Source organism: Mesorhizobium sp. Arg314 (assembly GCF_053714275.1).
Genome location: NZ_JBSKBP010000001.1, coordinates 1 through 102,276, shown reverse-complemented (window position 1 = coordinate 102,276; position 102,276 = coordinate 1). Strand labels below are relative to the sequence as shown.

Annotated in this window: 85 protein-coding genes, 1 tRNA gene and 7 pseudogenes; 46 read left to right on the top strand and 47 right to left on the bottom strand. The window is 61.8% G+C overall.

The features are described 5' to 3' along the window. Nucleotides 1-3,065, bottom strand: a 3,065-nt coding sequence (locus ACWGS9_RS00465; RefSeq protein WP_454503383.1) for a DUF5801 repeats-in-toxin domain-containing protein, incomplete at its 3' end; no start/stop codon positions are given. 323 nt (nucleotides 3,066-3,388) lie between these two features. Here ACWGS9_RS00465 and ACWGS9_RS00460 point away from each other — a divergent pair. Then, nucleotides 3,389-4,357 carry a transglutaminase-like cysteine peptidase gene (locus ACWGS9_RS00460; RefSeq protein WP_454503382.1) on the top strand — a complete coding sequence of 323 codons (969 nt, stop codon included), beginning with the start codon at nucleotides 3,389-3,391 and terminating at the stop codon, nucleotides 4,355-4,357. A gap of 318 nt (nucleotides 4,358-4,675) precedes the next feature. Here ACWGS9_RS00460 and ACWGS9_RS00455 read toward each other — a convergent pair whose 3' ends face one another. Genes ACWGS9_RS00455 through ACWGS9_RS00440 form a run of 4 tightly spaced genes read right to left on the bottom strand, consistent with a single transcriptional unit; the run spans nucleotide 4,676 to nucleotide 10,230 of the window. After that, complete coding sequence (locus tag ACWGS9_RS00455; protein ID WP_320213427.1) at nucleotides 4,676-5,314, bottom strand: ribbon-helix-helix domain-containing protein; 639 nt, start codon at nucleotides 5,312-5,314, stop codon at nucleotides 4,676-4,678. After that, complete coding sequence (locus ACWGS9_RS00450; protein WP_454503381.1) at nucleotides 5,304-6,593, bottom strand: HlyD family type I secretion periplasmic adaptor subunit; 1,290 nt, start codon at nucleotides 6,591-6,593, stop codon at nucleotides 5,304-5,306. The genes ACWGS9_RS00455 and ACWGS9_RS00450 overlap by 11 nt, the downstream gene beginning before the upstream one ends. Before the next feature lie 15 nt (nucleotides 6,594-6,608). Then, nucleotides 6,609-8,741, bottom strand: coding sequence for a type I secretion system permease/ATPase (locus ACWGS9_RS00445; protein ID WP_454503380.1), 2,133 nt, complete (start codon nucleotides 8,739-8,741; stop codon nucleotides 6,609-6,611). Nucleotides 8,742-8,781: 40 nt separating this feature from the next. Further along, entirely contained in the window at nucleotides 8,782-10,230 is a 1,449-nt protein-coding gene (locus ACWGS9_RS00440; protein ID WP_454503379.1) for a TolC family protein, read from the bottom strand. Nucleotides 10,231-10,642: 412 nt separating this feature from the next. Here ACWGS9_RS00440 and ACWGS9_RS00435 point away from each other — a divergent pair, with 412 nt between their 5' ends. The 3 genes from ACWGS9_RS00435 to ACWGS9_RS00425 all read left to right on the top strand — a co-directional run bounded on the left by ACWGS9_RS00435 (nucleotide 10,643) and on the right by ACWGS9_RS00425 (nucleotide 12,786). Continuing rightward, nucleotides 10,643-11,956: an NAD(P)H-dependent oxidoreductase gene (locus ACWGS9_RS00435; protein ID WP_454503378.1), complete on the top strand. Its 1,314-nt coding sequence runs from the start codon at nucleotides 10,643-10,645 to the stop codon at nucleotides 11,954-11,956. 91 nt (nucleotides 11,957-12,047) lie between these two features. After that, complete coding sequence (locus ACWGS9_RS00430) at nucleotides 12,048-12,290, top strand: type II toxin-antitoxin system VapB family antitoxin (protein WP_454503377.1); 243 nt, start codon at nucleotides 12,048-12,050, stop codon at nucleotides 12,288-12,290. A gap of 175 nt (nucleotides 12,291-12,465) precedes the next feature. Continuing rightward, nucleotides 12,466-12,786 (top strand): type II toxin-antitoxin system VapC family toxin, encoded by a 321-nt coding sequence (locus ACWGS9_RS00425; RefSeq protein ID WP_454503639.1) that lies wholly within the window; start codon nucleotides 12,466-12,468, stop codon nucleotides 12,784-12,786. Nucleotides 12,787-12,799: 13 nt separating this feature from the next. On the opposite strand, the gene proC is transcribed toward ACWGS9_RS00425, so the two are convergent. The 3 genes from proC to ACWGS9_RS00410 form a co-directional block, all read right to left on the bottom strand. Next, the gene (gene proC / locus ACWGS9_RS00420) at nucleotides 12,800-13,615 is read right to left on the bottom strand and encodes a pyrroline-5-carboxylate reductase (protein ID WP_454503376.1); all 816 of its coding nucleotides are present in this window, start codon (nucleotides 13,613-13,615) and stop codon (nucleotides 12,800-12,802) included. Nucleotides 13,616-13,799: 184 nt separating this feature from the next. Continuing rightward, complete coding sequence (locus ACWGS9_RS00415; protein WP_454503375.1) at nucleotides 13,800-15,119, bottom strand: O-antigen ligase family protein; 1,320 nt, start codon at nucleotides 15,117-15,119, stop codon at nucleotides 13,800-13,802. After that, entirely contained in the window at nucleotides 15,088-16,086 is a 999-nt protein-coding gene (locus ACWGS9_RS00410; protein WP_454503374.1) for a glycosyltransferase family 2 protein, read from the bottom strand. Before ACWGS9_RS00410 ends, ACWGS9_RS00415 begins: the two co-directional genes overlap by 32 nt. 169 nt (nucleotides 16,087-16,255) lie before the next feature. Between ACWGS9_RS00410 and ACWGS9_RS00405 the strand changes: the two genes are divergently transcribed. The 3 genes from ACWGS9_RS00405 to ACWGS9_RS00395 are packed head-to-tail and all read left to right on the top strand — an operon-like array spanning nucleotide 16,256 to nucleotide 19,139. After that, on the top strand, nucleotides 16,256-17,428 hold the full coding sequence (locus tag ACWGS9_RS00405; protein WP_454503373.1) for a glycosyltransferase: 1,173 nt from the start codon (nucleotides 16,256-16,258) through the stop codon (nucleotides 17,426-17,428). After that, nucleotides 17,425-18,219: a WecB/TagA/CpsF family glycosyltransferase gene (locus ACWGS9_RS00400; protein WP_454503372.1), complete on the top strand. Its 795-nt coding sequence runs from the start codon at nucleotides 17,425-17,427 to the stop codon at nucleotides 18,217-18,219. The genes ACWGS9_RS00405 and ACWGS9_RS00400 overlap by 4 nt, the downstream gene beginning before the upstream one ends. Next, nucleotides 18,216-19,139, top strand: a complete 924-nt coding sequence (locus tag ACWGS9_RS00395; protein ID WP_454503371.1) for a DUF6492 family protein — start codon at nucleotides 18,216-18,218, stop codon at nucleotides 19,137-19,139. Before ACWGS9_RS00400 ends, ACWGS9_RS00395 begins: the two co-directional genes overlap by 4 nt. A gap of 37 nt (nucleotides 19,140-19,176) precedes the next feature. Here the strand turns inward: ACWGS9_RS00395 and ACWGS9_RS00390 are convergent, their stop codons facing one another. After that, the gene (locus ACWGS9_RS00390; protein WP_454503370.1) at nucleotides 19,177-20,472 is read right to left on the bottom strand and encodes a lipopolysaccharide biosynthesis protein; all 1,296 of its coding nucleotides are present in this window, start codon (nucleotides 20,470-20,472) and stop codon (nucleotides 19,177-19,179) included. A gap of 201 nt (nucleotides 20,473-20,673) precedes the next feature. Here ACWGS9_RS00390 and ACWGS9_RS00385 point away from each other — a divergent pair, with 201 nt between their 5' ends. From ACWGS9_RS00385 to ACWGS9_RS00375, 3 genes are all read left to right on the top strand, one after another. Continuing rightward, the gene (locus ACWGS9_RS00385; protein WP_454503369.1) at nucleotides 20,674-23,118 is read left to right on the top strand and encodes a GumC family protein; all 2,445 of its coding nucleotides are present in this window, start codon (nucleotides 20,674-20,676) and stop codon (nucleotides 23,116-23,118) included. Nucleotides 23,119-23,322: 204 nt separating this feature from the next. Further along, nucleotides 23,323-24,222: a bifunctional methylenetetrahydrofolate dehydrogenase/methenyltetrahydrofolate cyclohydrolase FolD gene (folD, locus tag ACWGS9_RS00380; protein ID WP_454503368.1), complete on the top strand. Its 900-nt coding sequence runs from the start codon at nucleotides 23,323-23,325 to the stop codon at nucleotides 24,220-24,222. 16 nt (nucleotides 24,223-24,238) lie between these two features. Next, the gene (locus ACWGS9_RS00375) at nucleotides 24,239-25,237 is read left to right on the top strand and encodes a GlxA family transcriptional regulator (RefSeq protein WP_320213411.1); all 999 of its coding nucleotides are present in this window, start codon (nucleotides 24,239-24,241) and stop codon (nucleotides 25,235-25,237) included. A 3-nt stretch (nucleotides 25,238-25,240) separates the two neighbouring features. On the opposite strand, the gene ACWGS9_RS00370 is transcribed toward ACWGS9_RS00375, so the two are convergent. After that, nucleotides 25,241-27,796 carry an autotransporter outer membrane beta-barrel domain-containing protein gene (locus tag ACWGS9_RS00370; RefSeq protein WP_454503367.1) on the bottom strand — a complete coding sequence of 852 codons (2,556 nt, stop codon included), beginning with the start codon at nucleotides 27,794-27,796 and terminating at the stop codon, nucleotides 25,241-25,243. 315 nt (nucleotides 27,797-28,111) lie between these two features. On the opposite strand from ACWGS9_RS00370, the gene ACWGS9_RS00365 reads away from it, so the two are divergent. Continuing rightward, the gene (locus ACWGS9_RS00365) at nucleotides 28,112-29,752 is read left to right on the top strand and encodes a vWA domain-containing protein (protein ID WP_454503366.1); all 1,641 of its coding nucleotides are present in this window, start codon (nucleotides 28,112-28,114) and stop codon (nucleotides 29,750-29,752) included. A gap of 67 nt (nucleotides 29,753-29,819) precedes the next feature. Here the strand turns inward: ACWGS9_RS00365 and edd are convergent, their stop codons facing one another. The 3 genes from edd to zwf all read right to left on the bottom strand — a co-directional run bounded on the left by edd (nucleotide 29,820) and on the right by zwf (nucleotide 33,872). Next, nucleotides 29,820-31,643 carry a phosphogluconate dehydratase gene (gene edd, locus ACWGS9_RS00360; protein ID WP_454503365.1) on the bottom strand — a complete coding sequence of 608 codons (1,824 nt, stop codon included), beginning with the start codon at nucleotides 31,641-31,643 and terminating at the stop codon, nucleotides 29,820-29,822. A 61-nt stretch (nucleotides 31,644-31,704) separates the two neighbouring features. Then, complete coding sequence (gene pgl / locus ACWGS9_RS00355) at nucleotides 31,705-32,421, bottom strand: 6-phosphogluconolactonase (protein ID WP_454503364.1); 717 nt, start codon at nucleotides 32,419-32,421, stop codon at nucleotides 31,705-31,707. After that, complete coding sequence (gene zwf, locus ACWGS9_RS00350) at nucleotides 32,403-33,872, bottom strand: glucose-6-phosphate dehydrogenase (RefSeq protein WP_454503363.1); 1,470 nt, start codon at nucleotides 33,870-33,872, stop codon at nucleotides 32,403-32,405. Before zwf ends, pgl begins: the two co-directional genes overlap by 19 nt. A 279-nt stretch (nucleotides 33,873-34,151) precedes the next feature. Here zwf and ACWGS9_RS00345 point away from each other — a divergent pair, with 279 nt between their 5' ends. Beyond that, complete coding sequence (locus ACWGS9_RS00345; RefSeq protein WP_454503638.1) at nucleotides 34,152-34,898, top strand: SDR family oxidoreductase; 747 nt, start codon at nucleotides 34,152-34,154, stop codon at nucleotides 34,896-34,898. A gap of 306 nt (nucleotides 34,899-35,204) precedes the next feature. On the opposite strand, the gene ACWGS9_RS00340 is transcribed toward ACWGS9_RS00345, so the two are convergent. The 4 genes from ACWGS9_RS00340 to ACWGS9_RS00325 form a co-directional block, all read right to left on the bottom strand. Further along, nucleotides 35,205-36,110, bottom strand: a complete 906-nt coding sequence (locus ACWGS9_RS00340; protein WP_454503362.1) for an SH3 domain-containing protein — start codon at nucleotides 36,108-36,110, stop codon at nucleotides 35,205-35,207. Nucleotides 36,111-36,333: 223 nt separating this feature from the next. Further along, nucleotides 36,334-37,626 carry an NAD(P)/FAD-dependent oxidoreductase gene (locus tag ACWGS9_RS00335; protein WP_454503361.1) on the bottom strand — a complete coding sequence of 431 codons (1,293 nt, stop codon included), beginning with the start codon at nucleotides 37,624-37,626 and terminating at the stop codon, nucleotides 36,334-36,336. 36 nt (nucleotides 37,627-37,662) lie between these two features. Next, nucleotides 37,663-38,037, bottom strand: coding sequence for a four helix bundle protein (locus ACWGS9_RS00330; protein ID WP_454503360.1), 375 nt, complete (start codon nucleotides 38,035-38,037; stop codon nucleotides 37,663-37,665). Between the two features lie 55 nt (nucleotides 38,038-38,092). Beyond that, entirely contained in the window at nucleotides 38,093-39,529 is a 1,437-nt protein-coding gene (locus tag ACWGS9_RS00325) for a glutamine synthetase family protein (RefSeq protein ID WP_454503359.1), read from the bottom strand. A gap of 156 nt (nucleotides 39,530-39,685) precedes the next feature. Between ACWGS9_RS00325 and ACWGS9_RS00320 the strand changes: the two are divergent. Next, nucleotides 39,686-39,883 (top strand): annotated as a pseudogene (locus tag ACWGS9_RS00320) (HAD family hydrolase); the annotation flags it as partial. Nucleotides 39,884-39,905: 22 nt separating this feature from the next. On the opposite strand, the gene ACWGS9_RS00315 reads toward ACWGS9_RS00320, so the two are convergent. The 3 genes from ACWGS9_RS00315 to aceA all read right to left on the bottom strand — a co-directional run bounded on the left by ACWGS9_RS00315 (nucleotide 39,906) and on the right by aceA (nucleotide 42,163). After that, nucleotides 39,906-40,289 (bottom strand): response regulator, encoded by a 384-nt coding sequence (locus tag ACWGS9_RS00315; protein WP_454503358.1) that lies wholly within the window; start codon nucleotides 40,287-40,289, stop codon nucleotides 39,906-39,908. A 287-nt stretch (nucleotides 40,290-40,576) separates the two neighbouring features. Beyond that, nucleotides 40,577-40,819: an SMc00767 family acetate metabolism repressor gene (locus tag ACWGS9_RS00310; RefSeq protein ID WP_320308093.1), complete on the bottom strand. Its 243-nt coding sequence runs from the start codon at nucleotides 40,817-40,819 to the stop codon at nucleotides 40,577-40,579. A gap of 54 nt (nucleotides 40,820-40,873) precedes the next feature. Beyond that, nucleotides 40,874-42,163 carry an isocitrate lyase gene (gene aceA, locus ACWGS9_RS00305; RefSeq protein WP_454503357.1) on the bottom strand — a complete coding sequence of 430 codons (1,290 nt, stop codon included), beginning with the start codon at nucleotides 42,161-42,163 and terminating at the stop codon, nucleotides 40,874-40,876. Nucleotides 42,164-42,414: 251 nt separating this feature from the next. Here aceA and ACWGS9_RS00300 point away from each other — a divergent pair, with 251 nt between their 5' ends. The 6 genes from ACWGS9_RS00300 to ACWGS9_RS00275 all read left to right on the top strand — a co-directional run bounded on the left by ACWGS9_RS00300 (nucleotide 42,415) and on the right by ACWGS9_RS00275 (nucleotide 49,455). Then, complete coding sequence (locus tag ACWGS9_RS00300; protein ID WP_454503356.1) at nucleotides 42,415-43,857, top strand: helix-turn-helix domain-containing protein; 1,443 nt, start codon at nucleotides 42,415-42,417, stop codon at nucleotides 43,855-43,857. 210 nt (nucleotides 43,858-44,067) lie between these two features. Further along, nucleotides 44,068-45,018: a DMT family transporter gene (locus ACWGS9_RS00295; protein WP_454503355.1), complete on the top strand. Its 951-nt coding sequence runs from the start codon at nucleotides 44,068-44,070 to the stop codon at nucleotides 45,016-45,018. Nucleotides 45,019-45,355: 337 nt separating this feature from the next. After that, nucleotides 45,356-46,453, top strand: coding sequence for a polyamine ABC transporter substrate-binding protein (locus tag ACWGS9_RS00290; protein WP_454503354.1), 1,098 nt, complete (start codon nucleotides 45,356-45,358; stop codon nucleotides 46,451-46,453). A 72-nt stretch (nucleotides 46,454-46,525) separates the two neighbouring features. Continuing rightward, nucleotides 46,526-47,665, top strand: coding sequence for an ABC transporter ATP-binding protein (locus ACWGS9_RS00285; protein WP_454503353.1), 1,140 nt, complete (start codon nucleotides 46,526-46,528; stop codon nucleotides 47,663-47,665). Between the two features lie 9 nt (nucleotides 47,666-47,674). Beyond that, a complete protein-coding gene (locus ACWGS9_RS00280; protein ID WP_454503352.1) occupies nucleotides 47,675-48,640 on the top strand; it encodes an ABC transporter permease subunit in 966 nt (321 codons plus the stop codon). Next, complete coding sequence (locus ACWGS9_RS00275; RefSeq protein WP_454503351.1) at nucleotides 48,637-49,455, top strand: ABC transporter permease; 819 nt, start codon at nucleotides 48,637-48,639, stop codon at nucleotides 49,453-49,455. The genes ACWGS9_RS00280 and ACWGS9_RS00275 overlap by 4 nt, the downstream gene beginning before the upstream one ends. 31 nt (nucleotides 49,456-49,486) lie before the next feature. Here ACWGS9_RS00275 and ACWGS9_RS00270 read toward each other — a convergent pair whose 3' ends face one another. Continuing rightward, a complete protein-coding gene (locus ACWGS9_RS00270; RefSeq protein ID WP_454503350.1) occupies nucleotides 49,487-51,367 on the bottom strand; it encodes an AsmA family protein in 1,881 nt (626 codons plus the stop codon). A gap of 265 nt (nucleotides 51,368-51,632) precedes the next feature. Here ACWGS9_RS00270 and ACWGS9_RS00265 point away from each other — a divergent pair, with 265 nt between their 5' ends. Next, entirely contained in the window at nucleotides 51,633-53,591 is a 1,959-nt protein-coding gene (locus tag ACWGS9_RS00265) for an acetoacetate--CoA ligase (RefSeq protein WP_454503349.1), read from the top strand. Between the two features lie 541 nt (nucleotides 53,592-54,132). Here ACWGS9_RS00265 and ACWGS9_RS00260 read toward each other — a convergent pair. Next, nucleotides 54,133-58,164 (bottom strand): PAS domain S-box protein, encoded by a 4,032-nt coding sequence (locus tag ACWGS9_RS00260; protein WP_454503348.1) that lies wholly within the window; start codon nucleotides 58,162-58,164, stop codon nucleotides 54,133-54,135. 258 nt (nucleotides 58,165-58,422) lie between these two features. On the opposite strand from ACWGS9_RS00260, the gene ACWGS9_RS00255 reads away from it, so the two are divergent. Then, on the top strand, nucleotides 58,423-58,884 hold the full coding sequence (locus ACWGS9_RS00255) for a phasin (RefSeq protein WP_454503347.1): 462 nt from the start codon (nucleotides 58,423-58,425) through the stop codon (nucleotides 58,882-58,884). A 228-nt stretch (nucleotides 58,885-59,112) separates the two neighbouring features. Here the strand turns inward: ACWGS9_RS00255 and ACWGS9_RS00250 are convergent, their stop codons facing one another. Both ACWGS9_RS00250 and ACWGS9_RS00245 read right to left on the bottom strand, forming a co-directional pair. Continuing rightward, entirely contained in the window at nucleotides 59,113-59,442 is a 330-nt protein-coding gene (locus ACWGS9_RS00250) for a hypothetical protein (protein WP_454503346.1), read from the bottom strand. Nucleotides 59,443-59,481: 39 nt separating this feature from the next. Next, nucleotides 59,482-60,366 carry an IS1 family transposase gene (locus tag ACWGS9_RS00245; RefSeq protein WP_454503345.1) on the bottom strand — a complete coding sequence of 295 codons (885 nt, stop codon included), beginning with the start codon at nucleotides 60,364-60,366 and terminating at the stop codon, nucleotides 59,482-59,484. 106 nt (nucleotides 60,367-60,472) lie between these two features. On the opposite strand from ACWGS9_RS00245, the gene ACWGS9_RS00240 reads away from it, so the two are divergent. The 4 genes from ACWGS9_RS00240 to ACWGS9_RS00225 all read left to right on the top strand — a co-directional run bounded on the left by ACWGS9_RS00240 (nucleotide 60,473) and on the right by ACWGS9_RS00225 (nucleotide 64,097). Further along, complete coding sequence (locus ACWGS9_RS00240; RefSeq protein ID WP_454503344.1) at nucleotides 60,473-61,603, top strand: hypothetical protein; 1,131 nt, start codon at nucleotides 60,473-60,475, stop codon at nucleotides 61,601-61,603. A 19-nt stretch (nucleotides 61,604-61,622) separates the two neighbouring features. Further along, the gene (locus ACWGS9_RS00235) at nucleotides 61,623-62,099 is read left to right on the top strand and encodes a hypothetical protein (RefSeq protein ID WP_454503343.1); all 477 of its coding nucleotides are present in this window, start codon (nucleotides 61,623-61,625) and stop codon (nucleotides 62,097-62,099) included. Between the two features lie 430 nt (nucleotides 62,100-62,529). Then, nucleotides 62,530-62,606 (top strand) — tRNA-His (locus tag ACWGS9_RS00230). Between the two features lie 129 nt (nucleotides 62,607-62,735). Beyond that, nucleotides 62,736-64,097: an integrase gene (locus ACWGS9_RS00225; RefSeq protein WP_454503342.1), complete on the top strand. Its 1,362-nt coding sequence runs from the start codon at nucleotides 62,736-62,738 to the stop codon at nucleotides 64,095-64,097. Here ACWGS9_RS00225 and ACWGS9_RS00220 read toward each other — a convergent pair. Then, nucleotides 64,057-64,308 carry a hypothetical protein gene (locus tag ACWGS9_RS00220; RefSeq protein ID WP_454503341.1) on the bottom strand — a complete coding sequence of 84 codons (252 nt, stop codon included), beginning with the start codon at nucleotides 64,306-64,308 and terminating at the stop codon, nucleotides 64,057-64,059. The two genes, ACWGS9_RS00225 and ACWGS9_RS00220, sit on opposite strands and share 41 nt — an antisense overlap. Nucleotides 64,309-64,650: 342 nt before the next feature. Between ACWGS9_RS00220 and ACWGS9_RS00215 the strand changes: the two genes are divergently transcribed. From ACWGS9_RS00215 to ACWGS9_RS00200, 4 genes are all read left to right on the top strand, one after another. Next, complete coding sequence (locus ACWGS9_RS00215) at nucleotides 64,651-64,983, top strand: hypothetical protein (protein WP_454503340.1); 333 nt, start codon at nucleotides 64,651-64,653, stop codon at nucleotides 64,981-64,983. Continuing rightward, nucleotides 64,980-65,324 (top strand): hypothetical protein, encoded by a 345-nt coding sequence (locus tag ACWGS9_RS00210; protein ID WP_454503339.1) that lies wholly within the window; start codon nucleotides 64,980-64,982, stop codon nucleotides 65,322-65,324. Before ACWGS9_RS00215 ends, ACWGS9_RS00210 begins: the two co-directional genes overlap by 4 nt. Beyond that, a complete protein-coding gene (locus tag ACWGS9_RS00205; RefSeq protein ID WP_454503338.1) occupies nucleotides 65,321-65,692 on the top strand; it encodes a hypothetical protein in 372 nt (123 codons plus the stop codon). The genes ACWGS9_RS00210 and ACWGS9_RS00205 overlap by 4 nt, the downstream gene beginning before the upstream one ends. Nucleotides 65,693-66,201: 509 nt before the next feature. Further along, a complete protein-coding gene (locus ACWGS9_RS00200; RefSeq protein ID WP_454503337.1) occupies nucleotides 66,202-67,074 on the top strand; it encodes a DUF4238 domain-containing protein in 873 nt (290 codons plus the stop codon). A gap of 15 nt (nucleotides 67,075-67,089) precedes the next feature. Here the strand turns inward: ACWGS9_RS00200 and ACWGS9_RS00195 are convergent, their stop codons facing one another. The 5 genes from ACWGS9_RS00195 to ACWGS9_RS00175 form a co-directional block, all read right to left on the bottom strand. Next, the gene (locus ACWGS9_RS00195) at nucleotides 67,090-68,034 is read right to left on the bottom strand and encodes a hypothetical protein (RefSeq protein ID WP_454503336.1); all 945 of its coding nucleotides are present in this window, start codon (nucleotides 68,032-68,034) and stop codon (nucleotides 67,090-67,092) included. A gap of 135 nt (nucleotides 68,035-68,169) precedes the next feature. Further along, nucleotides 68,170-69,621 carry a hypothetical protein gene (locus ACWGS9_RS00190; protein WP_454503335.1) on the bottom strand — a complete coding sequence of 484 codons (1,452 nt, stop codon included), beginning with the start codon at nucleotides 69,619-69,621 and terminating at the stop codon, nucleotides 68,170-68,172. After that, on the bottom strand, nucleotides 69,618-69,911 hold the full coding sequence (locus ACWGS9_RS00185) for a hypothetical protein (protein WP_454503334.1): 294 nt from the start codon (nucleotides 69,909-69,911) through the stop codon (nucleotides 69,618-69,620). The genes ACWGS9_RS00190 and ACWGS9_RS00185 overlap by 4 nt, the downstream gene beginning before the upstream one ends. Nucleotides 69,912-70,062: 151 nt before the next feature. Continuing rightward, entirely contained in the window at nucleotides 70,063-70,545 is a 483-nt protein-coding gene (locus ACWGS9_RS00180; RefSeq protein ID WP_454503333.1) for a hypothetical protein, read from the bottom strand. Continuing rightward, nucleotides 70,542-70,994 carry a hypothetical protein gene (locus tag ACWGS9_RS00175; protein ID WP_454503332.1) on the bottom strand — a complete coding sequence of 151 codons (453 nt, stop codon included), beginning with the start codon at nucleotides 70,992-70,994 and terminating at the stop codon, nucleotides 70,542-70,544. Before ACWGS9_RS00175 ends, ACWGS9_RS00180 begins: the two co-directional genes overlap by 4 nt. A 452-nt stretch (nucleotides 70,995-71,446) precedes the next feature. Here ACWGS9_RS00175 and ACWGS9_RS00170 point away from each other — a divergent pair. Further along, a pseudogene (locus ACWGS9_RS00170) lies at nucleotides 71,447-71,830 on the top strand (IS110 family transposase); the annotation flags it as partial. Nucleotides 71,831-71,928: 98 nt separating this feature from the next. Here ACWGS9_RS00170 and ACWGS9_RS00165 read toward each other — a convergent pair. Together ACWGS9_RS00165 and ACWGS9_RS00160 are read right to left on the bottom strand one after the other, a co-directional pair. Further along, nucleotides 71,929-72,516, bottom strand: coding sequence for a mobile mystery protein B (locus tag ACWGS9_RS00165; protein ID WP_454503331.1), 588 nt, complete (start codon nucleotides 72,514-72,516; stop codon nucleotides 71,929-71,931). Next, nucleotides 72,513-72,971 carry a mobile mystery protein A gene (locus ACWGS9_RS00160; RefSeq protein ID WP_454503330.1) on the bottom strand — a complete coding sequence of 153 codons (459 nt, stop codon included), beginning with the start codon at nucleotides 72,969-72,971 and terminating at the stop codon, nucleotides 72,513-72,515. Before ACWGS9_RS00160 ends, ACWGS9_RS00165 begins: the two co-directional genes overlap by 4 nt. Before the next feature lie 131 nt (nucleotides 72,972-73,102). On the opposite strand from ACWGS9_RS00160, the gene ACWGS9_RS00155 reads away from it, so the two are divergent. Beyond that, nucleotides 73,103-73,267, top strand: coding sequence for a hypothetical protein (locus ACWGS9_RS00155; RefSeq protein ID WP_454503329.1), 165 nt, complete (start codon nucleotides 73,103-73,105; stop codon nucleotides 73,265-73,267). Between the two features lie 312 nt (nucleotides 73,268-73,579). Here the strand turns inward: ACWGS9_RS00155 and ACWGS9_RS00150 are convergent, their stop codons facing one another. The 4 genes from ACWGS9_RS00150 to ACWGS9_RS00135 all read right to left on the bottom strand — a co-directional run bounded on the left by ACWGS9_RS00150 (nucleotide 73,580) and on the right by ACWGS9_RS00135 (nucleotide 74,831). After that, on the bottom strand, nucleotides 73,580-73,882 hold the full coding sequence (locus tag ACWGS9_RS00150) for a hypothetical protein (protein ID WP_454503328.1): 303 nt from the start codon (nucleotides 73,880-73,882) through the stop codon (nucleotides 73,580-73,582). Further along, complete coding sequence (locus ACWGS9_RS00145; RefSeq protein WP_454503327.1) at nucleotides 73,879-74,211, bottom strand: hypothetical protein; 333 nt, start codon at nucleotides 74,209-74,211, stop codon at nucleotides 73,879-73,881. The genes ACWGS9_RS00150 and ACWGS9_RS00145 overlap by 4 nt, the downstream gene beginning before the upstream one ends. Nucleotides 74,212-74,394: 183 nt before the next feature. Further along, nucleotides 74,395-74,631 (bottom strand): hypothetical protein, encoded by a 237-nt coding sequence (locus ACWGS9_RS00140; protein WP_454503326.1) that lies wholly within the window; start codon nucleotides 74,629-74,631, stop codon nucleotides 74,395-74,397. Next, nucleotides 74,628-74,831: a hypothetical protein gene (locus ACWGS9_RS00135; protein WP_454503325.1), complete on the bottom strand. Its 204-nt coding sequence runs from the start codon at nucleotides 74,829-74,831 to the stop codon at nucleotides 74,628-74,630. Before ACWGS9_RS00135 ends, ACWGS9_RS00140 begins: the two co-directional genes overlap by 4 nt. A 99-nt stretch (nucleotides 74,832-74,930) precedes the next feature. Here ACWGS9_RS00135 and ACWGS9_RS00130 point away from each other — a divergent pair, with 99 nt between their 5' ends. From ACWGS9_RS00130 to ACWGS9_RS00120, 3 genes are all read left to right on the top strand, one after another. After that, nucleotides 74,931-75,791 carry an ATP-dependent DNA ligase gene (locus ACWGS9_RS00130; RefSeq protein ID WP_454503324.1) on the top strand — a complete coding sequence of 287 codons (861 nt, stop codon included), beginning with the start codon at nucleotides 74,931-74,933 and terminating at the stop codon, nucleotides 75,789-75,791. Between the two features lie 193 nt (nucleotides 75,792-75,984). Next, complete coding sequence (locus ACWGS9_RS00125) at nucleotides 75,985-76,515, top strand: hypothetical protein (protein WP_454503323.1); 531 nt, start codon at nucleotides 75,985-75,987, stop codon at nucleotides 76,513-76,515. Nucleotides 76,516-76,653: 138 nt separating this feature from the next. After that, entirely contained in the window at nucleotides 76,654-77,187 is a 534-nt protein-coding gene (locus ACWGS9_RS00120; protein ID WP_454503322.1) for a hypothetical protein, read from the top strand. 355 nt (nucleotides 77,188-77,542) lie between these two features. Here ACWGS9_RS00120 and ACWGS9_RS00115 read toward each other — a convergent pair whose 3' ends face one another. Continuing rightward, on the bottom strand, nucleotides 77,543-77,746 hold the full coding sequence (locus ACWGS9_RS00115; RefSeq protein WP_454503321.1) for a hypothetical protein: 204 nt from the start codon (nucleotides 77,744-77,746) through the stop codon (nucleotides 77,543-77,545). 353 nt (nucleotides 77,747-78,099) lie between these two features. Between ACWGS9_RS00115 and ACWGS9_RS00110 the strand changes: the two genes are divergently transcribed. The 3 genes and pseudogenes from ACWGS9_RS00110 to ACWGS9_RS00100 all read left to right on the top strand — a co-directional run. Beyond that, entirely contained in the window at nucleotides 78,100-79,047 is a 948-nt protein-coding gene (locus tag ACWGS9_RS00110) for a hypothetical protein (RefSeq protein WP_454503320.1), read from the top strand. A 2-nt stretch (nucleotides 79,048-79,049) separates the two neighbouring features. Next, nucleotides 79,050-79,664 carry a hypothetical protein gene (locus tag ACWGS9_RS00105; RefSeq protein ID WP_454503319.1) on the top strand — a complete coding sequence of 205 codons (615 nt, stop codon included), beginning with the start codon at nucleotides 79,050-79,052 and terminating at the stop codon, nucleotides 79,662-79,664. A gap of 343 nt (nucleotides 79,665-80,007) precedes the next feature. After that, a pseudogene (locus ACWGS9_RS00100) lies at nucleotides 80,008-80,187 on the top strand (SMC-Scp complex subunit ScpB); the annotation flags it as partial. Nucleotides 80,188-80,302: 115 nt separating this feature from the next. Here ACWGS9_RS00100 and ACWGS9_RS00095 read toward each other — a convergent pair. Together ACWGS9_RS00095 and ACWGS9_RS00090 are read right to left on the bottom strand one after the other, a co-directional pair. Continuing rightward, on the bottom strand, nucleotides 80,303-83,191 hold the full coding sequence (locus ACWGS9_RS00095) for a peptidoglycan-binding domain-containing protein (RefSeq protein ID WP_454503318.1): 2,889 nt from the start codon (nucleotides 83,189-83,191) through the stop codon (nucleotides 80,303-80,305). A 191-nt stretch (nucleotides 83,192-83,382) separates the two neighbouring features. Beyond that, the gene (locus tag ACWGS9_RS00090) at nucleotides 83,383-83,556 is read right to left on the bottom strand and encodes a hypothetical protein (protein WP_454503317.1); all 174 of its coding nucleotides are present in this window, start codon (nucleotides 83,554-83,556) and stop codon (nucleotides 83,383-83,385) included. Between the two features lie 331 nt (nucleotides 83,557-83,887). Here ACWGS9_RS00090 and ACWGS9_RS00085 point away from each other — a divergent pair, with 331 nt between their 5' ends. The 7 genes from ACWGS9_RS00085 to ACWGS9_RS00055 all read left to right on the top strand — a co-directional run bounded on the left by ACWGS9_RS00085 (nucleotide 83,888) and on the right by ACWGS9_RS00055 (nucleotide 94,025). Continuing rightward, complete coding sequence (locus ACWGS9_RS00085; protein ID WP_454503316.1) at nucleotides 83,888-84,214, top strand: hypothetical protein; 327 nt, start codon at nucleotides 83,888-83,890, stop codon at nucleotides 84,212-84,214. Continuing rightward, complete coding sequence (gene hxsB, locus ACWGS9_RS00080) at nucleotides 84,211-85,620, top strand: His-Xaa-Ser system radical SAM maturase HxsB (RefSeq protein WP_454503315.1); 1,410 nt, start codon at nucleotides 84,211-84,213, stop codon at nucleotides 85,618-85,620. The genes ACWGS9_RS00085 and hxsB overlap by 4 nt, the downstream gene beginning before the upstream one ends. After that, nucleotides 85,617-86,714: a His-Xaa-Ser system radical SAM maturase HxsC gene (gene hxsC, locus ACWGS9_RS00075; protein WP_454503314.1), complete on the top strand. Its 1,098-nt coding sequence runs from the start codon at nucleotides 85,617-85,619 to the stop codon at nucleotides 86,712-86,714. The genes hxsB and hxsC overlap by 4 nt, the downstream gene beginning before the upstream one ends. After that, nucleotides 86,711-87,256, top strand: a complete 546-nt coding sequence (gene hxsA, locus ACWGS9_RS00070; protein ID WP_454503313.1) for a His-Xaa-Ser repeat protein HxsA — start codon at nucleotides 86,711-86,713, stop codon at nucleotides 87,254-87,256. The genes hxsC and hxsA overlap by 4 nt, the downstream gene beginning before the upstream one ends. Nucleotides 87,257-87,760: 504 nt before the next feature. Next, complete coding sequence (locus ACWGS9_RS00065) at nucleotides 87,761-90,274, top strand: ABC-three component system protein (protein WP_454503312.1); 2,514 nt, start codon at nucleotides 87,761-87,763, stop codon at nucleotides 90,272-90,274. After that, nucleotides 90,271-90,918 carry an ABC-three component system middle component 1 gene (locus tag ACWGS9_RS00060; protein ID WP_454503311.1) on the top strand — a complete coding sequence of 216 codons (648 nt, stop codon included), beginning with the start codon at nucleotides 90,271-90,273 and terminating at the stop codon, nucleotides 90,916-90,918. Before ACWGS9_RS00065 ends, ACWGS9_RS00060 begins: the two co-directional genes overlap by 4 nt. Beyond that, nucleotides 90,915-94,025, top strand: coding sequence for an AAA family ATPase (locus ACWGS9_RS00055; protein WP_454503310.1), 3,111 nt, complete (start codon nucleotides 90,915-90,917; stop codon nucleotides 94,023-94,025). The genes ACWGS9_RS00060 and ACWGS9_RS00055 overlap by 4 nt, the downstream gene beginning before the upstream one ends. Nucleotides 94,026-94,428: 403 nt before the next feature. On the opposite strand, the pseudogene ACWGS9_RS00050 reads toward ACWGS9_RS00055, so the two are convergent. Beyond that, nucleotides 94,429-94,731: pseudogene (locus tag ACWGS9_RS00050) on the bottom strand (ISNCY family transposase); the annotation flags it as partial. Between the two features lie 617 nt (nucleotides 94,732-95,348). On the opposite strand from ACWGS9_RS00050, the gene ACWGS9_RS00045 reads away from it, so the two are divergent. Then, nucleotides 95,349-95,801: a Ros/MucR family transcriptional regulator gene (locus tag ACWGS9_RS00045; protein ID WP_454503309.1), complete on the top strand. Its 453-nt coding sequence runs from the start codon at nucleotides 95,349-95,351 to the stop codon at nucleotides 95,799-95,801. 554 nt (nucleotides 95,802-96,355) lie between these two features. Here ACWGS9_RS00045 and ACWGS9_RS00040 read toward each other — a convergent pair. The 7 genes and pseudogenes from ACWGS9_RS00040 to ACWGS9_RS00010 all read right to left on the bottom strand — a co-directional run bounded on the left by ACWGS9_RS00040 (nucleotide 96,356) and on the right by ACWGS9_RS00010 (nucleotide 101,776). Next, nucleotides 96,356-97,057, bottom strand: coding sequence for a response regulator (locus tag ACWGS9_RS00040; RefSeq protein WP_454503308.1), 702 nt, complete (start codon nucleotides 97,055-97,057; stop codon nucleotides 96,356-96,358). Between the two features lie 525 nt (nucleotides 97,058-97,582). Continuing rightward, nucleotides 97,583-97,813: an exopolysaccharide production repressor protein gene (locus ACWGS9_RS00035; protein WP_454503637.1), complete on the bottom strand. Its 231-nt coding sequence runs from the start codon at nucleotides 97,811-97,813 to the stop codon at nucleotides 97,583-97,585. Between the two features lie 131 nt (nucleotides 97,814-97,944). Further along, nucleotides 97,945-98,023 (bottom strand): annotated as a pseudogene (locus tag ACWGS9_RS00030) (ferredoxin III, nif-specific); the annotation flags it as partial. Between the two features lie 374 nt (nucleotides 98,024-98,397). After that, nucleotides 98,398-98,626: pseudogene (locus tag ACWGS9_RS00025) on the bottom strand (IS630 family transposase); the annotation flags it as partial. A 93-nt stretch (nucleotides 98,627-98,719) separates the two neighbouring features. Further along, nucleotides 98,720-98,900: pseudogene (locus tag ACWGS9_RS00020) on the bottom strand (IS110 family transposase); the annotation flags it as partial. Nucleotides 98,901-99,767: 867 nt separating this feature from the next. Further along, on the bottom strand, nucleotides 99,768-101,300 hold the full coding sequence (locus tag ACWGS9_RS00015) for a Fic family protein (RefSeq protein WP_454503307.1): 1,533 nt from the start codon (nucleotides 101,298-101,300) through the stop codon (nucleotides 99,768-99,770). A gap of 62 nt (nucleotides 101,301-101,362) precedes the next feature. After that, nucleotides 101,363-101,776 (bottom strand): hypothetical protein, encoded by a 414-nt coding sequence (locus ACWGS9_RS00010; protein WP_454503306.1) that lies wholly within the window; start codon nucleotides 101,774-101,776, stop codon nucleotides 101,363-101,365. A 50-nt stretch (nucleotides 101,777-101,826) separates the two neighbouring features. Here ACWGS9_RS00010 and ACWGS9_RS00005 point away from each other — a divergent pair, with 50 nt between their 5' ends. Beyond that, nucleotides 101,827-102,045 (top strand): hypothetical protein, encoded by a 219-nt coding sequence (locus ACWGS9_RS00005; protein WP_454503305.1) that lies wholly within the window; start codon nucleotides 101,827-101,829, stop codon nucleotides 102,043-102,045. Nucleotides 102,046-102,276 lie beyond the last annotated feature (231 nt).

Genomic DNA, 102,276 nt, shown 5'->3' with positions numbered 1-102,276 from the left:
AGGTTGTCTTCATGCACCGCCCGGTCGAGATCGAGCGACACCTTGCCGGTGGCGTCCACGCCCAGCGTGAACACCAGCGGGCCGCCGGCGCCGGCATGGCCTTCGACCACGCCGCTGGCATTGACCGACAGCAGCACGTGCTGGCCGGTTGCCGTGTCGATCAGGCCGGAGTCCACATTGGGCGCGCTCACCGACAGCGCATAGCTGGTCGTGCCGCCATCGGCGCCCGTCGTCACCGTGAAGGCGCCGCTGAACGAGCCCTCCGCATGCGTCGAGCCGCCGCCAACGCCGGAGCCGTTGACGCCATTGGTCGCCGCCGTCAGGAAGCTCTCGTCCACCGTCAGCGTCGGCGCCGTGCCGCTCAGCGTAATCGTAGGAACATCGTCCGTGATATCGATCGAGATGGTCGAGGTCGACGTGTTGCCAAGGGTGTCGGTTACCGTGAAGGTGAACACGTCCTTGCCGGGCTCGACCTCGGGGCCGTTATCGGTGGCCGGGTTTGTCGTATATGGCGACGTCAACGTATAGGTGTAGGTGCCATCCGCGTTGACATGCAGGATGCCGTACGTGCCATTGATGTTCGTGCCGACATTGCCGCTCACGTCGCTGCCGACATCGCCTTTCGCAACGCCGGTCACGCTCGCCCCGTCAGGATCCGAGAAGGTCAACTGGCCCGTCGTCGTCTCCGTGCCGTCGCCCGCATGCGAACCGTCCACAGTCCCGGGGCCCAGGTCGCCGGCCGGCGGCGTCGTGTCGAGGCCCGCCTCGTTGACCGTCGCAACCTCCGCCACCACACGCGGCTGGCTGCCGGTCACGTCGATCGTCAGCGTCGCCGGCGAGGTGTCGCCGTCGCCATCGGTGATCGTGTATTTGAACACGTCAGTGCCGGTCGGCGTGTTCGGATTGGCCTGATAGCTGTAATCGCCATTGGCGAAGACCGTCAGCACGCCATGCGCGCCGGTCACCGTCGTCACGCCGTTGCTCGTTACGGAACCCGTCCAGGCGATCGATGCGATCCCATCCGCTCCCGCCGTGTCCGCCGCGCCGGTGCCATGCGTGCTCGCGCCGGTCTCGACATTGCCCGTCACCTTCTCGCCGGACTGCGCTCCGTCCGTGTCGTTACGCGCCGTCGGCACGTCGTCGATGACATTGATCACCAGGTTGCCGGAGGCGGGCTGGTTGTCCAGGTCGGTCACGACGACCTCGAAGCTGGGTGCCGCTTCCGTGTTGGCGCCGTCGCCGCCCGTGGCGCTGTGGAAATCCGATGTCAGCGTGTAGCTGTAATGGATCGTGCCCGGGCCGGTCGCGCCGTTGTACTCATACCACGCGCTTACCGTGCCGCCCGTGGTGGGATCCGTGAACGTCGTCGGATTGCCAGAATCGCTCGACAGCGCGTGGCTGCCCAGCGACACCGAGCTCACCCCATCCTGCGAGGTGAAGCCGATCGTGCCACTCACCGCGTTCGAGCCGTCATGCAGCGTACCGCTCGCCAGTCCCGCCTCGTATACGATCGCACCATCAGCACCCGCGGCCGGGATATCACCCAACGTCGGCGGCTCGTTGCCGATATTGATCGTCAGCGTGGTGCTCGACTGGTCGCCGTCACCGTCCGTCAGCGTGTAGTGGAACACATCACTCTTGCCGCCGGGCGTGTTTGCCGCGCGGTCATAGGTGTAGTGGCCGTCCGAATAGATCGTCAGCGTGCCGTACTGGCCCGCGATCGTGGTGCCGGTGACGGCGGACGTCACGTCCTGCGCCGCGCCCGTGCCATAGGCCGAGGTCACGCTGGCGCCGTCGGCGCCCTTCACATCCGCGCTCGTGGACGGATCGGTCTCGCCGGCGCCCGTCATCACGTTGCCCGAGATCTGCGCATGGCTGCCCGCCGCGACGCTGTTGGCGTCCGGGTTCGCCGTCGGCACGTCGTCGATGATCTGGACCGAGAGCGTGCCCGGAAGGGAGACGTCGCCGTCCGTGTCGGTGACCGTCACCGTCATGTTGTCGAAGATGGAATCGGTTCCCGCGCCGGGGTGAGGCTCGCTGTGCAGCAGCGTGTAAGTGTAGCTTACCTGGCCGGTCGCTGCATCGTAGCCATTGATGGTCACCGTGTTGCCGAGCGGCGTCGTGATTTCGATCGGCGTCGATGCGCTGTTGGCAAGCGCGGCGCCCGAAATCACCTGGCCGTTGACGGTCAGCGAGCCGATGCCGTCGGGCGAGTTGATGGTGAAGGTCCCGGTGTTGTGCTCGGAGGGGTCGTTGTCGACCGCGGCGCTGGTGCCGGCTTCGCCGGACCCCGTCGCGCCGGCGGTCTCCAGTCCCTTCTCGTTCACGATCGTATCGCCGCCCTCGACGGAAGGCGTCAGATCGAGGATCGTTGGCGTGGAATTCTCGCGCACCAACCCCGGAAACAGGTCGCGGTGCTCCGGCTGGCCGAAGGCCAGGTCCGTCGGCGGCAAAAGGGCGGTGAGGCCGAAGCCGTCGCCGATGCCGCCGGGGGGCTGTTCGAAATTGCCGCCCGCGCTGCCCGGCGAGCCGTTGCCGCCGGCCGAGATCGAGCCGTCGGCGCCGAAGGCGACATCGACATGGCTTGCCTCGAGCGCGGCGATCAGGGCTACGCGCGGCACCTCGACGTCGCCGAGGATGAAGGTCGGCACATTCAGCGCGGCGTCCTTGATGACGATCTCGGATCCGTCGGGCTGCGTGAGGACGAGGTCGTGTCCGTCGACCTTGATGTTGTCGATCGAGACGCTGGCCGGAAGCTTTACGACGTTGCCGGCCTCGACGTGATATTCATGCGGCGCATTCGCTGCCGCCGCATTTGCCGCCGGTGCGTTTGCGGGAGCGTTGGAAGCAGGAGCCTTGGCGTCCGCCGCCGGCTGGTTTGCCCCTTGAGCATTGGCCGCGCCCTGCGCCGGCGCCCCGCTGCCGACATCGACCGGCACCGGCTCGCTCGCCGCCTGGCCGCTGGCCTGGGCGACCTGGACACCAGCCGAGATCGGATTTTCCGCAGCGTTCGAGTGCTCGTCCCAGGAATTTGAAACGGCGTCGAATTCGATATTGTTCGTCATAGCTCAAGCCCCTCCGGCGTTTCCCGGAAAGAGACATGTCAGCCTCGGGCTTTGCAACAGACCTTAAATCTATTTCATATACTCCAATATGTAGAGAATCGCATTTTTTATACTTGGTAAATCGTGATGATATATGCAGATATGCATACTCCCAAGGAATGCGGGATTGGCTGCGACGCGCGGCGTTGACTTGGTAAATGAGAGTATAAATTTGAATAAAATTTGACAGAAAATAGAATAGAGTGATTCGCGGAAATTTACCCACCTTCCTTTCCGATAATTTGAGACAAGATTGGTAGCGTCCACAGTCAAAGGTGGGCGTTATGAAAATACAAAAAGCAGCCCCGGGGATCACGGGGATCAAGGTACTCTTGCTGACGATCGGCCTTGCCGTCCAGGCAAATCCATCATCCGCCAGCGCGGATTCCGGTGCGGATCCGGCCCTGCAAAAGGTGCTTGCGCCGGCGAGCCTCGGCGGCGTTTCGCTCGCCCGGCCGCTGCCCTGGCAGCCGCCCGCGGCATACCGGATCGCCGACGTTTCGGCGGGCTTTGCGCCGACGGTACCTAATCAGGTTGAAGCGCACTCGACCGCCACGGCCGATCCCGGCATCGACCCGATCCGGACCGCCGCGATCATCCCCGGCGTCTTCGGCTCCGTAGCCTTGTCGATGCGCAACTTTCCGGTCGCGGCGCGCTGGGCTCCCGTCTACAGGGCCATCGTCGATTGCACCGCGGGCAGCCCCTGCGACCGCGAAAGCCCGGCTTTCGCCGAGATCATCAAGATTGCCGGCAACAAGGGCTTTCGCGACAAGCTGGCCTTCGTCAACAGCAGCATCAACCGCCTGATCGCCTATCGCAAGGACAGCGTCGTTTACGGCAAGCTCGACTACTGGGCCAAGCCTTCGGAAGTCCTCGAGCATCGCGCCGGCGATTGCGAGGATTTCGCCATACTCAAGATGGCGGCGTTGCTGCGGGCCGGCATCCCGGCGCAAAGCATGTCGCTCGTGGTGCTCCAGGATCGCCGCCGCAAGTTCTTCCATGCCGTTCTGTCGGTGAGCACCGGAAGCGGCGCCTTCATTCTCGACAGCCTTGGCAACGCCGTTGTGCGCGACAGCGATCTGCCCGACTATGTTCCGCTCTATTCCTTCAGCACGGATCGCGCCTGGATCCACGGGTCGAAGTCCGGCGCGCAGGTCGCCGACATCGCCGGCGGCTTCGCGACGGTAGCGCCCGGTGAAGGCACTTCGCCTGATGTGGATGTGGCGTCCGCGACATCTGGTGTTGCGAAATAGGCTGCTTGTCGGGCGGAGGTATCGAAGGAAAGCGCGCCGCAACGTTCGCAATTGGACGAGGCCTGCCCAACGTCGTCCTCGGGCGTAGCGACGCGAAGCGGAGCGAAGACCCAAGGATCCATACCGTTACTTCAATCGTAGGGTGCAGCGGAGCAGAATTCTGTACCGTGGACAAAGCTTCAATGTAACGGCATGGATCCTATGGTCTGCGCTGCGTCGCTCAGGTCCTTGCTTCGTCATAGGATGACGAAGACGAAGGCTTCGGCGGGTCTTCAACGCATTCGACGTGCCAGCGCAAACGCTGTCGGCCCGTCGAAACTACCCGTTGAAGACGAAGGCCATCAGGAGTTCCGGCTCTGTGACAGGCGCGCGCACGGCGCTGAGCTGGCCGCGATAGCGGCGCTCGCCGGCGCCGATGACGAAGCCCGTGCTGACTGGCGTCTCGCCATTGGCGTCGAGCCGGGCGAAGATGTCGGGAACGTTGAGGTCGAGCGCCAGCTTCAGGTCCTGCCGCCCATCCTCGCCGGGCGCGCTCGGCAATTGACGCCTGACCAGTTGCTGGAACGGCGTGTTGAAGGCCAGGATCTTCTTCGACGAAGACAGCGCGAAGGCGGGCGAGGGGCAGGCGATCAGGATCGCATTGATCGTGCGGATCGAGGCAAGCTTGCGCAGTTCCATGCTTTCCTCGGCGAGGCCGCGCATGCAGGCGACCCGGATCGCCGAGGTGAGATTGCCCTCGGGATGATGTTCGGCGATCTCCTCGACCAGCATGCCGATCGTGCATTTGCGGCTTTCCGCCATCTGTTTCAGCGACACCCAGAAGGCGCGCTCCAGGCGGATGCCGCGCCGCACGCCGCCGCGCGCCACGACGCGGAACTCCGGGCCGAAATCCTCAGCCGCGAGCGCCGGCAGCAGCCGTTCGCGCGGAGTGTCGGGGCGGATGGCGCTATCGTTCACTCATCGCCTCCTGACGCGCCTTGTTGATGGGCTTCAAAAGATAGTTGAGGATCGTCTTGCGTCCGGTCTTGATGTCGACCGAGCAGATCATACCGGGGATGATCGAATAGGTCTTGCCGTTCCTTGCCAGCGTCGACTTCTCGGTCGCAACCCGCACCTGATAGTAAGGTTCGCCGGTCTTCTGGTCGACGAGACTGTCGGCGGTGATGTTGGAGACCTTGCCCTCGATGCCGCCGAAGATCGAGAAATCATAGGCCGTGACCTTGATCAGCGCCTCCTGGTTCGGCTGGATGAAGGCGACGTCGCGCGGCGAAACCCGCGCCTCGACCAGCAGCGTCTCGGAGGTCGGCACGATGCCGGCCACCACCGCGCCCGGCTGCACGAAGGCGCCTAGCGTGTTGACGTCGAGCGTGTTGACGATGCCGTCGACCGGCGAGCGGATATCGGTGCGCGCCACCTTGTCGGTGGCGCCGCGGATGGTTTCGTCGACCACGGAAAGATCGGCAAGTGCTTGCGTCAGGTCGCTCAACGCTTCCTGCTGCAGTTGCAGGCCCAATTCGTTCACCTGAAGCTGCGCCTCGGTGATCGCAGCCTGGCCCTTCTTGATCGTCTCTCCGGCAAGGGTCAGCTGTCCATGCAGGTCGGTCTGTTCCCGCTCGACGCGGAGCTGCTCGGTCCTGGCCATCAGGCCTTTCTTGACCATGGGTTCGACCAGCGCCGCTTCCTGGTCGGTGACGGCAAGGCTCTTGGACAGGCGATCGGCGTTGGCGGTGGCCTCGTCCAGTTCCTTCTCGCGCTGATCGAGGCGCGATTTGAGAACGGACAGCTTCACCTCGAAATTGTCGCGCCGCGCGACGAGCAGCTTTTGCTCGTTGTCGCAGATTTCGGGCGCGACCTTCTGGATTTCCGCAGGGCAGGGAAACGACCCTTCGACATTGCCGCTCTGCTCGAACTGCAGCCGCGCGATGCGCGCCTGCAGCGCTCGCGCCTTGGCCTTCTCTTCGCCGAGGCTCGAAGTATTGCCCGAGTTGTCGAGGCGGATGATGAGGTCGTTCTTCTTGACGGTCTGGCCGATCAGCACGGCGATCTCCTGCACGACGCCGGGTTCGCTGGCCTGAATGATCTGCGTCTTCGAAGCGGGTATCACCTTGCCTTCGCCGCGCGCGATCTCGTCCACCTCGGCAAACGATGCCCAGGCCGTGAAGCACACGAACAGCGCCCCGACGATGTATACGGACGCCGAGGCGAACAGTGGTGGCCGATCTTCCCTTGCAAGCATGTCTACACGTTCCGCTCAGGCATTGCCCTTCTGCAGCGCCTGGATGACTTGTTCCTTTGGCCCGTCCGCGACGATGCGGCCTTGCTCGATGACGATGAGGCGGTCGGCAAGTTCCAGCATGCTGTAGCGATGGGTCGATACGATCAGCGTCGTGTTGCGGTCGAACGCCACCTTGAGCTGCTTGATCAACTGCCGTTCGGAGGCGAGATCCATCGAACCCGATGGCTCGTCCAGGAAGACGATCTTCGGCTTGGTCAAGAGCAGCCGGGCGATTGCCACCGCCTGCCTTTGCCCGCCCGACAGATTGGTGCCCCGCTCGCCGACATTCATGTCGTAGCCGCGCGGATGCCGCGAGACGAAGTCATCGACCCCCGCGGCTTTCGCCGCATCGATGATCTCCTCGTCGGTCGCTTCCGGCGCCGCCATCAAAAGGTTTTCCTTGATGGTTCCCGAAAACAGGTCGCCGGCCTGCGCCACAATGCCGACCGCGGCGCGAACCTCCGACGGGTGGTATTGGCGGATGTCGATGCCGTCGAGCAGCAACTCCCCCGACGTCGGCAGGAAAAGCCGGCCGATCAGCCGGCCCATCGTCGTCTTGCCGGAGCCGATGCGGCCGATGATGCCGACCCGCTCGCCGGGCCTGACCGCGATGTTGAGCCCGCTCAAAACCTCGTTTTCCGTGCCCGGATAGGCGAAGCCGACATTCCTGAAGACGAGGGCGCCGCTGCGGATCGGCCGGTTGACGAAACCGACAGTATCGGGGCGGTCCTCCGGCTGCGACATGATCGTATTGACGATCTTGAGCGACAGCATGGCCTGCCGGAACCGCGCAAGCGTGATGGCGATCTGGCCGAGTGGGGCCACGGCGCGGCCGGCGAGCATCACAGTGCCGATGATGGCGCCTGTCGAGACCTGGCCTTCCGAGAACGCATATGCGCCGGCCACAACCAGGGCGACCGTCACGAATTGCTGGATGGCACCGGTGATGTTGCCAGCCGCCGCCGAGAGTTCCTTGATTTTCTCCGACGTGTTGGCCGCGTTCTTCGAGTGCTCGCCCCATTTGCGCAGCAGGTAGGCTTCGGCGCGCAGCGACTTGATCGTCTCCAGCGTCGAAATGGATTCGACCAGCAGGGCCTGGCGCTGCGACGCCTCGTTCATCGAGGCGGCGACCCGCTTGCCGATCCGCCGCTGCGTGATCAGCCCGACGATGACCGAGATGACGAAGGCCAGCGCCGGTATGATCACCAGCCAGCCGCCGATGGCGTAGATCACAGCCAAGAAGACGAAGACGAACATCGTATCGATGAAGACGCTGATGGTGTTCGAGGTGAAGAACTCGCGCACGAACTCGTATTGCGTGACCCGGTTTGCATATTCGCCCGTCGATCCAGGCCGCGCCGAAAGCGAGGAATTCAGCACTTTTTCGAACAGCAGATAGGAGATCCGCAGATCCGCCTTGCGTCCGGCATAGTCGATCAGCGACGCCCTGGCCGTCTTGAGGAGCAGGTCGAACAGAATGGCCGCGCCGATCCCGAGCGCCAGCACCCACAGCGTGGAGATCGCCTTGTTCGGCAGGATGCGGTCGTAGACGTTCATGGTGAAGATCGGCGAGGCGATCGCAAGCAGATTGATGAAGACCGCCGAAAGCACCACTTTCGAATAGGTGCGCCAGAACGCTCCCATGGTGCCGGTCAGCCAGTGACGCCTTTCGATCCGCGCGGCGGTGCCGACCGTCATCTCTTCGGCCGCGTTGGTATAGGTGATCGAAAAGGACGTGCCGCCGCTTATATGGCTTTCTGCGAGTTCCGATCTGCCAATCGTGGTGCGGCCGTTTTCCTGCGGCGCCGTCAGATATTGCCCGCCCTCGACTTCCGCGAGGAGGGCGATCGGCAATTGGCTGACGCGGAAGACGATCGCCGGAAGATCGAAGCGGCCGCGCAGGAAATCGCGGTGGCTGAAATCCTGGACCTCGAGGCCGATGCGTTCGGCCAGATGGCGGATTTCATCCGGCTCGATGCGCGTCTCCGAAATCGGCACACCGGCAAACAGCACGGTTTCCGCGCTCGGCCTGCCCAGATAGGCCGCAACAGCGCAGAAGCAGGCCTTGAAGGCCTCTTTGGGCGATAGGATATGAGGTTGCTGGTTCACGATCCGCCCCGAAGGACTTGAAGATCGATGCTTACATTGGCTACTTTTTCCTGACCGGCGCGAGGATGTCGAACGGCAGATCGTTCTTCTGTTCCGACGGCGTCCGCGCATAAGTCTCGGTATCGGCCGTTTTTGGCACTCCGAACTCCGTGCGCGCATAGGCCGTGGCCTGCTTGGCCGGCTGGATGTTGAGCGTCTTCAGCAATTCCCCGGTTGCGGCCAGCAGCCGGTATTCCGCAAACAGCGACGCGTAAGACGAAGTGTCGGCCAGTGTTGCGGTGTTGAAGCGCGTGTTCTGGGCGTCGAGCACATCGAGCAGCGAGCGCTGTCCGACCTTGAACTGCTCGCGATAGGAAGCGACGAGCTTTTCGTTGGTGGCTGCCTGCTGCCGCAGCGTCTTTGCGAGGTCTGCCTGACGGAAGCGGCGGTCCCACGAGGTGCGGACGGCTTCCTCGATCTCGCGCAGCACCTGGTGCAGAGCAAGACGCTGCTCGCTGGTGCGGCGGATCTGTTCCTGTTCATTGGCCTTGTCGATGCCGCCGCGATACAGATTCCAGCGCAGCACCACCCGCGCCTGCAGGTCGCTCGCGTCGCCATTGCCGCCGTCGATGTCATACCCGCCCCGGGCAACGCCCTCGGCGGTAATCGTCGGGCCAAATTTCGCCCGCGCCGCATCGACCAGCGAAGCGGCGGCGTCGATATCGCTGTTGGCCATATGGACACGCGGATTGTTCTGCCTGGCGAGCCCGATCGCATCGTCCAGCGACCGCGGCAGGGCGGCTGCGACATCGGCCGGCCGCGATGCGTTGGTCAGCGGCTTGCCGACATTCTTGAAGAAGCGGATCTTGGCCGCCTCGAGTTCTTCGGTTGCCTCCTGCATCCGCGCCTTGGCGGCATAAAGGCGTTCCTCGGCCTGCTGCCGGTCGGCGTCATTGAGCGCGCCGCCCGCGATACCTTGCTTGATGTCGCTGAGAATGGACTGATGGAAGCCAAGGTTCTTCTTGGCCTCGGCCACGATCGAACCCTGCAGCATGTATTCCAGATAGTCCTGAACGACCGCAAGCCCGATGAATTCGGACCGTTCCAGAACCCGGAAGGAAGCCCCATCGACTCGCGAGGCCTGGCGGCTCAGTTCGGCCCGCCTTGCGCCGCTGTCATAAAGCGTCTGCGAAACCGTGAGGTCGGCCTCGTTCGGATAAAGGGCGTCATGATCCTGGTCGAGCGCGCGCCTTGTATTATTGTCCAGGCGGCGAACGCCTGTCGACGCTTCCAGATCGACGCTGGGAAGATAAAGGCCCTTTGCCTGGCGCAGCTCGAATTCAATCGCTTCGCGGTTTTCGATCGCCTGTCCAATCTCCGGATTGGACTCCACTGCGACGGCGACGGCTTCTTTGAGTGTGAGTGCGCTGGCGCTCTCGCAAGCCAGCATCGACACCGTGATGGCGAGCGCAAAGCGCCAGCCGACGGTTACTTTACCCGTCCTGGTCATTTCTACCCCGTGACTATCCCCGCGCCACTATGTTTTTTATGGGCGCTTATTTGCCCAAGCCTGCCACCAGAGCTTGTGGCCAGTATCTATCAGATTTTTCGAGGATGTGAGTGCATAATGGATTAGGCACCCCCCAAAAGTGCGATTCCGGGCATTAGTGCCAAAACCTGTAGCAAAAATGGCACAGAAACCCGGCGCGGCGGGCCGGGGCTTTTCGGTTAAAGCAGGTCGCAATGGTTAATGGTCTGAAACAAGTGGCGAATCGTGCGGTCGCCACGCACAAGCTCCTGGGAAATCTGCTGCGACTTTGCAAAGCATGCGCAAGAAATCGCCATGTCGGTCTGGTTTGATTGGCAAACGGGGATCGTTCCCTGTATTGCGAGCCGGAGCAAAAAGCCGTGGATCTTCTTGCATGACCAATGTCGCCCTGACCGGGCTTGCCCGTGATCTTGCCCAACGTGCCGCCGAGGGCAAGCCGGTGCGCATCGGCGTCGTCGGCTCCGGCGAGATGGGCACCGACCTGGTGACGCAGGGCATGCTGATGCCGGGCATTTCGATCGCGGCCATTTCGACGCGGCGCCCGCACACCGCCCGCGAGGCGATCCGCGTCGCCTATGGCGACGAGGCGATGGCGGTCGAGGCCGAAACCGCATCAAGGGTCACCCAGGCGATCGAGAGCGGCAGGATCGCCATCACCTCGAACGAGATGCTGGTCACCAATCCGCTGATCGACGTCGTCATCGACGCTACCGGAAAACCTGGCGTTGCCGCCGATTTCGACCTGATGGCCATGGAACACGGCAAGCATCTGGTGATGATGAATGTCGAGGCCGACGTGACCATCGGCTGCTACCTGAAGCAGCAGGCCGACCGGCTGGGCGTCGTCTACTCGGTCGGCGCCGGCGACGAGCCGTCAAGCTGCATGGAACTGATCGAATTCGCCTCGGCGCTTGGGCTAACCATCGTCTCGGCCGGCAAGGGCAAGAACAATCCGCTCAACCATGACGCCGTTCCGGACGACTACCGGGAAGAGGCGGCCCGCCGCAACATGAACCCGCGCATGCTGGTCGAGTTCGTCGACGGCTCCAAAACCATGGTCGAGATGTGCGCCATCGCCAATGCCACCGGCCTGGTGCCGGATGTTCCCGGCATGCACGGACCCAGGGCCGATCGCGATCAACTGGCCAAGGTGCTGATTCCGAAAGAGGATGGCGGCCTGCTGTCGAGGAAAGGCGTCGTCGACTACACGGTCGGCAAGGGCGTGGCGCCCGGCGTCTTCGTCATCGTCGAGGCGATGCACCCGCGCGTCGTCGAGCGCATGGACGATCTGCATGTCGGCCAGGGCCCCTATTACGGCTTGTTCCGACCTTATCACCTGACCTCGCTGGAGGTGCCGCTCACCGCCGCCCGCATCATGCTCCATGGCAAACCCGACATGGTGCCGCTACCGAGACCGGCGGCGGAAGTCTGCGCGGTCGCCAAGCGCGACCTTGCCGCGGGGGAGAGCTTCGATGCGATCGGCGAGACTTGCTATCGCTCCTGGACCATGACCGTTGCCGATGCCCGGGCGAGCGGTGCCCTGCCGGTCGGATTGCTCGAAGGCGGCAAGGTGCTGAAGCCGGTCAGGAAGGGCGAACTTCTCACGACCGACAACGCGGCTCCGGATCAGTCAACCAGGCTGTACGCCCTGCGCAAGCTGCAGGACCGGATGCTCTACGGCGCCTGACGCTTCGACACCCAATCGGTCAATACCGGCCGCGCTAACTTTGTCATGACAAAACACTATATTGCAGTGACAAGGAACGGAAGGCCTTTAGATGAATCTCCAGATCAGGGATCCGCGGGCAAGGGAACTCGCCCGGCAACTTGCCGAAAAACGCAAAATCTCAATGACCGAAGCGGTCATCGAGGCGCTCGAATCGGAGCTGCAGCGCGAACGTGAACAAATCCCGCTGGCTGAGCGCCTGGCGGTCATTGCAAAAGAACTCAAATCCAAGGCAGCTGGCGGTGGCCGGGCGTTGAGCAAGGATGAGATCGACGAGATGTGGGGTCATTCCTGATGTTCGTCGACACCTCGGTGGTTGTCGCCATCCTGGCGGACGAGGAAGACGCCGCCGACTAAAGCGCGTCGCGCTGAAACGGATTCAAGTGACGCGCTTTAAGTTTTTGTTTTTATGCATGTCGTTATCCCAGAACCGCTGCACACTTCTGGGCGACATGCATTAGAGTGAAAGGATAGGGCAGGCGACTAGGAGGATAACGTCCCCACCGGTCATTCTTGAGGCAGCTATGCGGCTTTCATCACTGCTTGTCGTGGACCCGCTCATTGCGGAGGCGGCGATAGAAGCCTTCCTTCGCCAGGCAGAAATCGAAGTCGTCCCGATTGAAAGCGGCGATGCGAAACTCGCGATCCAGGCGTTTTCGAGCTATGGCAAGGGTCGCGGCCATCCCGCCCAACTCAACCTTGCCGACTGCCTTTCATATGCATTGGCGAAGGGTCGCAGCGTGCCTTTGCTCTACAAGGGCAATGATTTTTCGCACACCGATCTCGCGTGACCGGAACAGAACCTTATTTCCCCAGCTCTATCGACCTCAGCCGCGCCGCTTCCACGGCTTCGGTAACGAGCTTCGTCAACCGGTCCCCGCCCATGAGCACGGCCAGCGCCGCGGCGGTCGTGCCGTTGGGGCTGGTCACGTGCTGGCGCAGCACGCCCGGCTCCTCGTCGCTTTCGGCGGCGAGCGAGGCGGCGCCGAAAACGGTCTGCATGGCAAGCAGCTTGGCGGTCTCGGCGGGAAGGCCGGCCTTCTCGGCCGCAACCGTCAGCGCCTCGATGAAGTGGAAGACATAGGCAGGGCCGGAGCCCGAGACGGCCGTCACGGCGTCCATCAGGCCCTCGTCGTCGATCGTCGTCACGACACCGCTTGCCGAAAGCAGTTCGGCGACGAAGCGGCGGACATCGTCGGAAACCAGCGGGTTGGAAAACACCACCATCATGCCCTTGCCGATCGCGGCCGGCGTGTTCGGCATGCAGCGGATGACGGGCGCGAGCTCGCCCAGAACGTCCTCGAAAGTCGCGACCGGCGTGCCGGCGGCAATGCTGAGAAAGCTGGTCCTGCCGTCGCCGAAGCGCTTGTAGTGCGCCGTCACTTCGCGGATCACCTGCGGCTTTACCGCGATGACGACGAGATCGGGCACGGCATCGGCCGGAATGCCTGCAGCGTCGGCGGCGGCACGGCAGCCGAGATGTTCGGCGCGCTGGCGCAGTTCCGCATTGGGCTCGACCACGAACACCGCCGACGGCTCGAGCTTCGCGGATTTCAGCCAGCCCGAGAGCATGGCGTAACCCATATTGCCGCAACCGGCGAGAACGAGCCTGATCGTCATGAAAGCCTCCGCGAGATGGCTTTCCTTAACGCAATTCCAGGAAAAGTGTGAAGCGGTTTTGCGTCCGGAATTGCGTTGAAACAAAGAGATGGAGCTGTTCAACGTTTCGGCGAAACGCTGAACGGCTCTATGCGTTTGCGCGGCGGCGGGAAAGTCTAGCGGACGGGAGATCGATCGGCCAGGATCAGTGAGAGAGGCGAACCGGGATCGGCCGCAGCGAGATTTGTCTGAGACCAAGCACGCCGAGCACGAAGAACAGCCAGACGGGATCGCCGCGGTGGAAGAAGAAGCTTTCCAGGAAACCGTTCAGCGCCGTGAACAGCACCACCATCATGAAGAAATCGCCGAGGAAGATGTTTTCCTTGCGCGCCGGGATGCGCATGTAGTCGCGCAAAGGGGCGATCAGGAAGGTGTAGAGGGCGACGCAGAGCGCCGGGATGCCCATCAGAACGGCGATGTCGAGATAGCCGTCATGGCCATGCACGATGGTGCGGATATCCCAGGGCCGGTCGAAGGGCTGGTCCTGGTTGAGCAGCAGCGGCGTCCCCCAGAAGCTCTCGTAGCCGTAGCCGGTCCATGGCTTCTTCGCCAGCATCTCGCCGGCGAACTCCCAGAGCGTCGTGCGTCCGGTATAGGTCAGGTTCGGGAAATAGATCGCCGCCAGATGTTTCACCGGCGGGATGAAGACGATGCCGAGCGTGCCGACCGCGGTCGCGATGATGGCCAGCGCGAATAGGATCGGCGTGCCGAGCCGCATGCCGATGAGGCTGGGCAGCACGACGATCATGATGGAGAACGGGATCAGTCCGGCCGTCGTCTTGGAGCCGGTGTGCAGCATGAACACCATCGCCGCGCAGAAGATGCCGGCGCCCCACCAGCGCTGGCCGCGCCGGAACAGATAGAGCCCGGCGAAGCTGAAACAGGCCATCACCGGCCCGGCGATGTTCTTGTGCGTGAAGACGCCGCGCCACAGGCCGGCATGCTCGGGCTCCTGCGAATCGGCGGTATGCAGCGCCTCATGCGGAAAGACGATCAGGCCGACATAGGAAAGGCCGATCACCACGACGGCGGTGAAGATGACCACGCGGGCAAAGGAATCGGCGTCGCGCGGCAGCACCAGGATCGTCGCCATGGTGATGATGCCGATCATGGTGAAGGAGGCGGCGCGCATCGCGGCGGGCGGATCGGTCGCCAGCACCACCGACAGGAAGAAGAAGCCCAGCATCAGCGCCCAGGACGGGCTCACCAGCGAGCGCATCACGCGCGGATCGGCGAAGGCGAGCAGCGAGAAGATCGAGACGGCGCCGAGCGAGCCGAAGCCGAGCTGGTTGACGATGTCGCCGCCGTCGCCGGTCAGTTCCGCGCCGGCCGGCTGGAAGGGCCGGAACGAGACGATGATGACGGTGAACAAAAGCGCGGCGATCGCCGTCGCGACGCCGTCTCGCGTGAAGGCGGCGCTGAGCGGGGCGCGCTCAATTCTTCTCAGGCTGTCGGTACTGCTCATTGGCATATCCGAATTCGGCGAGCACCCGGCCGAGCGCGACATAGACGGGATAGAGCCCCGTCGTCAGCGAGCCGGTGCGCGCCAGCCGGATGGCGCCGCGCAGCGGCGAGGCCGCCAGCAGCGCCAGGCTCTTCAGGAAAACTTTAAGGCCGGCGAGCGGCGTGCCGGCGCGTTTCTTCTTTTCGACCAGCGTCGAGATCACGCCATTGCGCAGGCTGCGGGCGCGGATCCAGTCCGCCTCGATGCGCCGGGCCGGCACTGTTTCATTGACTTTTGCTTCGGCGCACCAGCCGAGCACGAAGCCTTTCTGCGCGCAACGACTGAGGAAATCGGAATCGCCGCCGCCCATGAAATTGAACCTGAGGTCGAGGAAGGGCGGCCCCATGGCCGCCAGCACGTTGCGCCCCACCAGCAGGTTGCCGGACGAATAAAGCGCCGGTACGCGGCCCGTTTCACGATAAGGCGGCGCAAAGACCGGGTGTTCGGCCCATCTGGCATGGCTGGGATCGGCAAAGACCGGCGCTTGCGGGCCGCCGATGATGTCGGCTTGAAGCGTCTCGGCTGCCTTGCACATGCGCTCCAGCCAGTCGGGCTCGGCGATCTCGTCGTCGTCGATGACCAGCAGGTGCTTGAAGTCGGGAAACTGCAGCATCGCCGTCTGCCAGCCGGCATTGTAGGCGCTGCAATTGCCGCGCTCATGGGCGATGATCACCATGCCGGGCATCTCGCCGCTTTCGAACAGCGGCAGCACCGCGCTCGCACCCTCGCGCGCCTCGGCCTCGTTTTCCATGACGATGACGGCAAAGCGCCTGTCGGTCCGCTGCGCCTTGAGCGAAGCCAGGGTTTCCAGCACCTGCTTCGGCCGCTTGAAGGTCGGCAGCGTCACAACCGCCTCGACGGTCTCGGCGGCAAGCCCCGGCGACCGCCCCGCGATCGATACAGAAGCGTCGGAGGGCAAAGGGATCATCCGTTTCCAGCAGCGTGGGTTTGAGCCTCGATAGCATCGCGGTGATAACGTTTCGTTAATCACCTTCTCGCCCGGCTGTCGGCAAAGCCGGGTCTTTGGCCTTCGACAGGTGCCGTTTAATCAAGACTTCATCGCGTTTTGCTACCCGCTGCACCAATGGATAGGTGAAATGCATCTTCTGTTCGCCACATCGATCGTGCCCGATGGCGCTCTCGCCTCGGGCTACGAGATTGCCAACGCCGCGATCATTGACGCGCTTCGGCGTGCCGGCGTGCGCGTGACGGTGATCGGCTTCATCTGGCCGGGCAAGGCTCCGTCCGATCCACAAAGCACCATCGTGCTTGGCGACGTCGAAGTCCGCACCGAAAGCGCTTCGCCGCTGCGGAAGCTTGCCTGGCTGGGCAAGGCGGTCCACTCCGGCCTCACCTTCTCGTCGGTCAAGCTGCGCGTCGTTCCTGACACGCAAGTCCGCGCCGCCATCGAACGCGCCGGTCCCTTCGATGGCTATGTCCTGAATTCGGTCCAGTTCGCTGGTGCTTTTGAAAATGTGCTCGCCGATCGGCCCTCGATCTTCGTCGCGCATAATGTCGAGCACCGTTCGGCCGAGGAAAATGCCGCCGCGGCCGGCAGCGCGCTTCAGCGCTGGATGTTCCGCCGCGAGGCGAGGCTCCTCAAGGTCATGGAAGACCGCCTCTGCGGCGCCGCACGCTTTGTCTTCACGCTGGCCGAGGAAGACCGCTCAGCGCTTGGCGTCGCCTCCGACGGACGCTCGGCGGTGCTGCCGCTGGTGACCCGCGCGCAGGCGCCGACAGGCAAGGCACAGCGCCACATCGATTGCGATGCGGCGCTGATCGGCACCTGGACCTGGCAGCCGAACCGCATCGGGCTCGACTGGTTCCTGACCAAGGTGGTTCCGCATCTGAAGGCGGATTTCCGCATCAGGATCGCCGGCAACATGCCTTCCAGCATCAGCTCGCCGCATCCCGGCGTCTCCTTTGTCGGCAGGGTTCCGGATGCGCAGGCCTTCGTGCGCGGCGCCGCCGTCATTCCCTTGATCAGCACCGCCGGCAGCGGCGTCCAGCTGAAGACCATCGAGACCTTCGAGCTCGGCTTGCCGTCCGTCGCCACCAGCCGCTCGCTGCGCGGCATCGGCTATCGTCCCGACAATTGCGTGGTGACCGACGATCCGATTGCTTTCGCGGCGGCCCTCCAGGCGGCCGCGGGCAACATCCGCGAGGTCGATGGCAGCGTCTTCCATCGCCGCCAGTTGAAGGCGTTAGACATTGCGATCGGGCTTGGTCTGGAGAAGCTCGGCGTCGCCAGGCAGGAGGTCGCCGCATGAATGTGCACACCGCGCGCGCCGCCTTCGGATTCGACACGCTCAAGACCATTCTGGGCATTCCGGTGCTTGCCATACGCTGGGATGAGGCCATCACCTTGCTCACAAGGCTGATCGACGAGCGTCGCTTCACCAAGGTGAGTTTCCTCAACGCCCACAATGCCAACCTGGCTTGTACAGATCCGGTCTTTGCCGAGGCGCTGGAAGACTTCCTCATCCTGCCGGACGGCGTTGGCGTCGACATGGCGGCAAAGCTGCTTTACGGCGCGCCTTTCCCCAGCAATCTCAACGGCACCGATTTCATTCCGGCCTTCCTGCAGGCGTCGTCCCAGCCGTTGACGGTGGCGCTGCTCGGCACGACGCGTGCCAATGCCGAGGCCGCATGCGCGAAGCTTTCGACGCTCGCCATGCAGCACAAATTCGTCGTCATCCATGACGGCTTCTTCTCGGCCGCCGAGGAGCCGGCGATTCTGGAACGCATCGCCAGGCTGCGGCCGGATATATTGCTTGTCGCCATGGGCGTACCGCGCCAGGAACTGTGGATCGAGCGCCACATCGACAGCCGTCATTGCACGCTGCCGGTCGCCGTTGGCGCGCTGCTCGATTTCATGAGCGGCTCGGTGCCGCGCGCGCCGCTGTGGCTGCGCCGGCTGCGGCTCGAATGGCTGTTCCGCCTGTGGATCGAACCCGGCCGCCTGTGGCGACGCTATATCGTCGGCAATCCGCTGTTCCTGTGGCGCGTCGTCAAGCAGAAGCTGTCGCCAAGGCCGCCGCCAGCGGAGGCGCGCCGGTGAACAGCCGTTTTGTTCCCGATATCTCCACCGCAATCGAACCGCTGCCGCGCGCGCCTTCAGCCGCGATCGTCACCGCGAGCTACGCGCCCGATTTCCAGCGCTGCCGGCTTTTGTGCGAAACCATCGACCGCCACGTCACCGGCATGGCGCATCACTATATCCTGGCCGAGCATCGCGACGTTGCGCTGTTTCGTCAGTTGGAAGGCAGCCGCCGCAGCGTCGTCGACGAGCGGGATCTGCTGCCGCGCTGGCTGCATGTGTTCGACGATCCGCTGAGCGGCTTCCGCCGCCGCATCTGGCTGAGCCTGAAAACGCAGCCGCTGCGCGGCTGGCATGTGCAGCAACTGCGCCGCATCGCAATTGCCGGCCAGGCAAAAGAAGACGTGCTTGTCTTCTGCGATTCCGACGTCGCCTTCCTGAAACCGTTCGACACCGGCGTCTTCTGGCGCGACGGCAAGGTGCGGCTGTTCCGGCGCGACGGCTTGCTATCGAACGATGGTCATGACGAGCATCGCATCTGGTCGCGCAATGCCGGCGCTGCACTCGGCATCGATCCCGCCAATCGATCGAGCCACGACTACATCTCGACGCTGATTGCCTGGCGGCGCGAGACGGTCAACGCGATGTGCGAGCGCATCGAGAAGGTGCATGGCCGCGACTGGGTCAGCGTCGTCGGCTCGGCGCGCCAATTTTCCGAATGCATGATCTTTGGCCGCTACGTCGATGACGTGCTTGCGGGTGCCGGCCATTTCCACGGCTCGGAGGAGTTCTGCCGCGTCCACTGGAACGGCGAGGCGCTCTCGGACGAGGAATTCCGCCGCTTCGTCGATGCCATGGCGCCGGAACAGGTGGCGATCGGCATGCAGTCCTTCATCGGCACCGATATCGGCCGTATCCGCCGCCTGATCGTATTTGATTAGCCGGCGCAAGAATCCGGTCAGGGCGGCATCGGCGAACTTAGATCGCCTTGGCTGGCCTGCGCATCGCCGAGTAGGTCAAGAGCATCGAGGCGAGATAAAGCAGCAGGAAGACGATGTTGAGCGACAGCACCAGATTGGCGGTGTCGGGGATGGTCTTCAGCACATAGGTGAGCAGAACCGCCTTCAGGCCGGCAAGCAGGCCGAGATTGATCGCCCGCACCGCCGTCTGGCCGCGCGCGAAGAGCAGTTCCGCCTGGTATTCGACGAGGTTGCGCAGTCCCGGCACGCAGACCGCCAGCGCGACCAGAGGTGCTGCCTCGGCGACATTCTTGCCGAGCGCGTCGGGGAAGAAGTGCAGCACGATGCCGAGCGACATGAGCGCGAGCGTCGAGACCAGGAAGACGCCGCCTTCGATGCCGCTCTTGACCGCCAGCCGTGACAAAAGCTCCGGCGCCCGCATCATGCGCTGCACCAGCATCATCGAGAAGGTGCGGATCGGGATTGCGGTGAGATCGACCAGCCGCATGATGATGGCGTAGATGCCGGCCAGATGCGGTCCGCCGATCGACAGCACCAGGAGCTTGTCGAATTCCATCTGCAGGTAGAACAGCACCTCGGATCCTGCGACATAGAGGGAATCGGCGAGCCGCCTGAAATAGAGCTCGGCGCGCAGCCTCAGCCGCTGGCGCGGATAGAAGAAGGCAAAGGCGATGATGAGCGAGGCGGCGTTGGCGCCGATATAATACAGCGACCAAACGTCGATGGTGTGCTGCGCGGCAAGCATGAACAGGATCGCGCCGACTGCCCGGAGCGCCGTCGCCAGGATGGCGAGCACGGCCGCCCGCCCGAATTTGCCGAGCCCGTTGTTGACGATCAGCACCACTTCGACCGGCCGCCACAAAAGCGCCTCGGCAAAGACGACCGCGGCGAAGGCCGACAGCGGCACGGTGCCGGAAAAGAAAATCAGGTAGACGATGTAGGACGCGGCGGCGAGGAACGGCAGCGACAACGCGCCGAGAAACAGGAAACCGGCGGTGAAGGTGCCGATCAGATTGGGGCGGATCGTGGCGGTGCGGTAGAGCGCCGAGATGAAGCCGAAGGCGAGAATGCGCGACAGCATGATGCCGGCGGCCGAGGCGGTCGCGAACATGCCGAACTCGGCGATTGAAAGCGTGTTGGCCAAAGCGATGAAATAGGCCAGCGAGAACACCAGCCGGCCGCCGGCGCCGCTGATCGCCGAGAAATAGTCGAATACCAGTTTCTGGCGCGTGGCCACGAAGTGGCCGATCCGCGCGAAAGTCCGCCTTTGCGGCATGTCGCTGGCCTGGGTCATATCCGCGGCGATACATAGGCGGGAAAGTTTAACACGGCGTTCTGGCGGCCGTCCGGGCGGCGCTGAAATGCCGCGAACAAGGCAGGAAACTCTGCTCGCCCAAGCGCAAAATTAACCTTTTGTTTCCTATGCCTGTTTAGCGTGGCTTAACGATTGGCCGATCCGCCGCTCCCAAGCCGCCAAAGAGTAAGTTCCAGGACAATGGTCGACAGGGATAACCGTGATGACTGGAGGCGCGAGCGTTCTCTGCTCGCGCTCGGCCAGGCAATGCGCGGCGAGGACAACACGGTTTCGATCGGCGACCGGGCCGACTCTTCGTGGCGCGAGGACGCCGCCGCGCGCCATCGCGCCGCGCGTTCCGAACGCGAGGGGAAGTCGAGTCCGCAGCCCGCCGATACCGGCGGGTTTGGCCAAATTCGGCCAGATCCGGCCTCAATCGAAGCTGAGGACGACTGGGTCAAAAAAGATCGCTACGCGACGAGCGGGCAGGGCGATGAAAGTCACGCTTCGACATACCAGCCGCAAGCCGCTCCCCAACCTCGCCCGGCAACGCGGTCGCTCGCCGTCGACGCTTCAGGTTCCGAGGAGTGGAAACCGCTGATCGATCCGATGCAGGTCATTCAGGGCGTCACCAGATCGAAGGCACTGATCCTGTCGACGACGATCCTGGGTGCAGCCCTCGGCGTCGCCATAGCGCTCTCGACGCCGAAGAAATATGAGGCCACCACCGACGTCATCGTCGACCCGCGCGACCTCAAGCTCACCGATCGCGACCTGACGCAGAACGTGGTCGCCTCGGATGCGACGCTCGCCATCGTCGAGAACCAGGTTCGCATCCTGACCTCGGGCACCGTTCTCAACAAGGTCGTCACGGATCTCAACCTCACCAACGACCCTGAATTCAACGGCCAGGGCACGGGCGGCATCGGGCTGATGTCGACGCTCCGCTCGATCCTGTCGCGGCAGGATGCGAGCCCAGCCGACGAAGCGCGCCGGCGTGCGCTGTCGGTCGGCAATCTGGCGGACAGCCTCGATGTCGAGCGTGGCGGCAAGACCTTCGTGGTCTCGGTCAGCGCCACCACGCAGAACGCCGAGAAATCCGCCCTGATCGCCAACACGATGGTCAAGGCATTCAAGCAGATTTCCAGCGAGATCCAGTCGAACACCGCGGGCCGCGCCAATGACGAGCTGACCGCCAGGCTCGATGAATTGCGCAAGGGCGTCGAGACGGCTGAACGCCAGGTCGAGGATTTCAGGGCGACCCACGATCTTGTCGACGCACAGGGCCGCCTGATCAGCGACGACCAGATGCTGAAGCTCAACGAGCAGCTTTCCGTCGCCCGCGCCCGCACGCTCGAGCTCAATGCACGCGCCGCCTCGGCACGCTCGCTGAACGTCAATTCGGTCCTTAGCGGCACTTTGCCGGAAGAGATCAATTCCAACATGATGAGCGAGCTGCGCTCGCAATATGCGGCGCTGAAGCAGGAAGCCGACCGCGCCCAGGTCAAGCTCGGGCCGCGTCATCCGGAGATCGAAGCGCTCAACGCCCAGCTCGCCGGCGCGCGTGAGCGCATCAGCGCCGAACTGCAGCGTATCGGGTCCTCGCTGCAGGTCGACCTGAAGCGCTCCGTCCAACTCGAGCAGGACCTGTCCTCGCGCCTGGCGCAGGCCAAGGTGCAGAGCGGCGACGTCAACAACAACCTGGTTTCGCTGCGCGAGCTGGAGCGCGAGGCGGCCGCCAAGCGTTCCGTTTACGAACAGTTCCTGCTGCGCGCCAAGGAAACCGGCGAGCAAAAGGGCATCAACACCGCCAACATCAGCATCATTTCGGATGCCTATGCGCCACTGCAGGCCAAGGGACCATCGCGCGCCGTGACGGCCGTGGCCGGTCTGTTTGCCGGCCTGTTCGCCGGCATCGGCCTCGGCGCGCTGCGCGGCATCCTTGCCAGCCTGCGCGAGACGGCCGATACCCGCTCGCGCCACAGGGTCGACGAGCGTGCTCCCATGGTGGAGAACAATTCCAGCCGGGCTGTTCCGCCGCCGGCGCCGCCGCCGCTCGTTTCGCCGTCGCCGGCTGCGCCTGTCGCTCCACCGTCGGCCTCGTCCTTCACGCCGCCAGCTCCGGCTCCGCCTTTCGCGTCGCCTGCCTCCCCACCGGTGCCGCCGCCGCTGTCGGCGGCTGCGCCGGCTCCGGCCCAGTCCGTCACACCCTCGCCGACGCCGGACAACGACGCCGGCCGTCCAGGGCTTTTCGGCTCGCTGGCCTCGGCGGTTCGCTATTTCGTGCGGCGCGAGCCGGCTGAAACCATCGATACGGACTCCGTCCCGCCGGAAAGCGCCTGGCGCGCGCCCAGCCGGGAGGAGCGTTATCCCCGGGCCGAGACATCGGCGCGGGAGAATTTCCAGCCGCCGCACGAGCAGAGCCATTCCTACTCATATCGGCCGGACCATATGCGGAGCGATCCCTACGAGGATCCTTATCCGGCATCGCCGGCATCTTATCATCCGCAGTCGTCGACCGCCGGCGAGGTTGGCCAGCCACCCGCCGACCAGCAGGGCCAGATCGACGAGATCCGCGCCAGCCTGCGCGAATTCCGCGAGGCGGTGCGCGAGCTGACCGAAAGTCGCGCGCGCCGCTATTTCTAATATTTCTTAACTGCTCACCGTTCGATAAAAGCGACCGGTTTCGGGTTTACGGCATCCGACGACGCTTTGACGGGATTGCCTTGTCGAATTTTCGTGAAAATGCCGCGCGGCATTTCAACCGTCGGCGCCCTGCGCTGGCGGATCGAGATGCCGGATTGAGGCTTGGGGCGTGCATCGATGCGGCCTCAAAACGGAGAGTTCGTGATGACCGAAGTGATCGACGGAAAGCGTGTCGCCGAGGATGTGGTTTCGAAAGTCAAGGCGCTGACGTCGGAGCTCTCGGCCAAGGGCGCCACCAAGCCCGGTCTGGCGGTGGTCATCGTCGGCGAAGATCCGGCAAGCCAGGTTTATGTCGCCTCGAAATCGCGCACCGCCAAGGAATGCGGCTTCCATTCGCTCCAGCATACCCTTCCGGCCGACACCACCGAGGAACAATTGCTGAGGATCATCGGCGACCTCAACGCAGATGCGTCGATCCACGGCATCCTCGTGCAGTTGCCGCTTCCCGGCCACATCGACGCCGGCAAGGTCATCCAGACGATCGCTCCGGAAAAGGATGTCGACGGCTTCCACTTCATCAATGTCGGCAAGCTCGGCACCGGTGAGCTCGAGACGGCATTCGTGCCCTGCACGCCGGCGGGCTCGATGCTTTTGATCGAGCGCGTGCGCGGCAAGGACCTGTCCGGTCTCAACGCCGTCGTCGTCGGCCGCTCCAACATCGTCGGCAAGCCGATGGCCAATCTGCTGCTCGCCGCCAACTGCACCGTTACCGTCGCCCACAGCCGCACCAGGGACCTGCCGGCGCTTGCCCGCACCGCCGATATCCTGGTCGCCGCCGTCGGCCGTCCTGAAATGGTCAAGGGAGACTGGGTGAAGCCCGGCGCGACCGTGATCGACGTCGGCATCAATCGCATTCCGGCGCCCGAAAAGGGCGAAGGCAAGAGCCGCCTTGTGGGCGACGTCGCCTATGCCGAGGCAGCCAAGAATGCCGGGGCCATCACGCCGGTCCCGGGCGGCGTCGGACCGATGACCATTGCCATGCTGATGGCGAACACTGTAGCTTCCGCCTACCTCGCGGCCGGGCTGAAGCGGCCGTCCTTCTGACCGGAAAGCAGCATCCTTGCCGAACCTGATTGCCCCTGTCGAACGGCCGATCACGAACGATGCCGTTCAGGGCGGCCGTCAGTTCGGCTTCCTGCTGGTCGACAAATTCTCGATGTTCTCGCTTGCCGCGGCGATCGATTGCTTCCGTTCGGCCAACCGCCTGCTCGGCCGCGATTTCTATGGCTGGACCACGATTTCGGCCGATGGCGACGCCGTCATGGCTTCGAACGGCCTGCCGCTGAAGATCGACTACTCCGTCGCCGACATGCCGCCGGTCGACATCCTGTTCGCCTCGGTCGGCCTCACCACGGAATTCCCCGGCAAAAGCAAGGTTCTGGCCGCGCTGCGCAGCTGGGGCCGGCGCGGCAATGCGCTCGGCGCGCTGTCGGTCGGCTCCTATCTGCTGGCCGAAGCCGGACAACTCGACGGCTATCGCTGCACCATCCATTGGGAGAACCGCGCCGGTTTCATGGAGCGCTTTCCCGACATCAACTGCACCGGCAACGTCTTCGAGATCGACCGCAAGCGCTACACCTGCGCCGGCGGCACCACCTCGATCGACCTGATGCTGGAGATCGTGCGCGGCGATTTCGGGTCCAACCTCGCCAATGGCGTCGCCAACCAGTTCCAGCACGAGCGCATCCGCTCGGCCGGCGATCGCCAGCGCGTCGGACCCGAGCGCGATCTCACCGGCAAGTCGGAGAAGCTGAGGCGCATCGTCGAACTGATGGCCGATCATCTGGATGAGCCGCTGTCGGCGGTGCAGCTGGCCAAATCCGCCGGGCTGTCGGTACGCCAGGTCGAACGCTTGTTCCTGCGCCACCTCAGCGTGACGCCCGGCCGTTACTATATGCGGCTGAGGCTTGAGCGGGCGCGCGAATTGCTGCGCCAGACCAACATGCCGATCCTCGACGTGGCCATAGCGACGGGCTTCACGTCACACTCCTATTTCGCGCAGAGCTACCGGCTGCAGTTCGGCCGCCCGCCGTCCGAAGAGCGCCGCACCACTTATTGAGATTCAGAAGGAGACGTGCAGTCCGGCCTTAAAGGCCTGGCTGGTCGTGCCGCCGCCGAACTGTCCCGCATAGCTCAGCCCGAGCCGCGAGGCCGCGCCGGCCTGGAAGTCGAGGCCGAGCTCGATGAGCGCCGCATCGCGGGCGATCGGCGTGCCGGCGATGGTGAACGGGTCCTGGCCGGCAAAGGCCACGCCGATCGTCGGTGTCGAATCGCCGAAGGCATGGCGCCAGCCGACGAAGCCGCGCGCGCTTGCGGCAACGCCGCCCAGGTCGAACGCCGTCGACCCTCTTAGCCCGAGCGTCGAGAAGGTGACGGAATTGTCGAGGCCGTCGCTGGACAGGGCCACTGCGCCGCCATCCTCGCTGAAGGCGTCGCTGCCCGTGTCGACATAGGCCAGCGCCGCGGTCGGTTCGATGGTCGTGCCGCCCCTGTGGAAGGCATAGCCCGCCTCGCCGAAGACCTGACCGGTATGGCCGTCATATTTGGCCGAAAGCCGGTCGGAAAAGCCGGGGAAGGCGACCGAGCGATCGGTTTCGATCGTCTGCCAGGCATAGGCCGCGCCGCCGCGCAGGCTGAAATCACCCCATTGGCCGGCGCCGTAGGCCGCCAGATGAATGCTGTCGGCCGAGCCGCTGGAAGCGCGATCGTAGGCATCGAAAGTGCTGCGGTCATAACCCGTCAGGACACCGAGACGGATGGTGTCGGCGACCGCCGCGTCGATCCCGGCGAAGAATCCGCCGGAATGGGCGTCGAAGTCGGCGGCGTTGGCGTCGCTGTCGCGGCTGCTGAAGGCGCCATGGGCCTGGCCCCACAGGCCGGGCACGCCTGACCCGCCGGCCTGGCGAACCCGGTCGAGTGCCGCTTCGCGCGCGAAGCGGCTGTCGTCCAGCATGAGGCCGGCGGCCGAGGCGTGGATTTCGCCCGAAAGCTGGTCGAAGGCGGCGCGCGCGCCGGGAACGTCGAGCATCAGCACGGCATCGAAAATCGCATTGCCGCCGCCAAGCGCCTGCACGCCGGCGCCTGCAGCCCGCTGGTTCGGCGTGCCGCCGATGGCGTTGAGGTCGATGCTGTTGCGCTCCAGCGTCAGATAGACGTTGTTGGCGTCATAGGTAAGCGTGGGCGCCAGGAAGGCGAAGTTCGAGGTGACGCCGGAAAAGGTCCCGGGCCCGGTGAGGCCCGCGGTGGTCGAGACGATCGTGTAGACGGTGGACGGCAGATAGGTTCCGCCGGCGGCAAGCACCTGAACCGTGCCGCCGTTGATCGTAGCTGTGCCTGTGATGGCAACGAGATCCGTCTGGCCGCCGGGATTTACCTCGACCTGTAGTGCCGATCCCGAATTGAACACGACGCTTCCTGTTACCGACAAGGTGCCGATTGAATTGCCGGCGGCGATGGTGCCGTTGTTGGTGACGGCGCCGATGATCGTGCCCGTGCCGCCGAGCCTGGCGCCGGTGCTGACGGTCACGGTCGGGCTGGTCAGCGCTCCGTTGACGCGCAGCAGGCCGGTTTGAACGGCGGCGCCTGTCGAGAAGCCGCCGGTGCCGGTCAGCTCCCAATCGGTGCCCTGCAGTGCCAGTGTTTCAAAATTCTTGAACTTCGCGATGATCTCGCTGCCCGCCCCTTCCAGAATGAGGTTGTCCGTGCCGGTGCCGCCAAGAACATTGCCGTTGAGGACGGAGCCGGTCTGCAGCCGCACCGTGTGCGCGGCTCCGACCGTGCCGCCGCCTGCCGACGTGAAATCGATGGCATTGACCGCGCCGGTAATGGTGCCGCTGTTGATGACTTCGGCTGCCGCGGTATTGCGCGTTAGGATGCCGCCGGCATTTGTCGAGGCGATGATGCCGCTGTTGACGATAGCGCCACCGCCGGTCGCTTCGACGGCCGGACCCCGGGACGACGTGATCGAGCCGGCATTGCCGAACGACGTGAAGACCGCGCTGGCGCTGGCATAGACGCCGTTATAGTCGCCGTAAATGACGCCCGTGCCGGTGTTTGTGAATGTCGACGGCCCGCCCTGCAAGAGCACGCCGGTGCTGAAGCCCGTTGTCTTTGTTGCCTCAATCGTGCCGCTGTTGAACAGAGTGCGCGATGTGCCTTGGCCGATCGAGACGGCGTTGAGGCCCGTCGCGGTCGTGATCGTGCCTCCGGCATAGTTGTTGACCGTTCCGCCAAGCCACATCGTGACGCCCTCGACGCCGCCGGTGATCGTCCCGTAATTGTCGAGAATGCCAGGGCCGCCCGCCGGTGGCAGGCCAAACGGTTTATAGCCGAACGTGAGTGCGGTCAGGCTGCCGGTGACGGTCGCCCCGTTGGCATTGAGAAACGCGCCGCCTTGGTCGAGCTTGACCGTGTTGCCGCCGGTTACGGCCCCCTCATTGGTCAGCCTCCATGCCTGGAGCGTGGCGCTGATAGCCGGGTTCGAAGGGCCAACGGTCACGCCCGGGTTCACGTGGGCCGTGGTCCCCGCGAACGTGTCGAGATTGACCGCTCCGGTGTTGGCGGTGATCTCGACGTCCGCCGCGCTGGCCGAAACGCATATCGCGGCAAGGGCCGCCAATGCCAGGCAGCCCGTGCCGGTTGCGCACCTGCCGGATCCGCCTGTCCTCCCGCGCCGCTGCAGGCTCTGGCCGCTCGGTGGACGCGATTCCTGCCCGTTTGCTCCCAACATCGCCAGCCTTCAGTCCCACCGTTAAACCCGAGATTGCGGTATAGGCGAGCGGCTGGAGGGCGGTCATCCTAGCGAAATCGGGAGGGCCGTGGTCTCGATGTGCGTACGGCGACCTCCAGACGGAGACGCTCGACGGGCTTGTGTCCTGACGTGGCGTCAAATAGCTTTCCGGACGCGGACACGGGGTTCACTCAGGAGATTTTCATGGCGGGACTGGCACGGAGCGTCGCTGCGGCGATCCTCCTTTTGTCGATGACCACGCTTGGCTTTGCCGCCAACAAGGTCATCATCATCCTTGATGCATCGGGCTCGATGTGGGCCCAGATCGATGGCAAGCCGAAGCTGGAGATCGCGCGTGAATCGCTGCGAACGGTGCTGCAGTCGGTTCCGGCCGACGACGAGATCGGCTTCATGGCCTATGGCCATCGCACCAAGGGCAGTTGCGACGACATCGAGCTGATCGTGCCGCCGCAAGCCGGCTCCGCCAGCGCCATTTCGGCTGCTGCCGACAGCATGAAATTCCTCGGCAAGACACCGCTGACGGCCGCCGTCAAGCAGGCCGCCGAAGCGCTGAAATACACCGAGGACAAGGCAACGGTGGTGCTGATCACAGACGGCCTGGAGACCTGCGGCGGCGATCCTTGCGCGCTTGGCAAGGAGCTCAAGGAAAGCGGCGTCGACTTCACCGCCGATGTCGTCGGTTTCGGCCTGACCGCAGACGAAGGCAAGCAGATCGCCTGCCTCGCCGAGAACACCGGCGGCAAGTACATCCAGGCCTCTGACGAGAAAGCATTGCAGGAAGCTCTGGTCGAGACCGTCGCGGCTCCTGCGCCGGAGCCTGCCCCGGCACCTGAACCGGCCAAGCCGGAATTCAATTTCATGCCGACGGTGGTGCTTGCCGAGGGCGACGATCCGATCACTGACGGCAACGCCTGGGAAATATACAAGGCGAAATCCGACGGCGCACGGGGCGATTCGGTTGCCACCGAATACGGCGCCTACAAGGGCAATCTGGAGCCAGGCGACTATATCGTCGTCGCACGGGACGGCGAGGCGAAGGTCGAGCAGAAGGTCAAGATCGAGGCGGGCCAGCTCTACAAGCCGCTCTTCACCTTGAATGCCGGCACGCTCATCATCCATCCGCGGCCGAGCCCGGGCGCTGATGTCGTCGATGGCGCGGCTGTTGTGATCGACTATCCCGGCGCTGATCATCCTGCGACCTACTATGGCACCACGAAAGTCGTGTTGCCCGCCGGCGATGAGAAGGTGACGGTCACGATCGGGCAGGGCGAGGTGACTGAAACGATCCCGCTCGCCGCTGGCAAGACGGTGGAAAAGGACATGATCGCCGGCGTCGGCCATGTCGTTGCCAACGCCTTTTACACGGCCGGCGGCGACAAGGCGGACGCATCGAGCATCGGCTTCAAAGTCGTCAAGGCGAAGAAGAAGATCGACGGAACCAGGGAAGACGTGACCTATGCCTATGGGCCCGACAGCAAGTTCGATCTGCCGCCCGGTGACTACGTGCTGATCGCGACGGTCGATCTCGCCGTCGTCGAGCAGCCTTTCACAGTCAAGGTCGGCGAGATCCAGAACGTGAAGGTCGCCATGAATGCCGGCGTGCTGGCGATCACTGCGCCCGGTGCCTCGAAGATCGAGATCTTCGAAATGGAGAAGGACATCAACGGCAACCGCAAGTCGCTTGGCTACGCATACGACCAGAAGTATCAGTCGGCGATACCAGCGGGCGACTACACTGTCGTCTCGGAGAAATCGGACAACAGCTCAAAGGAAGGCACCGTGACGGTCAAGGCCGGCGAGCGGGCCGAACTGACCGTACAATAGGATTGCATTGGGCGAGCGTAAAAGGGCGGCCTAGGCTGCCCTTTTCATGAGGAGGACAAGACATCCTTCACGCGTTGCCGAATGCCGCTGCGCCATGGTCGGCGCGGCCGACCAGTTGCCGGAAGCCGGCAAACAGCTCGCGGCCGAAGCCGAACTCGTTGCCGATGAGATCGGCGTCCGCCGTGCGGCGCAGCGCGAATTCCGTCCCCGGCACCAGCACCTCCAGCGTGCCGGCATCGGCGTCGAGGCGGATGACGTCGCCGTCATGGATTCTCGCGATCGGTCCGTCCTCGACTGCTTCCGGCGTCACATGGATCGCCGCCGGCACCTTGCCCGAAGCGCCCGACATGCGCCCGTCGGTGACAAGCGCGACGCGCTGCCCGCGATCCTGCAGGATGCCGAGCACGGTGGTCAACTTGTGCAGTTCCGGCATGCCGTTGGCCTTCGGTCCCTGGAAGCGGACGACCGCGATGAAATCGCCGGTCAGCGTGCCGGCTTTGAAAGCGTCGTTCAGCGCCTGCTGGCTGTCGAACACTTTTGCCGGCGCCTCGATGACGCGACGCTCGGGCTTGACCGCCGAGGTCTTGATGACGGCGTGACCGAGATTGCCGCCAAGAACTTTCAGGCCGCCTGTCGCCTGGAACGCTTTCCTGACCGGTGCCAAAACCTTGTCGTCGCCGCTCTGCAGAGGCGCTGCCTCGCGCACCACGCCGCCGTCGTCGCCAAGCCTCGCTTCGACCGCGTAGGGCCGCAAGCCTTCGCCCCACACCGTCTGCACGTCCTCGTGCAGCAGGCCTTCATCGAGCAGCTCGCGGATCAGGAAGCCAAGCCCGCCGGCGGCGTGGAAATGGTTCACGTCGGCAAGCCCGTTCGGATAGACGCGCGCCAAGAGCGGGACTGCTTCCGAGAGATCGGAAATATCCTGCCAGGTCAGCGCGATACCCGCTGCGGCGGCCATCGCGATCAGGTGGATGGTGTGGTTGGTGGAGCCGCCGGTGGTGTGCAGGCCGACAACGCCGTTGACGATCGAGCGCTCGTCGATCATGCGGCCGACCGGCGTATAGGCGTTGCCGAGCGCGGTGATCGCCAGCGCCCGCTTCGCCGCTTCCCTGGTCAGCGCGTCGCGCAGCGGCGTGCCTGGATTGACGAAGGAGGCGCCCGGCGTGTGCAGGCCCATGATCTCCATCAGCATCTGGTTGGAGTTGGCGGTGCCGTAGAAGGTGCAGGTGCCTGGCCCGTGATAGGATTTGGACTCCGCCTCCAGCAGTTCGGCGCGGCCGACCTTGCCTTCGGCATAAAGCTGGCGGACCTTGGCCTTCTCGTCGTTCGCCAGGCCGGTCGTCATCGGTCCGGCCGGGATGAAGACGGCCGGCAGGTGCCCGAAGGTGAGCGCGGCGATCACCAGCCCGGGCACGATCTTGTCGCAGACGCCGAGGAAGACGGCGGCGTCGAACATGTTGTGCGACAGGCCGATCGCCGCCGCCATGGCGATCACGTCGCGCGAGAACAGCGAAAGCTCCATGCCGGGCTGGCCTTGCGTGACGCCGTCGCACATCGCCGGCACGCCGCCGGCCACCTGGGCGATGCCGCCGGCCTCGCGCGCCGCTTCCTTGATCAGCGCCGGAAACGTCTCGAAGGGCTGATGCGCCGACAGCATGTCGTTGTAGGAGGTGATGATGCCGAGATTCGGTACCCGGTCGCCGCCGAGCGCGATCTTTTCGGACGGGCTGCACACGGCAAAGCCATGGGCAAGGTTGCCGCAACCCAGCACCGCGCGGTTGGCGGTGCGGCTGGAAGCCTCCGCGATGCGGCCGAGATAGGCTTCGCGGCTGGCTTTCGAACGTTGGCGGATGCGTTCCGTGATGGCTTCGATATCGCGTCTGGCTGTCATGGTCCGTCCTTTCGAGCCCGGCAAGCGTCCTCCCAGCGCCGTCGGAGCCGTCATGTTGCAATCAGGGTGCCCAGAACACCTCTATCGGTCTCGGCGCCGCCTCGATCACTCTGCGGATGGGCTTTTTCGCGCCGGGCCCCATCGCGCCGTCAAATGCGGTGCGCTTGTCGTCGCCTTCGATGTGCAGCGCGACGAAGCCGGAGGCGACGATGCGCGCCATCGACAGCGTGAGCCGCGGCTCGCCCCCGCTCGCCGCGTGCACCGGCAGCACGATCCGCCGCGAGGTCGGGTCGAGCAATTCGCCAAGGTTGCCGGCGTCGGGAAAGAACGAGGCCGTATGGCCGTCGCCGCCCATGCCGAGGATCACCACGTCGAGTGGCCAGGGCAGCGATTGCAGCGCTTCGCTGTCCGTCGCCGCCGCGTCCTCGATGCTTGCCGCTTCATGGTAGAGCGGCACGAAGCGCGCCGCCGCGGCCTCGTTCTGGAGCAGGTTCGCCGCCACCAGTCCGGCATTCGAGCGCGGCGAGGACGGCGGCACGAAACGCTCATCGACCAGCGTCACGGTGACCTTGTCCCAGGCGATGGGAGTGGTCGACAGCGCGGCGAACAACTTCGCCGGCGTGGTTCCACCGGACACCGCGAGCAGCGCGGTGCCGCGTTCCGCGATGGCGCCAGCCAGCCGGTCGGCAATCTGTCCGGCCAGCGCCGTCGCCAGGTCCTGGCGATCGGCAAAGCCGTTCCAGCTGTAGCGGGCCGCGCTCAATTGCTCTCGTGCCATGTCCGTCCGTCACGTTCGATCAGCGCGATGGAGGCCGACGGTCCCCAGGTTCCGGCCGTATAGCCTTGAGCTTCCTGCCTGGCGCTCTCCCAGGCGTTCTGAATCGGGTCGATCCACTTCCATGCCGCTTCGACTTCGTCGCGGCGCATGAACAGCGTCTGGTTGCCGCGCACCACATCCATGATCAGCCGTTCATAGGCATCGGGCGCGCGTCCTTGGAAGGACTGCGCGAAGCTCATATCGAGCGAGATCTGGCGCAGCCGCATGCCGCCCGGTCCCGGATCCTTGATCATGATGTACTGCTTGACGCCTTCGTCAGGCTGCAGCCGGATCACCAGCTGGTTGGCAAAGATCGGCCCGGCGCTGTCACCGAAGATCGAATAGGGGATCGGCTTGAACTCGATGACGATCTCCGAGACGCGCGTCCCCAGCCGCTTGCCGGTCCTGAGATAAAAGGGAACGCCGGCCCAGCGCCAGTTGCCGATCTCGGCCTTGATGGCGACGAAGGTTTCGGTGTTGCTGTCCTTGCCCAGTTCCTCGACATAGCCCTTGACCGGCCCTCCGGCGGAAGCGCCGGCGCGATACTGGCCGCGCACCGTATGCTTTGGCGCCTCGTTGCCGTTGATGCGCTTCAATGCCCTCAGCACCTTCAACTTCTCGTCGCGAACTGCGTCTGCGTCCATCGACGACGGCGTTTCCATGGCAACGAGGCATAGCAGCTGGAGAATATGGTTCTGCACCATATCGCGCAGCGCGCCGGCCTTGTCATAATAGGTGACGCGGTCTTCCAGGCCGACGGTCTCGGCGACCGTGATCTGCACATGGTCGATCTGCGCCGAGTTCCACAACGGCTCATAGAGCGCATTGGCAAAGCGCAGCGCCATCAGATTCTGCACCGTCTCCTTGCCGAGATAGTGATCGATGCGGAAGATCTGGCTTTCGTCGAAGTCGTCGCCCACCGCGTCGTTGAGCGCGCGCGCCGAGGCCAGATCCCTGCCGATCGGCTTCTCCAGCACGATGCGCGAGTTCGGCGTGATCAGCTTGTGCTCTTTGAGCTGGTGCGAGATGTCGCCGAACAACGCCGGCGCCACCGCGAGGTAGAAGGCGCGGATGCGGTCGCTGTCGCCGATCGCCTTCTTGAGCTTGTCGAAGCCGGCGCCCGTGGTGGCGTCGGCCGAGACATAGGAAAGCCTGGTGAGAAAAGTCTCCAATTCCTTTGCGTCGATATCGGCCGGCTTCACATGGTCCGAGATCGCCTGTCTGGCGAACGCCTGGAACTCTGCGTCGGTCATCTTCGCGCGCGAGGTGCCGATGATGCGCGTCGGCTCGGAGAACTGATGGCCGCACTGGCGATAATAGAGCGATGGCAGAAGCTTGCGTTCCGACAGGTCGCCGGTGCCGCCGAAGATGATGAAGTCGAAAGGATCGACAGGGATGATCTGGCTGGTCATGGTCAGTCCGATTTGATGCCCGTTGGCGGCAACGTGGTTGGTATATGCTAATCGATTTAAATTTTCCAGTGCCATGGTGTCACATGTGAGGACCGATCGCTTGCACTTGCATCGGTCCGCATGTTTCCCGACACTCGCGCCGCCGGCAGGCCATGGCTTCCGGAAGCGTTCGCGGTTGCACCATAGAACGCGAATGTGACGAAAGCTAAGGGAGAAACGGCGGCGCTTGCGGCTGCCATCTCCCGCCAACTCTGGATGGTCTCAATGAACGGGAAAACCATGCGTCTGGAAAACAAGGTCGCCATCATCACCGGTGCCGCGTCGGGCTTTGGCGAAGGCATGGCCAAGCGCTTTGCCGAAGAGGGCGCGCGCGTGGTCGTCGCCGATCTCAACGCCAAGGGCGCCGAGCGGGTAGCCGAAGAGATCGGCAGCAACGCGATCTGGACCCAGACCGATGTGTCCCTGCGCTCCGAATTCGACGAGATGATCTACGCCGCCAAGAGCGCCTTCGGCCGCATCGACATCATGGTCAACAATGCGGGCTTCACCCACCGCAACGGCGATATGCTCGGCGTCGATGAGGAAACCTTCGACCTGATCACCGCCGTCAACATGAAGGCGATCTATCATGCGGCCCTCGGCGTCGTGCCGATCATGGACCGGCAGGGCGGCGGCGTCATTCTGACCACGGCCTCGACGGCTGGGCTAAGGCCGCGGCCGGGCCTGACCTGGTACAATGCCTCCAAGGGCTGGGCGATCACCGCCACCAAGTCGATGGCCATCGAGCTGGCGCCGAAGAACATCCGCGTCAACTGCCTCTGCCCGGTCGCCGGCGAGACCGGCATGCTGGAGAAATTCATGGGCGCCGACACGCCACAGATCCGCGAAAGATTCCGCGCCTCGATCCCGCTCGGCCGGCTCTCGACGCCGCTCGACATCGCCAACGCGGCACTCTGGCTGGCCTCGGATGAAGCGGCCTTCATCACCGGCGTGGCGCTGGAAGTCGATGGCGGGCGCTGTATCTGAGCAATCTGCGCCCATCAAACACCGGTTGACGCGCCAGTTACGTCAGGCAAACCGCTGTGCCAGGCGAGCCGATACTTCTCAAAAGTGCCCCCAAACTGCATCTGGAACGGGTGGCGCCAGCCTGGACCCATGATTTCAAGTGTTGGATTCCGGCATGCGGCAAACGAGAAGGCCGCCATGATTGCGGCCTCCACAAAGTGCCGTTCGAGGAACACCGGGACTTTGTGAGGCAGCGCAAGTTCGATCGCCGCTGGCGGCGGGTCCGCCGGGTCCTTGGCGGGTGACTCTCCGCCGGCGCAACCCGTGTCACGCGCCGGTCTTGACGTAGCTTTTGTAGACCCAGCCGTGCTTGCCGTCATAGACGATCTCGCACCACTGCTTGCAGTTCATCACTTGCACCGGCGATTTTGCCGGTATGGTGACGATCGCGGCTGCGCCCTTCTTCGGCCCGGAGCGCATGGTGACGGCCCTCAAAATGCGTCCATTGGCGGCGGCGCTGACTTTTTGAGGTTCCGGCTTGGGTTGGGCCGCGCTGTCAGTCGCCGCCGGCTCGGCATCGGGACCCTGCGGCTTGGCATCGGGAATGGCGGCGGTTTGGGCGCCATCCATCTTGTCGCCCGGCTTCTTCGCGGCCGTCGGCGTCTCGTCCGCGGGCGCGGCAACCTGCGACAGCGCATCCGAAGCGTCGTTCTCGGCAGTGGTCTCGGCGAAGGCCGTATCGGTCGATTGCGCGGCACTCGGCTCGGCGGCCTGCTTGGATGGAGCCGGTTGATCCTTGGTCTGGTCCGGCGGGGTCTTGGAGTCTGAAGCCGTCCAGCGCGGGCTGTTGGACGCCAGCGCCGGAATGCTGGCTTCGCGAGCTGCTCTTGCCGGCGAAACCGCATCCGCCTTGCGCGCGGCTTGCGGTGCCGCTGCGACGGTGATCGCCGCTGCCGCCGGAGCGATCTTCGTGGTCTTCATCTTCGTGGTCTTCACCGGAATTGTCGGAACGGTCTGCTCGGCACTGGCCGCGGCCACTTGCCGGTCGCTGCCCGGAACGCTGAGCCAAAGCGCCACCGCGGCCACGCCGAGCAGCGCGGCGGTACCAATCGCTGCAATGACCAGATGCGCGTTCGACTGCACCTTCTGCCAGAAGGACGGCCGTACGTTATAGCCGAATTGCATTGTAAAGCGCTGCCGTTCCGGCATGCCGAAACTGAAGGGCTCGTTCACTCAAACCACCTCCAACAAGCGGGCCGACGTTCTTTCGATCGTTGCCGCGAGGGTTGGCTTCGATCGGCATCGGTCCCGAAATCACTGCGGACAGGTCCGCGAAGTCCCCGGATTTTCGCCCATAATGGCATCTTTCACTGCTGATTATGGCATGAGTGAGCCATTTTGCGAAATTCTTGCGCGTTCGTTAATGCATCGATGGCTTCGGCCAGGGCGGCCGGCTTCAAATCCTGTCGCGCAGCGCGAACCAGTTGAGCGCGAGAAACAAGAGCGGCGCGCGCAAACGCCGGCCGCCGGGGAAAGCGGGGATCTTCAGATCCTCGATCAGCTTCAGGCGGTCGCGATTGCCGGCGACGGTCTCGGCATAGAGCTTGCCGAAGAAGTTCGACAGCATGACGCCGTGGCCGGAATAGCCGCCCATCGAAATCACCTTCGGCATCACCTCGCGCACGAACGGCTTTCTCGGCACCGTGATGCCGACATAGCCGCCCCAGCCATGCGTGATTTCGACATCCTTCAGCGCCGGATAGAGCTCGGCGATCTGCTTGCGGATGTGAATATGGATGTCCTTCGGATCGTTGACGGCGTAGACCTCGCGTCCGCCGAACAGGAGCCGGCCGTCCTTCGACTTGCGGAAATACCGCACTACGAAGCGGGAATCGTCGACCGACTCGCCGCCCGGCAGCACTTTGGAAGCGGCACCGAGGGGCACGGTCGCGCCGATGAAAGAGCCGATCGGCAAGATGTGCGCAGCGCTCACCGGCTCGAGGTTGCCGCCATAGGCATTGACCCCGATCAGGCATTTGTCGGCGGTGATCGTGCCCCTGGGCGTCGTGACCTTCACCTTGCCGCCGCTGGAAATGATGCCGGTGGACGGCGTCTGCTCGAAGAGATGCGCGCCGGCCGCTGCAGCCACTTTTGCCGTGCCGATCACCAGCTTCAGGGGGTGGATGTGACCGGTGCCGATGTCGCGGGTGCCGCCGAAGTAGCGTGCCGAGCCTAGCCGATCCGCCGTCTCCGCCGCGTCCATGAAGCTGACATGCGGATAATCGAAGCGGCTCGCCATGATCTCGGCATGGCGCTTGTAGTCGTCGACATAGCGCCGCTTGTGCGCCACCGAAAGCTGACCCGGCATATAGTCGATGTCGATCGCGTTGGCGGCGGCGAAGTCGAGCAGATGCGCCTTGGCTTCTTCCGCCATGTCGAACAGCGCCTTGGCGCGGGAAAGGCCATATTCGGCCTCCAGTTCTTCCGCCCAGGCGCGCTGCCCGGTGCCGAACTGGCCGCCATTGCGTCCCGACGCACCGTCGCCGAAGCGATAGGCTTCGATCAGCACGACATTCGTGCCGGCTTTCGCCAGGTGCGCAGCGGCCGAGAGGCCGGTAAAGCCACCGCCGATGATGACGACATCGCATTGACGGTCGCCATCGAGAGCCGGATATTCAGGCCGGGGGCCGGCCGTGTCCTCATACCAGGAACGGCCGGGAGAGATGGGGGATTGGTAGGGTAGGGTCATAGGGGAGTAGGGGAGTAGGGGAGTAGGGGGAGGTAACTAGTCGGCGTCGGCTGCCAACTTTCGGATTAGAAGTCGAAGGAGCTTGCCGACACTTTCGGTGCTAGCAAGTAATGGGTCCGTCGTTGCTCGCGGTGCAATGCCGGTACGTTCAGCGATCAGAAGCTGAGTTTCTAATTCCTTCAGCGACCCTTGAGCGATGCGGAGAAACTGCTGATAGGAACCTCGAATCTCTCTGCCGTAACCCTCTGCTATGTTCGAGGGTACCGAAGTTGCGGAGCGGCGCACTTGGCTGGTCAGTCCATAAAGCTCCTCCTTAGGCCAGGATTTCGTCGCGCTGTAAACTGACACAGCCAAATCCATCGCCTGCTGCCAGACCACCAAATCCTTGTACGAGCCTGTTTTTTCGGCCACCCGTCCCTACTCCCCTACTCCCCTACTCCCCTACTCCCTCACTCCCCTATTCCAGTCACACATTCAGCAGCAGATATTCCCGCTCCCACGGGCTGATCACTTCCATGAAAGTCTCGAACTCGGCGCGCTTGATCGCGGTGTAGGTGGCGGCGAAGGATTTGCCGAGGATGGCGCCGAGCTCCTTATCGTCCTCGAACAGGCCGACGGCCTCCAGAAGGCCGCGCGGCAGGTCGATTTCATCCGCGTTGGCGGTCGTCAGGACCGGCGGTTCCGCCTTGATCTTGTTGTTCATGCCGACCAGCCCGCAGGCCAGCGACGCGGCCAATGCCAGATAGGGGTTGGCATCCGACGACGGGATGCGGTTTTCGACACGCCGCGCGGCGGGATCGGAGCGCGGCACGCGGAAGGCGGTGGTGCGGTTGTCGTAGCCCCATTTGTTGTTGACCGGAGCCGAGGCCTGCTGTGTCAGCCGGCGGTAGGAATTGACGTAAGGCGCAAACATCACCAGCGCGTTCGGCACGTGCTTCTGCATGCCGCCGATGAAGTGGAAGAACGCGTCGGTCTCGGAGCCGTCCTCGGCCGAAAAAATGTTGCGGCCGGTCTTCTTGTCGACCACCGACTGGTGGATATGCATGGCCGAGCCCGGCTGTCCCTGGATCGGCTTTGCCATGAAGGTGGCGTATATCTCGTGCTTTAGCGCCGCCTCGCGGATGGTGCGCTTGAACATGAACACCTGGTCGGCGAGCTCGATCGGATTGCCGTGGCGCAGATTGATCTCGAGCTGGCCGGCGCCTTCCTCATGGATCAGCGTGTCGATCTCCAGGCCCTGCCGTTCCGAGAAATGGTAGATGTCGTCGATCAGCTCGTCGAACTCGTTGACGCCGGCGATCGAATAACCCGCGCCGCCGCCGATCGGCCGGCCCGAACGCCCGACGGGCGGCGTCAGCGGATAGTCCGGATCGGGGTTCTTGCGCACCAGATAGAATTCGATCTCGGGCGCCACCACCGGCTTCAGGCCGCGCTCGTCATAGGCGGCAAGCACGCGCCTCAGGACATTGCGCGGCGTGAACTCGACCGAGCGGCCGTCCTGGTGGACGAGGTCGCAGATCACCGCCGCCGTCGGGTCCTCTTCCCAGGGCACGACGGTCAGCGTCGAGAGATCGGGCAAGAGCTTCAGGTCGCCGTCATCTTCCGGATAATGGAAGCCGTTGCCGTCCTCGGGATAGCCGCCCGAGATCGTCGTCATGAACACGGCCGAAGGCAGTGCCAGCGAAGTGTTGGAGGTGAATTTCTTCGACGGCATCATCTTGCCGCGGGCGACGCCCGCCTGGTCGGGCGTGATGCACTCGATGTCCTCGATGCCGCGCCATTCGAGCCAGGCGCTGGCTTCCTTCCAGTTCTTCACACCGCGTTCGCTTTTCAGGAACGCAGGCGTGCGGGCGCGTCCCCCCCGGCTTGACGGACGGACTTCCTTTTTTTCAGGCGGCATCATTCACCAGATTGTGTTTGCGGATTTCGAAGTATAGCCGGGCGCCATGGGGGAAGGGAAGGGGAGGTGCCGGACGCTTGTTCAGGGCCAATTCTTCGGGGCGCAGGGCCTACGGCTTTTGCCGGTCGGTCGCGTCGAGCCACCGCAACAGCGCCGCCGAGCATGATGGTCGGCAATTCGCTCAAGTCGGACGTGGTCCCGGCCGTCGACGCCGGCGGTTGGGGTATTAACGTCCCGCACGAATTGACCTGGGCGGCCGAGCATGCCGAGGCGCCGGTCGCGACGCCGCGTTTCCGGCAGGTCGCCGCCTTGAGCGAGCTGCCGGCGCTGCTCGAAAGCATCGCCACGACGGGCTAATGCCCTGTGGGGACACTTGTGCCTAGTCGCGACCGACCAGGCGATCGACCACCGGTTGCAGCCGATCCGGCGTGATCGGCTTGGACACCACGGCATCGATCACGCTCGACAGGCCAAGGCTTTCCGGCGTGCCAGTGCTGGTTGAGAGCAGGATCACCGCGGGCAACGGCTTGCCGGAGGCGCGCCGCAGCGCGTCGATGGCCGACATCAGCCGGTCGCAATCCTTATTGTCGGGCCCGCCGTCCAGAATGACGGCGCCGGGCAGATGGCCGGTCAGGGCTTTTTCGGCGGTCTCGGGCGATTCCGAGATCGGCTTCAGTCCCGATTTCTCGACTATTTTCGACACCACGACCCGGTTGATCGACGACTTCCCGACGACGAGCACCTTGGAAAAGTCCGCCGCCATCGCGCCAGGGCGGGCCGCCCGTTTCGGGTGTTTTTCGGAGTCGTCACGATTGGCGGGACACATCGGCGGGCAGGCGCTCCGGTTCAATGCAGGGTTGAAACCTGAGGCACAATTGGGTGAGTTCGCGGCCAGTGTCAACCTGAAAAGGTCGAACTCGAAAATATAGCAAGAATTCTGGAATTCAGCTCAAGTCGTGTCTCTCGGCGATGAAGGCAAATCGAAAAAATACGACAGTCTCCCGAACGTATAACGCGCGAGAGACCATCGCAGAGACTGTTGACGTAACGTCAAGTATGAGTCTGCTGCGTAACGATCACCGGGATCAAAAGGTCACCCCAGTTGCCGTCGCCGCCATGGTGCCTGGCCGAGCGCACCAGCTCCACCGAGACGCCCGCTTCGACTGCCTTCATGACCGACTGGTTGAGCCTGTGCAGATCGTTGGCGAGCATGCGGATCGTCGCCTGCTGGTCGACGCTCATCGTGCTCGATTGCTCTTCTGCCCTTTCCTTGACGCGGCTTATCGATGCCATTGGTCTTCTCCTCGATGTAAATGCCCTGCGGGCGTTTCCTCTGGTTGTTATCCGTTACTCGGCCGCCGGCCTGAACTGGGCGTGCTCGGTCGATTCATGCATGGCGGTGGTCGAAGACTGGCCGCCGGTGATCGCCATCGACACGGCGTCGAAATAGCCGGTGCCGACCTCGCGCTGGTGCTTGGTCGCGGTATAGCCGCGGGCCTCGGCCGCGAACTCGGCCTCCTGCAGTTCCGAATAGGCGGCCATCTGGCGGTCCTTGTAGCTGCGCGCCAGCTCGAACATGCCGAAGTTCAGCTGGTGGAAGCCGGCGAGCGTGATGAACTGGAACTTGTAGCCCATCGCGCCAAGCTCCTTCTGGAACTTCGCGATCGTCGCGTCGTCGAGGTTCTTCTTCCAGTTAAAGGACGGCGAGCAGTTATAGGCGAGCAGCTTGCCCGGATGATGCTTGTGCACGCCGTCGGCGAACTTCCTGGCCTGCGCCAGATCCGGCTTCGAGGTCTCGCACCAGATAAGGTCGGCATGCGGCGCATAAGCCACGGCGCGCGCGATGCAAGGCTCGATGCCGTTCCTCACATTGTAGAAGCCTTCGACCGTGCGGCCCGCGTCGTAGTCGACGAAAGGCCGGTCGCGCTCGTCGATATCGGAAGTCAGCAGCTTCGCCGCTTCCGCGTCCGTGCGCGCCACGACCAGCGTCGGCGTGCCCATGACGTCGGCCGCCAGGCGCGCCGCGTTGAGGTTGCGGATATGCGCCGCGGTCGGGATCAGCACCTTGCCGCCGAGATGGCCGCATTTCTTTTCCGACGCCAGCTGGTCCTCATAGTGGACGCCGGCGGCACCGGCCTCGATGAAGGCCTTCATGATCTCGAAGGCATTGAGCGGACCACCGAAGCCGGCTTCGGCGTCGGCGACGATCGGCGCGAACCAGGTCTCGACCGAAAGCCCGTTGCCTTCGGATGTCTCGATCTGGTCGGCGCGCTGTAAGGTGCGATTGATGCGCTTGACGAGTTCCGGCGCAGCATTGGCCGGATAAAGCGACTGGTCCGGATACATGGCCGACGCGGTGTTGGCGTCGGCGGCCACCTGCCAGCCGGAGAGATAAATCGCCTTCAGCCCGGCCCGAACCTGCTGCATGGCCTGGTTGCCGGACATCGCGCCGAGCGCGTTGACGAAATCCTCCTCATGAATGAGCTTCCACAGCCGGTTCGCGCCCATCTCGGCCAGCGTCTGGCGAATTTGCACGGAACCGCGCAGCCGCTTCACATCCTCTGGCGAGTAGGGCCGCTCGATGCCGTCGAAACGGCCTTCCGGCGCGGAAGGGACGAGGTTGTAAAAATCGGTCATTGGTCACTCCGGATCGCTTGGAAACTGCTTCAGCGCTGCATCGCAAAGGTGCGCTTCACGACGTCTGCGTATGACACGATTTACATTGCAGCGCGAAAAACGCCCAGAAAAACCGTCGATTGGCGCCAAAAATAAAGGAAAAGCTGTGTTGTCATTGACAACTTATCTCTGTAAATTTGTCACGATTGTAAAGGCGCCGCAGCGGACGCGGGACGCAATGTTCATGTAAATTCTTGTCAAGGATGGCAGGGATGGCCGACCAGAAGATCTTTGCCGGGCCGCGGCTGCGCCGGCTGCGCAACGCCAGGGGCCTGACCCAGACGGCAATGGCCGAGGGACTGGGCATCTCGCCCTCCTATCTCAACCTCATCGAGCGCAACCAGCGGCCGCTGACGGTGCAGCTCATTCTCAAGCTGGCCTCCGTATACAAGGTCGATCCGCATGAATTGCAGGGAGAGACAAAAGGCTCGATCGCGGCCTTGCGCGAAGCGTTCAGCGATCCGCTTCTTGCCGGCGAACTGCCCGGCGATCAGGAACTGATCGACTTCGCCGAGACCGCGCCGAATGCTTCTGCGGCGATGGTAAAACTCTTTCGCGCCTATCGCGAGCAGGCCGAGCGCCTGTCAGACCTCAACCAGCTTCTGGCGAAGGAGGGCAGGGCAACCGCGCTGTCCGGCACGCGCCTGCCTGCCGATGAAGTCCACGAAGTGTTCGAGCGCAGGGCGAACCATTTTGCTTCGCTGGAAGAGGAGGCGGAGGCTTTCACATCGGTCCTCGAGCCCGGCGACGATCTGTTCGGCGCACTGAAAGCGTGGTTGCGGCGCGAGCACGGCATCGTCGTCAAGGTGCTGCCGGTCGCCACCATGCCCAACTGGCGCCGCCGCTATGATCGCCATTCGCAGCGTCTGTTCCTGTCCGAGCGGCTGTCGCCTTTCGACCAACTGCGCGAAGTCGCCATGGAGGCGAGCCTCATGCGCATGTCGGTGGCCGTCGCCGGCGAGATCCAGGCGCTGAAGCTTGGCACCGACGAGGCGCGCCGGCTCGCCCGCTTCGAGCTCGGCCGCTATGCCGCGCACGCGCTGATGATGCCCTATCAGGCCTTCCATGCCGCCGCCGTTCGCGCCCGCTACGACATCGACGTCTTGCGTTCCCGCTTCGGCGTCTCTTTCGAACAGGCGGCCAACCGCCTGACCATGCTGCAGCGGCAGGGCGCATCGGGCGTGCCCTTCTTCATGCTGGAAGTCGACAATGCCGGCAATCGCTTCCGCAAGGCCGGCAGCCAGGGCTATCCGCAAAGCCGCTTCGGCGGCGGCTGCCCCAAGCTTTCGGTCCATGCGGCTTTTTCGCAGCCGGGCCAGATCCTGGTCGAGGCGGTGGAAATGCCCGATGGCGCCGAGTTTCTTTGCATCGCCCGCACGTTGGAAGGCCCGCAAGGCGCCTTCTCCGAGCGGCCGCGGCGCACCGCGCTCCTGCTCGGCTGCGACATCGGCTTTCGCGACGAGATCGTCTATGGCGCGGCGCTGCCGGCCGGAGCCGCCGGCAAGACCGGGCAAGGCTTCGCCACGCCGGTGGGGCCCGCCTGCAGGCTTTGCGAGCGCGCCGGCTGCCTGGCGCGCGCCGAGCCGCCGGTAACGCGCCCGGTCGGCCTCGACGAGATGGTGACCGGCCTCAGCGCCTTCGATTTTCAGGGTTAATACACGCCCAAAACGTGCGCATCGGTCCTGGACCCAGACATGCGCCAAGTAAGCCGTGGCGAGGTTGTCCCACATTTCAGCGAATGCTGGATCACGCATGGTTGTCTACTTTGCGCTACGTGATTGAGACACAGTCTTGTCGTCTGAGACACAGAATCCCTGTTGCCCTTGGTGCATCGTAGCGCAAACAACTCGCTGACAGTCATGTCCATGACCGATACCGCCCCGTCCCCCGCCGCCTTGCCTTCCGTCTCGCCGCGCGAGGAGCGGATCGGCATGCTCCTGGTCTTCCTTTCGGCGCTTATGTGGAGTTTCGGCGGCACCATCGCCCGTTTCATCCATATCGGCGACAGCTGGACCGTGGTGTTCTGGCGTTCGCTCTGGGCCGTGGCCTTTCTCGTCGCATTCATGGTCTGGCGCGACGGTTGGCGCGGTACCCTGAAACTCTTTCGACACATGGGTCTGCCCGGCCTTGGCGTCGCCTTCTGCTTCGCCACCGCCTCGACCAGCTTCGTGGTGGCGCTTACCTACACCACGGTCGCCAACATCCTTCTGATGCAGGCCGGCGTGCCGCTTCTGGCGGCCCTCCTTGCCTGGCTCCTGTTTCGCGAGCGGGTCGGTCCGGCCACCTGGGTCGCGATTGCCGCCGTCATCACCGGCGTCGCTATCATGGTCTCCGAATCCCTGGGCGGCGCCGTCTCGCCGATCGGTGACGGCCTTGCGCTGCTGATCGCGGTGATGTTTTCGTTCGCGACCGTGATCACCAGGCGCTTCGCCCATGTGCGCATGGTGCCGGCCACCTGCCTCGGCGCGCTGCTTGCCGGTGCTTTTGCCGCCTCGCAGGCCGAGGAATTTGCCGCCTCCGCGCGCGACATGGGCTTTCTCTTTGCCTTCGGCGTCATCAATCTCGGCATTGGCCTTGCCTTCTTCGCCATGGGCGCGCGGCTGGTGCCGGCGGCGATCGCGGCCCTGCTCGGCACCTTCGAGCCGATCCTCGGGCCGATCTGGGTCTGGCTCGTCCATTCCGAGGTGCCATCGGTGCGCACCATCATTGGCGGCGCGGTCGTGGTCACGGCGCTGCTCGTCCATATCGGCCTTGAGTTCAAGCGGCAGGCACGCCCGACGCGACCGGGCGTCACCGGCCTGCCGACACCCAATTGACGATAGGCAGCCTTCCCCATTGACAACCCAGTTGCCGGGCGGGCAGGCTGCGATTACGGCAACAACAAGACAGGCGTATCTTGCCAAATGTCTCCGCCGGCCTGCTCGGGACCGGACAGCATCGTCATAGCTCTGCTTACGCCACGGTGAATGCCGTTGACGCCGCCCGGGTGCCTCGCCGGGGCGGCCGGAATGCCTCGAACCTTGATGCCGTGATCGAGCCTGGCGTGGACAGATCACGCTTGTCGCTCTCCGGAAAGCTCAATAGTCTGAAACGAACGCCGCCCCGCCATATCGCAACGAGCCGGCGAGGGAACACCCACCAAAGGAGAACATCATGATCCGCAAAGCTCTATGGCTTTCGGCGACATCGGTATTTTTGACGCTTTTGACGGCAGGCGGCCATGCCGAAGACCGCGTCGTCAACGTCTACAACTGGTCGGACTATATCGACAGCTCGATTATCGACGACTTCACCAAGAAGACCGGCATCAAGGTCGTCTACGACACCTTCGATTCCAACGAGATCTTGGAGACCAAGCTGCTTGCCGGCGGCAGCGGCTATGACGTCGTCGTGCCAAGCGCCAACTTCCTGGCGCGCCAGATCCAGGCGGGCGTGTTCCAGAAGCTCGACAAGTCGAAGCTGCCGAACCTCTCCAACATGTGGGACGTCATTTCCGAGCGCACCGCCAAATACGATCCGGGCAACGAATTTTCGGTCAACTATATGTGGGGCACGGTCGGCCTCGGCTATAACGTCAAGAAGGTGCAGGCCGCGCTCGGCACCGACAAGATCGACAGCTGGGACGCGTTCTTCGATCCGGACAAGCTGGCCAAGCTGAAGGATTGCGGCGTCTATGTCCTGGATTCTCCGGCCGACGTCATCCCCGCGGCCCTGAAATATCTCGGCCTAGACCCCAACAGCACCTCGCCGGATGATATTTCCAAGGCCGAGGAAGCCTTGCTCAAGGTCAGGCCCTATGTCCGCAAGTTCCATTCGTCCGAATACATCAACGCTTTGGCCAACGGCGATATCTGCCTGGCGATTGGCTGGTCGGGCGACGTCTTCCAGGCCCGCAACCGCGCCGTGGAGGCCAAGCAGGGCGTCGAGATCGGCTATTCGGTGCCGAAGGAAGGCGCCCAGATGTGGTTCGATCAGATGGCGATCCCCGCGGACGCGCCGCATGCCGCCGACGCGCTCGAGTTCATCAACTACATGATGACGCCCGAAGTCATCGCCAAGTCGTCGAACTACGTGCTCTACGCCAACGGCAACAAGGCTTCGCAGCAGTTCGTGGACAAGGCGATCCTGGAAGATAAGTCCGTCTATCCCGACGAGGAAACGACGAAGAAGCTTTATACCGTTGCGCCATACGATCCCAAGACACAGCGCGTCATCACGCGCACCTGGACCAAGATCGTCACCGGCCAGTAAGCATTGAGACACGACCCCGGCAGCCAACTGCCGGGGTCGCTTTCTTTTGGGGAATTTAACGGAGTGGGGATTATGAAATCGCTTGGCAGCATCCGCAGGGATTTCGCGCCATGGAACGACCCGAACGCCAAGCCATACATCCAGTTCGACAAGGTCACCAAGAAATTCGGTGACTTCACCGCCGTCAACAATTTGTCGCTGACCATCTTCGAGCGCGAATTCTTCGCCCTGCTCGGCGCTTCGGGTTGTGGAAAGTCGACCCTGCTCAGGATGCTTGCCGGCTTCGAGGAGCCGTCCGCGGGCCGCATCCTGCTCGACGGGCAGGACTTGCGCGGCATCCCGCCCTACAAGCGGCCGGTCAATATGATGTTCCAGTCCTACGCGCTGTTCCCGCATATGACGGTTGAGAAGAACATCGCCTTCGGCCTCAAGCAGGAAGGCATGCCCGGAGCCGATGTCGAAAAACGCGTCGCCGAGATGCTCAAGCTGGTCAAGCTCGAGCAGTTCGCCAAGCGTAAGCCGCATCAGCTCTCGGGCGGCCAGCGCCAGCGCGTGGCCCTTGCCCGCTCGGTCGCCAAGCGGCCCAAGGTTCTGCTGCTCGACGAGCCGCTCGGCGCGCTCGACAAGAAGCTGCGCGAGGAAACGCAGTTCGAACTGATGGACCTGCAGCAGGAGCTCGGCCTCACCTTCGTCGTCGTTACCCACGACCAGGAAGAGGCCATGACCATGGCCGACCGCATCGCCATCATGGACAAGGGCGAGGTGATGCAGGTCGCCACACCGGCTGAGATCTACGAGGCGCCGGCTTCGCGCTTCGTGGCGCATTTCGTCGGCAACGTGAACATGTTCGAGGGCAAGGTTGACGAGCGCACGGTAAACACGACGCGCATCACCGGCACGACCGGTGCGCAAATCGTCGTCGACAATGGCAGCGGCGCCGCCGCCGGCTCCAACATCGTCTTCGCGATCCGGCCGGAGAAGATCAAGGTCTCCTCGAAGAAGCCGGCCGATGCCGTCAACGCACTCGAAGGCGAGGTCTATGACGTCGCCTATCTCGGCGACATGACCGTCTATCATATCAAGCTTGACGACGGGCAGATCGTACGGGCAAGCGCCTTGAACGCCTCGCGCGTCACCGAGGATCCGCTCACCTGGAACGACCGCGCCTGGGTCTCCTTCCGGCCCGACGCCGGCGTCGTGCTGACCAGGTAGGAGGCGGACATGACAAACATCGCAGTTACCGCCCCTCCGTCGACCGCAGCCGCGGCCATGCCGCAGACGCGGCTGGCGAAGGGCTTCGTCAACCGCCTCGTCATCATCGTTCCCTATCTCTGGCTGCTGTTCTTCTTCCTCATTCCTTTCATCATCGTCTTCAAGATCTCGCTGTCGCAGACGGCGATCTCGATGCCGCCCTATACGCCCGTGCTCGACTTCAAGGACGGCGCCTCGGGATTCTTCGCGGGCTTCCGCGAGCTCAACTTCGATAACTACACGTGGCTCACCCAGGACGCGCTCTATTTCAACGCCTATGTGACGAGTCTGATCGTCGCGGGGATCTCGACGATACTCACCCTGATCGTCGGCTATCCGATCGCCTATGGCATGGCGCGTGCGCCGGCGACGATCCGACCGACCCTGCTGATGCTGGTGATCCTGCCGTTCTGGACCTCGTTCCTGATCCGCGTCTATGCCTGGATCGGTATCCTGAAACCCGAGGGGCTGCTCAATCAGGTTCTGCTCGCCACCGGGCTGATCAGCCAGCCGCTGGTCATCCTCAATACCTACACCGCTATCTTCATCGGCATCGTCTATTCCTACCTGCCTTTCATGGTGCTGCCGCTCTATTCCTCGCTGGAAAAGATGGACTATTCGCTGATCGAAGCCGCGCAGGACCTCGGTTGCCCGCCGACCGGCGCCTTCTGGAAGATCACCTTCCCGCTGTCGCTGCCCGGCGTCGTCGCCGGCTGCCTGCTGGTGTTCATTCCGGCGGTCGGCGAGTTCGTCATCCCCGACCTCCTCGGCGGCTCGCAGACGTTGATGATCGGCAGGACGCTCTGGAACGAGTTCTTCTCCAACCGCGACTGGCCGGTCTCGTCGGCGGTGGCAGTGATCCTGCTCTTGGTGCTGACCATCCCGATCATGTTCTTTCAGCAGGCTCAGGCACGCGCACAGGAGCAGGGCAAATGAACTCGACCTGGAGCCGCTTCAACATCACCTCGATCGTGCTGGGCTTTGCGTTTCTCTATCTGCCGATCGTGCTTTTGATCGTCTTTTCCTTCAACGAATCGAAGCTCGTCACCGTCTGGGGTGGCTTCTCGACCAAATGGTACGTGTCGCTGTTCCACAACCAGGGCCTGATGGACGCCACCTGGGTGACGGCGCGTGTCGGCGTCATCTCGGCCACGGTGGCGACCGTGCTCGGCACGCTCGCCGCCATCACGCTCACGCGCTACACGCGCTTCAGGGGGCGGTTGCTTTTCTCGGGCATGGTGTTTGCGCCGCTGGTCATGCCGGAAGTCATCACAGGCCTCTCGCTGCTGCTGCTCTTCGTCGCCATCGGGCTCGATCGCGGTTTCTTCACGGTGACGCTCGCGCACATCACCTTCACCATGTGCTTCGTGGCGGTCGTCGTGCAGTCGCGCCTGGTCACGTTCGACCGCTCGCTCGAGGAGGCGGCCATGGATCTCGGCGCGCCGCCGGTGAAGACCTTCTTCCAGATCACCTTGCCGGTCATCCTGCCGGCGATCATCTCCGGTTGGATGCTGGCTTTCACGCTCTCGCTGGACGATCTGGTCATCGCGAGTTTCACCTCGGGTCCCGGCGCCACCACGCTGCCGATGAAAATCTACAGCCAGGTGCGCCTCGGCGTGACGCCTGAAATCAATGCCGCCTGCACCATCCTGATCGCGGTGGTGGCGGTCGGCGTCATCATCGCCTCGATCGCCAACAAACGCCGCGAGATCCAGCGCCAGCTCGACGAGCGGGCCGCGCAGCGCGGTTGATTGCGGGGCGGGGCGCTCAGCGCCTCCGCCTCTACTGGCCTGATACGCCGGGAGCGATCGGCGATATGAACGGCGCGCTCCAGTTGCCGCCGACGAAGAACAGCGACTGGCTCGGCGGCGCGGGAGCCGGACTGGCTGCCTGGCCGCTGGCCTGCTGGGGCTGCTGCGCCGGCTGTCCGTTCGGCACGACGCCGCCCGAGAGCGCCAGCCCGCGCCCGACATAGGAGGCGATGCCGGACAGCCAGATCTTGTATTTCTGCGAGTTGATCTCGGCCTTGTCGAGGCGCGCCACGCCCTTCGAAATGCTTGCCTTGATCTCGGCGCCGTTGATCGGCAGCGAACCATTGGCGACGTCGTCGAGCGCGAAGAAACCGCCTTGCTGGTTGCGCTTGAGGAAGGCCGGCAGGTCGAGCCCGTTGAGCGTGCCCGGCCCGAAAGTCGCCGAGAACGATCCGTCGGCATTCTCGAAGATCGCGTTCCAGGCCTTGCCCGGCCCCTTGAGGATGACCGATACCGTCCCGGTGCCGGCTGGCACCAGCCGCGTCATTCCGGCCGCCTTGGCAAAGGCTCCCGTATCCACGTCCGATGCCAAGAGCCGCATCTCGACCTGCGTGCCTTCCGGCTTGCGGTCGAAGCGCAGGCTGCTCTGGATGGTGCCGTTAAAGGCCGAAGCGTCGGATATGTCGAAGACGGCAAGACCGTTCTTGACCTGCGCGGTCGCCGCGACGTCGGCCAGTTGCACCGGTCCCACGTTGGCGTGCGCCGCCGACAGTCTGAGGTCGAGCTTTATGCGGTCGGCGAAGCTGGTGTCGATGTCGACGGGGCCGGCCTCGCCGGTGGGCGCGACAGGCGTAAAAGCCGACAGGAAAGACCTGAGATCGAGCGTATCGAAGGCAAGCGTGCCGGCAATCACCGGGCGCCCCTCGGCGAAGGAGAAATCCAGCGCTCCCATGCCCGGATTGTTGTTGAGCGTGACGGCGGTGTTCTCGAACTTCGCGCGTCCCGCCGAGGCGTTCACCTTGCTGGCGATCGAGACCGCACCGATCGCCGCGCCAGGCGCGAGGCCGGCCTGCGACCACTCCAGCACGCGCCGCAGCGACGGCGCGGCGAACTTTGCCTGGCCGTCCAGATAGGCATTGTCCGACATCGAGGCCGTTCCCTCGAAGGAGAAGGTCGCGGGCGCAGCCTTGAAGGAGAGGGCGACGGGTGCTGCTCCCCCGGCAAACAGCACCAGCGGTTTCGCCGAGGAGAAATCGAACTGCACGCTTTCGCCGCGCCAGATGCCGGTTGCGGTCAGCGATGCTTCGCTGTTCATCGCTTCCCAGTTCACCTGGCCGCTCAGGCTGCTCAGGATTTCGGTGTCCTTGCCGTCAGCCGTGGTCACGACGCGGCCATCGCGGAACTCGACGGTGCCGAACGGATCGGAAGGCAATCTGCCCAGATCGGGCTTCTGCGGGTTGGCGGTGACCACGCCGCGCGCGGTATCGATCGAGCGCGTGATGCGTCCCCCGGTCGGAAGCGGCGGCAGATAGAAGCCGCTCGCCATGCGCTGGACCCTGATCGTCGGACGAACCAGCCTTGCCGTCGAAAAGGCGACGTCGCCCTGCAAGGCGGCCATGGCCGACAGATCGACTTCGACGCGATCTGCCTCGACCACCGGCGGCGCATCGGTCTCGGTCCATTGCGACAACGTGACGTCGCTGAGGATGGCCTGGAACTTTGGCCACACCTCGATGCGCGGCGAGCCGTCGATGGTGACGCGGAAGCCGCTCCAGGCACTCAATTCCCATGCGATGCGATCGCGCACGATGCGGGTCGAGGCAATCAGCGGCAACGCCGCGACCGCGAGCGCGATGACGAGCACGGCAACGCCGATCGCCCACACCCCGCGCCGGATCAAAGATGATGGCATTTCGCCCCGTATGCTTTCATTGCCGACAAATCGCCCGACGGGTGTAACCGAGCGCCGACGCTTTTCAAGTCTTTATGGCCTTGCGATGGCATTTGCGCAGCGCCCGCGATGCGTCGACCGAACAAAATCTTGCTCTGCTGCGCTGCAATATGCATAAGCGGTCTGAACGGTCCCGGTCCGCGGTGGCGCGCCGTTTTTGGGACGATGGCATTTGCGATGTTGAGCTTAACTGGCTCAAACGCGACGCGCTTTGGGAGGAGCGATCATGGCCGCCGATACACCTTTGTGGATCCCGACGCAGGAGCGGATCGATGCGGCGCCCCTAACGGCGTTCATGAAAGCCGCGGAAGCAAAGGCCGGGCTGGCATTCTCCGGCTATGCCGAGCTTCACCGCTGGTCGATCGAGGATCGCGAAGCGTTCTGGAGCCTGGTCTGGGATTTTTGCGATCTTGTTGGCGACAAGGGTGAGCGGAAGCTTGTCGACGGCGAGAGGATGCCCGGTGCCAGCTTCTTTCCCGACGCCAGGCTCAATTTCGCCGAGAACCTTTTGAAGAAGACCGGCAGCGGTCCGGCCATCGTCTTTCGCGGCGAGGACAAGGTCGAGCGCCGGCTGTCCTGGAACGAGCTTCATGCGCTGACCTCGCGGCTGCAGCAGCTCTTCCTGTCGCTCGGCGTCAAGGCCGGCGACCGCGTCGCCGCCATGATGCCCAACATGCCCGAAGCGGCGGCCGCGATGCTGGCCGCAGCCTCGATCGGCGCAGTCTGGTCGTCATGCTCTCCCGATTTCGGCGAGCAGGGCGTGCTCGACCGTTTCGGTCAGATCGAGCCGGTCGTCTTCATCGCGCCGGACGGCTATTGGTACAATGGCAAGGCGATCGAGGTGGCCGACAAGGTGCGCGCGGTAGCAGGGAAGCTCGCCACGCTGCGCAAGGTGCTGATCGTCGACTATCTCGGCACATCGGCCGACGTCGCCGCCACCATCGACGAGGCTGCCGGCCTCGAAGAAGCGCTCTCGCCCTTTGCCGCCGGGACTGTCAGCTTCGAGCGGCTGCCGTTTGCGCATCCGCTCTACATCCTGTTTTCCTCGGGCACGACCGGCATCCCGAAATGCATCGTGCATTCGGCCGGCGGCACGCTGATCCAGCACGTCAAGGAGCACCGGCTGCATGCCGGCCTGCTCGACGGCGATCGCCTGTTCTACTTCACCACCTGCGGCTGGATGATGTGGAACTGGCTGGTATCGGGCCTCGCCTCTGGCGCGACGCTTTTGCTCTATGACGGCTCGCCCTTCTACCCCGATGGCAATGTGCTGTTCGATTTCGCAGATGCCGAGAAGATGACCTATTTCGGCACCTCGGCCAAGTTCATCGATTCGGTTCGCAAGGCCGGGCTGAAGCCGATCGCGAGCCACGATCTGTCGACCGTGCGCACCTTGTCCTCGACAGGTTCGCCGCTGTCGCCGGAGGATTTCCGCTTCGTCTATGAAGGCATCAAGAAGGATGTGCATCTGGCCTCGATCTCCGGCGGCACCGACATCGTCTCCTGCTTCGTGCTCGGCGTGCCGACCGAGCCGGTCTGGAGCGGCGAGATCCAGGGGCCCGGTCTCGGCCTGGCGGTCGATGTGTGGGACGACGACGGCAAGCCGATCCGGCAGGAGAAGGGCGAGCTTGTCTGCACGAAAGCCTTCCCATCGATGCCGGCCGGCTTCTGGAACGACCCCGAAGGCAAGAAGTATCACGCGGCCTATTTCGAGCGTTTCGACAATGTCTGGTGCCACGGCGACTTCGCCGAATGGACGGCCCATGGCGGCATGGTCATCCATGGCCGCTCGGACGCAACGCTCAATCCGGGCGGCGTGAGGATCGGCACGGCCGAGATCTACAACCAGGTCGAACAGATGCCGGAAATCCTCGAGGCGCTCTGCATCGGCCAGGATTTCGACAATGATGTCCGCGTCGTGCTGTTCGTGCGGCTGGCCGCCGGCGCGACCCTGGACGAGAGTCTGGAAAAGCGCATCCGCGCCAAGATCCGCACCGGTGCCAGCCCGCGCCATGTGCCGGCCAGGATCGTCGCCGTTACCGACATCCCGCGCACCAAGTCCGGCAAGATCACCGAACTCGCGGTGCGCGACATGGTCCATGGCCGCGCCGTCAAGAACAAGGAGGCGCTCGCCAATCCCGAGGCGCTGGAACTGTTCCGCGACCTGCCGCAGCTGGCAAGCTAGAGCCAAACGGATTATCGCCCGCAGAGAGTTTCCTGGTTGTGCCCTTCGCGGTCGTCATCCTAGGGCGGAGCGGAGCAAGGAGCGAAGCGACGCGCGCAGACCCCAGGATCCATGCCGTGACGCTAAGGCGTTGCAACGTTTACAGAATTTTGCTCCGCTGTACTCTTCGGTCGAGGTAATGGCATGGATCCTTGGGTCTTCGCCACGGAGCTTCGCTCCTGCTTCGCCCAAGGATGACGACGTCGCGAGGGCTTCGGCTAATCGCCAACGCCTGCGGTATGTCAGGCCGTAGAGCGGCACCCGCATGGTTAATAAGATCTGTCCGCCGAATTTACCTAGATTTCATGGGTGGTACACATTCGTAAATTTCTTTGCGACGCGGTAAGGACTTGTTAAGGGACGACCCCGATAGTCGCGTGTAACTTGAGGGAGAAATCCCGTTCCTCGTCCCCTGAGGTTCAGCTCAAGCCCCCGTTGTGACAGCATCCCATTTCTCAAGGCGTCCTCCAGGACGCCTTTTTCTTTGGGGTCTGATCGGGCGCTACTCGGCGAGCACGCGGGTCGAGGGGAAGCCAACCTCGACCAGGGTTCCTTCGCCCGGCGTGGAGGTTATGGTGAAACGGGCGCGGTTCGCTTCCACCATGGCCTTGGTGAGCGGCAGGCCGAGGCCGGTGCCGTCGCCGCGTCCGCGCTTGAGCGCATTGATCTGCTTGAACGGCTTCAGCGCCTGCTCGATCTCGGCCGGTGTCATGCCGATGCCGGTGTCGCGTACGCGCATGACGACATCGCCAGAGGCCTCGTAAGCGGTCGAGACGATCACCTGGCCGCCGGCCTGGGTGTAGCGGATGGCGTTGGAAAGGATGTTGAGGGCGATCTGGCGAACGCTTCTCAAGTCCGCCACCACTTCCGGCAGCCGCGAGGCGAAGCTCGAGCGGATGATGACGCGTTCGCGGTTGGCCTGCGGCTGCATCATCGCCACCGTCTCGGCCAGCGTGTCGTTGAGCGACACCGCCTCGTAATCCATCTCCTGCTGGCCGGCCTCGATCTTCGAGATGTCGAGCAGGTCGTTGACGAGATCGAGCACGTGATTGCCCGACCGGTTGATGTCGCGCAGATAGTCGCGATAGCGGTCGTTGGAGATCGGGCCGAATTTCTCATCCACCATCAATTCGGAAAAGCCGATGATGGCATTGAGCGGGGTGCGGATCTCGTGGCTGATGCGGGCCAAGAAATCCGTCTTTTGCGAGGAGGCGCGCTCGGCCACCGCGCGTGCTTGCGTCAGGTCTTCCTCGGCCCGTTTCCATTGCGTGATGTCGCGCACCACGGCGCAGAAGCCGCTGTCGTTGGGCAGCCGGCCGATGGTCATGAACAGCGGAATGAAGCGCCCCTGCGCCTCGCGGCCGATGACCTCGCGGCCGTCATTGAGCACGCTCGCCACGCCCGGTTCCGAAAGGCCCGCGAGATAGTCGCGCGCCGCGCGCTGGCTTTCGATGGCGAACAGCGAGGCAAAGGGCTTTTCGGCAACCTCGTCGCTGTCGAAACCGAACAGCGCTTCCGCCGGACGGCTGATCGAACGGATGTTGCCGTCGCGGCCGATCAGCACGACGCCGTCGGTGGCGGTGTCGATGATGGTGCGCATCTCGGCGATGCGCGACTTCAATTCCGGAACGTCCGGCTGGAGCGCTGGCTCGTCATTCGCGGCGGTGAAATGCGCCGCATCGTCCTCCCCCGAGCGCCGCACCACAAGCATCAGCGCCTTGCCGCCGTGCCACGGCACGGACCGCAGCAGCGCGTCGATGGGAAATTCCTGGCCCTGCCGGGTCTTGAGCTTCAGCGAGCGGTCGCTTTCGTCCGCGGCGCTGTCCTCGCCATAGGGATCGGCAAAGAGCGCGCCCAGCCCCCCCGCATCCGCGAGGTCGTCCAGCGCATCGTAGCCGGTGAGCTCGAGGAAGGCATCATTGGCATAATGCAGCGTGTCGCCCGAATGGATGAGCAGCGGCACCGGCAGCCTGGCGAGGATGGATGTATCGGGCGCCGTGGCTTCTTCCCCGGTCGAAAAAGCGGACGGCACGAAGCCTGCGAGTTTGAGCGGCGGCACTTCGAGGCGCGGCCGCGCCGACGCTGTCGCCTCCGGTTCTTCCGGCCGTTCTCCTGCGACCGTGGCGGCATCGGCATCGGAGCCGGCCCAATCCTCATTGTCTTGCGCGTCGCGGAAATCGTCGGCGGTCATGCCGTCGTCGTCCGCCGTCCCATCGGGGGCCGACTGCCCAGCCGCGACCGGCTGCTGCGGCTCCGCGGCAGCATGTTCGGCCGCCTGCCGGGCCTCCCGCTCGGTCTGGGAAACGGGCGCGCCGTAGGCTTCTTCCGTGGATTTCTCGCCATCGGCATAGTCGAGCAGCGAGCCGGAAACGGCCGGGGTCTCGGCCTGGCTGGCGTCGCCCGTCTCGGCGGCGTCATCGATGCCGTCGAGCCGCGCCAGATCTTCCTGGTCTTCCGCCTCGGTCTCCGCCTCCGCGGTCCCCGCATCGGCCTTCGCGTCGGCGGTTTCCGAAACCTCCGGCGTGGACGACAAGGTCGCATCCCGCGCGGAACTGTCTTGCTCGGCCGCGTCAAGTGGGAGCCGCTGGTTTGCCTCGGCCTTGGTTTCGCTGGCCGGCTCGTTCGCCGTTGCCTTGTCCTTGCCGGCAACAGCCGCGCCGGGTTGCTTGTCGGCTTCGGGGGCGCTCGGCTCGGCAGGGATGGAATTGTCCCTGCGCAGCCTTTCGCCGATCTCGCGGAAGGCGCTGCGCTCGAGGATCGACAGGCCCCTGTGATCTGCGGGCGTGTCACTTCCCGGCTGCTTGTCATTGGCCGGCTGGCGGTGCTCGGCCAGTCTTATCACCTTGTCGGCGAAGCGCCGCTCCGGCTTCGGCACGATGGTCAATGCCGGAACTTCACCCTGGAAGGGATCTTCAGGCTTTGCCTGTTCCGGTGACGTCTGCTCCGCTGCTGGCTGCCCAACCGACGGCCCGGCCCCGCCAGGGGCGGCCCCGGTTGGCGCGGCATTCGGCACCAAGGCCATGCCAAGCGCTTCCGGATCGACCACGGCGTCGGCGCTGCGCGCGACCCCGAAACCACGAAAACCCTCGAAGGCGCGGCCGCGGCCGTAGACGGGCAGCGCCGCGAGATCGACCGGGATCTTCAGACCGGTTCCAGCCACCGGCCACAGCACCGAGCGGCCGGACCAGGTGTCGCGCCGTTCGAGCAGACCGGCGATCTCGCCCGAGGCGTCGAGGCCGAAAGTGGTGGCGACGTCCTTGAAGCGGCGGCCGATCACGTCGGCGGCGGGCCGGCCGACGATATCGGCGAATTCGGGCGACAGCGCGCTGAACTTGCCTTCGGCGTCGGTACGCCAGACGAAGCGCAGCGGCGGCGCGGAGCGGTCGATGTCGCGGGGCGGCACCGGTTGTGCCGGCGTGACGGTTTCGCGTCCGGCGGTTTCGCCGACATCCTGGCGATGGCCTTCGGCTGCGGTGGCTTCCTTCGTCCCGTCCGTTGCCGGTGCTATCGGTTGGGCTTGCCTGGCATCGTCGTCGCCGGCGTTGAAGTACCAATGGTCGTGCTGGCCGGCGCCGGCGTCCGGGGCTTGTTGGCCGGGCTCGCTGCCGTTCGCCTGATGATTGGTCCGGGCAGGCTGCTGGTCGGCCACGGCCCGGCTTTCCGCGGAGGGCTTTGCCTCGCCTTCAGGAGCCTCGGGGACCAGCTCAGCCTGTTCACCAGTCGCCACGGCCGGCGCGGGGCTGTTGTCCTGAACAGGCTCGGGCTCGACGGCAAGGCTTTCAGCCGACAGCGTGGCCGCAACCGCCTCTGGCGCCGCGACCTGCTGATCGCCGGGCTGGTCGCCCTGGCCGGCAGCCGGCTGGTCGCCGTCGAGCTGGTCCTCATCGATCACCACGAGCAGATGGCGTGCATCGGTGAGCCGCGCAAAACCGGCCGGGTAGGAGGTATCGGTGCCCGGCACAAGCCGCTTGACAAGGCGGTCGCCGCTCGCGGTCACATCCGCAACCAGGGCAGCCAGCGTCCGCGGCTCGATGCCGAGCGCGGCAAAGCCGTCCGAGGCCGCCTCGACACCGCCTTGCGCGTCGACGAAAGCGATGAAATGGCCGGCTTCGGTGAAGCCGCCGATGGCGCGGCTGGCGATCTCGCCGGCGCTGCGCGACCTGGTCTGCGCCGCCGGCACCGCCAGCATGATTGACTTCTCGCCGTCCGGCATCGTCACGGCGCTGGCCACGAAACCGACGGCGCGGCTTACCATGCCGGTGGCGAGCCTCACCGTGATGGCCCGGTCGCTGCCGATATCCGGAAAACCGGTGGTCGCCATGATCTGCCGCCGGGCAATCAGCGGCAGCCGTGCCGAGGCGCCGATGATGGCCTCGATATCCGGATAGCCGAACATCGATGCCCCCGGACCGTTCGCCCAGATCACCTGTTCGAGGTCGGCCGACAATATGGCCAAAGCGTCGCCGGCGGCAAAGCGCTGGCGCACCGCGTCGAGCACGGCGACGTCGAGGAAGGAGTAGTTTTCAGGCGGCATGCGCGGGCCAACCCTCCGAAGCGGGCATTTCAGTTAACGCTTTGTTAATAAAAGCCCGCGGCCCGAAGGTCCACAAGCCCTGGCTTGCAACGGCCGAAATCTCTGGGCTCTTGGTTAACGGCCCTGGGGCTGACGCGTGGGAAGATTTTATGGTGCGGTGCAACAAAGATATTGCAATGCACAAAAAATCCTTTATATTGCCACTATACATGAACGAGACGGCTTTCTGTCAAAGCCGCTGCCCCGAAAGGTTGGAAAATGTCCAAGATCACCACCAAGACCGACACTATCGAAAACGTTGAATTCCCGAGCTTCGACGCCTCCAAGGCGACCGACCAGATGCGCGCCTTCGCCGAGAAGGGCGTCGAGCAGTCGAAGGAAGCCTATGCCAAGCTGAAGACCGGCGCAGAGGAGACCCAGAAGGTTCTGGAGTCGACCTATGAGACCGCCAAGGCCGTTTCCAGCGACGTTTCGCTCAAGGCGATCGCCACGCTGCGCGCCAATGCCGAGGCCAGCTTCTCGCACCTCGAAGCCCTGGTCGGCGCCAAGACCCTTTCGGAAGTCGTCGAGCTGCAGACCTCCTTCCTGCGCAAGCGCGTCGAAATGGCCGTCGAGCAGGCCAAGGAGTTCCAGACCGTTGCCACCAAGGCGGTCGAGGACGTTTCCAAGCCGGTCAAGAGCGCCTTCGAGAAGGCGATGAAGGACGCCAAGGCTGCCTAATTTCCGCGCACAACCGTGCGATGCATCAAAACGTCGCATTTCGTCAGACAAATAGTCATGCGATAGGTTGAGCAACCAGATACCCGGAAATGGAACCTCCTCCCTCCGTTTCCGGGGTGACCAGCCAGCACCTCCTCCCGCTGGCTCGTAACAGGAAAAGGCCGGCACCTCCTCCCGCCGGCCTTTTCTTTTGCCTTGACCAAAGGCGGATGAGGAAACGGTAGTGGGTCAGTTTGAATTTTCCCCTAGCCTTCTCAAGAACCGGTTCGCCGCGATCACAGCACCAAATCCCAATGCGGCTAAGACGGCAGCGATTGGCGTTATGCCAATCGTCAGGTAATCGAATGCTCCAATGGCATAGCCGAGCGATGTAACCCAATTGGGCAGTGATTGGCCTAGGTGATTTTCAAGGATGATTTCACCGGCGATTAAAACGCTGGCTTGAAACACAAACAGCCAGAAAATAGCGGCAAAGAGCCCAAACCTTTTCGCAAAATAGAATCGTTCAAGGCCATACGGAATAGCAACTGCTGCGAAGGAGAGGATCAGAAAAACCATGTAGTTGAACTAGCATGGCGCGCGCTCGCATGTCTAAGCCTATTCCCTATGGCGTCTTTTGTAGGGACCGCGCACAAGCGGCTTCTCGGCTTCTTTTGCCTCGATCAGCGCAACGATGTCCGCAATCTCCCAAAGCTTGTCAGTGACGCCAGCGGCCATGGCCGGCGTAACGCGCAGCGTCTTATGGATGCGGACGAAGTTGTAATACATGAAGTGCAGAGCGACCGCGTTGGCGTGGGCTTCCACCTTCTTTGAAAAGCCGTTGGTCAGGCGGGTGAAGCGGCGCATGTGCATGCGCATGGTGAGGTTCTGGCGCTCGGCAAATGACGTGCTGACGTGCTTGGGGTCGGGATTGCCTTCAACAGTCTCTTTGCGTGCGCCAGTGCATTCGGCGGGGCTGTAACGGCCCTTGGCGCTGTCCGGCGACGTGCCGTAAATCTTGACCAGCATGGCGTAATCAACGTCGCCACCGAAAGCGCCTTCGACCGCTTCGAGATATGCCCTATGGCCGTCGCTGGTCAGCTGGACGCGATTAGCGAGACGGCGGGAAAGATCGTCAATGAAGGCCATTGCGTATTCGCTGTCGCGCCCGCCGACCAGCCATGACATGACAAGCTTGGTGTCGGCATCAATGGCCGTCCAAGTCCAGGTATCGCCAGCCCATTCCGGTGCAGCCTTAGCGGCCCGGACGTTCTTTTCCTTAGCGTAGGTGAAGCTCCAGATTTCATCGACCTGAATGCGCTTGCTGGTCAGGTTGCGAAGGGCTTCGTCTTGATAGGCAGCGCAGACCGCGCCGGCGTCCGAGAGCAGCTTGGCGACCGTGTTTTTGCTCATGCCCATAACGCGAGTGATGGCGCGGATCGACTGGCCTTCGCAGAGCAGGTGGAGGATTTTGGAGCGCGTCGCGGTATCGAGCTTGTTCATGCCGAAATACTGCCATATCCAATCGGGCATAGCAAGCATTATGTGTCAGTTTGCGTTTTTGCGCAGGTCGGCCTAATATGCCGAATCGCAGGGGTAAGAGTGCATCATGGAATACAAAACACCGGGGCAATTGATATTGGCGCTTTTGGCAGAGAAGGGATGGACGCAAAGGGTTCTCTCCATCGTCCTCGACATGGACGAGACGGGGATCAATCGGCTTGCCGCCGACAAGCGCCCCGTTGATGCCGCGATGGCCTTGGCGCTTGAAGAGGTCTTTCAGGTGCCCGCAGAAAGGTTTCTGGAGCTTCAGCGCAGCTTCGATCTCGCGAAGGCACGCATCACTGTCCGGCCTGATCCGGCCCGAGCTACCCGCGCGCTGCTTTATGGGGATTTGCCAGTAGCGGAAATGATCAAGAGAGGTTGGATCGAGGCGGAAAGCGTTCGCGATACCGCTAAGGTCGATTCCGAGTTGATGCGCTTCTTTGGCGTGAACCGGATCGAAGACATTCAGATACTCCCCCACGCCGCTAAGAAGACAGAGGTTCATGGCGACGCCACGCCGGCACAAATTGCGTGGCTATATCGCGTGAAACAGATTGCCGAAGGCATGTTGGTGAAGCCGTATTCGCCAGATGCGGTCCGCGCTGCGCTCACCAAGCTGCGCGGCCTTATGGTTTCCGCTGAAGGTGCAGCGGGTGTGCCGCGTCTTATGGCAGAATGCGGAATTCGATTTGTCGTGGTGGAATCTCTGGCGTCCGCCAAAATCGACGGTGTTTGTTTTTGGCTGAATGATCGCTCGCCAGTCATCGGCATGTCCCTTCGCTTCGACCGGATCGACAATTTCTGGTTCGTCCTGAGGCATGAGCTGGAACATGTCCTGCAAGGCCACGGTCGCCAAGGCGCGATGCTCGACGCTGAATTGGAAAAAGAACGCGCAGGCGTTGGTCCGACTATCGCGGCTGAAGAACGCGTAGCCAACCAAGCGGCACAGGACTTCTGTGTGCCGGCGGCAACTTTGGATGCGTTCATTGCGCGCAAAGCGCCGTTCTTTTCCGAGCGCGACCTAATCGGGTTCGCTCGCGTCTGCAAAGTCCATCCTGGCATCATCGCCGGCCAGCTTCAGCGTAAGACCAATCGATACGACAGGTTCCGCGACCACTTGGCGAAGGTCCGCGACATCATACTTCCCAATGCTTTCAAAGATGGCTGGGGCGATGTCGCTCCCGTCGATCCATAACAGAAGGACTGGCGTCAGAATGAGCAAAAGGCAGGAAAGGCAGCGTTTGATCCGTCACTATCGTGAGGTCACCGGCGAGACCGAAATCGATATGCACAAGGTCGCAGAATTCGCGAAGAGCATGGGCTGGAAGATGCCCACACCGCCTTCGGAGGTTGAACTGTTGGCGAGACAGTTTGCCGACGATGCGCAGGCCGAACGCAAATACGACAAGAACACCGGAAAGCCCTACCGCGTCTATCACGCGATTCCGGCCAGCGGTCAGTTGAACCTGTTCTTGTATGTCGACATCGACGAAGCCACGCGAAACCAGATGCTGAGGTCAGCGGTGAACCGTCGCGAACAGATGGTCAGCGACGGCTACAATCTCACCCTCGACCTTGATCATTGGAACAACGTCAACCCGGATTTGGAGCCGATCAGCCTTCCGATGGATTTGGCTTTGGATATCGAAATCCGCAAGGCGAGCGACGACGAACCCGAAGAGGCGGCTTAATCCGACTTTTTCCAGCGCGCCTCGGCTGCGACCTTCGCGATCTCGGCGCGCTGCTTTGGGGTCAAGGATTTTGACCTAGCCACACCACCTTTGACGGCACTCGCGAGCGGCTTCTTATCCTCTGCCTCGCCTGTGGCGAGCGAGACAATCGACTTCGCCAACTGGTTAGGATCGCGCGGGCGCTTTGGGTGCTTCTCTGTCATGGCTTGAAGATGGCATGCGCTTCCGCCTATTTCCAGACAGGGCGTAGGCGAAAGCGCCTATTGTGATCGGAGCGGAATTTCAAACTGACCCACTACCGAGGAAACCCATCCTTTGCCTTATCAAGGCCCTTGAATTAGAATCCGATAGCCCGTATTTGACGCATCGCCGAACGACAGAGCGGATCGCGGGGAACGAAGCTTCACCTTGATCCAGTTCAGGCAGGCGTGCCGTTGTAGCTCAGCTGGTTAGAGCGCCGGATTGTGGATCCGGAGGTCGCTGGTTCGATCCCAGCCAACGGTACCATTAACTTCTCCCGTAATTAGCTGATTTTATTACGTAAATGCGCGAAGCAAGGCTTCGGCCTTGCGGCTTTTTGCCCTTTTGTGCTACATTTTGTGCTACCTATTGTGATACAAAAAGCGCATCGGTACCATGGGACGACGAGGCGAAGAGCAAGATCCTGACCGCTTCCTCCGATTGAGGGGCAATCATTTCCACTACTACCGCCGCGTCCCAAAGCACGTCAGCGACCTCGACCGGCGCGGTGCGTTCGTTCGGCGCGCCCTCGGCACCACTGACCGAAAGAAGGCGCGCACCGCCCGAGATCTCAACGAGGCAGCCGACAATGCTTTGTGGGCATCGTTGATGCTGGGTGAAAATTCTCAAGCGGCGCACGTCCGATACAACCAGGCCATCAAGCGCGCCGGGTCTCTCGGATTCGTTTATCGCCCGCTCGCTGAGATCCTCACCGCCGAACCATTGGAAACTCTCCTTCAGCGCTTCGAAAGCACGATAAGTGAGCCGCCGAAATCGTCCGCCGTGGACGCTATCGCGGGCGTGGTCGAGCGACCTGACGAAAAGATATCCGATGCGCTGAAGGTCTATTTCTCCGACATCGTCCGTGATGAGCTGCGCACCAAGAGCCCCGATCAGCGGAAGCGCTGGAAGGCCAAGCGTCAGATGAGCGTCGATGTGTTCATCGAATTGGTCGAGGACAAGCCGATGAGCAAGATCACGCGCGAAGACGCGCTGAAGGTACACAAATACTGGCTCGACCGGGTGGCGCCCGAGCAGGGCGCTGGCGATCGCTCGGCCTCGACCGGCAACCGCAACATCGGTAACCTCAGATCGCTCTACGGCGATTATTTTCGCCACCTGGGTTTCCCCGAGGTAAAAAACCCGTTCGCCGATCTCTCCTTCAGCGACAAATCGAAGCGCAGCCGCCCACCGTTCCCGACCGACTGGATCAGAGACAAAATCCTCGCGCGAGGAGCTTTGAGGAATCTCAACGATCAAGCTCGGGGCATCGTGCTGGCGTTTGTCGAGACCGGCTGCCGGCCCAGTGAGATTGCGAACCTTCATGATGGGGTGATCCATCTTGACCACGAGGTACCGCACATCTCGGTCGAGCCTCGTGAGGATCCGGAAGATCCGCGCGAGATCAAGACAGCATCTTCAGTCCGGAAGGTGCCGCTGGTCGGGGTCGCTCTGGAGGTGTTCAAGAAGCACCCGAATGGGTTCCCTCGGTACAAGGACCGCGAAGCGCAACTGTCGGCTGTCGTGAATAAGCATTTCAAGAAGCACAATCTCTTCCCCACCGAGAACCACACCTTCTACTCACTCCGCCACTCTTTCGAGGACCGGATGAAGAACGCACGGCTCGATGAGGAACTGCGACGTATGCTGATGGGCCATACGATCGACCGCCCCAAATACGGCGAAGGCGGTGAAATGAAGATGTGGCAGGAAGAGCTTATGAAGATCGCTCTGCCGTTCGATCCTGCAATCGTTTGACTCGTTCATGCACGGTGGCGATCCGTTCTTTCCTCGCCTGGTAATCCTGCAGCGCGCGTTCCAGATGGTCGTACAGTGGAAGCAATGCCTCGCCCTTGTCGCCCCGCGCCACGATTATCTCAGCAACGCGGTCGAGCACGCGCTCGATGCGCTCTGCAGTGACCGGCCGAGGAGTGGGCGAGTATCGCCTCACGGCTTCGTTGTCCCGCAAGTTGCCAATCTCATCATGTCTTGCGGGGTAGTCGGCCTTTCGTCACTAGGGAAGGGGTCCTCTCGGTCCAGGCAGCAAACGGCGGCTGCGACCTGTAAATGGGGGATGTTGCTATCGCAGGTATGTCGTCGGGAGTTGGTAGCGGGAGACCGCTACAGCCCGACACCCACTATCGCGGAAGCACTCTTCTGCTATTTGGCGACGCTCTGTCGGGAACGCAAATATCGAAGGTCGCCTGCGGATAAGGTAGTGCGCGCCGGCTCGTGCTGCGCCATCACTGGCGGAACATGGCGCTGCAAGGTTAGAACAAGACAGGAACCGAGCCGATTCCGAGAGAACGACATGGATGAAAAGCCGCCAATCTGGGAATCGTTCAGCAAAGCGCTAGGCGCAGAATACCGCCCCGCGAAGGAAATTCAGGGCGCGAGCGGTCTGACCCACGAAGTTCAAGCGATAGCCGTCGATGACAAGGGAAACCGCGTTATCCTAATATCTGCTGATCCAAATCCACGCACGGCCGCGCTCATGCGTATCGATGTTCAAGCGACCATGCCAGACGCCAAGGTATTAGTTGCAAGGCCCCTAGCTGTGGATTTGGCGTTCGCGGCGCGTTTTATGTTTAACACCAAGACGGGCGAGCTTGACCTTCCGAAGGTGATGCAAGTTGCGCCATGATGGCAAAGGGTGAAGCAGCGCAAGACGAAATGAAAGAACTGCTTGGCCCGGGTATGAATTCGATTTTTGGCCCGATACAGCAAAGTGGCCTCCCCATAAAAACCCACTTTCTCAATGCCATTGAGCAGGCTGCCTCCCTGAACTGGCGGGCAATATTCGAGGGCAAGCACGGAGCCGCGCTCGATATGGCCCTAGAAGCGCTCAACCAACTGCGTTCCATTGACAATCTTGCTGGGGATCGAAAGCAGGGAATATGCCCCATTCCAACCTACGAGTTTACCGAAGGTGATTGGTTATGCTTCACAGCGGAAAGCACATTGATGAGGTGCAGGAGCGCTTGAAGAACCTCAACATATTTCAGTATTTCTTCCGTCCTGCTGACAACCTTGCACTTGGGCTAATCGACAAAGGCCTTTCGGCGGGCGACCAATTAAGGGCGGGTTTCGAGTTCGCCGAAGCACAGGGCCACTTGATATCTCCAAACACGTTAGTCCCCGATGCAGCTACTATGACGGATATGATCGGCGAGTTGCAGGCGAGAGGGTTCGTCGTAAGCGGAGAGACCGAGATTGCGATTGGCCCGGAGGGAGCGACATTTCGGCAAACGATTTCTCACCGGCCAGCCGAGGGCCTGATCGAGAGATTGTCGAAAATCGTCTCGTTTAAGGTGGACCTCAATCTTAGGGACTTTTTCAAGCCTCCGGTTTGATGTTCGGCACAGCCTCCCGGCCGCGTTAAGATGAAGCGAGGGACTTCGCAAGTGAGGTCAGCAGGTTCAAATTCTTTCCCCGCAACCAATTCTATCATAAATCAATAACCGTCCCGGTCTGACCGGGGCGGTTTTTGCATTTGGACGAAAGAGCAATCGCCGCGACGCGCCAGACGGTTCGTTACGGCGTCGAGAAGTTGCGCTAAACGGGTGCGCGCGCAAGTTAGCGCGCCTAAGCGCGGTGTACCGCACCCTTAATGGGTAAGCCATCATTATTGACGGTTACCGGTTGCTGGTGTTGGGACAAATCAGGGCACCAAGGCCTGAAGTCGGAAAAGACAGGTTCGCGCCCTATTGTCGCCGTTCAGCGCTCGACGCAAATTCTCAAAAAGCGGACATTCGCCTGTCGCCGGTAGACCGAGGCTAAGCGATAAGAACGCCGTCAGCTCCGTCTACGTGGAAAGATAGCATGCAGCTGGACTGCTGCAGGCAAGCGAGGGCCAATTTGCATGACCACTCCGAAGTTCGAGAAGCAGAACCATCACTACGTCCCCCAGCATTGGCAACGGAGGTTTAGAGACAACGGCAACCAGTTGTATGGACGCACAAAAAGCAACGTCCGCATCGTATCGACCAAAAAGACGATGCAGGTCGATTGGCTCTATACGATATTTGACGATCAATGGCGGCCATCCGATGCACTGGAAGATGCCTTCTCGGTGGACGAAGGCTTCGACGACCAGTTGCTCAAGCGCCTGGATACGCCGAGCTACGTCACAACGGCGGGCGACGAAGCCCAATTGTGCGCCCTCCTTGGATCACAGGCTAGCCGGCATCCTGATATGCTTCAGCGGGGGCCCACCCTGAGCCGAGAATTCGGCGTGCTTCTCGCCAGCGCCCATGACCACACGCTCGAAGCGTTTCAGGATCTGTGTGCTCAACACGGAATCTCCCCTTCAGACGCGCAAGATTGTTACCTCACCCTGAAAACCCGCACCAAGGAGCAACTGGCTGTGGAGCTGGCCAATATGTTGCAGCTCTCGCCTCAGTCTCCGCAGCTCCCGGTGCAGGATGCGATCCGGGCGGCTCCGCACATCGAGGCGGCTATCGCCGGCATGCAGCTGTGCCTTATCGACGCCCTTTCGCCATTGGCGTTCGTCCTGGGCGACACCCCGATACCCCAGTCCGATCTCGGACTTGGATTCTCGGTGGCGTTGTCCAAGTCGCTTGCGGTTATCGCTACCCCGGCCGGAATCACAAAATCGCCGATGACTCGCCGGATGGCGACGCAACAGGAGGTGGACGCGATCAACCGAACGCAGTTCGACAATGCGCTCGACACAGTGGTCGGCCCTTCGGCCGCGTTGCTCAGAAGCCTTTAAGCTGGCGCTTACGCCTCATGTCGTCGGAGCGGAGAAGCCCATGCGCCGCGTCGTCACCTTCTCCTTGCTGCCCAGCACCTCGATAACGGCATTGTTCGGGGAGTTCACAAACACATTCGCGAAAACCGGCCGGAATTTGTCATGGGTAAATTCGAGCGCGGGCAGGGTGAGGTCGGCCAGTGTTCCGGCGAGATAGTCGGGGAGCCGGATCAGCTCGCTATATTCTTTCACCCCGTCCATCAGTGGCAAGCCAAACTCAAGACGGGGCCGATCGGGCACGTCACCCGCCATGCTGCGAAGCAGTTGGAAGTAGATGTAAGCCAGATCAAATGTGAGATGGTCGTGCCGGTCCAACATGGCGTCGCGGTCGCTGATCCAGCGAATGAAGCCGGGGGCCTTTTGCGCGTCGAGATGTTTGAAAAGCATCGCGGCGAACGTCGCGCAGAGATGAATCTGTCGGGCGAGGCCCGAGTTGCGGTTTGGCCGTCTCATATCCCGCTCGAACGCAGCGAGACGCTTGTCGACGGACTGGTAGTACGGGACGGTTTCGGGGGAGCCCCGCGTAAACAGGCCAATCAGCTCGCGAAGATCTGGCAGTGAGGCGATGATGTTGTCGTCGGTGATGTAGTCATGCAGAAGCTTGGATTGCCGCTCCACGATGTAGCTGACGCTGAAGGCCACCGGCGACCGCAGATACGAGATGAGTCCGGGCGAAGCGGACCTCGAGCCCTTGATGTCACTGGGCGCCACGGCCGCGATGTATTCGGCGATGTTGGCCTGCGTGTCGTGATTCAACACGATCACGAAGGAGAATGCATCGTTTGCTTTGTTCGGATCTCCGATGCAGTAGTCGGAAATGACATACCAGGCCGCGCCCGCAGGATAGGGCCGGAACCACTTTTCCATATCCGCAGCAATCGTGCGGTAACTAGCGTCGAGCAGCCTCAGAATGTCATACATGCGCGGAATCTATCCGAGCTACAAAGTATGCGCGACCGTCATTTGACAGCCGGGGGCGCGCCAAGGATCGAAAGGCAGACGGCCCTTGCTACGCAACCCGGACCAGCTTTGCTGCGGGCCGCCCGAGAACAATGGCTATCCGGCGTCGGCGGCTTCCGGCTTCAATGTCCAGACGACGTGCGTCTTATTGCCGACTTCTGCGAGAATTTCCGCGACATCGACTGGGTAGTGATGATGCGTCACTGAGGACATGGGATGGAAGTCGGGGGTGTAGCTTGTGACCTGCCCGGCGTCGTCGCAGAAGTGGTGAGCTGCGCCGGGAAACATCTCCATCGGTAGCGGAATCTTGGCGTTCGGGTTGTGATAAACGTTGAGGCCTTCGATCCAATCCTCTTCGTAGCCGGCGGAATTGACTATCACCCGGAAGATCTTCGCCATTGCCGCGTTCGGATTGTGATCCATCATGCGGCCCTCGCGCACCAGCAAGACTCGGTCGGAGCCGAATTTCCCCAGGATGCCTATGCGATTGAATTTCGCGATCGTGCCGGCATTGCTGGAAATGACCGCGCTCACATGCTCCGATTCCGGCAATCGGAAGAAGCCGGATACGATCGGCTTCTTGTCTCCCCACTGGTGGGTTTTGATCCGCTCGGCGGCAATGACGAGCTTGCCCTCCGCATCGAGCGTCGCGGTGTGCTCATAGCCGAAAAGATAGCGCTCCAACGCCGATTGTGTGTGGACCATCGACATCGGCGCTGAGAAGTCCGCAATCGCCAGGACGAAGGGCTTTCCGGTGACGTGCGGCTGCGTCCAGTATTTCTTCTGCAGCTTGCTGTAGAGCGCGCTGCCGAACTTGATCGGCATATACTCCTTCAAATAGGCCTCCCGATCGGCCGGGGTCTCCCGCGCGGGCGGGGGGACGATTTTGCCCTTCGAGGTGGTGGGGCCTACGGTCACCGCCTCGATGTAGAGCTCGCCCAAGACGCTCGAGCAGCAGAAGTCGGGGACCTTCTTGTCGCGGTTGAGGGTGTAATTCGCCTCGATCAGCGTCGCGAAGAGATAGAGCTCCCAGATCCGCTGGTCGAAACCCGTGGTCTGAAACTGCTCAACGAAGTTGCCGTCGGCATCTTCATACCACCGCATCATCCGCTCGATGATGGCACGTGCCGGCGAATAGCCTTCATTGGTCGTCAGCTGAACAAAGGCGGGATTCAGCCGCGCCTCGTCATGGATGTGGGTGAAGAAATCGACCGGCGCGCCTTTCTCGTCGCCTTGGTGATGCTCCGCGGCCTGCGCTTTCGCCGCCTTCCTCATTGCGTAATAGAGCAACCTGCGCGCCGCAGCCGGGGTGTCACGAAAGCCGGTTACGCCCACACCGCGAAAGCGCAGCTTGCCATCTCTGGCGAGCACGATGCCGCCGAAGTCTTGGTCCGTAACGTCCATCGTCGATATGCCGAGAACGTCGCCCCCTTCGGCTTCGAAGTAGTTCAACTCCTCAAGGTAGAGCAACGTCATGGGGTGACGGGCATAGCCCCCAAGCGCGTTGAACCGCGTCAGGGAGATCGGCGATAGCTTCAGAGCTTTCATGTGATCATTCTCGCAAAGTGCACCCGTTGCGAACAAGAAATTGGATGGAACACATCAAGAACAGATGGACAGGTCCTCCGACCGGCGCCATGATGGCGCTTCGCTGATGTCACCGGCGCCCTGGCGCACCAGTCGAGAAAACTTGTGACGTCCTTCACATAAGCACGGGTCGTATTCGGGTTGCGGATCTGCGCGGTGAAGAACTCGAGGAAGCATCGACCTGCTCGCTCGTCGGTAGCCTGCACAATGGCGGGTAGGGCAATAGTGCCGGCTGTCGCGAGCTGATTCACGGCCGCATCCCCAGCGTATTCCAATCCGGACGGATGAGGCGGATCAACCCAGATTCCAGTCCCGCCGCGGTGACGACAGGCAACCCGTTCCAAGTCATCTGCTCCGGTGTGGCAATCAGCACCCTGACAGACCTTCCCTCAGTAAGCGTCATCATGATGAGTTTTTTGATCCGCGAGCTGGTTCGCTGGCGTTCATGGCCACGACGGTAATGCCCCATGCGCGCATGAAATCCGGTCTGGGTGAGACCGCATAGCGGACCAGGTCGTCAACGATGAAGGCGTACACTCCGGTGTCACGTGGCGCCTTAACGCTGAGCTCAAACTCTCCCGAGTCGAGAGGCACCCACTCGCCCAAAACACGAAAGCCAGCATTCAGGAGCAAGCCGGCCGGCGTCGGCGAAAACGGCTCGTCGTCAATCTCTACTTCGACGGGCGCGCGCTCGATCTCGATGGTGCGGGTCATGCCGCCGGTGATCCCGGCATCCATGAGCACTCTGCGGACATGCTGGTATCGGATGTCGAGGGTCTCAGCGATCTCAGTCCGGCGATAACCCGCATTCGCCAATGCGCGTATTTTCGCGGACTTTGTTGTGCATCCGAGGATCGCCTCCTCGATTGGAAGTCGGGTGCTCATGCGGCTTTCGCCACCCGACGATCAAGGGCGAGCGTTCCGATCCAATGCGCCCATGATTTGACGAAATGCAGGAAGGCTTCTTCGGTCGTCACCACGACACGATAGGTCTCAGCCTTCGCACGCTCGTCCTCAGTTTCTTCATAACGCGACAGGAAGGCCATGTAGACCATCTGGTTGCCGGCGATCTCCCGGCCATCCTTATCGAGATAGATCACGTTCCCATGCGCGAGAGCATTGCGCAGAACCCGAAGCACCTTTTCAGCCTTCCGTTTGTCGATGGTATTGGCTTCGCCAGAAAGGGGATTTCGCCCATTTTCGTCATGCCAGGCATGAACCTCGTCCACGCTATTCATGACGCGCGACTGGCGCCACGCATTCTCCTCCGGAGCGCGTTGCCAGAACGGCGCTTCCAAGAAGCGCACCTTTGATAGCTCCTTCAGGCTTTTCACAAGATCTGCGTCACGGTCATCCTCGTGCAGAAAATGCGAAGGCTTCAATCGTTCGAATGGTATCGTCAGGACTGCCGAAGCTGCCAGCAACCCAAATGATGGGACCTATATACGAGTGTGACAACGGGGCACGCCGTCGATATGGATCCCGTCGACGACCAGTTCGGGTTCATGCGAACGCCCGATCCCGGATGAGTTTGCAGGAAATGCGCCGCATCGGCCAGTGTGGTGAAGGGAACGTTAGCCATGTTGGAACCGATCAACAGGCAGACGAACTGTCCTGCAAAAGGCCCGCGTTTAGCTACCTCGGCTGTGGCGACTACAGCGCCGCCGATGATTTTTCTATCCGATGAACGGGCATGGCCGTTGAGATAACTGTTCCCTGCGACCGTTGCCTGCGCAGAGATACCGCCAGGCCAGACCGCGGTCAAAGGGCGCGGGCGATTCTGGGGCGGCTTCGCCATGTTGGCTACTAAGGCGGGATCGTAGTCGCCTGGCTTCATCCGGAACTGAAGAGCCTCGGTCTGCCAGCAATCTGCCTGGCGACAGTGCATGTGCGCCGCAGCGCTACAAAACCGACAAAGCCGACGCGCTCGGCGCCGCCCATTTGATGCGCGCTGGCGGGTCCCGCCAAGCCTACCTCAAAGTCGCAGAGCTGCTACCGGACGGAGCTTCTCGTGACCCACCGGGGCAACCTGACAGCCAGTTTCCTGGATTTGGAGAACGCCTCCGGCACTCGCTGAAGTCGTTCGGTATACGCTTGAGCAAGGTCGGACGCGCCGCTTTCGAGGGCGGTGCGCGAGGCTGTGGCTGACAATCCGCTGTCGGCCGGGCTGTAGCGCGACAATCTGCGAGGGAGCGCGCGACAATCTGGATGAGAATCTTGTGTCGCGGCGGAAGGTGGCATCGCCAAACGAGGACGAAGCAGCGATCATCAGCTTCTCGCGAACGCCAGCAGCGGCGCGAAGTCGTGGTTGTCGGCGGCACGCAATGCCGCGATGTATTCGGCACGAAGAGTGCCGATGTCCCGAAGGGTTCCGCCACCCCAACTGAAAGGCTCGCCGCCAAGCAGCGCGATTAGAAGGTCTGCCATGAGACGGGCGTGACGGCCGTTTCCGTTGGGAAAGGGGTGGATCGCAACGAGCCCATGATGGAGCCGAACCGCGATTTCATCGGGCGAGAAGGAACCGTGTTCAACCCAGTATTGCGCGTCGCGCAGCAAGCCGCCGAGTTGCAGATGGACCTGCCCCGGATCGATGCCGATGTTCTTGTCGGTCTTCCGGGTTGAACCGGCCCAAGACCAGACATCCCCAAACATCCGCTTATGCAGCTCGAAAACGAAGCCTTCGGTCAAGATGCCGGTATCACGTCGGCGATCGGTCAAGGCGACCGCATCGTCGATGTTCGCCTGCTCTGCTTCGTTGAGGTCGGCTCTGGTCGTGATCCATGTCTGCAGCAGCCCTTCGCGCTCTTCTGCGTCAAGGGGTGTTGCATCGTCGGGCTGTGCAAAGACGTCGCTCACGCCGACTCCCAGAGATCGCGATCGCGCAACGCCGTCTCGATGTAGGTCCGGATGCGCTTGTCCAGGTCGCGATCGATCTGCTGATCCTCGAGTGCCATGGAATGCGAGACGCGGCTCAACGCCCGTAGTGCAATTTCGCGCGCCCTGTGATCGACCATCTCGGTGAGGCTCGTCTTGGGCACAAGCGCATAGACGATCACGCAGTCCATCGCCTCCGCGGCGCGGCGCAGCGTGTTTAGCTGGATCGTGCCAGTCGCTTCTGAGCGCTCAAGGCTGACGATGCCCTGAGCGGTCATGCCGAGCCTTTTGCCGAGCTGCGCGCCTGTCATACCGATCGCGTCGCGAATGGCGCGTACCCACCCTTTTGGCGGTGTGGCGAAGTGATCGATCGGCTTGATCGACGCCAGTTTACTGTCGAGACGGGCTCGGGCTCGGTTTCGAATCGTCGATTTCATAAGCTCACAGCTTTATCCTATGCCAAACTCTATCAAGTTATAGCTTGATACACGAGGATAGGAAATAAACCTAGAACTTTATTTTCCCAGGGCGCCTTGATGAGAGCGTTGCAAGCTGGCCGCAATGGTGCATGAAGCAGAAGCCGGCCGACTGGCAACCGCTGCCCGAGGTCTACCGGCTCGAGCGAGAGCGGGCTCAGCAAGAGGCGCTCGACCGAATCCGCATTGCCGCACAGGCCCGAATGCTTGCCCAAATTCAGGCCACAGGGATGCGCCAGAGCAGCGCTACTGCCTAGCCTGATAACATCTGACCTGGACGTCGTTAGCGAAGTCGGAAATTGCCTGCTGCTTCAACTCCTCCCCATTCCACCGCGGGATTCCGTAGGCAGCAATCACAATCGATCTCGCGATGGGTATGAAGTCCTTTTGGTCGATCGATTCAACAGCGGACATTATTTCCGACATATCCGCACCGCTTTGACGCTTGGTCATGACGCTGAGGGCGAGACCGCCTATGGCGTTGCAACTTTCCGTCACGGTCTCGCCTTTCGCTGGCGCCGTGGTCATGCAGAGCGGCGTGCTGACAAGCAGGAATGCAGTCGGTCGCGCTAGCATCCAGAAATGCCTAATGCTCTTGCGGCAGCGCACCTCATCGCGGCGCCGCTCCCATTTGCCGAAAAGACCCTAAATGTCTCGTCGTTATTGCAGGTCGCGGTGATGGTGCCGTCGCCGAGACGGCGAGCGTCGACAACTAATGGGCAGGCATCTGACGTGAAATTGTCCTGGATGACCTGTTGAGCGACCTCGGCCGGCTCACCGTCTGGCGCGCGGCTGAACTGCGCATAGGCAATCGACGACGTCATCAGCGCAATGCCGATGGTGACACCAACCCTTCTGCCGATCGCGTTCATTGGCCTCCTGGGCGGCTTTCAGCGGAACGCTTGCCGCAACGGGAATTGTCCGTCGCACGGCTTTCATCAGTCGGACAACTGCCAGTATAGCCGCCACCGCCGCCACCCGACTTGTATTGCTGGATGACAGCGACGCTCCGGGCGCCATCGCCTTCGATATGGGTGTTATTGCTGTTTGGATCGAACGGATCGACCGTCTGCAAAAGCTGGTTGCTGCGGTTTGCGTCGCCAGACGCCGGCGTCATCGTGTCGTAATTGTTAAGATAATCGGCGGCACAGCCCGATATTGCGAGCGCGACTGCAAGCCAAGATAGCTGCTTGAGGTGCATTCCCCCGTCCCCTAGCATGATACTTGCATAGGGTGCATTACTTGGCAATATTCTAACTAGTTGGGGTTACAGTTGACCAGGTTGCTTTCGGACACGCGCGGATTCAATAAGGCTGTCTCTAATCAGGCCGACAGCAGTTTGAAGGTAGATAGCCCGTCGGCTCCGGTCGGCGGGCTTGTCATTTCAGGCCTTGATGCTCGGCTCGGGCGGCTTCGGGGTGCCGTCGAATGACAACCGCTCCACCGTGGCGACAATCGCCACTGACAGTGCCTCGGCTTCGTCGAGCAGCGTCGGGCCATAATGGCCGTTGACCTGCTCCTCGCTCATCAGCACGCCGGGCGGGCAATGCTCCTCGATCGTAGCGCGGATCATGCGCAGCGCTGCGCGGCAGTCTAAGTCATTCTTGATGTCGCCGCTCACTGCCCCGATCCGCTGTTGGCAAACGGTGACGCGTTTGGCACGCACTGGAGCGACCAACCGGCCGGTGTTGGCTGCTTTTGATATTCGGTGATCGCGTTGGCGCACTGTTCGCGCGTGTCGAAGGAGCTGGGGAGAACGACAAGTCCTCCCTGGGGACCGGCGATAGCCAGATACCAGATCAATGCCGCGGTGGGAGCCATGCGAATTTTCCTCGTCAGACAGGAAACATTCAATTTTGCTAAATTGTTCCGGAACTAAATTGGGCGGCCTCGCTTGAATCGCGGTTCGTTGGGTTTCGTATGCGTTTGAAGTTCATCCCGCCGTTGATGCCGACGCTTGTCGACAAGCCGCCGGATGGCGACGGATGGCTTCACGAAGTGAAATTCGACGGCTACCGCTCGCAGATCGTCATCGACGAAGAGGGCGTGGGCATCTTCACCCGCCGCGGTCTCGATTGGACAGCCAAATATCGCGACCTGGTGAGAGCAGCCGGTGAGCTTGGAGCTGAGAGCGCCATCATCGACGGCGAGATCATCGTACTGAACGAAGCCGGCGTTTCGGACTTCGGCGAGCTGCGCAAGGCAATCACCCGTCGCCAGCACGATCTGTACTTTGTCGCCTTCGATCTGCTGCATCTCAACGGCCATGACTTGCGAGACATGCCGCTGATCGATCGGCGAGAGATCCTTGAGGCGATGATCCCGGTCGGGAAGCGCATCCAGTTCAGCCAGGCGCTGCCGGGCGACGCGAGAGCGATCTTTCATCTTGTCGACCAGGCGTGCCTCGAAGGCATGGTGTCGAAGCGCAAGGACAGCGCCTATCGCAGCGGACCGTCGACTAATTGGCTGAAGGCGAAGTGCTACAGTATCGACGAGTACGACCTTCTCGGCGTCGAGCGGGAGCCGGGCAAGCCGGCCTTTGCGCTGATGGCCGAGCGCGGCACCGGCCGCTATGTCGGATCAGCTTTCATCACCTTGAACCGGGAGATGCGCGAACGCCTCTGGCAGCGGGTCCAGGAATACCCAGGGACCGCGCCAAAGGGCATGAAGCGGCCGGCGACACAATGGGTCAAACCGGGCCTGATTGGTCGTGTGCTCCTACGCGGCGAGGACGACCTGCGCTACGCCTCGCTGCAGGACTTCCGCGAAGATGGAACATAAGGCATCTGCCCGCCTTAAACCTGTCGGGTGGCACACCCTCGCCAGTGGATGCGTCCTCGGGCTGCCCACAGCCTGAGAGCCGCTATCGCCCCTCAACGGTGGCGGGCTCGAGCTTCCTTTCAGCGGAACCTAATGTTTGCCTGCCGCTTATGGCGAGATGAGCACACGCGGGGCAAATTTCCTGGACAAATGGATGGCAGAGCATCTGCCGAATGAGGTGACCAACGACCCGGCCGCGATAAATGATCTAGCTGACCAAGCTATGGAAGCTGCGGACCGAGAGGGCATCGCGGTAAGCGAGATCTATGAGGAAGTCGGCAGCGTTGGATCGCCAATGTCGAACAAATACCCCTTCGTCGAAGACACGCTTGGCAAGAAGCTTGAGAACGGCACTGGGCTGTCGGTGAACTGCCTGACGTGCAAGCGCCGCGCGGTCCTCGATATCGCCGAGATGGTGAAGCGGCTCGGGCCGGATCATTCCGCCATGCATTGGGGACTGATCAAGGTCGTGTTCTGCCTCGAGTGCCGCGCCGCCGGCCGCGACGACCGAAACCTGCAGTTTACGAACCACGCGATGACGCCGGCGCAGCGGAAAGGCTGGAGGCCTTGCCGTAGCGGATTGACAGCAGTAACGCGGCCGCGTCATCGTGTCGCAATTGTTGAGATAGTCGGCGGCGCAGCCCGATATTGCGAGCGCGATTGCAAGCCCAGCCAGTCTGCTTGAGGTGCATTCCCCATCCCCCCTAGCAAGATACTTGCATAGGGTGCATTACTTGGCAATCTGCTAATAAACTACGGGGCGGGCTTGAACAGGTTGCTTTGCGACATGGTGGTCATGCTCTAAGGGAGAGGGGGCTTCAAAGTGATCAGTAAAAACACCATCAGCACCGTCGGCGTCGTGAAGGATGCGTTTTCAATTCTGGGGGTAATTGCCGCAGGTGTCTGGGCCTTCTTTGTTTTCGACAAGACCCAGGCTCCGCAATACGCGACCCAGTTGAACGTCAGATCCGGGGTTAGCTTCTTCAACCCTTCGAATGACCCGGACGCTTGCGGTACCTCAATCGACGTTACCGTAACGAATGATCGAAACGCTACCGTCGAGATTAAGGGCCTCAGCCTCAGGGTTTGGCATTTCAACTATCCGAAAGACGGCGGGTATTTCGATTTTGAAAAACTAAAAGACAGCCCGCCAACGTGGGAGCTGCCGAATGATGCAGGTTTCGCCCTGACGGGGCACTACTACCCGAAGTCGAGCTACCACTACCAATTCGAATTCCTGGGAAAACCCAAGGGGCGCTACGTCTACTACCTTGCTGAAATTACGACAGATCCGGCCGAAGTGGGCAAAGAGACGTTCTCGTCCTCTCATGCCGAGAACAAATGCCTTGGAAGTTGAGAAGCGCCACACCGTGGTCCTCGCCTTCGGGTGCGGGATGACAGTGCGCCAGTTCGCCAAGCTTCCCCTGGACAGGCAGCAGGACGTCCACGGAGCCTATCTGACGCTGATGCTGCCACCAGACCCCGAGCCGGCTGACAACGACGTCGTTGCGCTTCCTGGAGGCCACTGGTCGACCGAGCTGAAGGTTAGGGTAGGGTGCTGGTTACACCACATGAAGGAAACCCTGCCGCATGGGCATTTCGGGCCGTGGGTCGAGAAACAGCCGGGCCATCTCGATCGAGGGCGCAGCAGTGCATGGCGATGGCCAGGGAAGCCCACCGAAGGGCGATCGAGGCTCGGGCGGCGTAGGCGATCAGGTGAGCCTTCTCGGCCTATCCTTGCCTTCGCCTTCGGCCAGGAAGGCGGCCAGAGCGCTCATCAATGCTTCGGCGCTGTCCCTTTCAAGATGAAGCTCGATCTCTTCGTCCTCTTCCGTGATCAGCAGCAACTTGCCTACGAGCGGGTCGCGCGAGATGACCACTACATCGTCATCCTGATAATCGGCTTCCCTGGCCATAGATCGATCCTTGCTCTTTGATCGCGCCAGCATGCAGCGGGCCACAGGCAGGCGCCAGCGCGCGGCGGACACTTCGGCTGTGTAGGCCAGTCTGCGGCGACGAGCGCGCTGGCGGCTGCTAGAGGCCTGGGCCAAGGGCAGGCAATCGCCATCCCCAGTGCGGACTGCTCGATGTGACGTGGGTGAACGCCTTAGGAGCGCGGGAGATTTGGCAGCAGAATCTGGGGAGGAGAGCAGGTTGAGCCCGCACGGCAATTGCGCGAAACGCAGGAAAGTTGTTGCATTTGAATCTGACCGATATTGACTCGATCGATCTCTTCATGCCGAAAGTAACCTAGGCTTGGAGGGGAAATATGCTTCAAAAGAATAAGCGGCACGTTCTGTTTTTCGATTTGGTAATGGCGCCTTATCCAAGTGATGCCCCGCCGATTGAGCTCGAAACGGTGATGCCGTTTTTGGAAACCCGGTTTAAAGCCGGCGAGGCGGTGGAAGTTATCGATGCCGAGAAGCGCATTATCCGTCTCTCCGCAATGAAGGCGGTAAAGCTATCGGACGGCAACCCCGCGATGGCCATGCTGTTTGTTCTAGGTGACCAAGACAAAGCTGACACTGGAGTCACGCATTTCAAATCCGGGGCGGTTCGCATTTTCGAGAAGAAAGAGGGTGAAGTTGGTGGCCTGTCAGTCCACGCCATAGTCCGACTGAAGCCGACAAAACCGAAGGGACACCTGTATCGCGCAGTGATAGAGGATGTCACCGGGTTCGGCCGCACCCCGATCCAATCGTTCCTTCGGTCCCAGTTTAAGATCATTTGCGACGAGCAGGAGTTTACGTTCCCTCGCGACGATAAACGACTGATCAAAACAAGGCCAATGGTGGAGCTGGCTGGGCACGCTTCCGACAAACTCAAAAACTCGATCGAGAAGGGGCGGCTGCTCCACATCGAATTGGTCGACTATGCCGAAGTGGATTTCGGCATGGACGAGGACAAATTCTTGAAGACGGCCCGCCGGGGCTTAAATGTAACTGTGTCGAAGGCACTGCCCCAGGGCGACGCGCTGACGCTCATTGAGAAGGTCAGGCTGTGGGCGCACAGAAATAGCTATGGTACGATGCGCGTCCGTTGGAAGGAGCCGTCGTCGAGCAGGCCGCAGACCGCCAAGGTCGATACAGCGAAAGCCGACGCCGGCGAGGCATTTTTTATCAAGACGGCAGAAGTTTCGTTCGCGACGCCTTTGCCGGATATTTCCGCGGAGTTGAGTGACGAATTGATCGCTGAGATGAAGAAAGTGCTGGTCTAGCCATGTGGCGGCTTCTGGTCCCTCTCCGGTATCTCCGGATAACTCATCCGGAAAAAATCAAGTTCGACGTCTATTTTCCGCTCGCCTTTGCGATCCTCATTTCGCTGCCGCTTCTGTCGAGTCAGTTTTTGGCAGACGCCAAGTCCTCGCTCGGGATATTGGGGAAATCGAGTGATCTTTTGAGCGTTCTCACCGGCTTCTTTGTCGCGGCACTAGCGGCCGTTGCTACGTTTGGCAATGCAGAGATGGACGAGCCAATGACCGGCGACGACCCGGTGACGCTTGTTGACCGCGCCGGCAACGAGGACAGGCTATCCCGTCGCCGCTTCCTCTCATATTTGTTCGGTTATTTAGCGTTGATGTCGATCTTCGCCTACGTGCTCGGTTATGTCTTCTATGCGGCTCAAACCTATTTCGTCGGTGCCGTCGCGCCGACCTGGTCCGGCTGGTCGTTTATCGCGTTTTGGCTGCTTTATTCGCTGCTCTTGGGTAACCTTCTATCCAACACGCTGTTGGGCCTTTTTTACCTCACGGACCGAATTCACCGCCCAAACAGGGTTATATCATTCAAGGGCAAGACAAACCCAAAAGATAGCGGTGGCAGCAAAGCAGCGTAGAAAAGCGCTGTGAGAGAAAAGGAAGTGCCCGCCATTGAAGTCAAGGCTGATGAAGGTCTGCTGCTTTGCCCATCACCCCAAAACCGGACTGTCCGCATTCGTGAAGAGTCTCGGGCGCCGGCAGGCGTCCCCGAGGAAGGAACCCGCGGGCCACAGGCGATGGCTATGGAGGATTTCGGATTTCGGCAGATGTCGGCGATGGCGCGACCGTCGTCGAGAAGCTCTGGGGTGAATGCGGACAGACCGCTTCGTTGCGCCTCCGCGCGGTATTGTCGGCACGGTGGGCCGCTGGGCGCGGGCGTCGATAATCACCATAAACGTGCGTCGATCCGTTGCCGGAGGCTACACCTATGTGACTACCAAAAACTTCCTGTCGCAGTTCGGGCTCGATACGCTGCGCCAGCTGCCGGATTTCGAGGCTCTCGAGGACGCCGGGCTGCTGTCGAAGGAGAACTTGCTGGCAGGCGACAACATGCCTGAGTTTTCCGATCGGAATGAGGGACAGGTTGGGGGAGGGCCGTGAGGACTTCTTGGTGCCTGGCGGAGGGAGCTATCAGCGTGCTTTCGAGGAGGCCCGATCCTATACGGCCTGAGTGAGATTTGCAGATTTCCGACCTCGCTTGTTGCGTTGCCGCCAGTCAATTGGCGACCCAAAGGCTCTTGAGCTCGTGTCCTACAGCCCACTGGGCGGAAGTCTGGGTGTCATTGCATGTGGACTCATACGGGTCGCGAACCATCTGGAACTCGCTATCGACCACTGCGCCAAACAGGAAGCACTCATCCCTGTACTGTCCGCGCTCCGCGCTCGCCATCTTCACCGTCGCCTTCACGACTATGCCGTCCAGATACCGACCCTTCCAATTGACGGTGCCGTAATCCTGTACCTCGGAAGTCACGTCGGTGGCCTTCCAGTTATCTTGTGAAAGGCCCGCGTTCCACTTTGCGAAATCAGGGAACAGAGTCTCCATGTTCATCCCCGAGGACGAGTTTGCCTTGTCTATCGTACCCAGGACGGTCCTCTTCAGGCCATCCGAGAACAGGTTCAGGAGTGCCGTCGCGGCTGGTCCGTTTTCCTGGCGCAGATCCGCTTGGCGGAGCGACTTGGAATTCTTCTCGTCCGCTTCGCGTTGGGCAGCGATCTTCTTCTCCTCGTCGGCGGCCACACGTTTGGCCTCCGCGGCTTTAATTGCCTCCTGTTTGGCTGCATCCAGTTTGGCAGCAGTGCTGGCGACATCGCTTTTGTCTAGCCACACCGGGGCGAAGGCAAACTGAACGCCATCGCGAGCGAGCGCTTCGGACGTGGCCTTCAGGTCGGCGGCCGACGCGTAAAGCACCCGGCATTGTTCGTGCCGTACGTCCCCGTAGGCTTTGTCGATCGACGGATACCTCACGATGCTTCCCGACATGCCTGCGAAATCGGCTATCTTGCTGATGGTCGCCTCGTGCACTGCTGCGTTGCCGTCGACGACGGTGCAAATCCGGTCCAACGAGTTCGTCAGCAGGATGCCGCCATATCCCTCGCGAGTTCCTGACGAGACCTCCTGGGCGATCTTCAAAGCCAGCGTCTGGTCCGAATCCATGCGCGCCTTGATATCCTCGAAGCGGATGGGCTCGAACACGCGGATTGTCTTGGCCTCCATCGCTTCGAGATAGGCCGCCTGAAGCGTTGGCGGGGCCTCGAGGAAACTCTTCCGCCGGACGAGGAAGAGGTCGGCGCTTTCGAGCCCTTCCGCCCCGCAGTCCGAGTTGACGTTTATTGCCTTTCCTCCCAGCGGGTCGATAGCTCCGAGCAGTGCCTTGTCCAAGGCAGGTGTCCGTTCAGGACCAAGCAGGCAGATCCACGCCTGGTTCTTGGTCAACGAGAACTGGCCTGATATCGTACGGAGGAGCGAGGGCGCCTTCGGGCCGGCGTTGTAAAGAACGACCACATCCTCCAATGGGCCCCGCAGAAGCGCCTTGTTTAAGTCGGTGACCGCATAGGTCGCGGTATTGCTTGCCTGGCCGGCATCGCTTCCGGACTGTGTGCCCACAGCCTTGCTTGTCTCCAGTTCGTCCGCCAGGGCCTGCCGGGTGATCATCCCTCGCACGCCCTCCCGAGCATCGACCAGCGAGTCCAGGTCGTCCGTGTCGGAAACTTCATCGAGCGCCTTCACTTCCTGGACGACTTCGGGAAGCTTGGCCGATGTCAGATGGCCGCTCATCCAATGCTTGAGAGCCTGGCGATCGGCCTGGAGCTCGGCGAAGATGTCAGCCTTCTGCTTGTCGATCGCCTGTGAACGCTCCTTGTCTCGCGATGCCGAAAACTCGGAGTAGCCGGGGACGGCCATGAGCAAATTGGTTAATCGGAGGGTGGAGTCGTTCAGCGCGTCAACTGAAACGGTCTGGACCTGAGCGTTCAGCGCAGCCGCCTGACCGGCGATCTCGACCAGATTCGAAGTTTGCGGGCTCAGCTTCAAGAACGTCTCGGCATCCGACAGCAAGTTCATCGCTGAGGCTCTCGCTGCCTTCAGCTTGCGAACCTGCGACTTGTCGAATGATGCCTTGTCAGCAAAGCCCTTCTGCTTGGCATCGCGGTATGCGGTGGGATTGGAAAACCCTGACGCGCGATACGCTATAAACTCTGCCCTGGTCTGAATGCCAAGCTGGACGGCCGCTCGATACTCATTGGCTGCAGTGAATCCTGCTGTCTGGGCACTTTGGTATTCGTCGCGGTTGCGAAAGCCGGCTGACACAGCGACTTCGTACTCGCGCTGCGTCGTGAAGCCCATGCTCTTCGCCTGTGCGAATTCGCTCGCCGAGATGAAGCCACCGGACCTTGCGTCGTTGTAGCTTTGCGCGTCCGTATAGCCGAGAGCCCGGGCGGCTTTTCTTTCCTGGTCGCTGTGGAAGCCATCGCCGGCGTTACGCTCGATCTCTGTCAGGCTGTAGTCTGTGAGCAGTTCGCCGGCCTGCAGGTCGAAGCGCGCAAGATAGGCCCTGAAGGCCTTCACTGTCGTGGGGCCAATCAGGCCGTCCACCGGGCCGGAATACAGCCCAAGCCTGGTCATCGCAGCCTGGAGTCTTTGGACGACCCGCAGATAGTTCGGCTGCGTTATGAAATCGAACGAGGCCCCCCTTTGATAGGACATCCAAACCAGCCCGTCAAAACCGTCCCCGCGTGAGAGAAACGAGTCCTGAGGGATGATGTGCAGTTCCTTGAGCGCTGCCAAGTTCGACTTCGCCTTGTCCTGGTACAGCGTCCCGGCGACGACAGCAAACACTGCGTTGCGGCTATGGACGACCAGGGTGGGCCCAAGTGTCGGCGCGTAAGATTGCGCGAGAGCGATGGCCTCTCCTTCGGTTGGCCTGCTCGATACAACGAGCCATAAGGCATTCGAATGGGGTGGCCTGAAGGCCATTGACCGCGTGATTTGCTGCCCGTTTTGGATGATCTGGATGAAATCGGAAAGCGAAGACGCCGAGCTCATAGCCGGCAAAGAAACAGCTGCCAACAACGCAGCAACGCCCACACTGCACACGCGACGCATAGTAATCCCCTACACAACCCCAGGAGCCATATTCACGAATCCTGGCGGCGAGGCAAGAAGGCAGCAGGGGTTTGAGGTTTTATGCTTACCGGGTGATGGCAAGAGATCTAGCGCTAACTGAGTAGGTCAGTCTCGCGGGAGGTCCGAGGGGATGAATAGCCGCAGCGATGCCCCACATCGATCTTCCCCCATCATAATGATGATCGTCCGGTCATGACCGGCGGCACCGCCGCCATCAACAGCAGCGTCGGCATCAGGCTGGTCATGCTGATCATGATGCCGACATCCTCGGCACCATCGCCGCCGTCGGCATCATGCTCATCTTCCTGTTCTTCTCGATCTGTCGGCGAAGCTCCCCCGACCAAAATGCCGGAAAGGTTAGATCACCGCCAAAACACTATCGTGGACAGAGTGGATGGACTTGAGGCGCAGCAAACCCGGCTGGCATGCCGCGCCCGCGCCTGATGCTATTAACCGTTGCCGATGACCTTGCTGGCGAAGGCAACGCCATCAGCCATCAGAAACAGGGGGAGCGCGATCGAGATGCGGAGCATCAGGTGGCTCATTGTGGCGTCCTCCTTTTGGAACGCTAACGTTTGAAATAGGTATTCTAGCCGACCTTGCAAGTATGGGCTGAACCCGAGAGGGAGAAAATACGTCACAAGCGAAACCGATTCTGACAGCGCTCTGTCAAATATGCCGTTGATTGTTTATTCCGACCCGCGCATTATCGCCCGGGGCGGGATGCGACAAAAATTGCCAAAAGCTGTTGAACTAGATTTCGTGGTGGATGTTTCGCCACAATTTCAAAAGCACGTCGATTCGGCGATGCTTCGCCTTCAGGCACTTTACCCTTCGTGCCGGTTCGCCCGGGGCGACGGAGGGATATCAATACGCGGTTCGAGCGACCTCACCGAAGAGCGGTTTCGCAAAGATGTTTTGCAGGCTGTCTATCGTGAGAAAATCTACGCCGAAACTCTGCCCATGCGCCAAGCGCTCGTAGCCGCGGTCACAAGCCGATGAATGTCTGGCCGCTAAAATTCCGCGAGATGTCGGACGGTTCGGTATTGTTCTGCGACGATGCAGGCGGATTCTTCAAGTCGGGCCACGGCTTCCTGGATCGGTATGCCGCCGATAGCCTGACTACCGAGGACGAAACGTTCCTCAGGGAAGGGAATCACGGATTCGATCGGGAGTTCGACCTTCAGTGGACGTCGTTCGCCTACAGGTGGGCGAGGCGGCAGGCGAGGCCGACGAGAGTGAACTACGTCATCCTCGTGCCGACGCTTAGGTGCAATCTTGCTTGCGGTTATTGCCAGGTCTCCCGGGCTGCCGAGAAAGCTCGCGGATTCGACTGGTCGGACGAGACCCTCGCCAGTACCCTTTCGTTCCTCGACCGCTTGGACGGTCCGGATATCAAGATCGAGTTCCAGGGTGGCGAGCCCTTGCTCCGGGTCGATCTCCTGGAGGCCGTTCGGGGCTTCTGCCGCGGAAAGTTTCCCCGGTCTCAATTCGTCGTCTGCACGAACCTGCAAGCACTGGACGAGCGTGCATGGGACTTCCTGGATGCCGATGATACATTCATCAGTACGTCGCTTGACGGAGACCGGCCGACGCATGAGCGTCAGCGTACCCACGACACCGGAGTCACTGACGCCTTCTTTCGAAGTCTCGAGGCAGCCGTTTCCCGCTATCCGGAGGGCAAGATCTCAGCTCTGCCTACGGTGGATGTCGCCAACCCGCCGGATTTCAACGCTCTTCTGGACAACTATGAACGCTATGGAATCAGGTCCGTCTACCTGCGTCCGATAAACCACCAAGGATTCGCCAGAAAGATCCAGCAGGGCGACAATGTCCTCGCCCGCTGGAATCGTATCCATGCCGAATTCATAGACCGCCTCATCGCTCGCAACCATCAGACCGGCCTCTTCATGGAAGAGTACTATTTCAGCCAGTGCCTGAAGCGTGTGCTCCGCTTCGGTGCCGACAGCCACGTCGACATTCGAAACCCGAACTTCTTCGCCTCCGACTATGTCGTCATAGATCACGACGGCCGCTTCTATCCGACCGATGAAGCCCGGATGCTTTCCAGGATCGGCCAGATTGATCTCAGCATTGGCAATGTCGGGACAGGAATCGACCGGGCAAAGGTCGACGTTCTCAATTCCGCTTCATTCAACCACTTCGATCCGGATTGCATCCACTGCGCCTACCAGCCGTTCTGCGGCACTGACGTGATCGACGACATCTCCCGGTATGGCCGGATAGATGTCTCGCGGCCGGACACGTGGTTTTGCGGCCGGCATTTGTCGCTGTTCGACAAGGTGTTCGAGGTCCTCTACCGCAAGGACGAGCCTGCCCGTGCCTCGCTGGCGGCTTGGCTCGGCGTGGGCGGCTGGGACGACAGCATGGCGCCGAGACACCAATGATACCCCTGCGCATCAAGGTGGAGGCAAACGCTGACCAGCCTTTCGTGGTCCGGCTTCGCTCGTTTGAGGCCGATGCCCGCGAACAACTGAATCCCTTCGACGCAGCGCTGGAGCTGGTCGGCCCGGAAGGTGCCGACTACGTCGGCGAGGGCGGTCCGATACGAATCCTTGGCATCGATCCTTCCAAGATCGATGGAGACGTTCTGCTCGTGAACCCGCGGCGCGGAACCGCGGACCGCCTCATTCGCAGTTCGTCGCAGCACAACACCTTGCTGGTGACGGAGCGATGCGACCAGGTTTGCCTGATGTGCTCGCAGCCGCCCAAGAAGCATCATGTCGACCTGTTCCCGTATTTCGAGACCGCGGCGTTGCTTGCTCCGGAAGGGGCGACGATCGGAATTTCCGGCGGCGAGCCGACGCTTTTCAAAGGGCAGCTCTTCGAGTTCTTGGAGAGGGTTCTGGACGCTCGCGCTGACCTATCCTTCCACGTCCTGACCAACGGCCAGCATTTCGATCCGGATGATTGCGAGGCGATAAGACGTATTGATCGAGGAAGGGTGGTCTGGGGTATCCCGCTCTATTCCCGCGATCCCGCTGTTCATGACGAGATTGTCGGCAAGGCCGGCGCGCACGAGCGGCTGTTGGAGAACCTCGCGCTCATGTGCCGCCTGGGTGCCCAGGTAGAGCTCCGCACCGTGCTGATGCGTCCGAATGCTGATGGGCTGCCTCGACTGGCAAGGTTCATCGTCTCTACTCTGCCGTTCATTCGGACATGGGCGATCATGCAGATGGAGAACATCGGCTTTGGCCGCATGAATTGGAAGACGCTCTTCTACGACAGTTCGCAGGACTTCGACATCGTCGGCCGTTCCCTCGATCTCGTCAGGAGCCGCGGGATAGATGCCTGGCTCTATAATTTCCCGCTCTGCACGGTGCCGCAAGGATACCGCCATCTGGCGCCCGCCACGATCTCCGACTGGAAACGCGCATACCGGGACGAATGCGGTGGATGCAAGTTGAAGGCTGGGTGCGGGGGATTTTTCGAGTGGCATCCGGCTAATCACGGATACGGCAATTTGGGGGCTATCCAATGAAGAGACGGTTTTTCGCGATACCCTCGCTGCTCGCGGCGGGGTTCTTGCCAGCCAATGCTCAGGCGCTGCCGACCAAGCCAACGTTGGACGGCGACGTCGGAAAGACGAAATCTCTCTTCGATATCTTCAAGCTCGACCACCTATACACATTGGCCGGACATAGCAGTCACAGCAGCCATAGCTCGCACGCGAGCCATAGATCGTCGACGGGCGGCTATTCCTACATCCCGCCGGCGTCGAGCGAACCCGCCCCGCTGTATAGCGCGCCATCCGCCCCGGCACCGACCTACCAGGCGCCCGCTGTGACGCCGGCTCCGGCACCGCTGAAGACACTTCCAGGCAACGCCTACAAATTTAGGGAGATCGTCCAGGAGGTCCAGACCGCGATGCTCGCATTCGGCTACTACAGTGGCGAGATAGACGGCCAGATGAATTCTGAGTTGAGGTCTGGGCTCCAGCGCATGCAGTCCGACTACGGGCTGAAGGTGACCGGGACGATTACGCCGGAGACGCTGAATGCGCTGAGGATTGAAGCGCGCTAGCTCCCCACGCGTTGCGGGGCCAGGGTCAGTCTGCATGACAGAGCCGGCTAGTCGGCGGGGCAGATGCGAAACTGACAGGGTGGTTACGGATGGACGCTGCCGCTCTTGAGATGGTTGCCCAGCGAATTGTGAATGTGCCCTGGGCTCAGCAACTTAGCCGGGCCATGGCGGGACCGCCCGTAACAGATGAGATGCGCCGCGATGATGGCCAAGAGCCGGACACGGTGACGACTTTTGGCGGCCGCGCCCAATCCGTAATCCAGCCTGGCTCTGGAGTCGCCAGGGCCGTCATTCCTAATGTGGCCATCCACGATCTCGCGTAATTCAAAACGGCATTGTTTGTTGGCGCGTTCTCAAGGCAAGTTGGATTGTTCGATCACTTCACGCTCGGTTATTCCGACACCGGTGGCAATCTCCCAAAGGCTGCTGGTCCACTGCATGCCAGGCGTTTCAGCTGTTCACCAAGAGCTGCTTGCTCGGCATCTCAAAGCCAATCTTGCGTAGATGGACAGTTGCGCGATCCAGATTTTGACGGCAAGGATTGCCTTCGTTGCTTCGGATTTCTTTGGAAATCTTGAAGTGGGGAAACAACGAACCGGAGCAAGCAGTGCTTCGCCATTGGCGCGGGCGCTGGCATTCAACGCACGCATGGCACCAGCTTTCACAGAGGCTCTAGACGATTGGATTACCGCCAGCACTCTGCCGGGTAGCGACGGGCTGTATTTTCTAGGCGCGTTCGAGCGACGTATCACGTTCTATTCCCAGCAGGTACGTGCATTTCGACTGGTCAGAGCTCTGCATGAACGAGGTATTCTAAAAGCCAACGATACGATAGCCGTCGTGGGCGGCGGCGCCGCGGGCGTTACCTGCGCATTGGCCTTAGGCCTGCTGGACTATGATGTCAGCTTATACGACCCGGCCGTTGAAGTCCTCCAGCTCCAAAGCGCCTCGCCCCGTTTGCTCCACCCGCATATCTATGAATGGCCGGCGCTCGGCTCGCTGGACAAGAGCGCTGGGTTGCCATTCCTGGACTGGAGCCAGGATACCGGCAAGCCGATCGCCAAGAGACTGGCGGCCGACTTTCATAGCTACAAAGCCATGCTTCCCAAGCTCATCTGGCAACAGGAAAAGCGCCTCAAGACGCTAGAAAAGTCGGGGACCGAATGGCGACTGACCTTCGCGGATGGTGCGACAAGGATCGTCCAGAAGGTTTTCCTTGCGATGGGCTTTGGCGACGAACGAACGGTAGGGGCAGCTGACACCTATGACTATTGGAAGGAACGTGGCGTCGGGACGGCCGCGGTTGAGGCGAATCCGCCTGTAACCTACCTTGTAAGTGGCAATGGCGATGGTGCCCTGACCGACATCCTCAACCTTCTTATCGAGGGATTTGAGCACGTACCTTTCACGGAGGCCTTCCTCGGCTATTTCAACCAGGACGTTTTGCGAACCACGATCCTCAAGGCGTACGCCGGATTGGCGCCAGAGGCAGACTTGGAACCTGTCTTCGAGCAAGAGGTGCTCAGTACCTTTCGTGAGCGAGGCATACTTGATCGCCTAGTACCACAGCTCCGGACCGATCGGCTTCTGACGATCAACTCAAGCGGCCCCCTGTTCTCTGTGGGAAAGGCAGCGCAGCTCAATCAATCGATGGTCTTCGCGGTCCTGCACGCCGCTAAGCAGAAAGGGGTCGTCGTCCGTCGCACCTCCGGTAAGATCAAAAATGTGATCAACCATCCAGATGGCCTTGAGCCGGTAGGCATCACGCTGGGCGGTGCAGCCTTCGCGGACAGGTTCAACCATGTGATCCTTCGTCACGGCCCGAACAAGGAGGAGCGCTATCAGCCCGCCAAAGAGCAGTTTGAAGAGTACGAGCGAGTGTCGAAGGCTCGGTTCGCGGCGAAACCGGAACTGCTTTATCCCCCCACCCTCGATGCTGAGACCTACACGGTGTTTTTTGAGCTGTGGCGACAAAAACTCGCCGACGGCGCTAGGCGGCAGCAACTCGCCGGTCAATCCGCTCACGAAGCATCAACCATCCTGATCAGCTGGGACGTCGCGACCCAAACGTTGGTGCAACGTGGAAAGACCTCTCTGGAGGACCTCGTAATCCAGGGTGAGACTGCGGCCGCTCCAATAGCCGTGCAGTTGGAAGTGCCGCCTGACAAGCTGGATGCGGATGACCTGATCCGCCTCAGCAAGGCCAGTGGGGGCAAGATTACCCTCACGCCAGGAGCACGCGTGCGGGAGGCCTGGAAGTCCAAGTTGCCCGTTGCCGCTGTCGCCACTGCGGCGGCATCTCGGTATCCCTATCGTGTGGTCGGCGCGATTAGCTTTAGCGAGCATGTCGATGCTTCGCTCGTCCGTCAGTTGGAAAGCAAGCTCGTAGCGGCGCAGATGCTAGGCAAGTGCGACACGCTCGGCAACATCGCGCCAGGCGTCATGGCCGCCGTAATGGCAACCTGGGCCGACTGGCGCCAGACGCTTGACGCCTTACCCGACCTGCGCCGTGCCTTCCTTGCTTGGTTAGGCAACATCGGGCCCGTTGCTGCCAAGCCATGGAGCGGGGACGTGACCGCTCTGGAGCGTATGGCGGGCGCACTTCTGCTTATCCTCGCAACCCACCTTGGCGAGCCTCTCGAGCCTGCATCGGTTCCAAGAGGAAATCTCAGGTTCGATAAAAACGGGCAGGCTCTTGGTTCTGCGGCCGATACGCTCGATGACGGCGGCCTGCTCACTGAGTGGGATATGCCCGAGCACTGGGACGTTGACGCCTTGATACTCTCACGGAGCTCCGAGGTTGCGGTCACAGGACCTGACGATACGATCCTGAACGCGGGAGACCCGGGAACCGGGCTCGACGTGGCGCGGCGGACGAAGCCGGCAATTATCCGCAACGATGCGCATTGGCGCACGGCACTTCGGACTGACCTGCCGGGGTGGATAGTTGCGGTGCAGGAAGAATTCCGGCAGTGGCGCGAGCGGCAGGACAACGATCGAAACAGGGTTCTGATATGACGCCTGAAATCTTGAAGTCCCTATTGGTCGAGGCGACGGACAAGGTGGGTTGGAAGGCCATTGAAGTCAGAGACTTCACTTCACCGACATTTCGCAGCCGGCCAACTGAACCGGAGACGAAGCCCACAGACGGACTCTTCGGGCTCCGCTTGGGCCAGTACCCGGTAATTGTTGCGCCGATTGGACTTGATACGGTCGAAGGCGTTACGTTGGCGCTTAAGAAGCTCCACGCCCAGATGGTGGTTGCCCGGTCGTATATGTACGAGCGGGAGGTTATCAATGCGCACTTGTTCCTCTGCGCGACCTCTCCGACTCCAACTGGTGACTGGCTGCGGCTGGTCGACCTCATCGAACGCGACGAAACCGTGTGTCGGAAGCTCGTTTGGATACCGAAGCAGACGGCCGTGCAAGAGTCATTCGATGCTTTCCTGGCCAGGACCTTTCTAGCGATGCCGTGGGCACACGTGAAAGCGATTAGTGACGCTCAGCTCGATCAGACCCACGAACTAGCCCAGCGCCTCTTGGAAAAGCGCGGGCTCACCAAAGAGGTAGCGCAGCAATGGGTTTCGCTCGCTGAGCGGTTGATTGACGACCCAGAGAGTCTTGTGACTGAACTCGTGTCCAGCAGAGAGGCGTCGAAATGAGTGACGTTTACCTGACGCGTGTCCGTCTCGAACAGTATCGAAGCTTCAGGCAGCTAGATATTCGCCTCCGAGATGGGCCGGGCGTGCTCGTCGTCCAGGGCAGCAACGGCATCGGTAAGTCATCGTTGTTTGACGGACTCGAATGGGCCTTGACCGACAAGATCGATCACTTCCGCGACGCCGACGGGGTCAAGAAGGTTGGCAGCTATCTCTGCCGATGGCGCGAAGGACCAACCGGACCAACATCCGTGACCATGGACTTCTCCGGCGAGAAAAGCCTTGTGCGAACCCTGTCGTCTCGCGAGGCGACCAAGTCGATCATTGGCGGTAACATCGAAAACGTAACGGAGTTCCTGAAGGACGAGAGGTGGAACCGGAGCATTACAGGGCTCTCAAGCTATTTGCTCCTCACCCATTTCCTTGGACAATCCATGATGTCCCGTCTGACAAACCGCGATCCTGGCGAGCGGTTCGATATTCTCAAGGAGGCAGCCGAAAGCAAAGAGATCGAAGACGTCGCGAACGCCCTCCATGGTAAGGGCAACACGAAGGCCGCCCGTGCTTACAACGGTCGCATCAAAATGCTGAACGACGAGGTCGACACACTCCAGGCCCTTCTCGATACAGAAGAGAACCTATGGTCCGGTCTGACAGGTGTGGGAGGCCTAGATGAAACGGAAGCTTCCGGGCTTGCTAGTTCCATCTCGCGTCTGCTTGATGAAGCCGCTGACGACACGTCGCTGACACCCATAGCTGGCTTCGATCAGAACACGATTGCGACCCTCGATGATCGACTGAGCGAGCAACGCACCCGCCTGCGCGGGCTGGAGGCAGGTGTTGCCGACGCCAATTCTGCGCTTGACGAATTCGTAAGCGCGTCGCGGCAATCTTTGGAGCACGCAGCTGCAAAAGCGATCGCAGACGAGCAGGTCACATCGCTGACATCGCAATATGACGAAAGTGCAGCTTCGCTTGAGAACGCCAAGGTCGAAGAGGCCAGCACGACCGACTCGTCGGATGCCATCAGAGCTGCCCTGACTCTGCTCATCGGCCTGCGGGACGCAAGGATATCTGAGGCTTCCACACGGGCGCGCAAAGAGGCCGCAGATGTCGCACTTGCAGCGGCCCAAGGCGTAGTGTCTCGGGAAAGTGCGGCCGCAGCGGCCTTGGACCGCCGGCTGCAGATCGTGCGCCGAATTGAAGGTGACGTTGCCCGCCTCGATGAACGCGCACACTTGGCCCAAACTGAGAGAGACAGCGTAGGCCTCTGGTTTACCCGCGATGCCAGGGTTGCGGAGCTACAATCGGCGATCCAGAAGCTACAACTTGAATTCCCCACCCTCGACGCTGATTTGGCAGCGGCGGAAGCGTCTGCCCGAGACGAAAAGCTATTTCTTGACGAGCAGAACACCATCCTTGTCGAACTGAGGAAAACCGTCTCGGCAATGTCAGGCGCGGTCGCAAGCGTTGCCGCCAACCTGCCCCTCGACGCCTGCGACTGTCCGGTTTGCGCCACCCACTTTGAAGTGAAAGGGGAACTACACAAGCATGCGGCGAATGCGGCGGCAAGATTGGCTCCTTTGGTGTTGGCTCAGGAGGAGCGCGTTCAATCTGCCTCGCAGAGGTCGGAAGCGGCCACCAACCGCCTCGAACAGCTGAGGGCCGCAAAGCGCGACCTGACTTCGCTTACCGAGAAATCTCAATCCGAGGAAAAGGCTAGGACCGAACTGGGCATCGGCGTGTTCGGCGACGGTGCAGTTAAGCGTGCGACAGCCGAGGAGCGCCAGCGGCAGCTGGCGGCGAGTACAGAAGAGATCGCGAGATTGAGGCGGAGGAAGTGGTATTGGCGTAATCGGCTGAACGGCGACTTCTTCACACCCGGAGGCGAACACGCCACCGCCATCAGGAGGCGAGATCAAGCTCAGCTACAATTGAACGCTGCGGCTCTAACCCAAACCACCGCCGCCTCAGAACTTGCAGCGGCCGCGAACTCACTTCGCGAGCTCGTGGAAGTCGTTGGCGATCTAAACGACAGCAAGTTGGCGGGAGGGATCCGGAGGACGGAAGACGAGCTCTCGGCATTCGAGGAGAGAAGTCGACGCGCGACGCAGGCGCGGCAAGCGATTGAACGGCAGTTGGCGTCGTTCGAAGTTGCTCTGCCTGCGGCAAGAACGCGTCAACAACAGACAGCTGATCAGATTGCCGCTGCGGAGAGAAGAAAACGCGACGCTGGGGAAAACTGGCGGAAGCTTGCATTTGCTCAGTCGGAAGCACCTGACGCCGTTTCAATCGCGGCGCTGACGACGACAATCGGCCGACTTCGGAACATACTGGGAGAAGCTGGCGACCTGCTGAAGCAACTGCGAGACGGTCGAGCTGCCAAAGCGCTGGTCGACAATCACCTCACCGCGCTGGAGCGTTTACGGACGGCGGTGAATGGCGCACCCAACAGTGATCGACTGCAGCTCCGCAAGGAAGCGCAGGATCGCGTGACCGCGACGACACGGCTCGCCCAAGCAACTCGCGAGAGTAAGGACATCGCCCAGGCCGCGAGCTCGGACATACTCGACGAACTGGCGCAGTTCAACACGAGCTATATGCAGCCCCTCGACGACCTCATGAAAGCTATCAACCGCGCAATCATGGGGGACCCTCGGGTCGGGATTGAATTGCACGTCAGAAATCGACGTGTAGAGCAGAGTGCAACGAAAGACGGTGAAGTCCCTCCCGAAATCGGGGCAATCGACCCCCGATTGGTGCACAGCGAAGGTCAGATGGCCGCCTTGTCCGTGAGTATGCTATGCGCTGCCAGCCTTACCTACCCATGGTCTCGCTGGCGGGGCCTGGTCCTCGATGATCCGCTACAACATAACGACACGATCCATGCCGCGGCCTTCGCTGATTTCGTCTGCAACCTGGTGGCAAGCCGCGGCTACCAAGTGCTGTTGTCAACTCACGACCGGGCTCAGGCTGAGTTTCTGCGACGAAAGATTGTATCCCGCAATCTGCCGTGCGCCGTCTTAAGTCTGTTGGGAACCGGGCAAGACGGTGTCGAATGGACCTACAGGCCGTCAGACCACTCGGCGCCCTTGGCGGCATTTGCATAGATAGAAATCAGCTCAAGCTTGTCGTTCCGCAGCTGTGACGGTCGAAACACATAGGCGATGATCGATGTTCGCCTTTTGTGCTTCGATGTTGCAACCAAGTTCGAATGTCGCGCAGCCAGCAAAGTAGAAATGTCGCAATCCGGTGCTGCCGGCTGCGACGCCAGCGCCCGATCGGGCGTCAGCTGGTCGGGGTTGCGCAGCCCGATCGGGGGCGATCCAGTAGATCTCCGTCGGCTTTAGCTTTGAGAGCCGCGTGACCCTCTTCGAGCTAAAGGCCAGCGTCCGTTGTTGGTTGAGTCTTCCGGTTGATTGGAAACTCGTCCAGCACTGCGAGGACATCCGCAATACGATGCCTATCGCTCTCTGTGAGTGTCAGATCGACTTTGACGGCCTGGCTCTCGACCTTGGCTGCGGGCATTCTGGCAAACGCCTGCTCACGCCGCACGACGACCGCGGGGTCCTTTGTGAAATCCGCCTTCCGGCCGGGCTTGCGGCCACGCTTCACATAGCCATTGCTCTGGCTGCCGTCGGGAATGCCGAACATGTGGTTCGTCTGTCCGGTGCGCCGCGGCCCGCGCTGGCTGCGATGAAGCTCCCGGCCAGCCTGCATCTGGGCGACCAGGTCCAGGGCAGCATCAAGTCGCTTGTTCTCGACAATCTCTGATCTATGAACCGAACGCAGCTTGTCGAAGGTTCTGTAGGGTAGGCGCTCCGGCTCCGCGCGACGCGCCGATTGGTAAGAGCGTGATTTTTGGAGTTCGGATGCCGTAGCGACTAGCGGCAGCGGCATGGCCGAGCTCATGCAATACCACGCGCAGGCGAACACGGCGCAGATGAAGCCGACGCCGTCGATCGCAGCCGGCGTTCCACCCTCCTGGAAATAGCGATGCCGATCCAGGCGAGCAGTAGCAGGAAGGTCAGGTGGATGCAGATCTCGGTGTCGCCGACACGGAGGATCGGGTAGGACCACTGCATGATGTGACACCGTCGGGTCGGGGAGCAGGCCGCGCCCGCCGAGCCACGTTTGCAGTCGCGTCAAGTGCCTCGTCATTCGTTCGAGCCCGTCGCTCCGGCCGGCTGTCAATGCAGGGGATTTCGGCCGGCGCGCGCCAGTGAAAGGAAGATCGATTCCAAAACGGCTGCTTGTGCCGCAAGGCGGCCGTTCAAGGCGTACCCTGTGTCTCCGGTCGCCTCGACACCCCTCATCGGGCTGCAATCGTTGTGTAGCAATGCTTCGTTCAGGTAGCGTCTTCACACTGTTGCGCTGCGCCGAAAACCGGCTAAGAGGTTTCATCTATTGTTGCTGCGAAACGGAGTTACTGCATGCCGGAAGAGATTGAGAACGGCCGAAGCCAGGTGATCGAGCTCACTGCGGACATCGTGTCTGCCTACGTCAGCAAAAACCCAGTGCCGGTTGCGTCTCTTCCAGAGTTGATCGAAAGCGTGAATTCGTCGCTGTCGAAAATCGGACAAGTCACCGAGCCTGAGAAGCCTGCCCAAGCGCCGGCGGTCAATCCGAAGCGGTCGTTGTTCCCGGACTACGTCATCTGCCTCGAGGACGGGAAGAAGTTCAAATCTCTCAGGCGCCATCTCGACGTACATTTCGGACTGACACCCGACGAGTACCGGGAGAAGTGGGGATTGAAGCCGGACTATCCGATGGTAGCGCCGAACTACGCGGCCCAACGTTCGGCGCTGGCGAAGTCAAGTGGGCTCGGCGGGAAGCCTGCGGCAAAGCCGGCGAAAAGCAGGGGCAGAAAGCGTTCTCCGCGATGAATGCGGAGCCTTGCCCGTTTTGCACGAGCAACGACGCAAGGCCGTTCATCACAGCCGATAGGCGGGTCGTGGTGAAGTGTGACGACTGCGGCGCATCCGGCCCGATCTGCATCGACCAATTAAACGCCGTTAGAAGCTGGAATCGCCGTCCCGCTACACCTGATCAGGATTGGGACTGAGGTCGGCTATCCAGACCCATCTTCGCACGGTCACAAAATACCCCACTGCCTCGGCTTCGATAGGAGTATTTTGTGATGATCTGAATTCTTGTCGCGGCCGGCGCCCTTACGCTAGCCGACTCTCTTGCCGCCCCGGCAAACGCGCAAGAGACTTTCCATGGCTACGATTGCGCGGATGACTGCTCCGGCCACGAGGCCGGCTACGACTGGGCGGCCGAGGAATTTGTGAAATCGATTGTCTGAATAGATTACCTCCACGCCATGGATAGCGTCAGGCGTTCTATTCAAAGGCTTTGACCGACACCGCACCGGTCTCAAAGGCATGGTGGAGAGATGGATCTTCCAAACGCTTCGCGAAGGGAAGAAATCGCCCTGTCAATTCCGACTGCCTATGTCCAGCGGCTCGTCTTTCAGTTCAAGAACATAACCGATGCCCCGTACCGTCTTGATAAGAATCGTCGCACCGGATTGGCCCAAAAGTCCGCGTAAGCGATATATTCCGACTTCAAGCGCGTTGGTCGAGACTTCGTCGTCGAAGGCATAGAGGCCGTCAACCAGGAACTCGCGCGGCACGGTGCGACCTGCGCGGTTGAGCAGATGCTCGAGAATGCCAAGTTCGCGTCGCGGGATCTTTAGCGGCTGACCACCAACGGAAACCTGGCGGCTAATCGGATCGAATGTGAGATTGCCAAATGTAACGATCGGGCCCGTCACCTGCGTTGATCGCCGCAAAACGGCTCTTATTCGGGCGATGAGCTCATCAGGCGAGATAGGCTTAGGCAGGAAATCGTCCGCGCCCCCGTTGAAAACCGCGATTCGCGTATCGAGATCATCGACGCTGCTCATCATGATAACAGGGGTCGAATGCCCCTCCCGCCTCAACTGCCTCAGCCAGTCTAACCCATCTCCATCCGGCAGGGCTAACTCGACCAGAAGAATTTCATAGCGCGCTGAACTAAATGCAAACGACGCCTCATCGAGAGTAGGCATCACATCAACGGTGAAACCGCGGTCCAAGAGCGCTCCTTGCATCACCCGGGTAAGCTTTGGATGATGATCAACAAGTAGCGTTCGCATTTCGCGTCCTATCAGAAGGCTTGGCACGGGAATCGTTGTTGGGCGCTGTCGATGTGTGGAGCATTTTATGAACTGCAGATGCATTATGTCGGCGCATCCGTGTGGGGGGGCATTCGCCGGCGTTGCAGGGCCTCAGGCCACCGGTTTGGTGGATTTCGGGTATGCGCGGCCTCATACCGGTGCCTCGATTGGGGTAGAGGATGGGTGACACTGGCCGCAGATTGTAGCCACAGGCAGCGGGCACGCAGTTTGTTCGGTTGGCGGCTCCGACGCGCGGGCGGCGGGTGCCGGAGCGTCCCTCTAACACGACCAAAGCCCTCGACCGTCGCTGGGGCCGGAGCGAATGGTGAGCGGGCGCACGTTGGGGCTTTCCCAGCATGTTCTCTCCCGCCATTTGAGCTAAAGCTGCTGTCCACACGTCCGCCAAAAGATCGTGTTCCAACGGGAACCCGTCATTAATTTCCAGCCTCCCCTTGGCCGTCGAAGCGAGGCAAACGGCACGCCGATACTGCCGAGACCCAAGGTTCATTCCTCGTTCTCCCGACAGGTTGGCGACTGGCGCCAAACTTCCCGGTCGCCATTGGCCTTTTGTGCAGCGCTCCCAGGAGGGCCAGACCGCCAGATCAGAAAGAGCACGCTTGCGAAATAGGCTGTTTCGAAACCCAGCGCACAACTCAGAGTCGTGACGATTACCGCTCCGATGGAGTGCGAGACGAAATAGACAGCTAGAGCATTGGTGGACAGGACCAACGCCATGAGGTTGCAGAACATTCGGAGGGGCACTGACGTTCTCCTGGTTTGTCCGTCAGATCATGGTGCGGCGTGGTCGGCCGCAAGATGGGTCTGGCAGTTCTTGGCGCAGACGCTGGCGCAGAGCTCCGCAGCCATGCAGGTCATGCCATCGATAGCGGTCAGATATTCGGGCACCCATCTGGAGCCGTCGCGGGTAACGAACGGGCTGGTCATCGTGAATTCTCCAAGGCAGCGAGTTCTCTCTTTGCAGCGTCCAACTGGCAAAAACCTCGAACGTTTTCCCCGCGACAGCCTTTCTCCCGCGCCAGCCGACCGGCAGTCCTCGGCAAGGTGGTGTAAGGTCCATCATCAAGGGGCGCCGAACGCATGGGCTCCCCAACATTCAGGTTCCATTTGCTTTCAACAGGGCAGCGTACCCGTCTAAAGCCCCTTTGCTCTAAGAGGATTAGCTTTCGAGAAGCTGACGAATTTCAAAGGATAAATTTGAGCGGGAGCGCCAAGGCTCATCCATCTCGCAGGGTGTCAGATGCTAGACGAGAGGCTTGAGTGCTGATGCTCGTCGTGTCCGTTTCAAGAGCACATCCGGCTTAATCCGGATCATATCGTGCTGCCTTATAGTAGTTCGCGCAGTCTGCCGGGAAGAACAGCTCGACAATTGGGCCGACCGCATCCTACAGGGCCTTGATTGTTCGCTCTGCTTGACACGCTGAAGCGCCTTGAGCTTTGAGAAGGCGTTCTCGATACGGATAAAATCGGGGCGTATGGCGGCCAGAAGCTGACTGTGGCGCCGGCCTGCTCGATGGCGTCGCGCACCCCCCTGCCGCCTTTTGCGCCGGCAAGTTGATGGGGTTGTCTAATCGCAGTTTGGGCGTCGAGCGTGGAGTTTGTTGAATCGGTCTTTCGATAGGCTTCGGGCGACGTGTGCTTGAGCAATTCAAGAAGCCAAGGCGAAGTATTCCTGCCGTGCCCCTCCCGCACCCGTCTGGAAGTGAGGTGGCGCCCAGCACCAGCGTGCTTCGTAACGCTTCGTCGCCGGCGCGTGCGATGACGCCGAGTCGCACCTTCCGGTGGTGGAATGATCCTTGGGTGTCCTCCTAATCGATCACAAGGAAGCTTGCTCCTACTTTGCTGTCGATGTTGGAGGCCTGGCTCCGCGCTGCCGAGCTCGCACGCGTCGTCGCGGATGGACAGCTCCCGAACGGCACCGAACGGGCGAAACTGAAGTCGTTGCTGATATCAAACGGAGGAGGTCTTCCAATCGGTCTCGCGCTTGGCCGGATCCACAGATGATGCGCCACGAACTTCATCAGCAATCCTTGGGGCGTCGGCCAGGGCAGAGGCTCTCCGGTCGCAGCGCCATGGGTCATCAGAAAAAACCAGGCGAAGGGCAGGCTCATTGTCGCTTTTACTTCCCGATTTCAATTGAAGTGCTAAGGGAAAAAAATTGAAACGCTAAGGTGAAATCCCGCTCTCCCGGATCTCATGCTGCGGCGGAGGGAGGGGCCATCTATAGCCTGCGCTGGCCGCGGCCGCTCACGATGGCGCAGGCTTTTGGTTCGGCCTTCCGGGCCGAGGCGGGGGCGGACGACGAAAAAAAACGGGAGAGCAGAATTTTGAGCGCGCGGTTTGCCTCGCGCTCGCGCATGCGGCGGTCGACGCCTGCCGGCTGGCCGCCGAGCTGTCGCGCCGCGCCGAAAACTCCTGGCGGTTGTGCCAAAGCTGCGCGCCCAGCGAGCCCGAGACGGCGTCTTCATTGAGCAGCATAAAGATCACGTCGCCGGCGCCCTTGGGCATCCAGAAACCTGTCGACGAATCATGCTTTTGAGGGTGACGGGGGCCTCGATCCCGCGACCGCCAATCCCGCAGCGCCGCCGACTATTCTTCGAACCGCTCGACCGTTGAAGTGTAGGCCGGGTTTCGCTCCCCGAAACAAGCAAATTAAACCGCACCCGCCGCCTCACGTCGCCTTTTCCATGGACCATCGTACGCGTTCCGCGAGAAAGGCGGTAAACGTCTTCACATTCATATTGCCGCTCGCCTCTTCCAGTCCTGCCAGATAGGCGTTCCGGTCCTCTACTCTCACGACCGTCCAGCGATAGCCGCCCGACGCCAGCATAGCGTTCATCAAGAATCGCGCCATGCGCCCGTTGCCGTCCGGATAGGGATGCACATATCCCAGAAGCCAGTGCCCCAGCACGGCACGCACCGACGCCTCCTGTTCCGCTGCCAGCAGGTCGAACAGTTCATTCATGCCATCGGCCACTACTTCAGCACGCGGCGGCACGTGCTGTGAGCCGCGCAGATACACAGGGTGGTTGCGATATCCCGCAAGCGCGCTCGCCTTGAGAATGCCGGCCGTCACTGACGGGGCGAACAGCTCCCGGTACCACTCCCTGTGGGTTTCCCGCGTCAGCGCGCCGGCCGGCTTGCCATCAATGATCGCGGCAACTGAGTCCTTGACCTTCTGGAATGCGAGGTAGTACCCACGCGCAGCGAGGGCATCCCGGTTCTTGCGATCCTCTTCATCAATCTCCGGATTCCAGCTCCCCTCACGCACCCGGTCGATGAGCTCCGGGGTGACGCTGTAGCCTTCTATCGACAGCGAATGGTAGGCATCGCTCTCATAGATATCCTCGACGAACTTCATATAGGCGTCTTTGTCCGACGGCAGTCCCGGCGCCTTCGGGAATATCTCAATCACGGCTTCGCGCTGCGATTCCCATATCGCGCGCAAGCGGGCGACCAAGGGGGGAACGCCGGCCGCGATGGCGGTCACGCCCGTCTGCCCGGCAAAGGGGTCTGACTCGCGAACGCCATACCCCGCCGCTTTGAAGGTCGCCAATATCTCGTCACCAAAGGCGCCGCGCCCCACGCGGCGGAATGCACCTGCAAGCCGCCCCGCCACGGCGGAATGGCCACCATCCAGCAGCATGGCAAGCACGGTCGATACGTCGCGCACGGACGCCATGGCGACCTGCATCTCGATAGGCGCGCGCTGGAAGAACGCTTCCGGGACCCGGATAAGCGCGGCCTCGACGGTGAACAGACGCAGGCCGTTTTTCTCAATCAGCTCAGCCGGCATCTCCTTGACCTTGAGGTCATAAAGCGACGTGCCGAACAGCAGGTCGATTTTGTTGTTCGTCCCTTTGGGTGTGTTGACCACCACCTGCGGCGGAATGGTGGGCGCTTCCGCGTGCAGAAGGAGCGACTGCTCCGGTGACAGGAACCAATCCTTGCCAAACCTCTCATTGCAGTACAGGGAGCAAAATTCCCAGAAACTTGCGTACCAGGGGGTGGTCTCCTGTTGCTGCACCTGGGGGCCGGTCGACATGACCCACCCTTTGATCACATCGCGCAGAAAGCCGTTCTGGAGCAGGCGCTCACGGTGAATGCGGGTCAGTTCGTCCGACTTGAATATGCGTAGTCCGCCCTCTTGGAGCTTTTTGAGGATAGCTAGGGACTCAGCGAGTTTTTCATGGGGCTTTGCCATGCGGGCCTTGCAAGTTTTTAATGCCGTGCGCTCACAAGTCTATAATGCCCAACTCCTACAAGTCAACGATGTCGTGAACTAACAAGTTTTTTATGCCGTGGCATCACAAGTTTTTTGTGCCGTATACTCCGCAACATGTTTGAGCAGCGCTTCGGCATCACGACGAGCCTGCGGATGGCCACGACCAAGCCGCTGCCCGCGCTCGACGGGCTCGACGCTGCACCAGGTTGCGTTGGCGAGGAGAGGGCGGTGCCCGAGCCCGCAAGGGCCAGGCTGATGGCAACCGTGTCGAAGGCGAAGGCCAGGAGCCACGCACGGGAAATAAGAGAGGCGCGCGTTCGAGGACGAGCGGCAAACAAGGCTGCCCGATGCGATGCGGCGTTCGGTTGGCCCATGCGGGCGAGCTGGCGGATCTGCGCGCAATCTAGCAAAAGGCTGCCGAGACCGAAGCGGCAATAGAGCGTGTAAGCTGCCAACTCGCGGGGTGGCCCAGCGCGCAGAAATGGCGTCCGCTGGAATCCAGCGAATGGCCAGCGCCTTGCTTGAGGATTGCCAGGCGCAGTCGCTCGACCTCTTGATCGTACTTCTCGATGAGCGCCTTTCCACGCGCGCTGACGCGCTTGGCGCCTGGGACAACATCCTGCTCGCGCGTGGCAGGATTGAACGCGCAACAGCCGAGGGAGAGCGGATCCATCTCGGATTGGCTCGGCTCTTTAAAGCTTGGAATTCAGCCGGAAGCTGGTGAGGCCCTGGAGGCAATAGTGGTCGCCACCGACCGCTTTCTGGATAGGCAGGCTATGCCCGGTGGTGCGGGAGGGGTGGCGCCGCGAGGCGTCCCCCTATCCCGATCAACCCTACGATTCTCTCAGAACAGGAAACGCTCTAAACGCCAACCACCAGTGCTCCGCCGACAAGACCTGCGCCGGCCGCCGCCAGCAGCAGTTTCTCACCCGGCCGAAGAGGGTTGGCGCTGTGA

Excerpts from the sequence above, each read along its gene's own strand:
- ACWGS9_RS00460 (WP_454503382.1), top strand. The coding sequence starts at position 3,389 with ATGAAAATACAAAAAGCAGCCCCGGGGATCACGGGGATCAAGGTACTC.
- ACWGS9_RS00450 (WP_454503381.1), bottom strand. The coding sequence starts at position 6,593 with ATGCTTGCAAGGGAAGATCGGCCACCACTGTTCGCCTCGGCGTCCGTA.
- ACWGS9_RS00440 (WP_454503379.1), bottom strand. The coding sequence starts at position 10,230 with ATGACCAGGACGGGTAAAGTAACCGTCGGCTGGCGCTTTGCGCTCGCC.
- ACWGS9_RS00435 (WP_454503378.1), top strand. The coding sequence starts at position 10,643 with ATGACCAATGTCGCCCTGACCGGGCTTGCCCGTGATCTTGCCCAACGT.
- ACWGS9_RS00430 (WP_454503377.1), top strand. The coding sequence starts at position 12,048 with ATGAATCTCCAGATCAGGGATCCGCGGGCAAGGGAACTCGCCCGGCAA.
- proC (WP_454503376.1), bottom strand. The coding sequence starts at position 13,615 with ATGACGATCAGGCTCGTTCTCGCCGGTTGCGGCAATATGGGTTACGCC.
- ACWGS9_RS00415 (WP_454503375.1), bottom strand. The coding sequence starts at position 15,119 with ATGAGCAGTACCGACAGCCTGAGAAGAATTGAGCGCGCCCCGCTCAGC.
- ACWGS9_RS00410 (WP_454503374.1), bottom strand. The coding sequence starts at position 16,086 with ATGATCCCTTTGCCCTCCGACGCTTCTGTATCGATCGCGGGGCGGTCG.
- ACWGS9_RS00405 (WP_454503373.1), top strand. The coding sequence starts at position 16,256 with ATGCATCTTCTGTTCGCCACATCGATCGTGCCCGATGGCGCTCTCGCC.
- ACWGS9_RS00400 (WP_454503372.1), top strand. The coding sequence starts at position 17,425 with ATGAATGTGCACACCGCGCGCGCCGCCTTCGGATTCGACACGCTCAAG.
- ACWGS9_RS00390 (WP_454503370.1), bottom strand. The coding sequence starts at position 20,472 with ATGACCCAGGCCAGCGACATGCCGCAAAGGCGGACTTTCGCGCGGATC.
- ACWGS9_RS00385 (WP_454503369.1), top strand. The coding sequence starts at position 20,674 with ATGGTCGACAGGGATAACCGTGATGACTGGAGGCGCGAGCGTTCTCTG.
- folD (WP_454503368.1), top strand. The coding sequence starts at position 23,323 with ATGACCGAAGTGATCGACGGAAAGCGTGTCGCCGAGGATGTGGTTTCG.
- ACWGS9_RS00365 (WP_454503366.1), top strand. The coding sequence starts at position 28,112 with ATGGCGGGACTGGCACGGAGCGTCGCTGCGGCGATCCTCCTTTTGTCG.
- edd (WP_454503365.1), bottom strand. The coding sequence starts at position 31,643 with ATGACAGCCAGACGCGATATCGAAGCCATCACGGAACGCATCCGCCAA.
- pgl (WP_454503364.1), bottom strand. The coding sequence starts at position 32,421 with ATGGCACGAGAGCAATTGAGCGCGGCCCGCTACAGCTGGAACGGCTTT.
- zwf (WP_454503363.1), bottom strand. The coding sequence starts at position 33,872 with ATGACCAGCCAGATCATCCCTGTCGATCCTTTCGACTTCATCATCTTC.
- ACWGS9_RS00345 (WP_454503638.1), top strand. The coding sequence starts at position 34,152 with ATGCGTCTGGAAAACAAGGTCGCCATCATCACCGGTGCCGCGTCGGGC.
- ACWGS9_RS00335 (WP_454503361.1), bottom strand. The coding sequence starts at position 37,626 with ATGACCCTACCCTACCAATCCCCCATCTCTCCCGGCCGTTCCTGGTAT.
- ACWGS9_RS00325 (WP_454503359.1), bottom strand. The coding sequence starts at position 39,529 with ATGATGCCGCCTGAAAAAAAGGAAGTCCGTCCGTCAAGCCGGGGGGGA.
- ACWGS9_RS00315 (WP_454503358.1), bottom strand. The coding sequence starts at position 40,289 with ATGGCGGCGGACTTTTCCAAGGTGCTCGTCGTCGGGAAGTCGTCGATC.
- ACWGS9_RS00310 (WP_320308093.1), bottom strand. The coding sequence starts at position 40,819 with ATGGCATCGATAAGCCGCGTCAAGGAAAGGGCAGAAGAGCAATCGAGC.
- aceA (WP_454503357.1), bottom strand. The coding sequence starts at position 42,163 with ATGACCGATTTTTACAACCTCGTCCCTTCCGCGCCGGAAGGCCGTTTC.
- ACWGS9_RS00300 (WP_454503356.1), top strand. The coding sequence starts at position 42,415 with ATGGCCGACCAGAAGATCTTTGCCGGGCCGCGGCTGCGCCGGCTGCGC.
- ACWGS9_RS00295 (WP_454503355.1), top strand. The coding sequence starts at position 44,068 with ATGACCGATACCGCCCCGTCCCCCGCCGCCTTGCCTTCCGTCTCGCCG.
- ACWGS9_RS00290 (WP_454503354.1), top strand. The coding sequence starts at position 45,356 with ATGATCCGCAAAGCTCTATGGCTTTCGGCGACATCGGTATTTTTGACG.
- ACWGS9_RS00285 (WP_454503353.1), top strand. The coding sequence starts at position 46,526 with ATGAAATCGCTTGGCAGCATCCGCAGGGATTTCGCGCCATGGAACGAC.
- ACWGS9_RS00280 (WP_454503352.1), top strand. The coding sequence starts at position 47,675 with ATGACAAACATCGCAGTTACCGCCCCTCCGTCGACCGCAGCCGCGGCC.
- ACWGS9_RS00275 (WP_454503351.1), top strand. The coding sequence starts at position 48,637 with ATGAACTCGACCTGGAGCCGCTTCAACATCACCTCGATCGTGCTGGGC.
- ACWGS9_RS00270 (WP_454503350.1), bottom strand. The coding sequence starts at position 51,367 with ATGCCATCATCTTTGATCCGGCGCGGGGTGTGGGCGATCGGCGTTGCC.
- ACWGS9_RS00265 (WP_454503349.1), top strand. The coding sequence starts at position 51,633 with ATGGCCGCCGATACACCTTTGTGGATCCCGACGCAGGAGCGGATCGAT.
- ACWGS9_RS00260 (WP_454503348.1), bottom strand. The coding sequence starts at position 58,164 with ATGCCGCCTGAAAACTACTCCTTCCTCGACGTCGCCGTGCTCGACGCG.
- ACWGS9_RS00255 (WP_454503347.1), top strand. The coding sequence starts at position 58,423 with ATGTCCAAGATCACCACCAAGACCGACACTATCGAAAACGTTGAATTC.
- ACWGS9_RS00250 (WP_454503346.1), bottom strand. The coding sequence starts at position 59,442 with ATGGTTTTTCTGATCCTCTCCTTCGCAGCAGTTGCTATTCCGTATGGC.
- ACWGS9_RS00245 (WP_454503345.1), bottom strand. The coding sequence starts at position 60,366 with ATGAACAAGCTCGATACCGCGACGCGCTCCAAAATCCTCCACCTGCTC.
- ACWGS9_RS00240 (WP_454503344.1), top strand. The coding sequence starts at position 60,473 with ATGGAATACAAAACACCGGGGCAATTGATATTGGCGCTTTTGGCAGAG.
- ACWGS9_RS00235 (WP_454503343.1), top strand. The coding sequence starts at position 61,623 with ATGAGCAAAAGGCAGGAAAGGCAGCGTTTGATCCGTCACTATCGTGAG.
- ACWGS9_RS00225 (WP_454503342.1), top strand. The coding sequence starts at position 62,736 with ATGGGACGACGAGGCGAAGAGCAAGATCCTGACCGCTTCCTCCGATTG.
- ACWGS9_RS00215 (WP_454503340.1), top strand. The coding sequence starts at position 64,651 with ATGGATGAAAAGCCGCCAATCTGGGAATCGTTCAGCAAAGCGCTAGGC.
- ACWGS9_RS00210 (WP_454503339.1), top strand. The coding sequence starts at position 64,980 with ATGATGGCAAAGGGTGAAGCAGCGCAAGACGAAATGAAAGAACTGCTT.
- ACWGS9_RS00200 (WP_454503337.1), top strand. The coding sequence starts at position 66,202 with ATGACCACTCCGAAGTTCGAGAAGCAGAACCATCACTACGTCCCCCAG.
- ACWGS9_RS00195 (WP_454503336.1), bottom strand. The coding sequence starts at position 68,034 with ATGTATGACATTCTGAGGCTGCTCGACGCTAGTTACCGCACGATTGCT.
- ACWGS9_RS00190 (WP_454503335.1), bottom strand. The coding sequence starts at position 69,621 with ATGAAAGCTCTGAAGCTATCGCCGATCTCCCTGACGCGGTTCAACGCG.
- ACWGS9_RS00180 (WP_454503333.1), bottom strand. The coding sequence starts at position 70,545 with ATGAGCACCCGACTTCCAATCGAGGAGGCGATCCTCGGATGCACAACA.
- ACWGS9_RS00160 (WP_454503330.1), bottom strand. The coding sequence starts at position 72,971 with ATGAAATCGACGATTCGAAACCGAGCCCGAGCCCGTCTCGACAGTAAA.
- ACWGS9_RS00155 (WP_454503329.1), top strand. The coding sequence starts at position 73,103 with ATGAAGCAGAAGCCGGCCGACTGGCAACCGCTGCCCGAGGTCTACCGG.
- ACWGS9_RS00150 (WP_454503328.1), bottom strand. The coding sequence starts at position 73,882 with ATGAACGCGATCGGCAGAAGGGTTGGTGTCACCATCGGCATTGCGCTG.
- ACWGS9_RS00145 (WP_454503327.1), bottom strand. The coding sequence starts at position 74,211 with ATGCACCTCAAGCAGCTATCTTGGCTTGCAGTCGCGCTCGCAATATCG.
- ACWGS9_RS00135 (WP_454503325.1), bottom strand. The coding sequence starts at position 74,831 with ATGGCTCCCACCGCGGCATTGATCTGGTATCTGGCTATCGCCGGTCCC.
- ACWGS9_RS00130 (WP_454503324.1), top strand. The coding sequence starts at position 74,931 with ATGCGTTTGAAGTTCATCCCGCCGTTGATGCCGACGCTTGTCGACAAG.
- ACWGS9_RS00125 (WP_454503323.1), top strand. The coding sequence starts at position 75,985 with ATGGCAGAGCATCTGCCGAATGAGGTGACCAACGACCCGGCCGCGATA.
- ACWGS9_RS00115 (WP_454503321.1), bottom strand. The coding sequence starts at position 77,746 with ATGGCCAGGGAAGCCGATTATCAGGATGACGATGTAGTGGTCATCTCG.
- ACWGS9_RS00110 (WP_454503320.1), top strand. The coding sequence starts at position 78,100 with ATGCTTCAAAAGAATAAGCGGCACGTTCTGTTTTTCGATTTGGTAATG.
- ACWGS9_RS00105 (WP_454503319.1), top strand. The coding sequence starts at position 79,050 with ATGTGGCGGCTTCTGGTCCCTCTCCGGTATCTCCGGATAACTCATCCG.
- ACWGS9_RS00095 (WP_454503318.1), bottom strand. The coding sequence starts at position 83,191 with ATGCGTCGCGTGTGCAGTGTGGGCGTTGCTGCGTTGTTGGCAGCTGTT.
- ACWGS9_RS00085 (WP_454503316.1), top strand. The coding sequence starts at position 83,888 with ATGCCGTTGATTGTTTATTCCGACCCGCGCATTATCGCCCGGGGCGGG.
- hxsB (WP_454503315.1), top strand. The coding sequence starts at position 84,211 with ATGAATGTCTGGCCGCTAAAATTCCGCGAGATGTCGGACGGTTCGGTA.
- hxsC (WP_454503314.1), top strand. The coding sequence starts at position 85,617 with ATGATACCCCTGCGCATCAAGGTGGAGGCAAACGCTGACCAGCCTTTC.
- hxsA (WP_454503313.1), top strand. The coding sequence starts at position 86,711 with ATGAAGAGACGGTTTTTCGCGATACCCTCGCTGCTCGCGGCGGGGTTC.
- ACWGS9_RS00065 (WP_454503312.1), top strand. The coding sequence starts at position 87,761 with ATGGACAGTTGCGCGATCCAGATTTTGACGGCAAGGATTGCCTTCGTT.
- ACWGS9_RS00060 (WP_454503311.1), top strand. The coding sequence starts at position 90,271 with ATGACGCCTGAAATCTTGAAGTCCCTATTGGTCGAGGCGACGGACAAG.
- ACWGS9_RS00055 (WP_454503310.1), top strand. The coding sequence starts at position 90,915 with ATGAGTGACGTTTACCTGACGCGTGTCCGTCTCGAACAGTATCGAAGC.
- ACWGS9_RS00045 (WP_454503309.1), top strand. The coding sequence starts at position 95,349 with ATGCCGGAAGAGATTGAGAACGGCCGAAGCCAGGTGATCGAGCTCACT.
- ACWGS9_RS00040 (WP_454503308.1), bottom strand. The coding sequence starts at position 97,057 with ATGCGAACGCTACTTGTTGATCATCATCCAAAGCTTACCCGGGTGATG.
- ACWGS9_RS00035 (WP_454503637.1), bottom strand. The coding sequence starts at position 97,813 with ATGGCGTTGGTCCTGTCCACCAATGCTCTAGCTGTCTATTTCGTCTCG.
- ACWGS9_RS00015 (WP_454503307.1), bottom strand. The coding sequence starts at position 101,300 with ATGGCAAAGCCCCATGAAAAACTCGCTGAGTCCCTAGCTATCCTCAAA.
- ACWGS9_RS00005 (WP_454503305.1), top strand. The coding sequence starts at position 101,827 with ATGGCCAGCGCCTTGCTTGAGGATTGCCAGGCGCAGTCGCTCGACCTC.